Origin of the sequence: Ketobacter sp. MCCC 1A13808 (genome assembly GCF_009746715.1) — a bacterium.
Taxonomy (GTDB): Bacteria; Pseudomonadota; Gammaproteobacteria; order Pseudomonadales; family Ketobacteraceae; genus Ketobacter.
The window spans coordinates 461,372-576,714 of record NZ_VRKW01000002.1 but is presented as its reverse complement, the minus strand read 5'-3'; the positions used below and the strand labels follow the sequence as shown (position 1 = coordinate 576,714).

The following is a 115,343-nucleotide window of genomic DNA, read 5'->3' as shown; positions in this document are numbered from 1 at the left end:
GCCCAGATGTGTAATCTCTTCTGCCCCGTCCAACCCGCTGCTGTCACAAATAAAACCGGATTCCCAACGGCCATCGGTTAATTGTATTTTACCGATGCCAAGCGGAGCCGGGATTTCAGCAACAAAGGATCCGAGTTGTTGTGTCGGCACTTTCCAGACCTCAACCTCGATAGCGGCTCCGCCTTTCGATACCCGCAACATCGCGGGCCGAAACGGTGGCCCCCCCGCTAACGCATATAATTTATAATCTGCAGAGGACAGGGTTTTTTCCACAAGCTGCGCCCCGCGTTCCTGCAGTTGCCAGTTCAGAGGCAAGCCTTCCAGGTGCGCACCACATACCACCAGGTTAATGTAATCACGATAGGGTTTGCTCGGCAGGATCGGGGCTGATTGAAGCGGCTTTCCGGTCGCTCCGATGGGCAGTCGTGTGATTTTTTCCAGCGCGGCTCCAATGGATAACAAGTGTTTGTCAGTATGCGCAGTGCTGAACAGGGTTACGCCAAAGCCCACCTTGTTTTTATAGAAGCCGCTAGGTAATGCAACGGCTGCGCAATCCAGAAGGTTCATAAAGTTGGTGTAGTAGCCCAGATTGCTGTTGAGGCGGATCGGCTCGTCCTGTACTTCTTCAATGCGATAAAAAGAGCCTGCAGTGGGGGTGACAATGGCATCGACTTTCAGCAGTTCCGTTAACGCTTGCTGGTAATAGGTTTGTAATTTGTATTGGGCAGAAAACGCATCCAGTGCGCTGGCCTTTTTACCCTGGCTGATAATAGTCTCGATTACCGGCAGCAGGCATTGAGAGCGATTTTCAATTATTTCCTGGATGGCCAGATAGCGCTCTGCTACCCAGGGCCCTTCATACAATAAGTTGGCGGCCTGCGCAAAAGGCTGGAAATCTATTTCCACTAGGGTAGCGCCCAGTTGGCGTAGATGTTCCAGGCTCGATTGAAACAGGTTTTGTGCTTCTTCGTTGCCGAAGAAGTTCAGCTGTGAGGACCCGGGTACACCGATAGTCAGTTTGGCTGCGGATTCCCCGGCGCTGAAATAGCGGCGGCCGTTTTCGTATACATTGCGCCGGGCGTAGGCATCTTCAGCATCAAACTGCGCAGCAACATCCAGAATGCGGTTGGCATCGGAGCAACGAACTGCAAAGATGCTGACACAGTCCAGACTGCGGCAGGCTGGAACGACGCCGCGAGTGCTCAGTAAACCTTTGCTGGGCTTAAGGCCGACCAAATTGTTCAGTGAAGCGGGCACACGACCGGAACCGGCCGTATCAGTGCCTAATGAAAAGCTGGCGAGCCCTTTGGCGACGACAACGGCGGAACCGGAGCTGGACCCACCGGAAATAATGTCGTTGTTCAGGGCGTTTTTGACCGGACCCCAAGGGGCAGGGGAGCGCACACCCACCAAGCCGGTAGCAAATTGATCGAGGTTGGTTTTTCCTAGGGGGATGGCACCTGCATTAACCAGCTGTTGCACCACAAAAGCAGACTCAGTCGGCGTGTATCGGTACTCTGTACAGGCCGCGGTGGTTGGCACACCCGCTAAGTCTATGTTGTCTTTGATGGCAAAGGGGATCCCATAGAGCGGGGTGGTCGTAGGGTCCATATTGGATAATGCAGCCAGATAGGGCGCCACTTCCTGTTCCGATAACAGACGTATCCAGGCCGGGTTATCGCCGTTTAATCGGGTGTTTTCCTCTAGCAGCAGACGTATCAGCTCGGCGGGGCTGAAGTCACCGCTGCTGTAATGCCGGTTTAGCCCGTCAAGGCTCATGTCAATATCGGAAAGACGTAACATCGTTGGCTCCTGTTCAAATAGTTTTGTCTGCAAGTTCAGTCGGTACTGACGACCAACAGGCGTTGTCCGGCATTTACTTGTTGGCCTTGCTCCCGGCATAGTGTTTGGACTACGCCTTCTTCCTGTGCAATCACTTCAATTTCCATTTTCATGGATTCCAGGATACACACGACGTCACCTCTATTTATGCGCTGCCCCGGCTTTACTTTCCATTGCCAGATATTGCCAGCAACGTGGCTTTCAATCGCGATGCTATCTACGCCCAGTACATCTTCATCCGCGGCGCTGTTTTGTGCGCCGGTCTCTGCTTCGAAATGAATTTGTCCGCTGTCTACCCAGCGTTGCAGTTCTTCGTCGAAGGCCTCATTTCGTTGATCAACAAATTGCCTAATGTCACGTTCATTTAGTTGTAGAAATTCCTGATATTGGTTCAGGCTAAAGGTGGTTTCTTCAATCTTTAACGGGTACTGCCCACGGGGAAATCGCGTGCGGATATCGACCAATTCCTCTGCGCTGACTTCGTAAAATCGAATCTGATCGAAAAATCGTAGCAACCAGGGCTGGGTAAACTCGTTGGTTATCCGGTATCGGTTCCACATTTGCAGCGTGCGCCCGATGAATTGGTAGCCGCCGGGGCCTTCCATTCCGTATACACACATATAAGAACCCCCGATACCCACGGAGTTTTCCGCAGTCCAGGTACGGGCGGGATTGTATTTGGTTGTGACCAGCCTGTGGCGAGGGTCAAGAGGGGTTGCGACGGGTGCACCTAAATACACATCGCCCAGTCCCATGACTACATAGCTTGCATCGAACACTATTTGCTTAACTTGATCGATGGAATCGAGGCCGTTAATGCGTCGTATAAATTCAATATTACTCGGGCACCAGGGAGCATCTTTGCGCACCGATTGCATGTATTTTTCAATCGCAAGACGGCAGGCCTGGTCGTCCCAGCTTAACGGGATATGTACGATACGGGAGGGCACCTCCAGATTGTCGTTGTGTTGCAACTCGCGTTCGGCCAGCTTTAAACGGGTAATCAGATCGTCTAGGGGTAATTGCAAATTATCGTAATGGATTTGCAATGACCGTATGCCCGGAGTCAGTTCCTGTATGGCGTCCAGTGCGGAGTCTTGTTGTTTATGTTCCTGCAGCCACAACATCAATGCATGTGCATGAAAGCGCAGACGGATATCCAATTCCTGCGGTCCGTATTCCACCAGCAGGTATTTGTCTCCGGCCGGACGATACACCACTTCCACTCCATTTTCTTCTGCATTCAGGCGGGAGTGGACCGGATTCAGCCGGGCCGGGTCCAAGGTTGGAACTCGAATGGGAGGACTATGTGCCTGCAGGGAGCTAATTTCATTTTTTTGCGCACGTTCTAGCTGTTGTGCTGTGGATTGGGTGACGGCAACAAAGCGAAGAGTGTCGCCCGCCCGCAACTGTCCCAGCTTCCAAAGGTCGGCAGAAATGACGGTAGCCGGGCAAACAAATCCACCAAGGGAGGGGCCATCCGGACCCAGGATGACCGGCATATCACCGGTAAAATCCACACTTCCGATTGCATAGGCATTATCGTGGATATTGGAAGGATGCATGCCGGCTTCGCCGCCACTAGTGCGAGCCCAGGTTGGCTTGGGGCCGATCAGGCGCACACCGGTGCGACTGGAATTGTAATGAACCTCCCAGGTGGCGGCAAAAAACGCGTCTATATCTTCCGCAGTGAAAAAATCCGGCGCCCCGTGAGGGCCGTATATAACCCGCAGTTCCCAATCGTGGCCGATTACCGGAATAAGTTCGGGGTCCACTTGAGCGGGTACACAGTCGAACTTGGCTTGCTGAAGATGTAATACGTCACCGGTGCGTAACGCGCGGCCGCTGAAACCGCCAAATTGACCCAGGGTAAAGGTCGCACCCGAACCAAGATAGGGATTTGCCAGTAAGCCCCCGGCAACGCAAAGATAGGTACGCGCTCCGGTATCGGTGACCTTACCGAGTTTTAACGTTTGACCTGTTTCTATCCGGCAGGGTTGCCACATGTCTAGCGGATGGTTATCCAGGGTGGCCTCCATGTCTGCGCCGCTTAACACGATGGTGGTGGGATAATTGAAGCGCAGAGTGGGACCGTTGACGGTGATTTCCAAACCCGCCGCCTGAGGTGGATTGCCCAATATCTGATTGCCCAGTTGAAAAGAGTAACGATCAAACGGGCCCGATGGCGGGACGCCGACATCCCAATAGCCCACGCGGCCGGGGTAATCCTGTAATGTGGTCATGGTACCAGGCACCAGCACATCAATTGTTGAAGGCTGAAACGCAAGCGAATTCAAAAATCGGGTGTGGATTTCTCCGGCACGAAATTGCCGGGTAGCCAGAATGGTGCGCACGTAATCGCAGTTGGTTTCGATTCCTTGAAGGTCGATCGACGCCAAAGAATGGTTGAGTAGGGCGATGGCCTGCTCGCGGTCTTCCGCCCAGGCAATGACTTTTGCCAGCATTGGGTCAAAGAAGGGCGATACTTCCAGGCCCGCGCTTAACCAATGGTCTATGCGCAAAGATTTACCGTCGCATTCAGGAAGTTCTACCACAGCGAGCAAGCCGGCACTGGGTTGAAAATTCTGGTGCGGGTTTTCCGCATAGATACGGGCTTGAATGGAATGACCTTGGGGGCGGATGTGGTTGGTCAGTGTTTCCAGAGCGGCGAGTTTGCCGGCCGCCAATTGCACCATCCACTGAACCAAATCCACGCCGTACACCTGTTCAGTGACGCCGTGTTCCACCTGCAGCCGGGTGTTAACTTCCAGAAAATAAAACTGTTCCGTGCTTTGATCGTAAATAAACTCAACCGTACCTGCATTCCGGTACTGTACTGCGCTGGTTAAGCGCACAGCCACATCGTGCAGGGTTTGTCTTACCTCATCACTGAGGTTGGGGGCGGGGGTTTCCTCAACCACTTTCTGGTGGCGTCGTTGAGCCGAGCAATCCCGTTCACCCAAGGCGATGGCCTGGCCCTTTCCGTCACCGAATACCTGCACTTCAATATGGCGTGCACGCTCAATGTATTTTTCAATGAACACGCCGTCGTTGCTGAAATTGTTGGCACTGAGTCGCTTAACGCTGTCGAAGGCCTGTTCTAATTGCTGCTGATCCAGGCAGATCTGCATACCGATACCACCACCACCGGCGGTACTTTTCAGCATAACCGGATAACCGATTTCATCAGCGGCGCCAACGGCTTCGCGGATTGAAAGCAACAGCTCCGTGCCCGGCAGCAGTGGCACGTTACTCTGTTGCGCCAGATCCCGCGCGGTGTGTTTGAGGCCGAAGACTCGCATCTGTTTTGGGGTCGGGCCGATAAAGGCAATACCGGACGATTCGCAGCGTTCAACAAAAGCCGGATTCTCACTCAAAAAACCGTACCCGGGGTGGACCGCGTCGACCTGATGTTGTTGCATTATAGAGAACAGCTTATCCTGGTTCAGATAAGTGTCGGCGGCGGCACCTTCGCCCAGGCTATACGCTTCATCGGCATGCAGAACATGTAAGGAGTCAGCATCGGCTTCCGCGTAGACGGCCACTGCCTGAATGCCCATCTGCTTGAGTGTGCGGATAACCCGGACGGCAATGGCACCACGATTCGCGATCAAAACTTTATTAAACATTGTCATTCACTTCGGGTCGTCCCGTGCTGTTTAACTGAACCGGGCCGTCCCGGTCAGCAAGAAAGAGAATTCAGCAATGGGTTAGGGTTAAGCGTCCCATACCAGCACTTCCACCGGCGTTGGATTGTATCCATTACAAGGGTTGTTCAGTTGTGGACAATTGGAGATCAATACAATCACATCCATGGCCGCTAGCAGCTCAACGTATTTTCCGGCAGCTGAAATACCGTCTTCGAAAGTTAATCCCCCTTCGGCTGTGACCGGCACATTCATAAAGAAATTAATGTTATGAGTAATGTCCCGTTTGTTGAGGCCGAGGGTTTCGTTTTCGGCAATGGCCAGCATCCAGCTGTCACGGCAGGCGTGCATGCAACGTTTTTCCAGATCATAGCGAACGGTATTGCTTTCGCTGGCGCAGGCCCCTCCCAGCGTGTCGTGACGGCCGCAAGTGTCGGCGACGATGGTCAGCATGGTATGGCCGAAATTGGAGATCAGTTGGGTGCCGGCGGTGAGATACACATTGCCCTGCTCACGAATGGTATCCATCGCGCTGTAGCGTTCGGCGATGTCATTGGCGTTATAAAACAGCGTGTCGGCCGCCTGGTTGCCCTCCAGATCCAGAATACGGAATGTCTGACCGGCTTTAACCGTTTTCAAATAATAATCCCCGGCAGGCACCACATCCCGCGCTATAGCCGATTCAGCCTGCAGGTTGCTTTCGGTAATCATGATGAACTCCAAATATTACTTAAGAATATGATACAAGCGGTTGTTTTCGAAACCACGCCGGTTTTCAGGCCGGAAGTTCAGGCAATAGTCATCGTCTGTTAGCGGTGCTGATGTCATTAATTCGCAGAGTACCGGCTTGCGAGGATAGTCGGCAGCGCTGTTCAGCGGATGCGGACAGGTGTGCAGCACCACCAGTGTGTCCATTTCGAAACGTAAGGTAATCGCGGATCCTGCCCGGCAAGCCTCTTCATCCAGTTGCAGATTACCGGCGTCGTCTACCACGACTTTGCTGAACAAATTCAGGTTTGATGCCATATCCCGCGGGCCCAGCCCATACTTGGCCAATTCAACCAAAAAGCTGTCATTACCGTTTTGATGCCAGTTGTTGTGCGCACTTTGATAATTTTTGCGGCCCCACTTTTTTTCAACCAGGGCTTTGTTGGCGTTACCGCAAACGCTGTCGTGCCACCCAAAGGTGTCTTCCACGATGGAGCAAAAAATTCGTCCCATATCGGAATACAAACAATTGCCGCGGGTGAGCTTAAATGTGTGCTGGCATTTTAAAGTGTCGGGCGCGTTGAATTTTTCCAGTGTGTCTTCGGGATTGAAAAATAACATACCAACATTGGCACCACCTTCAATATCCGTAATGCGCAAACGGGTTCCGCGCCGCACCCGCAACGACCAATGGGCAGCACCGGGGACTTGGTATTGGTATAGGATTTCAGTCATGGTATGTCCTCCGCCATCTCCTGTTTTTCTGCGGCGCGACTGGCACGCTGCAGGGATTCATCTATTTCCCGGCACGATTCATCATCCACTTTGCCTACCGGGAAGTCGTAGGTTATGCGGGCACCATAAGCACCGGGCGCTTGCGCATCATAGCGATCTTTATCAAATACCCACAGGCGGGTGCCCAGATAAAAACCCTCTTTCAGATCGTGTGTAATCATAAAAATAGTCAGCTTGTAACGACGCCAGAGGCTTAGAACCAACTGATGCATGTCGGCACGTATGCCGGGGTCGAGTGCACCGAAGGGTTCGTCCAGCAATAGTATCCGGGGGCGCTTTATGAGGGCCTGTGCAATGGCCAGTCGTTGCTGCATCCCGCCCGAAAGCTCGTGAGGGTATTTACTGATTGCATGGCTCAAGCCCACTGCGTCAATCATTTCCATAGCATCGGATTTTGCTTGCTTGCGTTTTTTACCGTACAGCCGCGACAGCAACTTACTTTGTTCGAATTCCCGCGACAGCATGACATTCTGTAGCACGGTGAGATGGGGAAATACGGAATAACGTTGGAAAACAATGCCGCGTGTTTCGTTGGGCTCCGCTGCCAGCGGTTCGCCTTCGATGCTGATGACGCCGCGCGTGGGGCTTTCTGTGCCCAGCAGCATATTTAAAAAGGTGGTTTTGCCGCAACCGGATGCGCCGACGATGGTGACGAACTCGCCCAACTCTACCTGGTTATTGATACGTTCCAGAACCACTTGATCGCCGTATTCCTTCCATACGTTATTAATTTGAATATAACTCATGGCTCAGGCTCCCTCAGGTGTTTGTGCGTGGAACCAGGGATACAGCCAATGGGAAAGATTTCTCAGCAGAAAGTCGAGCGCGAACGCCAGAACCGCGATCCAGAAAACATACGGAAGAATCACGTCCATGGATAGGTAGCGCCGCACTAGAAAAATGCGGTAACCCAAGCCATCTTCGGCTACGATTGCCTCTGCCGCGATCAAGAAAAGCCAGGCAGATCCCAGTGATAAGCGGACGCTGGCAATGAGCCTCGGCATCACTTGCGGTAGTACAACCCGCACGATGATCTGCCAGCTATTGGCACCCAGGGTTTGTGCTTTGATTAACTGTTCCCGGGGAATCTCAAGCACCCGCTGTTGCATATCCCGCATTAAAAAAGGCGTTATGCCGATGGCGATCAGCATCACTTTGGACAGTTCACCGAGCCCGAATACAATAAAAAGAATCGGTAATATTGCCATCGGGGGGATCAGCGAAATAGCGGTGACGAGTGGCGAAAGATTTGCGCGCACATAAGGGATAGAGCCGTTCAGTACACCCACGACTAATGCGAGCAATGCACTAACGCTGACACCGATTATAATTCTTTGCAGGCTGCTTAGGGTGTCTTGCCAGAATACATACTCGCCGGTGCGTTTACTTGGTGTGAACGCGAGGCGGTCAATGGCGGCAGTAAAACTGGTGAAGGCGGGCAATAATTTATCGTTGGGGTTTTCCGCAAGACGGGCATTGGAGGCACCCATGTACAAAAAAACCAGTATGACAAACGGGATGATTCCCAGTGCCCAGCGCCAGGGTTTTGATGGCTGTAAGTTGACAAGCTTAGTCATGAGCGGCCTCCTGCAGAATGTGAATCAGATGTGCATCCGGAGCCCCAGGGCTCCGGATGAAGGACGATTACAACGCGCCGTCTGCGGCCATTTTCATGTAGCTTGGGTCGAAGCGCAGCTTGATATTGTTACTGTCTCCGAACACACCGGAAGGGGTTTCAATGCCGATAAAACCGGCGTCCGGAGCACCATCACCCAACAATCCATGGTCAAAGGAAAACTCTGCAATGTACTGCATGGTGGTCAGTAGGGTTTTGCTGAGGGTGAAATCCACCGCTTCTTGAGCGCTATAAAACATTTTGGTGGAATCCAGTTGAGCTTCATAACCAGCTAGATCAGTACCCGAGGCTTTGCCCATGAACGTCCTTGCGGCAGTGCCAGGTTTATCGTCCGCACTCATGCTGCTCATGATTTCATACCAAGCACCGGTTAAGGCTTTACCAAAATTCGGATTGGCTTTTAAGGTTTTGCTGTTCACCACTAACAAGTCAATGATTTCTCCGGGAATTTCAGAGGAGTCGAAAACTTTGGTGCTGTTTGGCATGCCGACGATTTCACCCAGAAGCGGGTTCCAGGTGACCACTGAAGTGACGTCGTCGGTGCTATAGGCGGCTACGATGTCTGCGTCAGAGGTATTCACTACCCGGACATCTTTTTCCGCCATGCCCACGGATTCCAGACCCCGCGCCAGCAGATAGTGCGATACGCTCAATTCCACCAGATTGACACTTTGGCCTTTAATGTCTTTTAGTGATTTTTTGCCTTTCAAAACCACGCCATCGTTGCCATTAGAAAAATCACCCACGATCAGAGCGGTTGAATCAATGCCCCCTGCAGCGGGAATAGTCAGGGCGTCCATATTAGTCATTGTGCACCCGTCGTATTGGCCCGCAGTGTATTGATTGATGGATTCCACATAATCATTGATCTGTACTACATCGATACTGATGTCGTATTTGTCTGCCCACTTCTTCACGATACCTTGCTGAGCGCCATAGTCCCAGGGCATCCAGCCGACGTAGATAGACCAGCAAATTTTGAATTCATCTTTCGCTTGCGCGGCTGAACTTATTCCCGTTAGTACGCTGAGTAGAAGCAAGCCGGTGGCGAAGCGTTTTGTGGTGCGGATGATTGACGTTGGTCGTGCTGTCATTATGAACCTCCCAAAGGTCACACGTTTTAAAAAAAGCAAAGAGGACTCATGGCTGTTCACCATGGTTGGCCTCCCGGGCTTTTATCCCGCCGTGTAACCTTCATTCAGGAAGGGGATTCCTGAGAAGGTCGACCGCTCTCGGACCAGACATCAATAGATATTGACCGGAACCCTAGCTGTCTATTAATCAAATTGTTTGGTACCTGCATTAATTGCCCGTTAGGGTACAACTGAGATTTGGAAATGGCAAGCAACCAATAAATCCTCGTCGATAAATTGTTGACTCTTTACTTGTAGCAAGTGTCATGTAGCAAGTGCCATGCCACGGGTAATAAAGACAACTAAGTGATTGAATTGGGTTTAATAGACACGCTGCCTGTATCACAATGCAGCATGTTACGTCCTAAGTGCGTTGCTATGGTGCAATTCAGTCCCATGGCCAGTAGTAACGGAGTCCATCATCAGGGGGCTGCGTTTATAAATTAATAACCGGAATACTGATAGCGCTGGCGCGCGAGTTAGGGGGCAGAGAATGTGGAGTAGGTTTGGATCCGCTTGCGCCACCCGGGCAGCCATTGCGTTAGCTCAAGCGGATTGGTTGCATTGGTGGCTCGGTGAGTTAATACGACGACCGCTGATTCCGAAAAATGCGTAACTGCATCTGTGGCAGATTGAGAGAGGGGCATCCCGCTGAGTACTTGCATTAGGCCCCAGCCAACCCCGTTAGTGCGCTCCTGCTTTGCTAAGCCTTCTCCTTTAAAATTGACGTAATCGGTTAATGCGTATTGTCCTTGGACCGAGGCGCACAGCAGTTCGATATTTTTCCGCACCTGGTTACGCTTAGCTGCTTCAGTCCGGGCAATGATTTTATCCAGTGATTGCTGCATGCGTTGCTGCATAAATTCAATTTGTACGGTTTGGTTTTGCAATAAAAACGATCTGAGTTGTTCAACGTTGGTATGGTGACGTTGTTTCATAAATGATGCCCGGTCAGACCAGGGTGCATCCAGTGGATCTAGCTGAGCAAGCCACCGGGGTAGGGCAATAGACCGTCGTCTGATGTAATCAACCAGCAGGGGAAAACTTTCTACGTAACCCGGGTCTATCCGGGCTGGGTACCAGATAAAGTGACCGATACCCAAGGACGGGAAGGTTTCCCCCGGATTCCAGTCCACCAGACAGGCGCTTTGTCCGTTGCATTCATTTAGGTAGATGCGCTGCGCAATGGCATCTAACTCAAGGGTCGATAAGTTTTGCTCGCAGGGTATTGCCAGTGGGGTTTGAAAAAGCAAAAACAAAACTGAAACGGCGCGATAAGGTTTGATCCATTTATAATAATCCCAATAGTTGCTCAGCACGTTGTGGTATCCATGAAGTTGAAGGCTTAGCCGGGTTTTGATCTGGGTGTTTAATATCAAGTTTATTTTAAGCGTGTTACCAATAGTTGCTCAACCCGGACCCCTTCCAGATCCAGCACTTCAAATTTGTATCCCTGGTGAATGCAGTGTTCTGTTTTATGAGGGAGACGCTTGAGTCGGTTAATCATAAAGCCCGCGATGGTTTCATATTGGCTACGATCCGGGAAATCCGAAATATTCAGCGCGCGCATCACTTCGCTGATGGGTGTGATGCCTTCAATCAGCCAGGAGTTTTCATCGCGTTGCAAAATGGGTTGATCGTCTTCATGAGTAATCAGTTGCCCCATAAAGCTGCTAAGTAAATCCTTGACGGTCACCAGTCCAACTACAGTGCCGTATTCATTTATGACAACGGCAAAGGGCTGCTTCGCAGCTCTGAAGGCATTCAGTCCATCGGACAGCGTTAGTGTTTCCGGCAGGTAAAGGATGTCGTGATCAAATTGTGCCGAATGCATTCCCTGAAGTTCACCTTTTAAGACCAGGCGAAGAATGGTCTTGGATTCTATGGAGCCCTTAATTTTGTCCAGGCTGCCGTCGCAAACCAGAAAATCATTGTGAGGGTGATCAATGACCTTTTGGCTGATCACAGCCGCGTTTTCGTCGGCATTGAAATACACGATCTGATCCCTTGGCGTCATGACACTGCCGATGGTGGCACTATCGAGATCAAAGACGCTGCCGATCAAATCGTATTCCTGCTGTTGCAAGCTGCCATCCTCGGCACCCGCTTCCATCATGGCGATGATGTCATCGGTGGTGACCGCCTCCTCTCGCTTGATGGGAAGTTTGAGCATGCGAAGTATACTGTTGGTGAGCCCGTTAAACAGGAACACCAGTGGTAACACCAGCATGGTGATCCAGCGCATGGGTGTTACCAATCTGATGGCGGTGGCTTCGGGTATGATAATAGCCAGTCGCTTTGGCAGCAGGTCGGCGAAGAGTATAAACAGTGCCGTGATGCTGAAAAAGGAGATGGCGAAGCTCATCTGGTCCAGCAACGGGCCTTGATACACCAAACGCAACATGTTCTTTATGGATGGGGTCAGCGCCTGTTCTCCGATGATGCCACCAAGAATGGAAATTGCGTTCAAGGCGATTTGGATCATGGCAAAAAACGCGCCCGGGTCCTGCTGGAGATCCAGCACGTCCTGCGCCTTGGTATTGCCCTCACCCACCATCACACGCAGCTTTATTTTACGAGCGGCAGCAATGCCGATCTCCGACATCGCGAACAGCGCACTCGCGCAGATCAGTATGCCAATTGCCAACATATCACTCATTGAAATCTCTCAGAATTTGCCAATACCCGGCGGGATCGCCTTTTGCAGGATGCCAGACCTTCAACCTTGGCTAATTTAAGGCTGGAAGCGGCTCAAGTATAGGCCCAGATTGGTAACTTGTTTAAGGAACGGGTCAGTTCGGGTTTAAGTTGAGTAAGGCATTGTTTTGAAAGCAAGTCTTATTGACATTGAAAGGGCGTGCTGCTTAAAGGGAGTTGACCTTTGCGCGCGCCATAGCCGGTATCCATTTTTTTATTACCAGGCAGTTGTTTGAATCTTTTTACTGCAATGCCCGGATCTCCATTGTCTCGCAGGTTTTTAATATCGACGAGAGTGATTTCAGATGGCTTTGGAACCCCCCCCGAATAACCCGAGCGCAATCGTAGGCCTGCGATAAAAGCCAGTTTGACAACGTAATTACACCATACCCGCCATCCCTCCAGCGGCATCATAGGTCGAGTTTGGGTCCACATCCCCAATGCGTTCATATTCTCCTCCCGGTAATGAATAAAATCGCCTGTTGTATAACAACTCTTATGTCATCTTTTTATTAAGTTGTTAAACTTGAAAGCTTTGACTGTTTTTTATCCTGGCATGCCCGAGAAACGCACAGGTGGTTCCAAATCCAGCAACTTGCGTCTCGATTCTATATTAGATTAACGTAGCAAACCGTATTGAGGTCGCTTAGCGCAAGGTCGGCGAAAAGGCTTTTTAGCATTGGTTGGAAAAGTGATCAATAACGCGGGTGACCTGATAATGTAGCCCTACCGAGGCTAATTCACTTCTGTGCTCCAGTGCACCGATCAATAAACACCTAGTCGGTTCAGGATACCGTTCGAATGCTATTGCAGTAGCTTGCGTATTTTTTGAATGGTGTCTTCTGACATTTCGTCAATATAGAAGATTGGAATGCACGCGGTGCGTACATGGTTCGCTATCTGATGATCCAGGTCTGCGAAAAGGTCAGCAGAGGCTTTTTGACTGCCGGCGATGATAAGGTCAGGTTTTATATCCTTGGCCATTTCAAGGCACTCGTTTGCAGAGTCGGCGGTGATGATGTTGCCCAGCAGTTTGAGGTGTTGGGTCAGTGCTGCCAGTTTAACTTCGCTTGGATCTACAATCAGTAATGTCTTGTGTGCCTGGTTGCTGCTATTGACCTGGTGTCGGCCATTATTCTTAGCCAGGTATAGGTTTTTATCGGCAACCGAAATAAGCGCGTCTAAAGAATAGCGGTCGTCTTTCGAGGCTTCATCAACGCCGATGCTGAGCGTGATGTGGTCCGCCACAGAAGACAACTTGTGGGGAATATTGAGGTTGTCAACGGCTTTCAAAATTCCTTCGGCGATGTCGGTAGCACCTTTCAGGTCAGTGTCCGGCAGCAATATAATAAATTCCTCACCACCGTACCGGCCCACCAGATCGCAATCCCTATTAACATTGTTGCTTAGCGCAAGGGCGAGGGTTCTCAGGCATTCGTCACCTTGTTGGTGGCCGTAGTGATCGTTATATTGTTTGAAAAAATCAACATCTATCAGCAGCATTGCGCAACCTTTTCCGAAACGTCGGGTGTCGTGTAGGCACTGTTCCGCTTTTTCGGTGAACGTTCTGCGATTTAGCAAATGGGTTAGTCCATCGAGCTGGCTGCGTTCTGAAAGTTCATCGTTGAGTCGTCTTAGCTGCTGATGCATCTCGGCAATGCGCTGCATCGACGTTAACTTCGCTTTGAGGAGGTTGTGACTGACGGGCTTAACCAGGTAGTCATCGCCACCGGCCTCAATGCCAGCCAGCACTTTGTCGTCACTGTTATGGCTTGTGGAATAAATAATAGGAACCCAGCGATCGCCCAATGCTTCACGCATAAGGCTGGTGGTTTCGAAACCATCGAGCCCGGGCATTTCAACATCCATGATGACCAGGTCGAAGTCACAGCTGCCGATTAGCTGGAGCGCTTCTACACCAGACTTAGCAAAAAGCGGTCTGTGGTTTAGTTCGGTCACCAGCTTACTCATGTGGGCTCGGAGGGTTGCGCTGTCCTCAACAATAAGAATGTTCATTAGGTCGCTGTCTTGCTTTTAAGTGTACTAATTATAGTGCTTATTTTAAGAATGTTTCATAAATTCATCAATTTACGCGCATCTTTCGGAATATCGCTGAGCTATTTTGTTCGTCGGTGGCGAGAGCCGTGTGACGGCATTTCGAACGGGAACAGGGCTTCCGGTCTCAATTACCGGCGTAGCCTAGCTTTGACACTTCGTCAGCCCATTTTGACCTCGACCGGGCGGTAGAGTTTATGATGGGGCCTATCATTTTACTTTTTACTGAACGGAAACCAACGAATTTGAGCGTGGTTGTTTTCAACTGTCTGGTGGCTGGAGCACCTTGAATCAGAAAGTAATACCAAGGTGGCGTATCCATCATCATCACAATTCTAGCGGTTTTCCCTTTCAATAATTTTCTGGGTATGGGGTTGCCTTTTTCATATTGAAATGCAAAACCGGGCAGGAATGCCCGATCTATCAGACCTTTTAATTTTGCGGGCAACGAACCCCACCAGACGGGGGTGAAAATTGCCAAGTGTTCACACCACTCAATGTCCGCCTGAAAAGATTGTAGCGCGTCTTCCAGAGCGTGAGATTCCGTAAATCCGCCTGCGAGATTCAGGTCAAACTCCAGGTCTGATATTTGTATCAATCGAGCTTGGTTTTGTTGTTGGGCAGCGCTTGTATACTTCGCGGCTAAGTAGTTTGTATAGCTGTCTTTTTTTGGATTGGCTGCTAACACCAAAATACGTTTGCTCATCACATTCTCCCGTTTGCAAGTAGGAGATGCAGTATAAAGTCTCCCCGATAAGGGAGAGTCAAGCATTTGGCTGGCAGTCTATCTGAGCGTAACACCTATCGAGATGGTCTATTTTTTTCTCAATATCGGTAATTTGATTTACGAGCTGAACTCTAATCTGCGCTAGAAACAATTTAATGTTTGCCCAGTCCAGTTGACCGTCATGGTGAGCGATGAGCGCTTTCAGTTGAGACAGGGTGATACCAATTTCTTTGGCTTCTTTGATGAGTTTTAAGGCCTCTATATCGGTCTCTTGATAGACCCGGTAGCGCCCCAGCCTTTCCGGTCGACGGATCAGCCCTCTCTCTTCATAAAACCGGATAGCCTTAATAGACAAGCCGGTTTTTTTTGATATTTCGCCGATGTACATTATCAAGTGCCTCTGTATTTCACGGCCAGGACTTTAAAAATGAATCAGTACGTGAAGCTGCTTTTGATGATTGTAAATACACGGCAGCAATCCTTTCCGACTAATAAGTGAAAAAAAGCGATAGCTATATATTGTCGCGGACGAACTGTTCTACATTGAAGTGTTGTTTGTTTTTACCGAATCTTTCTTGCAGTGAGTAGGCCATGTTTTCCAATGGTGCGTTATCGTAACCAAAACTTAGTATTTCTTGGGTGTAGCGTGTAATGAACCCCTGAATACCCAGTTCTTTCCATTGAAGCACGTGCACCAATTCGTGAAAGTGCAGGTCCACATCTTCCGCCGCATGTTTCGCCACATAGTAGGTGTCATGATAGGTTACACCGCGGACTTTCATATCGATAAAGTCACCCAGACCAAGGTCCCTAAGCTGCGGGAAGTCGGGTTTCGGGATGTCATCAGTAACGACAAAATATGCACTATCAAGAAGTTGGGGTGAGTAAAAACCGTTGAAACAATCGTGCAAGACAGAACAACTTTGTCGTTCTTGTCTATGGTTCGAATTCACCTGAAAAATCCATTTTTCAATTTGGTCAATCACAAATTTTTCCTACTAGACTGAGAACATAAAACCGATGGGGTAGTCGGCGTTACGACACCGAGCGGGTAGCTTTAGAGTGGTCCCCTTACTTGCTCACGCCGCCTTTTACGGCGAGCGGCAACCGTCGCGCATAGATCTGTAACGTCTCATCTAATGCCCCATTAAGCGCACTAAAAAATTTCTTGCCTGACCCGCTGTCCGCGAATTGGAGAAACTCCTGCAAGGTTGAGTCTGGTAAGGGCTCAAGCAGCACCGCCTGCTGTAGTAAAAGCTGCTCGGCAAACTGGCCACGCATTTTTTGCTTGCTGTTTCCGAACGCGTCGCGCAGCTGATCGAAACTCTGAGCATTGTCCGGAGATATCATATTAGATAGTGCGGTCATAAACGCGGCCTGGATATTGACCATGGTTTCGAGGGCGATGTCCGTCGACTGGGTCGAGCTGGCGATGGCCTCAAGCAATGATTGGCGCTGATCGCTGATATCCGGAGTCGGGTTGGTCATCGCTTTGGCGACCTTTTCCATCATGTCGGGTTTTAACATGGCTTTGTGTGCATTAACGATGGTCTGACCATTTTCACTTTGATACCACTTGAGTGCGTCCAGCATGGTGGGCACATCCAGTCGGGTCACCAGTTCATTTGACAGCGTGTCGATCATCTCGTCGGGTACAAAGACGTTCTGCATGGACTGCATTAATGGTTGAATAAAACTCGCGGCGGGGCCTGCCTGTTGGCGGCCTGCCTGTATCAATGCGGCGGGGATCTGGTTGATTTGCACTTCGATGCCGGAGGCGGTGATGAGTTTTTCAGCCTGTTTCAACGAATCCGGATTCACTTTGATTTGTTCGGAGGGCGCGGCCGAAAGGGACATGACAAAAAGAGGCTGAATGATCCCGATTACCAGAATGCCCAGGCTCCACCAGCGCCAGGATGACGTTGAGAGTCTGGTTGATGTGCTGATTTTCAATGCTGCTTCCCCTTAGTTTCCGTTTTTGGTGCCGGCTAAGACTTCCTGCTCCAATGCCCAAAGCCGGTCCTGCCCCCATAACACCAGGTTGCCGTATTTGAATGCCGGTACACCCCACAGGCCAATGCGGGTTATTTCTTCCTGGTGTCTTTCAGCGGGTTTGTGCCAGTCAGTGCTTTCCAGCACAGCAGAGGCTTGCTCCCAATCCAACTCGACCCGCTCTACCATTTTTCTAAGATGGGTCATGTTATTGATGTCCAACCCCTCGGACCAGATACCGCTCAGCACCGACACGATGAACTCCTGTTCCAGGCTATGCTGCTGCGCGAAGTGAAACAATGCCATGGCGTTATCAATACCGTCTCCGAGGGGGTCACAGATTTTGCCGAAAGGCATGTGGTTTTTCTCTGCTTCGCGTTTGGCGTCGGCAACCATGTAGTTGCGTTTGGCTTTAGGCAGGGGAATACCGCGGGTGACCATGGGCATAATCGGCTTGGATAGCACGGGTATCTTGTATAGCTCCGCCAGTTTGAACACTCTGTCTGCCGCCAGATAAGAATAAGGGCTGCGGAATGAGAAGTAAAAATCCAGGGTTTTTACTTGTTTCGGGCGCGGGCGCAAGGTGTTATAACTTTGCAGGACATGACGGTATTGTCTTTGATAATCGGCGATATCGCCCGTTTGACGTCGAATTCCAGGCTTGTCCAGGCGGGCTGCCAGGTGCCCCAGCCGGTCTAGTCCTGGGTACCACTCGCCCCCGTAATAGAGTGTGCCGGATTGATAGTGGCCTCTGGCGACCAGCTCGGCTGTATTTTGTTCAAGTAGGGAGCGGGCTTCGGATTCTTTCATCGCCCCGTAACGCTTGGTTGCACTTTGGAATGTTGTGGTGCTGGCACCCCAAAGTGCGCCGGTCACTTCGGTAACCAAGTGCAGCAGTTTGGGCCGCTTCTGATGCTTTAGTAATATGGCCGAGGCGATCAGTGCGTCTTCATAGTCCGGCTGTTCCGATGCTTCAGGGAACATCAGCTCGTGGAATCTGGCCAAGCGCTCGGCGTCTTTCAGGGCGTAGATCGCGTGCAGTTCCGGGTGTGGATTAGCGTCTTCCGGCAGATCCAGGATAATGCGGATGCTCAGCTTGACCTTAAAGTCCTCTAGGAAGCGGGGCAGCGCCTGTAGCAACAGAAACGAATAGGGGTCATCCACCCGGTGATAAAATACCACGGTGTTGAGGGTGGGGATGATCCGGCGCTTAAGTTCGAACCAGCCTCGACGTAGGTTCCTCATTTTGGGGCTGGTGGCCATTTGTGTAAGTAATGGCTTCAACAGTCTTGTCAGCGTCATAGTCCTGTTTGGAATTCCCCCAATTGCATCCGGCTGCGATTTTAAGTTTGAGCATGATTACGTTCTTTATTATAGATGCCTGTTAGCGGACAGGTGTTTTCTTTGCAGCCAGATGTTTCAAAAATACCTTTGAATTACGTTGGAAATTGTACAGCGATTGCCTGTGCTGTGGCAGCTCGGCTACCGTTGCTGCTGCAAACCCACGCTCTACAAACCAGTGGGCCGTGCGGGTTGTGAGCACAAACAGTGAGTTAAGACCGCGAGTCAAGGCCCTTTGTTCAATGGTTTTTAGTAGCGTGTCGCCGCGATCACCGTGTCGGTATTCGGGGTGGACAACCACACAGGCCAGTTCGCCGGCCTGTTCATCCGGAAAGGGATACAGGGCGGCGCAGGCGATGACCTTGCCGTCCCGCTCGATTAGAGTGAAGTGTTCTATCTCGGTCTCCAGAAGTTCTCGGGACCGGCGTACCAGAATGCCTTGTTGCTCTATTGGTTCAATCAGTTCCAGTACGCTGGCGACATCGTCGATGGTTGCGGCACGAACCTTTTCATAATTCTCCCGCGCCAGCATCGTGCCCTTGCCATCCACGGTAAACAGTTCTTGCAGTAGCGCACCGTCCTCTTCATAGCTGATAATATGGGCTCGGTTAATGCCGGCGGTTACTGTATCTCGGGCGCTGATCAGACTGTAGTGCGGTTGTTCAAAGTCGTTAATCAGTTCACTGGCCTGGGGAACAGTAAGTTCACGTATGAGTTCACCATCGGTGCTTAGAATGCCCTCCTGTTCGCTCAAATAGAGAATCTTGTCGGCTTTTAGTGCGATGGCGGTTGCAGCGGCCACTTCTTCCCACAGCAGATTGAAAACCTCTCCGGTAGGCGAAAACCCGATCGGAGAAAGTAACACCAGATCACCGTCGTCCAGTTGCTGATGAATGGCGGTGTGGTTAATTTTTCGTACTTCACCGCTGAGCTGATAATCCACGCCGTTGCGTACCCCATAAGGTTTGGCTGCAACATAGTTGCCTGTCGCGACCAGTTGCTTGCCAGGGTGGATATGGGCAGCAGCCATACCCTGGGCCAGATGACATTGGATCTGAATACTGGTGCGGCCGATGGCTTCCAAAGCGGCAGGCATGGCCGCCAGGTCGGTGACCCGGCGGTGGTATTCAATACGGATTGGCAGGCCGCTTTCTTCCAGGCGTTGATCTATTTGGGGGCGGGCCCCATGTACCAGCACGATACGGATTCCGAGGCTGTGCAACAGCACAATATCCTGAATAAAATGCAGAAAGTTCGTGTGCGCGACGGCTTCGCCGGGAAAGGCGATTACAAAGGTCTTACCACGATGGGCATTGATATAAGGTGTGCTGTGGCGAAACCAGTTTACATACGCCTGTGTGTCAGAAGTCATCTACTATTCCCCGAAATGGTTACCCCGCTATTATCCCTGGTGAATCAGTCGTCTGTCAGCAGTTTTGTATTTCCGCCCACAGCGGCGGTGTTGACGGAAATGGTTTTTTCGTTGGCTAAGCGTAGCAGATAATGGGGGCCGCCGGCTTTCGGTCCGGTGCCTGAAAGATCCTGGCCACCGAAAGGTTGTGACCCCACCGTGGCTCCGATCATGTTGCGATTAATGTATATGTTGCCGACCTGAGCGCGGCGGGCAACGGTTTCACAAAATTGATTGATGCGGCTGTGCACGCCTAATGTAAGGCCGAATCCGGTCTGGTTGATCTGGTCGATGATCTGGTCGATTTCCTCTGCCTTGAAGCTGATTACGTGCAACACCGGGCCAAAAACTTCTTCGTAGAGTTCGTTAATATCCTCCAGCTCGATGATGGTGGGTGGTACGAAGTGTCCTTTGCTCTCGGGTATCGTGCCTTGGTACAGAACCCGCCCCTGTTGTTTGAAACGTTCAATGTGCATCAGCAGGTCAGAGCAGGATTTAGCATCGATCACCGGTCCTATATCGGTTTCCCAATCCAGGGGGTCGCCCAATTGATAGGTATCCAGATAGCCGGTGAGCGTTTCCAGTGTTTTCTCTTTAACGTCTTCCTGAATAAAGAGAATCCGCAACGCCGAGCATCGCTGACCGGCGCTATCAAACGCCGATTGCACGATGTCGCGGGTGACTTGTTCGGTCAGAGCGGAGCTGTCTACGATCATCGCATTCTGTCCGCCGGTTTCCGCAATGACGGGAATAATGGGGCCGTCCCGTTCGGCTATTTTGCGGTTGATTTGTCGCGCGGCCAAGGAGGAGCCGGTAAACATCACGGCGCGTAATGCGGACTCATTCAGAATGGTGCTTTCTACGGTTTTGGCTTTGGCCGTTAGTACTTGCACCACTTGTTGCGGAAAGCCGGCTTTATGGAACAGTTCAATGGCTTTGCTGGCGATCAAGGGCGTGAACGTAGACGGTTTGGCAATCACGGTATTGCCTGCCGCCAACGCAGCGGAGACCTGCCCGGTGAAAATGGCCAGTGGAAAGTTCCACGGGCTGATGCAAAGTACCGGACCTTTGCCTTCCAGGTGCAGGCTGTTTTCTTCACCGGTGACCCCAGGTAAGCTGGTGGGCTCAAATAATTGCCGTGCCTGATTGGCATAATAGCGTAGAAAATCCACGGCTTCGCGTACTTCCGACAAGGCGTTGTTCAGGGTTTTACCCGCTTCGCGCATGGCGATCAGAATGAGCTCTTCGTAACTTTCCTCATACAGCTTGGCGGTGGTTTCCAGCAATGTCGCGCGATCTTCTACATCAGAAAAACGCCAGGTTTTCCACGCTTCTCGGCTGGCGTCGAATGCGTGGTGACAATCGTGGCGCTTGGCCAGCCAGTAATACCCGACAATATCATCCGGGTCAGCCGGATTGTAAATCGCCTGCGAGCGTTCGTCATCCGGCTCCGGGTTGACTACAGTCGCGCTTAGCATGACTTTCATTTTTTTGCTGAGAATCTGCAGTGTGTTTATGCTTTCCAGGTTGAGGCCAAGCGAGTTTTTGCGTTGCGTGCCAAAGATACGTCGGGGGAGGGGGATTTTCGGATTGCGGAAGCGCTCGACTGCTTGAATGTTGGATCCGGGCTCTTCAATCATCCAGGTGCCGTCGCTTTGCGCCAGCTGAATTTGTCGCACGAACGAGGTGTTTGCGCCGTTTTCTAATAAGCGCCTTACCAGATAGGGCAACAGCTCCTGAAAGCGGCCAACCGGGGCGTAGATGCGGCAGTTAATATCATCGTAATTTTCGATCAGGTGGTCATAGAGAGACTCGCCCATACCATGCAAGCGCTGAAACTCAAAATTGCGAACGCTTTTTGCTTCCGCCATGGTCAGAATGCTGGCGACGCTATGCGCATTGTGGGTGGCGAATTGGGGAAATAAAAAATGCCGACTCTGCAATAATGTTTGTGCGCAATGTAAATAGCTCAGATCGGTGTGGTCTTTTTGTGTGAACACCGGATATTCCGCCAGGCCCAGTTGTTGCGCCTGTTTGATTTCTGTATCCCAGTAGGCGCCTTTTACCAGGCGCAAGGGTATTTGGCAGTGCAAGGATTTGCTGATATCCATCAACCACTGAATGACGGCGGGAGCGCGTTTTTGATAGGCCTGTACTGCGAGTCCTAATTTACCCCATTGGCGAATTTTATTGTGGCTCACTGCGCGGGCAAACAGCATCAGGCTGGGTTCCAGGCGCCAGGACTCTTCCGCGTCGATGGTGATCGCAATGTCTTTTTCCTGCGCCAGGAGCAATAGCTCCATCAGATTGCTGTAAGCCTGATCCAGCGCTTTCTCTTTTTTCAATTCCAGGCGCGGATGCAGCGCGGATAATTTGATGGAAACGCTGCCGTGCTCCTTGCGCCCAGGCAGGTTTTTACTGAGGTAGACGATGGCATGCTCATAGGCTGCTTTAAATCGCTGTACGTCCGCCTGCGTCATGGCGGCTTCGCCCAGCATATCGTAGGCGTGGTAATAGCCTTTTTCCGATTCAGCCTGACCGCGATGCAATGCGTCTTCGATGGATTCGCCAGCTACAAACTGCTGGCCGATCACCATCATTGCCTGACGTACGGCACTGAGTGCCAGTGGTTCACCGAGGCGGCGGAATACGCTTTTAAACGAGTCGGTGAGCCAATTGCCACCCAGTTGTTCCTTGCCGAGAATTTTCCCGGTTACCAATAAGCCCCAGGTGGAGGCATTGACCCAGCGGGCGTCGCTGTGGCCCAGGTGTTCGGCCCAGTTGCCCTGACGTAAACGGTCCTGCAAAAAACGTTCAGCGGTTTCCTGGTCCGGTATCCGTAACAGGGCTTCGGCCAGGCACATCAGAGTGATGCCTTCTTTGTTGTCGAGGCCGTATTCTTTGAGCAGGGTTTCAACCCGGATTCCTGGTTTGGTGCTTCGGATAGCGCTTAGAAAGTCGGTGGCATAGGCACGTATTTTTTCCCGCTCAGCGTATTCCTGATGATAGCCCGCCAGCAACTCTTGCACGGCGTCTTCTTCGCTGCGCAAATATCCGGTGAGTATGTTATCCGGGAGCGGAAACTCCAACCCCATGGATGAGGGGGCTTTACAGCGCGCCACAATTCACTCCTGTTGAATTCACTTAATTCATTTTGGCACAGGTTGCGCCGGGATGTGAGATTTCTTTGTGGGCCGCATTGCGCGGCTTGCTGTGGTCGAATCAGGAAGCCGCTCGCTGCCCGCTGCCAGCCGGTTCCGTATCCTGATCACCGAATATTTTCAGCAAAATGACCGGCAGTAAAATAAGGTCAACCAGTACTGCGCAAATAATAGTGATGATCGTGATTAAACCCAGATCCTGGTTGGGGACGAAATCAGAGAATAATAGCGAGGTAAACGTAATCGCCATCATGGCAGTGGTAAGAATCATGGCAACCCCTACGGTATCCATAGCGTATTCCACGCTGCGGTAATTATTCAGCTTTAACTGTTCACGACCGTATTTGTATTTCGCCAGGAAATGAATGGTATCGTCCACCACAATACCCAGGGTTATGGTGATGCCCACCGACATGCCGAAACCGATTTTGCCACTGATCACGCCCCATAGCCCGAATGCCATTGCAGCCGGGAACAGATTCGGAATCATACTGGTTAGGCCCAGCGACCAGGAGCGGAACATAAAGATCAGCAGAAACGAAATAAACACCAGTGCTACCACAAACCCTTTGGAAAGATTATTCACATTGGTGAATTGCATATGTGCGAAAGCGAGATTACCACTGCCGATCACGGCACTGTCGGTATCGAATTCGTGAAGCTGCAACCATAGTTTCAGTTGCGCTTCCAGATTGATTAACTCTTTATCTGAAAGCTGATCGTAGATCACAATGACGCGACTTTCAGAGCGGTCGAAATTCACCAGGTTATTCAGATCCTGGCCGAAAGGCAATGACATCTCATACATCAATAGGTATTGCGACGCCAGTTCCCGCGAGTCGGGAATGGTGTACCAGTCGGGGTCGTCCTGGTGCATGTTCCGGTTTAGGGTTTTCATGACCTCAAGCAGAGAGGTGGCTGAACGGAAGTTAGGGGATTGCTGCAGCTTATTTTGCAGATCCTCCAGCAGGGCCAGATATTCCGGATCGTAGATACCGCCTTTGCTGGTGGCAGGCAGGCTAAGGTTCACGACGACCGAGCCGCTGATACGCTCAATCAGAAAATCCATATTACGTCGGATTTCCAGATTGTCATCAAAGAACTCCACGAAATTATCATCCAGTCGATTGAGAGGCACCAGGGAACCCAGCAGCACCATAACGGCAACGAAGCCGGCGATGATTTTGTTGGCGTGGGGTTGATAGAAGCGGATCAGTCCACCCATCGGCGGGAACACGGTGACCCCGGACGCTTTACTGGGAAGATAATAGACCAGCGCCGGCAAAAAGCTGATGGACGCCAGCATGGCATAAAGAATGCCGATACCGGCAGCCGTCCCCATATGAGCAAAGGGTGGCGATTCACTGAAGTTGAGGGCGAAAAAACTGATCGCAGTGGTGAGACTGGTGAATATGATGGGGGAAAAATTGACCTCGATGCTTTTGATCAGCGCCTGCTTTTTATCAAGCCCCTGAGCCAGTCCCTGGGCATAGTTCACCATCACATGAATGCAATCCGCCATCGCCAGTATCACAATGATGGCCGGTGTATTAGCCAGGATAGGGGATACCTTGACACCACTCCAAAGTACTGCGCCCATCCCCGCCAGAATCGATACCAGGGCGGTTGCGATGCAGGCCAGATTGCCCATCAGGTCACGCAACACAAAGGTCAGAAACAGGAACACCAGCACCAGCGCAATCGGAAAAATAGTACGGCCATCGGTCTCGACAATTTCCGGCAGAGTCACTTCCACCGCCACCTGGCCAGCTATGCGGAAATGAACGTCAGGGTATTGGGCTCGGATTGCTTTAATGTGTTCTTTGACGTAGTCCACGACTTCGACCGCGGCTTGGCCTTCTTTGTCCTGTGGCAAGTTGAGAGCCACCACCACCAGAGCAATGTCGCCCGCCGGGGTGATCAGGTAGTCCTTGACGCCGACTTTACCGGTCGCGTATTGCCGGCGTTCAGCCAGATCCTGGTCGGACAACGTACTTTCGTCGCTGACCAGGTATTCCACCATCAGCTCATCCCCGTCGACCCGGGTATACAAGTGGTTGCTCAGGGATTCCACCCGTTGTGAATAGGGTATTTGCCAGCCGAATTCGGTTAACGCCTGAATTGCCCGCAGGGTGTTACGGGTGAAGACATCCTTGGCAGAGGGCTCGACGATCACCATGATGTTCTTGTCGCTGGCGTATTCGTTTTCCAGCTTGATCAGGTCGTTGAGATGCTGATCGGTGGATTTAAAAAAGTCGCGCTGATTGGCGGAGAATTCCGCATCTTTAGCGCCGGCCCCCAGAATGACGGCCACCAGAACCACCAGAAAAATATTGGCTTTGGGGAAATTCATGACCAGTTCGGCCCATCGCTTGGCTAACACATCGCGTTCCTTACTGCAGGTGAAAAGCGGATCTCGCAACTGGAACCCGGGGGTTCTGAGATTCAGCTAATACTATACACTTTGTATTGCGCCGGGTAGCGCGAGAAGGATCATATAAACGGGAATTTTTGTCATTTCCGACAATTAAAAGATGGGCCGTCCCAAGGTGGCCGCTGCCGCCATGGCCCGCCTGGTTTCAGCCGTGTTCCGCCTTGGTCTTGCGCTCCAGCTTATCCATCAACGCCATGCACAGCGCCGATACCACAAATCCCATATGCAGGATCAGAAGCCACATCACTTTGGTCTCATCAGAGGCGTTTCCGGCCGGGTTGAACTCCATATAGGCTTTCAGGAGGTGAATGGCCGATATTGCGACGATCGAAGCAGATAGCTTCAGCTTGAGCGAACCTGCGTCCATTTTTCCGAGCCAGGTTAATTTCTCCGTGCCTTCGTCAATGTCGATCTTAGAGACAAAATTTTCGTAGCCGGAGAACATCACCATGACTACCAGGCTGCCGACCAGCGTCAGGTCCACCATGGTGAGGATTTTCAGAATCAGGGTTTGTTCGGGCATTTCCAGCAATTTGGGGACGATATGGATGAATTCCTGGAAAAATTTGAAGGCCAGCACCAGCAATAGCAAGCTCAAACCCAGGTAAACCGGTGCCAATATCCAACGGCTGGCGTACAGCGCTTTTTCGATCAGTGATTCCATGGTGAACTACTTCCGCTACAACAGTTTGATGGGCGCAACGATACCCGATTTTTATGGTTTGGTCACGGATATGGAATCCGTAATTGGTTCAGGTAAGCTGTTGAGTCTACAATTGTTCAAAGACGCCATAACTTTCAGTTTTTCACTCCATTTATCCGCAGCGGGAAGAATCCAGTACAGTGACCAGCATAGGTAAAGGCAAAGCCAGTTTTCTGCAGCCCAACATCCGTATCGACGCACGCTGGGTGCTGGACGGGCTTACGGAAGACGGCCGCATCAGTGAGCGGGATATGAACTTTGTATCTGGGCAGCGCCGCGACAAGAGTGAGCTGAACTGGAACCCTTTGCAGTTCGTCGCCAAATTCAACCTGGATGACCAGCAAAACGAGAACAAGAAGCTCGATTTGGATAGGTTAACCGAATGGCTGAGCAAACGTTGCAACCAACCTGTCTATTACATAGATCCGTTGAAAGTCGATGTCACCACGACCACCTCGGTTATGTCCTACAACTTTGCTGAGCGACATGAAATTCTGGCGGTAGCGGTAGACGACGAAACGGTCACGATTGCCAGCGGACAACCTTATTGTAATGATTGGGAACAGGGGCTGGAACAAACATTAAAAGGCAAGCGCATTAAGCGGGTGGTAGCGAATCCGGCTGACCTGAAGCGCTTTACCCTGGAATTTTATAATCTGGCGCGGTCGGTAAAAGGGGCCAGCGGCGGCAAAGGGCCCTCCAACGTCACCAATTTTGAACAGCTACTGCATTTGGGGGAGCTGTCTTCACCCGATGCCAACGATCAGCACATCGTGAAAATCGTGGATTGGCTGTTGCAATACGCATTTGATCAGCGCGCCAGTGATATTCATCTGGAGCCGCGCCGAACTACCGGTAATATTCGATTTCGCATTGATGGCGTTCTGCACGACGTATATGAGCTGCCTGCGGCCGTTATGGCAGCCGTGACCAGTCGCATTAAAATACTGGGGCGGATGGATGTTGCGGAAAAGCGGCGACCACAGGACGGACGATTAAAAACCAAAAGTATGGAAGGTGAAGAAGTGGAGCTGCGCTTATCCACCTTACCCACGGCTTTTGGCGAAAAAATGGTGATGCGGATTTTTGATCCGGAAGTGCTGGTGCGTTCTGCAGAACAGATGGGGTTGACCGATGACGATTACGCCCGATGGCATAATATGATAAGTCAGCCCAACGGCATTGTTCTGGTGACGGGCCCTACCGGGTCGGGTAAAACCACGACCTTGTACTCCTCCCTGAAGCAGCTGGCCACCCGGGAAGTGAACGTGTGCACCATTGAAGACCCGATTGAAATGGTGGAGCCGTCATTTAATCAGATGCAGGTGATGGATAATGTTGACCTGAGCTTTGCTGACGGGGTGAAGGCATTATTACGTCAAGATCCCGACATCATCATGGTGGGGGAGATTCGTGACCTGGAAACGGCGAATATGGCAATCCAGGCGGCGTTAACCGGGCATTTGGTGATCTCTACCTTGCACACCAATGATGCGCCTTCGGCGGTGGTGCGGTTAACGGATCTGGGGGTGCCGCCCTATATGATTGCGGCCACCATGCTGGGCGTTATGGCGCAGCGCTTAGTGCGAACGCTGTGCCCCCATTGCAAGCGGGATACACAGGTAGACCCAGATGTATGGGAAAGCCTGATCAACCCGTGGAAAGGCAAGCAGCCGGAGACAATCAAAGCGCCTGTTGGCTGTCTTGAATGCCGTAAAACCGGTTATATGGGGCGTATGGGTATTTACGAAGTGATGCCTTTGTCGCAGGAGCTGAAGGACATGATCAGCCACTCTGCGGACCTGTCTGAAATCCGCAAGCAGGCAATGAAAGAGGGCATGCGGACTTTGCGACTGAGTGGTGCCCAAAAGGTTGCAGCAGGCCACACTACCCCTGAAGAAGTTCTTAGGGTCGCGCCTGCCCTAACCAATTTATCCTGATTCACCGTTATTGGCTTTTGTGCCGCATCCCAAAATTGCCTTACTTAGATTCCCTTAAGCAGTAAACGCTTGCTAGAATGGGACCTCCCAATGTGACAGACGCCAAATCAGGACGAGAATCTAGCGGTTGGATCTGCCTCCAAGCCATGTTCTGAATCGTTGGCCGGATCTAAAGCGTGCCGTAGTCTGCAATAAAAATAAGAAGTGATTGAAATGAGCAGTTTTTTGTCGGCGTTTTCACCGATTGGTAATTTAAAGCAATTGTTTGTAAGGCCCAATGAGCACTTTGCAGTACTGGACGGGTTTCGTGCCCTATCCATGCTAATGATTCTCGTGTTTCATACTTTTGCTATTTACGCTTTCCAGAGCCCGCATGTGGAAATGATTGATCTGATTGAGGAGAGCACTTGGTCGGCCTGGGCATGGAACAGCGATAAAGGCGTAGACATTTTTTTTGTCATCAGTGGCTTTTTGATTACCGGAATTTTGTTAAGGCAACTGGATAAAACCGGCGGTATACGTTTCGGTAATTTTTATCTGCGACGCTTCATGCGGTTAAGTCCCGCTTATTGGGTTTTGATCGCGTTGTACGTGGCTTACGGTTTGCCCAATGTGCAAAACATCTGGGCCAACCTGCTCTATGTGAATAATTTTCTTCCCTACGACGATCAGGCCATGAACTGGACCTGGTCGCTGGCCATTGAAGAACAGTTTTATCTGATTTATCCGGTCTTGTTGCTGATTTTGGTTCGGTATACCACCCGGCCTCTGTTCTGGTTATGGGTTTTACTGGCGGCGTCCTGCTTGATCCGCTTTGCCATCATCATTTCAGATGAGCAGCTGCGAACTTTACCCGGTAGTCGTATTGTGATGGATGAGGCCTATCATGCGTATCATTTCAGTGTGCTCTACGATAATTTGTATACCCGGTTTGGTGCTCTTTTATGCGGTTGCATCGCGGCATTTTATTATTATCATCACGAGCAGGCGCTGCGGCGCTTTCTGAATTCGGGATGGGGAAAAGTGTTTGAATTCACCAGCTTTGCTTGCGTCATTTTACTTATGTGGCTGCCGGTGCTGGGCAGGCAATTCGACGATCAGCAGACGCTGATGATTTTCTACCAAACGTTTAGCCGCAACGTTTTCAGTGCCTCCATCGCCTACTTGGCGTTGGTCTGTATCGAGCACGGTTATCTGAGCCGGTTTCTGAATTTAATCTTTTCCAACCGTCTTTGGTATCCCATTGCACAACTCTCTTATTCAATGTATCTGTTGCATGTTTTTCCGATTGTTATATTGGTCCAGTTGGGTATGCAGGCCATGGATAAATACCCTGAACGCTACGATTACACCCATTGGCAGGCCATGAGTTTGATCTGTCTGTACAGCACCGTGATTACGATCATGGGCGCCCTGGTTATTTATCTGTTGGTTGAAAAACCCCTCATGAACTTACGTAAATAGTGAATATTATGGGCGCAAACAACACCGGCCAAGAACCGCAAAGTAAGACCATATGGTGGGCTCTGGTATTAGGCATGTTATTGGCGTTGCCCTGCTTGTGGGTGGGGCTGCAGCTGGACGATTATTTCCATTGGGGGTTGGTAACCCAGCGCAGCCAGGTGTTGCAAACGCTCAGTCCGGCCAGCCCGTATGGGCTGTTCAGTTTTCTCGACGGCGATCCGGCGCGGGTCGTGGACATGATGAATCTTGGCTTGGTGCCCTGGTGGACGTATCCGCAGGTGGAATACGCGTTTTGGCGCCCCCTGACTGAATTAACCCACGGTCTGGATTACTCATTGTGGCCACAGACGCCGATGTTGATGCATCTGCAAAGCCTGATCTATTTCGGCATCATGTTGTGGCTGTGTTTTCAATTATTCAAAAAAATACAGGGCGAGACCTCAGCCTGGTTATGGGCTTCGTTCCTATTTGCATTATCCTATTCCCACGGTGTGCCGGCGGGCTGGTTAGCAAACCGGAATTCGGTTTTGGCGGTGATATTCGTGATACTGGCGATCGCATCCCATCATCGATGGCGGGAGTACGATCAGTCTGCAATAAGTTTACGTTCCTGTTTGTTGTTGGTGTTGGGTTTGCTGTGTGGCGAGATGGCGGTTACCGCCGGGGCCTATTTGCTTTCTTATGCGCTGTTCTACGACAAAGGTGATTGGCGCTCGCGCTTTTATTCACTGGTTCCTTATGCGGTGGTCGGGTTGGCCTGGCTAAGTATCCGCGCGATTCTGGGGTATGGTGCCAGCGGTTCAGGCCATTATCTTGACCCATTGAGTACGCCGATTCTGTTTTTGGAGATGCTGACCCAACGGGTTCTGGTGTTGGTGGGCGGTTTGTTTTTGGTGGTGCCGCCTGAGCTGGGGTCTGCTTTACCCGCCTATCGGATTTGGGTCTATCTGGCATTGTTCTTGTTAGTAATCTGGGTCGCGTGGCCGTTATTGAAGTCTGACCGGCGGGCCCGGTTCTGGTTGTGTGGTTCGTTGTTGTGTTTGATCCCGGTCGCCAGCACGGTGCCACATTCGCGTCTGTTAATTGCTGCCAGCGTTGGTGCTGCCGGCTTTCTCGGTTTATTGTTTGTCGCTTGGCGTAACGGGAAGTTGCGCCGTAGCGGATTGGCCGGAGCGGCCACCGGGATTGTGGCGGTATTGCTGATGGTGTTGAACCTGGGGCTGTCGTCGCTGTTATTACCATTGGAAATCGTTTCTATGCGTCTGATGGGGGACAATTTTTTGAATAACGGAGCGGTGTCCTGGAACCTGCAGGATCTGCCCCAAGGTGCGACACCGATACTGATAAATCCGCCGCTTTCCAGTGCGGGTGGTTATATTAACGGTATCCGCTTATACGAAGAACTACCTGTGACGGCTAAAACCTGGTTGCTGGCCTCTGGTACCCGTTCCCTGAAGGTATCTGTGTTGAACCAGCATACGCTGGATATCGAGTCGGCGGAGGGGTTGTACGACGCCCAGCAAGAAGGGGTTTTGCGTGGTCCGCAAGCGCCGTTTTCCGTTGGTGACTCGGTGCAGCTTGACGGCATGATTGTCACCGTGATGGCGGTGGATGAGGGTGTGCCGACCCAGGCCCGGTTCCAGTTTGCCAAGCCCTTAAACAGCGATCTTTACCGGTTTGCACATTGGCACGGTGGGTCGGTTGCACCGTGCCGTTTACCCGCAAAGGGCGCAGCGATCGAATTGAAAATGAATTCAGAGCAATGCGCAATGCCATAGCAGGTAGCCAGCGGTATGTTATCGTATGCGTCTTCATAACCGATGCTGAGGACTGCCATGCTTTCCGACAATCAATTTCCAGAATCAATTCAGCAATCTCTGCAAATCGCTCTTGATCGTTTCCAGGAGGCGCTCAACGAAGCGGGTTTGCAAGCCCGTTTTGATGGGCTTGACGAGAAATTAAAGCAGCAGCTCGTTACGGTTTTTCTCGCCAGTGATTATGTAGCGGATCAGTTGCAGCGTTTTCCGGATTTGCTTTTTGATTTGTCGGACAGTGGTGATTTGAACTCCCGTATCAGTGCCTCTGCGTATAACCACCGATTGCAGGGAAAGTTAAGCGCGGTTATGGACGAGCCGGCTTTGTCAGTCGTCCTGCGAGAATACCGTCGTCGCGAAATGGTGCGCATTATTTGGCGCGATGTCACCGGTCTGGCCGAGTTTGCAGAAACGGCTTCCGACCTGAGTCATCTGGCGGATGCCTGTATCGAACAAGCCTTATGCAAAATCTATCAGTTTGTTCAGCCGCAATGGGGCGCCGCCTATTTCAAAACAACGGAGCGGGTACTACCACTGGTGGTTATCGGTATGGGTAAGCTGGGTGCCGGGGAGCTGAATTTATCATCGGACATTGATCTGATTTTTGCCTATGCGCGTGACGGTGAAACCCGCGGTGGCCGGAAGTCCCTGGAGCACCGTGACTTTTTTATGCGTGTCGGGCAAAAGCTAATAAAAGCGTTAGATGAAAATACCGCACATGGGTTTGTATTCCGGGTCGATATGCGCCTGCGGCCATACGGCAGTAGCGGAGCACTGGCATTGAGTTTTCGTGCGATGGAGCGTTATTACGAAGAGCAGGGCCGCGAATGGGAACGCTACGCTATGATCAAGGCTCGCGCTATAGGGCAGGATAACGGGGACGGTGACCGGCTGTTGAAATTGCTCAAACCGTTTGTGTATCGTCGTTATGTGGATTTTGGTGTCATAGAATCTTTGCGTGAATTAAAAAAGCTGATTAATCAGGAAGTGTTACGGCGGGGCAATGAAGAAAATGTAAAAACCGGCGCGGGCGGCATCCGTGAAATTGAATTTATAGCGCAGATTTTTCAACTGATCCGCGGTGGGCAGGATGTGGATTTACAGCAGCGAAATTTGTTGCAGGTGATGGGGATAATCCGGGATCTTGAATTATTGCCCGCCAATGTAGTGCAATCCTTAAGTGAAGATTATGTGTTTTTACGTAATGTGGAACACCGAATTCAGGCCCTGCATGATCGTCAGACCCAGGTCTTGCCGGATAGTATAGAAGATCGGTTGCGCATCGCGTTGGGGCTGGGGTATCCGGATTGGGATAGTTTCTATGCCGATCTGAAAAAGGTGCGCACCCGGGTCCGCACCCATTTCGACAGCGTGATTGCCGTGCCCCAGGATCAGGATGAAGTGGAAGTGTTGGACCAGGCCGTCGCCGTCTGGGTTACCGAACAGACAGAGCAGGAAGCATCAGAGGACCTAACCGATCTGGGCTTTGATGAGCCGTTGGCGGCATTGCATTTATTGACGGAGTTTAAAAACAGTCGTTCGGTCTCCCATATGCAAGCGGTGGCTCGTGAGCGTCTGGACCGCTTGATGCCCATGTTAATTAACGCCTGCGCCCAACAGGCCTGTCCCGGCTTGACGCTGGAGCGGGTGTTGCGATTGCTGGAGTCTATTACCCGGCGTTCTGCTTATATCGCGTTATTGGCAGAAAACCCGGCTTCACTGGATCGTCTGGCGATGCTATTTGGCGCCAGCCCTTGGGTGGCCGACACCATTGCCCGTTATCCTTTGTTGCTGGACACGTTGCTCAACGAGTCCACGTTATTGTCTCCCCCGGATAAGGACACCCTGCAGCATGAGCTGAGGCAAACACTGTTGCGCATCCCCGAGGACGACCTGGAGCGGCAAATGGATGCTCTGCGCCAGTTTAAATTGGCCCATGTGCTGCGGGTGGCGGCTTCGGAATTAGCAGAAACGCTGCCCATCATGAAAGTAAGTGATTACTTAACCTGGCTGGCCGAGATCCTGCTCCAGGCCGTTATGGAGCTGGCTTGGCGGCAAATGGTGGAAAAACACGGTTGCCCGACGCGGGATAACGGGGAGCCCTGCAATCCGGATTTCATTATTGTCGGCTACGGTAAAGTGGGCGGCATCGAACTCAGCTATCAATCGGATCTGGACCTGGTTTTCGTTCATGACGGATCCAGTGAAGGGGCTACTGATGGCGAAAAGAGCATCGACAACAGTGTGTTCTTTACCCGGCTCGGGCAGCGGATTATCCACATTCTGACGTCTAAAATGGCGTCGGGGTCGCTTTACGAGACGGATATGCGCTTGCGCCCCTCTGGCAATGCGGGCTTGTTGGTCAGCTCGCTGAAAGCATTTGAGGAATACCAGAAAAAGCAGGCCTGGAACTGGGAGCACCAGGCGTTGGTTCGTTCCAGGGTCGTGGCAGGGTGCCCGCGCCTGCAGGAGAAATACAATGCGCTGCGCCTGGGGGTTCTCGCCCATCGCCGGGATGCCGTTAAACTGCAGCAGGAAGTCGTTGAAATGCGTGAGAAAATGCTTGGTCATCTCAGCACTTATAAGGATCTTGAGCTCAACGAGGCGCGATTCGGCAAGGATAATCAGTTCGACTTAAAACAGGATCCGGGCGGCATTGTCGATATTGAGTTTCTGGCCCAGTATCTGGCTTTACGCTGGACCCGTGAGCACCCGCAGATGGGGCGCTGGACGGACAACATGCGTATTCTGGACAGTGCACTGGAGCAGGGCAAGTTGAGTCAGCAGCAGGTGGCACAACTGCAGAACGCCTATCTACAATATCGTAGCCAAACCCACGTTTTGGCGCTGCAAAATAGCCGCGCCAAAGTGAGCGCCGAGCGATTTGTCGAAGAACGTCGCCAAGTACGGCAAATCTGGCGTGAAACCCTGAGCTAATATGGTATAGTTCCCCGTTTTCGGGGCCCCCAACAGGGCTCCAGTTGACAAACCTGCGAAGGAGAATTGAGTGATGTCCATGGCCGACCGTGACGGTCTGATTTGGTTTGATGGTGAAATGATCCCCTGGCGTGATGCCAAGGTCCACGTGCTGACTCACACTCTGCACTATGGCATGGGCGTTTTTGAAGGTGTCCGTGCATACGAAACCGTCAACGGCCCTGGTATTTTCCGGCTGCAGGATCACACAGACCGCTTATTCCGCTCTGCGCATATCATGAATATGAAGATCCCGTTCACCAAGGAACAGGTCAACGAAGCCCAGCTGGCGGCCGTGCGCGAAAACAACCTGCCCCATGCCTATCTTCGTCCAATGGTGTTTTACGGATCAGAAGGGATGGGTTTACGGGCCACTAACCTGAACGTACATATGATTGTTGCTGCCTGGGAGTGGCCCTCTTATATGTCACCGGAGGCCAAAGAGGTCGGCATCAAGGTGCGTACTTCTTCCTATACCCGTCATCATGTCAACATCACGATGTGTAAGGCAAAAGCCAACGGCAACTACATCAACTCCATGTTGGCACTTAACGAAGCCCTTTCCTGCGGTGCCGAAGAAGCGCTTCTACTGGATCCAGAAGGCTATGTTGCAGAAGGCAGCGGTGAGAATGTGTTCGTGGTGTATAAAGGTAAGTTATATACGCCGGAATTAACCTCCTGTCTCGACGGCATCACCCGTGACACTGTGATTACGCTGGCCCAGGAGCTGGGTTACGAAGTGATAGAAAAACGCATTACCCGCGATGAAGTCTATGTAGCGGACGAGGCGTTCTTCACGGGTACCGCCGCTGAAGTATTACCGATTCAACAGCTGGACGGTCGTATCATTGGTACCGGTAAGCGCGGCCCGATCACCCAGCAATTGCAATCGCTCTATTTTGATCATGTTATGGGAAGGGTAGACAAGCATTCTGAGTGGATCAGTTACATCTAAACAGTCCCTGACAGTCTGGCTGCTCACGGACGAAAAACCCGGCCACCGCAATCAATTGCTGGGGTTGGGTGAGCGATTGCAGGCAGTAGCCGGGGCGCAGGTCGAACTGCGCTCCTTGCAACAGATGCCCATATCCATCAGCGATTGGCTATTGAAAAGGGCGCCCGATACCGGAGGACAAACTTGCCCTGACTGGGTTATCGGTGCGGGTCACCGCACTCACCGCAGCGTGTTATTCTCGCGTCGTCTTTTTAATGCTAAATCGATTGTATTAATGAAGCCTACCCTTCCTTTGGGCTGGTTTGATGCCTGTATTATTCCCCACCACGATAACCCCCCCCAGAGAGAATCGGTGCTGGCGACCCACGGTGTCCTTAACACCATGACGCCTCGCCCCCATGGCCGCAAAGCCGATCAGGGTGTGATACTTATCGGCGGTGAAAGTGCGCATTTTACGTGGCATTCTGAGCGGGTAGTGCAGCAGGTGACCGATATTTGTATGGCACAGCCGTCCCTGCGCTGGACGCTGTCCACCTCCAGGCGCACCCCGGACGATTTCTTCCCCCTGCTGCAGCAACGCAACCTTCTTAATCTGACCTTGATGGCTGCCGACCAGACGCCGCCGGGTTGGGTGCGGGAGCAGCTTGAAAGTGCAGTGCAGGTGTGGGTGACAAGGGACAGTGTCTCCATGGTTTTTGAAAGTATAACGGCGGCTGCGCCAACGGGGTTGCTGGCGCTGCCAGCGGCGAAATCCTCGCGGGTGGTGAACAGTATGAAGGACGTGATAAAGCAGGGGTGGGCGATGGATTTCGAGCATTGGAATACTCGGCTTCCCCTGCCTGACAATAAACAAACGCTTTGGGAATCCGATCGCGCTGCCCGTTGGCTGTTGCAACGGTTCGGAGTGAGTCTATGAAAGTGTTGCAGGTATTACCGTCGTTACAAGGCGGGGGAGTTGAAGTCGGTACTTTAGAAATCGCGCGCGCGTTGGTGGCCGCGGGGCATGACTCCTGGGTGCTTTCCGCCGGCGGCGGCATGGTGGCGCGATTGCAGGAAGAAGGCTCCCGTCATGTGGAGTGGAATTTGGGTAAAAAGAGCCTGTTGAATGTGCTTCAGATACGGAAGCTCAGGCGCTGGCTTGCACAGGAAAAATTTGATCTGGTGCATGTGCGATCCCGAATGCCGGCCTGGGTAGTGTATCTAGCCTGGAAAAAGATGCCGGTGTCGAAGCGGCCGCGTTTGATGAGCAGTGTACACGGGCTGCATTCAGTCAGCCGATACAGTGCGATTATGTGCTGCGGTGAGCGGGTTATAGTGGTTTCCAAAACCGCCCGGGAGTATGTGACTTCTAACTATCCGGATGTGGACCCAAGCAAACTGCGTTTGGTGTATCGAGGCATCGATCCCGCACGTTACCCCTGGGGGTATCAGGCTACCGAAGACTGGAAGCAGAAGTGGTTTCAGCAATACCCGCAGTTGCGTGATCAGTTCGTTGTCACGTTGCCAGGGCGGATTACCCGTTTAAAAGGCCATTTGGTTCTGCTTAAGGTGGTCCGGCGGCTTCTGGATAGTGGCACCCCCGTCAAAGCCGTTATTGTGGGGGGAGATGATCCTAACCGTATGGGGTATCGCAAAGAGATCGACGAGGCTATTCAGCAGGCAGGCCTGCAAGAGGCTGTGGTTTTCACCGGCCAGCGTAGCGATATGAGGGATATTTACAGCGTATCGAATGTCGTATTGTCGTTATCAACCAAGCCGGAATCATTTGGCCGTACGGTGTTGGAGGCGTTGAGCCTGGGAGTGCCTGTGGTCGGATTCGCCCACGGTGGTGTCGGGGAAATCCTGGCGGCCTTGTATCCGGATGGCGCCGTAGCACTGGGTGATGAGGCGGGGGTGGCGGAGGCTATCACGCAACTGAAGCAGGGCAAAGCGGGAGACCTCAAACAAAATAACCTCTTCTTACTTTCGAACATGCAGCAGCAAACACTGTCGGTCTATCGAGAGTTAGTGCCATGAGCTGGGTTGCTGCGCTTTTGTTGCCAGGGGGGCTGTTGTTTCTGGCTTTTAGTTACCGCTACGCGTGGTGGATGCCGGCGATCAGTTACCGGCGACCGCGCATCTTGATGTATCACATGGTCAGCGAGCAAAAGCCGGGGCAAAAATTCAAAGGATTACGAGTGACGCCGGACCGGTTTGAGCAGCAGGTCTGCTATTTAAAACGCAATGGCTGGAACTTTGTGACCATGAGCGAATTGATGGCGTCCACCTCACACATTGAGAAGACCGTTGCGATCACCTTTGATGACGGTTATGAGGACAACTATCTAAATGCTTTTCCGATCTTGAAGAGGCACCAGGCGAAAGCCACATTGTATCTGGTCGTTGATCGTCATGACCGGGACTGGTCCGTGAATAAGAAAGCGCACCACAATAGCGGCGAGTTGGCCCGGGAAGCAAAGCTGACGGATGAGCAAATTGTCGAAATGGTTGAAAGCGGTGTCTTTGAGTTGGGGGCGCACACCCTTACGCACGTCAATTTACACAAGGCGGACAGGGAGTTGAAAACCCGGGAAATTGCGGACAGCAAAACTCAGCTGGAAACGATGTTTGGAGTAGCGGTGGACAGTTTTGCTTATCCGTTCGGGATTTACGATCAGCAGGACGTTGCCATCGCCGCCCAGTCGGGATACACCTCCAGCGTAACGACCATTGCCGGAATTGACGAGGACCTGCACGCGGACCCTCACCAATTGAAGCGCGTTAAAATCAGCGGCAAAGACAATCATCTTGCTTTTATGTTGCGCATGAAAACGGGCAAGCGGGGATACAAAAAGTAATTTCGTGTTTTTCTGGTAGAGTCCAAATAGAGTCCGGAACAGGGTACTATTGCCGGGTAGTGAATTTAACCACAGAGTCCAAAATGCAGAAAAAAGAAAAAGGCCCGACAGATTTTCAGCTTTATATGCGCTTGCTTAGTTATTTGAAGGGACTGAGGTTTTATTTTGTTGTCAGCATATTGGGCTTTATAGTGTTCGCTTTGACACAGGCGGGCGCAGCCCATCTGTTCAAATACTTCATTGATGGCATTCAGTATAAGAACGAACAGTACATGCTCTATGTCCCGATAGCGCTGATATTGCTTGCTTTCGTAAGAGGGGTCGGTTTCTTTGTCGGTAACTATTATATTTCAAAGGTATCCCTGGGCATAATTCATAAAATTCGTTGTGAATTGTTCGAGCACTACATGTACGCACCGAAGCACTTTTTCGATAAAAGCAGTGTCGGTGAGCTGATGTCAGTGATCCTGTATAACGTCGGCCAGGTAAGTAGTGCTGCAACGGATGCAGTTAAGGTGGTGGTGAGAGAAGGCTTTACGGTCATTTTCCTGATGGGCTATTTGTTCTATATGAACTGGCAGATGACGCTTTTGTTTTTGATCATCGCTCCTGTGATCGGCACCATTATTTATTATGTGGGAAAACGCTTAAAAGATATCAGCAAAAAGATGCAGGTATCGATGGGGGATATTACACACACTGCCAAAGAATCACTGTCGTTGTTTCAGTTGGTTAAAGCCTATGGTGGTGAAGGGCGGGAGGCTGAGCGCTTCGATAAGGCCAGCAACGTCAATGTCAGTTTAAGCCTTAAAATGGTGCGCACCATGACGGCTGTTTCCCCGGTGATGCAATTTATAATTTCCATCGCGTTGGCGATTCTGATGTATACGATCATGGAGTTTTTCGGAGATCACAGCGTGGGTGATATAGTTGCGTACCTGACCGCGGCTGGATTGATCCCGAAGCCTATACGACAAATGGGTGATATCTGGGGCATGATTCAACGTGGCCTGGCGGCATCAGAATCCATCTTTGAAACGCTGGACGAAGAGATAGAGCAAGACACCGGTACGCACAGCGCAAGGCATTTGCAAGGTCGCATAAGTATTCGCAATCTTTGTTTCACCTATGATGGGGCGGATGGTAAACAAATCGATAATATAAATCTCGACGTGGCGCCAGGGCAAATGATTGCGTTGGTAGGCCAGTCGGGTAGTGGCAAGACCACCATCACGAGTTTATTGCTGCGTTTCTATGATTATCAATCCGGGCATATTCTGCTGGATGGCGTTGAACTAAAAGACTACAAGCTTAAAGAACTCAGGCGGCATATCGCGCTGGTGTCGCAGAATATAGAGCTAACTAATGACAGTATCCGGGGTAATCTCAGTTATGGATTTGATCAGGAGCTGAGTGATGAACAAATATGGCATGCGCTCAAGCAAGCCAATGCAGAAGAGTTTGTTCGAAAACTGGATGAAGGCCTGGATACTATGGTGGGTGAAAATGGAACCCGTTTGTCTGGCGGGCAACGTCAACGAATCAGTATAGCCAGGGCCATATTAAAAGATGCACCGATTTTAATCCTCGATGAAGCAACGTCGGCATTGGATACGGAATCGGAACGCATGATCCAGGATGCATTGGATAAAGCGACAAGAAACAGGACAACCATAGTCATTGCCCATAGGCTATCAACTATTCTGGAGTCGGATTGCATTTATGTGTTGGATGCGGGTCACGTAGTAGAGAATGGCAAACATGACGAATTGCTGAAAGCCGGAGGCCCATACTCCCATCTATACAATATACAGTTTGCCGGCAACAACGAGAACGACGAATAGATAACAGAGATTCCCAAATTATGCCTTCTACTCCGGTGGATGTGACCCATTCAAAGAAAAAGAATTTACTATTCACTATCGCCACGCTGGTAACCAGAATGGACGAGTATCTGGAAATGGTGGACAGCGCATTGCAGTCCGGGTTCGATCGGGACGATGTGGAATTTATATACATAGACAATAGTTCAGGCAATCAATTTGATGGCTTCTCCGGTACAAACCATTTTATTGCAAGGGCCGCAGGCCAGTATCTTATCATCTGCCATCAGGATGTATTGTTTGATCAGGATCGGTGTGAGCAGCTAATCGAAAAAATAAATGAGCTGAGTGCCCTGGATGCGAACTGGGCGATTGCGGGAAACGCTGGAAAGCAAGTGAATTCCTCTCTGGCGCTCAGAATTAGTGATCCACATGGGGAGAATGTTACGGTGGGCGATCTGCCAGCCGAAGTCGTCAGCCTGGATGAAAATTTCATTATCATTAATACAGCTGCCAATGTCGGTTGTACCCGCAATATAGCTGGGTTTCATTTGTACGGAACCGACCTTTGTTTTAATGCCATGCAGCGGGGTTACAAGTGTTATGTTATCGATTTCCATTTAACCCACAAGAGTGTAGGCGTCGTGACCGATGCTTACCACCAGGTCAAACAACAGATAATAGAAAATTATGCTCGGCGAAAAGAGTCCGTAGTTATTCAGTCGATGTGTTCCCGCTTTTATGTTTCGTCCTCTCGAATCAGAAATATCCTGCTAAACCGAAAATCGTTACTGAACCTGCATAGCAGTCTTTCTAAGAAAAAAAGTAAACAAACGTAATTTGTCTAATCTATAGAACGCAGCCGCCGGTTAGCATGGATCAACAAGCATGTAAGTCGGGCGAAGGTGACATTCTGAGGAATAATTCAGCTATCACGCAAAAAAGTGAGGCCGAAATTAACCGTTCAAGGAAGTGGCTGCGTTCCGGAAAACGAGCGACCCGTTGGTACTAATTTAATCGAATCGCCTGTGCCAGGCGGTAGGTTACTTCTCCTTTATCATTCTCTGGGCACAGCACTCAATGCTATTCTGGCCAATAGTCCATTCAGATTGGCTAAACACCCGTGCGCCGCGTCGCACTGTGGGTGTGTTTGCGGTACTTATGGCGTAGCCCTGTGATAATTTCAGTGAAATAACATAGCAAGAACCACACCCCATGAACGCAATCAGTATCCCTTTTCAGCAGCGAACAGCGACTGTTAATAGCCAATGGTTATTGTTTCTTTACGGTGCGATTCCCTTGTGCTTCGTTTTTGTACTGCTGGATAAGTTGCTGTGGGGGAATCAATGGCGCGATCAGTTATTGCCCACTAACCCGGCCGAGATACTATTCTGGTCCGTAATTTTTAATTTTCCCCATATCGTGTCGTCGATGGTGACCATGGTAGATCACGAGTATTGGCAGTTTTATCGTAAACGTGTACTGCGCGCGATTATGATCATCGTGTCCGGGTTAGTGATTATCAATTATGTGGTGCCGCTAACGTTGCCAGCTATGGTGGCTGAAAATATTTTTCTGGCCTACTTTTTATTTTTCTCGGCCTACACGGTTTGGCATGTATTATCCCAACAGTTCGGTATCGGAATGATGTTGATGCGGGCCCGGCCCGATCAGCAATATCAAACCTGGCGATGGCTTTCAACCATTGCGGCTACGACTCTGTATTTCATGGTGTTCGGAAAATATTTCTTACGCGATCTCAGCTTCTTCAATATAGGCGCCGAGCAGTGGATGAAAGGCATCGCGCTGGTATTCATTGTGTTGTCCACGCTGACCGGCGCTGCGTTAGTCAGTCGGTCGCAGCGGCGTCTAGGCAGTTTCTATTGTTTGGGTAATCTGGCTATCTTGCCCGCTACCTTTTGTCTTCTGCAGATGGGATACGATATTTTCGTTATCGCGGTACCCCGGTTTTTGCACGATTTGACGGCGTTCATGATCTATAGCGTACATGATCAGAATCGTAATCTCGAAGAAAAGAAAAACCGGATTTATCGCATGCTCTCGTTCATTCCGCTTTCGCCCTTGATTTTGTGTCCGATTCTGGCGCTGGTGCTGGCTAACTCCATTGAATGTGGATCGGTATTGTTGGATTCTTTGTTGGGGGTGTCCCGTAATGTGCCCGATAAATGCGTGTTGAATCCTTTTACGCCACTCGAATCCACCGCGGCGTTAAATTACCGTATGGGGTTGTGGATGCAGATCTCATTGACTATTGGCTTTCTCCATTATTATATTGAAGGCTTTGTTTGGAAACGTGATTCCCTTCACCGGCACTCAGTCAGCTTTAGCTAGATGAACGAGGGGCTGCTGCAACCCATTGGTTGGTTTATTGCTTCTGGCCGGCTGGTCCCTTCCTTGTGCCTGTGTATAGCTTGGTGTATTTGCTGGTCAGTGTCGTGTTCCCAGGTTATCCCGCATCATACTCAGCACGCGGTCTGTATAGTCGTATTTCATCAGGGCATCTGTGTTCGGCCCTGAATGCCCCCGGATCGAGTGCTGGTCTAATTTGAAAAGAATTGAATTCAGCTCTGCTATATCCCCGTAGGTAATAACCGGATCGTTTGCGTTGAAACACCGGGGAAGATCTGCAACGCGATCGGTGATCAGCACGGCACCGGCGCTCACCGTTTCAAAGCAGCGCATGTTCAGACCATGCTTTATATTATTACTATTAATGATATTGAGTACGTACCGGTGCGAACCATACAGCCTGGCGACGTCAGCAAGCGGAATGTTGCGGGAATGAACCTGATGGCTGGACGGCATCGGCTTATCCCACCCCTTGCCATAGATCTGTACCGGTCGTTCGATGGCGCGTAACATTTGATATCGGTTTTCCGAATAAGCGCCAACAAACAGGACCTTGTGATCGCGCTGCTGCCAGGGCTTGGCGAGGGGTTGAAAGAGGCTGACGTCGACGGCCAGAGGCAGGTAGGTGGCACGGTTGAGCCCCAGATCGCACCCCTGTTGCTGAAGATGGCTGTCGGTAAAATAAAAGCGGTCAATAAAATCGTTGTAATGACGGATTGACTCGGGAAAAAAATCCCCGATCCAGTAGGCCGACTTGAATTGGGGTTTGAATTGCTTCAATACGGCCTGCACCGCCTCCGGCAGCGCTATCAGGTCCGGCAAGATAAGCAGCTCGGGTTTGAACGTTTGCAGCAAAGTGCCCAATTGTTGCGCCAGGTGCGAATCCTGCCATTGCTTACTGACCAGTCCTTTGGCACGCTTCACAAATCGATCTGTAGAACTCTGGTGATTCAGGGCTAGAAAACGGCAATCAAGGTTCATCTTCCGGCAGGCATTAAAGACATGCTCGGGCCATTGCAGAATCCCGCCACGCTTGCCCATCACCAGTATGCGGGGTGGGCTTTCTCTGTCCGTTACCATATTCTGATCTCTGTTCCTTGGGGGCTCGGATTGTTTGGTTTCTCTGAGCTTAAACGCAGTATTGTACGTTTGTGTGCGGGCAGTGCGCCACTGCGGCGCCAACCAGCAACAGAGATAGCCAATTCAGGTTTTAATTTTTTGCTTTCGGATTTTTTTTTGGATCTGCGCTTGGGTGTGCAGACGCCACGACCTATAATTCCCGCTGACAGGGATATTTGAGAATTCTATGCTGACACGCTGGCTTTATTCGCTTGCTTTTTATCTGGCGATTCCGATTATATTAATACGCTTACGGAAGCGGGTGAAAAAGAACCCGGCCTATCGCCATCGTATACGCGAGCGATTCGGCTTCTATAGCGGGCGCAAGCCGGAGCAAAGTATCTGGTTCCACACCGTTTCGGTTGGCGAATTCGTTGCCGCAAAATCACTGGCGGACCGGGTGTTGAAGGCCTATCCGCAACATACATTGGTTATAACCACCATGACGCCTACGGGCTCAGATCGGGTGTGCGCTGCCTATCAACAGCAAATAGCGGAAGGTCGTGTACTGCATGTGTACGCGCCCTATGATTTGCCTGGCGCAGTCAAGCGTTTCCTGAACTGGTTTAACCCGCGTTTGCTGGTAATTATGGAAACCGAGTTGTGGCCGAATATTATCCATTTCACCGATAAGCGGAATATCCCGGTGGTGGTCGCTAACGCCCGGCTTTCCGAAAAGTCCGCAAACGGTTACCGCAAAGTCCTGCCCCTGTTCAGGCCAATGATGCGGGAAGTCTCATTGATTGCAGCGCAATCGGACATTGATGGGGAGCGTTTTGTCGAGCTTGGATTGCCACCTGCGAATCTGCAGGTGACCGGCACAGTGAAATTCGATCTGGATATTGAGCCCGGTATGGAAGCATCGGCCAAAGAGTTGAGGGGGCTGTGGGGGAACGAACGTAATATATTCATTGCAGCCAGCACCCATGAAGGGGAAGATGAGCAATTACTGGAAGCGTTTCTGTATATACGCAGTAACATTGAAAACGCGTTAATGGTGATTGTGCCGCGTCATCCGGAACGTTTTGAAGCGGTGGCGGACATAATTAAAGCGCGTGGCTTCCAGTTCAGCCGCCTCAGCCGAGATGAGCCGGTGGGTGAATCGACTGAGGTGGTGCTGGGTGATACGATGGGCGATTTACTACGCATGCTGGGTGCGGCAGACGTTGCCTTTATCGGCGGTAGCCTGGTACCGGTAGGCGGTCACAATATGTTGGAGTCCCTGGCGATGGGAACACCGGCCTTCACGGGTCCTCACGTTTTTAACTTCCAGGTGGTGGCGGATTTGCTTTCCGAACTGGATGTGCTGCGCACCGTTTCTTCGCCGCTGGGATTGGGGCAGGCAGTTGTCACCTTGCTTAACGATAGCGAGGCTCACAAAACCCTGGCAGATCGCGGCAGACAAGTGGTGCAGGATAATCGGGGTGCCATGGAGCGCTTGTTTAATCTGATTAGCAAGTATCTGTAGATCCGGAACCTTCTTTACGTTTGATAATGCCCTCCTGGTTGCTGCCTCCCTTAGCACTGTATATAGTGCTCTAATACACAACACAATTGATTAGCCTCGTGCTTGACGAGGTTTTATTTCCATTCGAAAAAATAAGAGATGACCATGAGTGCCTATTCTGAAGATTACCTGAGCCAAAGCGCCCAAGTTGATACTGCCTCAGTTCAACCATTCCCCAATTCACGAAAAGTTTATGTAACGGGTAGTGAGCCGGATATCCGGGTGCCGATGCGGGAAATCAGCTTGAGCGACACTCCTACGGATTTCGGCGGAGAAAAAAACCTGCCGGTTTATGTATACGATACTTCAGGCCCCTATTCTGACCCTGAGGCACGGATTGATGTGCGCTCCGGATTACAGGCGATTCGTGAAGGCTGGATTCAGCGACGCGGAGACTGCGAACAGCTAAATGATTTGAGCTCGGCATTCGGTCGCCGTCGTAAAGACGATCCGATGTTGGCCAATTTACGTTTCAATCATACGCGTAGCCCGATTAAAGCCCGTTCCGGTGCCAACGTAAGTCAAATGTATTATGCCCGCAAAGGTATTGTTACTGCGGAAATGGAGTTCGTTGCGATTCGCGAAACCATGAAATTGCAGGAAGCCCGTGAAAACGGTTTGATGCAGCAGCAACATCCGGGGGAGTCGTTTGGAGCCCGCATTCCCGACGAAATTACGCCTGAGTTTGTCCGTCAGGAAGTGGCTATGGGGCGGGCAGTTATTCCTGCCAACATCAATCACCTGGAATTAGAGCCTGCTATTTTGGGGCGCAACTTTTTGGTGAAGGTGAATGCCAATATCGGCAACTCCGCGGTGACTTCTTCCATTGAAGAAGAAGTTGCGAAGATGACCTGGTCTACCCGTTGGGGGGCCGACACGGTGATGGATCTTTCCACCGGTAAGAATATTCATGAAACCCGCGAATGGATCGTGCGCAATTCGCCGGTTCCCATCGGCACGGTCCCCATTTATCAAGCGCTCGAAAAAGTAGGCGGTGTGCCTGAGGATTTAACCTGGGAACTGTTCCGGGATACATTGGTTGAACAAGCAGAGCAGGGGGTGGATTATTTCACCATTCATGCCGGTGTATTGCTGCGTTACGTGCCGCTGACAGCGAAACGACTCACCGGAATCGTGTCCCGCGGAGGTTCCATTCTGGCGAAGTGGTGTCTTGCACATCACAAAGAAAATTTCATTTACAGTCACTTTGATGAAATCTGCGAAATTATGACCGCATACGACGTGACATTCTCGTTAGGGGATGGCTTGCGTCCGGGCTCGGTTGCGGATGCCAACGACGAAGCCCAATTCAGTGAGTTGAGAACGTTAGGCGAATTAACGAAGAAAGCCTGGGAGCACAGCGCTCAGGTTATGATCGAGGGCCCCGGCCACGTACCGATGCACATGATCAAAGTGAATATGGAAGAACAGCTGAAGCATTGCCACGAAGCGCCTTTCTATACGTTAGGCCCGCTGACCACGGATATTGCACCGGGCTACGATCATATTACATCGGGCATCGGTGCGGCCATGATTGGTTGGTATGGTACAGCGATGTTGTGTTACGTCACCCCAAAAGAACACTTGGGTTTGCCGAATAAAGCCGATGTAAAAGAAGGTCTGATCACTTATAAAATAGCGGCCCACGCGGCGGATCTGGCGAAGGGCCACCCCGGTGCTCAGATTCGCGACAACGCCATGTCCAAAGCCCGTTTTGAATTCCGTTGGGAAGATCAGTTTAGCTTGGCGTTAGATCCAGACACCGCCAAAGCCTATCATGATGAAACCATGCCCAAGGAAGCCCACAAGGTGGCTCACTTTTGTTCGATGTGTGGCCCCAAGTTCTGTTCAATGAAAATCACCCAGGATGTGCGCGAGTATTCTGCCGGCCTTGAGGCTTCCGCCGCGGCGGAAGCACAGCAAGCAGAACAGGGTATGTTAGAAAAGTCCCGTGAATTTAAATCGCAGGGTGCTGAAATTTATAAGAAAGTGTAATGTCAATCCGTCCGGGGCAAAAATAGTCAACGGAGTTTGATTGTTCCCGGGCGTGTTTCTGGCTAGCCTTAAGTAACAGATCAACATTAGAAGTCGTTGTTGACGAAAGGTAGATTCATGGACAGGAAGGAAGGCCCCTGCTTCTCGCATAATGATGTAGAGGTATTGGAAAAATCGACGGTGTATTCCGGATTTTTCAAAATGCAGCGCTATCAGATTAAGCACCGGTTAATAAAAGGGGGCTGGAGCCCGGTGTTATCCCGGGAATGCTTTGATCGTGGTCCTGCAGTGGGCGTTTTGCTTTACGACCCGTACAAGGACGCTGTGGTGCTGGTAGAGCAGTTTCGCATTGGGGCGTTGGAAGCCCACGAAGGACCCTGGCAACTGGAATTGGTGGCTGGCATCCTGGAAGACGGCGAATCCCCGGAAGACGTTGTGCATCGCGAGTCAATCGAAGAAGCCGGCAGTGATGTGCTGGCGCTGGAATATATCTACGAATATTACCCCAGCCCGGGTGGCTGCAATGAAAAGCTGTTTCTTTATTGCGGCGGCATTGATTCCAGTGGTGTCGGTGGAGTCCACGGCCTGGAAGAAGAGGGTGAAGATATTTGGGTGCAGGTTTTCCCTCGGGAAGAAGCCTGGCATATTTTGCAGGAAAACTATATTAATAACGCCGCTACCATAATCGCTCTGCAGTGGCTGCAGATGAATTACCAACGGTTGCAGGAAAAATGGCAGTAAGTAGAAGTTATACCCCTAATCTCAGCAAATTGATCAGCGATTGTGAAATTAATTACCATCGCATGATGCGCCTGTTGCCTGAAATTGACGATCAGGAGGAATGGCTTTTCGGGGTGGATGCGGCTGAAGGTCAAAAATTGCGTCAGGTCAGTATCAGGGTGTCTGAACGCAGTAAGTACACCACCACAGTCGCTGTTGCGCAGGAATCCCTGATCGATGAGTGGGTGCCCAAGCCGACGTTGACCGTGCGCTTGTATCACGATGCGCATATGGCTGAGGTGCTTTCCTATCAGCGCAACCGGTCCATTCGTCAAACCTATCCCTACCCCAACGAAAAAATGTATCAGCCGGACGAAAAAGCCCAATTGAACACATTTTTGGGCGAATGGTTGGAATTCTGCCTGCGCTCCGGTCGGGCGCTCATCCACGTCTAAGTTGTGATACAGCGCACACTCTTTCTGGTTGGGTGTTAAAACGTGAAAATTCACAGGCATAGCGCAAGGTATTTGTCCTCAATTCAGCCCCATGTTCGCAGAAAACCCGTTATACTGGTTAAGACTTGCTTCTCTGGCAGTGTACCGATTTGTGGTTTATAAGTATTAAATGACAATGAAAATGGGCTGACCCTTGGTCTTTAAATCAACATCCAACTCAATTCGTGTTGTTCAGCTCTCTGATAGCCACCTTTTCAAAAGTCCGGAAGGTAAGTTATTAGGGTTGAATACCGAACATAGCCTCTCCATGGTGATGGACCTGATTGCGGCCGAGCAGCGCCACATCGATCTGGTGCTCGCTACAGGTGATCTGTCCCAGGATGGCAGCAGCGAATCCTATAATCGCTTTCATCAGCACATGGAGGCGTTTGCGTGCCCTGTCTATTGGTTGCCCGGCAACCATGATCTCACCGATATGATGGCCAACCACCAGGTGGCAAAGCGCATGAGCCCGTGCGTCATTCCCCTGAATGGCTGGCATATCATCATGCTGGATTCCACCATCCGTGGTAAGGTGCCCGGCAACTTTGCTGACTCTGAGCTGGTGTTCCTGCAACAGGCCCTGCAACAGTCTGCGGGCAACAACGTCCTTATCGCATTGCATCATCAACCGGTTCCTGTGGGCAGTGAATGGCTGGATCAACAGATCGTCGGTAACGCGGCTGAATTTTTTCGTATTGTTGACCAGTTCCACAACGTGCGTAATATTATCTGGGGTCATGTTCACCAGGCGTACGAAGGGGAGCGCAAGGGCGTGAAACTGATGTCCGTACCCTCTACTTGCGTTCAGTTTCGACCCAAAAGCTTCGATTTTGCTGTCGACCGGGAGAACCCAGGCTATCGCTGGCTCGATCTGCATGCGGATGGTCGCATTGAAACCGGCGTTTCCCGGGTGACTGGTGTAGACTTCGTGGTGGATTACAGCGTCAGGGGCTATTAACCGCCCCCATCCAAAACAGCACCCCAACCGAACACACAGCATAAGGCGTCGTTCCGACCGGTCTCATTATCATGCCAGATCCCTATCATCTTTTTTATATACACGGCTTTAACAGCTCGCCTCAATCCGCCAAGGCGCAACAAACAAGGCACGCCTTGGTACGATTCCCCCATGTTCAGTTTCACGTACCACAATTGCCTTTTGATCCGATTCGGGCGATGGCGATTCTGGAGCAGGAAATCCAGCAATGCCTGCCCCAGAAAATCGGTTTGATCGGTAGCTCTATGGGGGGCTATCTGGGAACTTATGTCGCCGAGAAATATAAGCTACCCTTAGCAATGATCAACCCCGCTGTACGCCCCTATGAGTTGCTGCAGGATTATCTGGGGGAGATGACCAATGATCACACGGGTGAGAAATACGTCTTCACCCAGGATCATATGCAGATAATTAAAGGTTTTGAGGTCACACAGATTACGCGGCCGGAACGTTATCTGTTGTTAACACAGACCGGCGATGAGACCCTGGACTATCGGCAGGGCGTGGAAAAATACGCCGCCTGCAAGCAGATTGTGGAGCAGGGCGGCGACCACAGTTTTCAAAACTTTGATCAACACCTGACACGGATATTTGAATTTTTGGGTGTTGCATAGAATCATGAATAAAAAACGGAACTGAATTTACCTATGGCAGACAATTACACGTCCGAATCCATTGAAGTATTAAGCGGTCTTGATCCGGTACGCAAGCGGCCGGGTATGTATACCGATACCACGCGCCCGAACCATTTGGCGCAGGAAGTGATCGATAACAGTGTGGACGAAGCACTGGCAGGGCATGCCTCTACTATTGAAGTGACTTTATTTAAAGATGGCTCGTTGCAAGTGGTGGACGATGGTCGCGGTATGCCGGTGGACGTGCATCCGGAAAAAGGCATTCCCGGTATTGAAGTGATTCTCTGTACGCTGCACGCAGGTGGAAAGTTTTCCAACAAAAGCTACCAGTTTTCGGGTGGCTTACACGGTGTGGGTGTATCCGTCGTAAATGCGTTATCCACGATGCTGGAAGTTACTATTCGTCGCGACGGCAATGTGTACCGAATGGGTTTCAAGAACGGTGACAAAGCGACGGAACTCGAAATAGTCGATACCTGTGGCAAACGTAACACTGGCACGTCTTTGCGTTTTTTGCCGGACCCGAAATATTTTGATTCAACCAAATATTCAGTATCGCGTCTGACCCATCTGCTGCGTGCCAAAGCGGTGTTGTGCCCCGGCTTGCATGTGAAATTTACCGACGAGAACAGCGGTGAAACCCTGGAATGGCATTACCAGGACGGATTAAAAGATTATTTGTTGTCGGCGAATCAAGGCTGGACCCTATTGCCGGAAGAGCCGTTCATGGGCAGCATGAGCGCTGATACAGAAGCGGTGGATTGGGCCGTGCAGTGGCTGCCGGAAGGTGGCGAGCTGGTGACGGAAGGCTATGTAAACCTGATCCCCACAGCCCAGGGCGGAACCCACGTTAACGGTTTGCGCTCCGGCCTGCTGGATGCCATGCGTGAATATTGTGAAAACCGGAACCTGTTGCCGAGGGGGGTGAAGCTGACGGCCGAGGATGTTTGGGATAAGTGCAGCTACGTATTGTCTGTAAAAATGCAGGACCCCCAATTTGCCGGGCAAACCAAAGAAAAATTATCATCACGACAAACTGCTGCCTTCGTTTCCGGTGTGGTGAAGGACGCTTTCAGTTTGTGGCTGCATCAGCACACTGCTGAAGGAGATGCGTTAGCGGATCTTGCCATAAACAACGCCCAGAAACGCATGCGCGCGAGTAAAAAAGTGGTGCGCAAAAAAGTCACCGCAGGCCCGGCGTTACCTGGTAAATTAGCCGACTGTTCCAGTCAGGACACGGAGCGCTCGGAGTTGTTTTTAGTGGAAGGGGATTCCGCAGGCGGATCGGCCAAGCAAGCGCGCGACCGGGAGTTTCAAGCGGTCATGCCTCTGCGCGGAAAAATTCTAAATACCTGGGAAGTGGATTCCGCCGAAATACTTTCATCGCAGGAAGTGCATGATATTTCTATTGCCATCGGACTCGATCCGGCGTCGGATGATTTAAGCAAACTGCGTTACAACAAAGTATGTATTCTGGCAGACGCGGATTCGGACGGCTTGCACATTGCGACGTTGTTATGTGCCCTGTTTGTGCGCCATTTCCGCCCTTTGGTTATGGCGGGGCATGTGTATGTTGCGATGCCTCCGTTGTATAGGATCGACGTGGCGAAAGACGTTTACTACGCGCTGGACGAAGACGAAAAGCAAGGCATCATGGATCGCATTAAGGCCGAGAAAAAGCGCGGGAATATTCAGGTGACCCGGTTCAAAGGTCTGGGTGAGATGAATCCGTTGCAGTTGCGTGAAACCACAATGGCTACGGAGTCGCGCCGATTGGTGCAGTTAACCGTTGAGTATGGCGATAACACGGATGAGGCGATGGATTTGTTGCTGGCGAAGAAACGGGCCGGGGACCGGAAGGATTGGCTGGAGTCGAAGGGCAATTTGGCGGCGGTTTAGTGATGTTGTTCGCAGCAAATTAACAGCCCGTATCAAAAATCCTGAAACCAAAGGTAGGCCTAAAAGCGCTCGAATTACCTCCCTTCGATAAGCTGGGCAGCAAGACGCAAATACGCTGTGGCATCTCGGTGGCACTGAAAACTATCAGCAAGCGCTACCTGGAAGTCGTGAGAACCGGCTTTGCCATCGAGCCAGACCCCAACAATCTGTTCCTGGAGCCGACCGGGTTACCCTTAACCCCGGATCGCCTGAGCCGCCTGGTGGCCAAATACATTAAACAGGCCTACATCGGCAAAACCGGCAGTTGCCACCTGTTCCGCCATACGGTGGCGACCCTGATGCTGGATGATGGGGCGGATCTCCGCTTTATCCAGCAAATGCAGGGGCATGTGAGCATTGGTACGACTGAGATTTACACCCATGTGTCTATTGTAAAACTGAAGAAAATCCACGAGTTAACGCACCCGACCTTGCGGGGTAGGCACAGAGCGCAGAGCGAACCGGAGGCCACAGAAGACGAGCTGTTGGCGATGTTGGAAGCTGTGGGTGACGAAGAAGCAATCCGGGAGTAGGATGTATGTACATATGTCAATACAGGGGTGGTGATGCAGTTTGAATGGGATGAAGCGAAGAACGCCACCAATATCCGTAAGCACGGAATCGACTTCGCTGATGTTATGGACATGTTTAATCACCCTATGCTGACGTTGGTGGATGACCGGGAAGATTATGGGAGCGCTGGATTGGTGTTGGTTGGATACAGCAGCTTGTGGGTGTAGTGGTTTATGTAGAGCGCTATGAAGATACCATCCGTATTATCTCGGCCCGAAAAGCGACCAAACACGAGGTGCGCCGTTATGAGCAAAGTATCAAAAACTGATTGGAAACGATTATCAGAAATGGATGATAAGGATATCGATACCAGTGATATCCCGGAATTAGATGATGCCTTCTTCCAAAATGCCGAATTGAAGGTGCCGTCCAAGCAGCCAGTGACACTGCGCATTGATAGTGATGTGTTGGTGTGGTTTAAATCGCAGGGTCAGGGCTATCAAACTCGTATTAACAAGCTTCTGCGTGCTTATATGGAAAGTCAGCAGCGTTAGGTTTTTACCATCTTCCCGCATGTCACATGGCTTTTTTATCGGGGCGCCGAACCGCCCCAAACCCCGCCCTCTAGGGCGGGGCTTCAGTCCGTGCCAGCGTGAAGAGCGTGGCTGTTGTTTGCCACTCAGGAGAAAATTACATGCAATGGGAAATCAAAAAAATTATTGAAAACGCCAACTGTCTGGCATCAACGGGTCGTAGCGGCGGTTCCACCGGCGAAGTGATCGCGGCGGCGTTCGTGCTCAATCGAATGGAGTTTTTGCCGGCCAGCTACCAAGATGTAGTGGAAGCCTGGGATCGCCTGGATGATGAATGGCAGGAATACGTGCGCATTGTTAAGCGTGATCATCAGCATCTTGAAGTCGGTTTAGTCATCGAACAGGAGCGCAGTGTATGGGGCATCGAAGTAAAAATGGCGGCCTGTTTCCAGGCCGCCTCTTGATTACTTGAAACAATCAGTTTGACAAGGTAATCGCCTAGCTTTGCTTGATCAGACCAGATTGCTCAAGCCACTTTGCTCAAGCCACTTTGTTAGTCCGGGTGTTTCGCTCTCCAGCATCATGCTCTAACACCTCACCCTCTTGATTGATGGCGATGGTTTTCGGCTTCATCGCCTCTGGAATTTCCTTCACAAGACGGATGGTTAGCAAACCATTGGAAAGATCTGCACCAGACACTTCCACGTAATCGGCAAGGTTGAACTTACGTTCGAAGGAACGGTTGGCAATACCTTGATAGAGGTACTTGCGTTCGTCCTTTTCGTTTTTATTACCGCGCACTGTCAGGACGCCTTTTTCAACCTGGATATCCAGCTCCTGTTGAGAAAAGCCGGCCACGGCCACTGTAATGGCATAGCGGTTTTCGTCCAGCACCTCGATACTGTACGGGGGGTACCCGTTGGGCGTGGATTCGGTGGCTAGAGCATGGTTGATCAAAGACCCTAAACGGTCGAAACCAATACTGCTACGATAGAGTGGGGTTAGGTCAATTGCGTTCATGGTATATCCTCCGATAGAAGCAATATAAAATAAAAACAATCATGGATGAGCAGGGCTCCACATGGACGTCCTCTCATAAGACGGTATTTAAGGTCTATCGAGTTCTTTTCAATGGTTGTTTCGAAAAAATTATTTGCGGTGGTCTTCAATAAAACTAAATCTGCTAGGCGGATCGTATTGCTGTGCTCTTTGTGGGCGTCGGAGGGGACCCCCCAGCCTCCAGACAGGCGCGTAAAAAGTTATCGTTTGACTTTCAAACCTATCAAAGGTAGTGTGTCAGCAGTTTGGAAACCACCTCTGCTTTACACTCTCCATTTCGTTGCAATGTCCTAATTCCTCGACCTGTAGTTTTTAATCTTTAGTCTTTTCCCAGCGCTTGCGCCTCGCGAAGGCGACACCGGTAATTCGATCTGCCCTCACGACCCAGGCTGCCTGGTTTTTCGGCGATCAGGATTTACTACATACAGTGATCCCTATCGGGATTGAAAAAAACCGTCAACGGCTTTGCAACGATTAATACTGTTTATTAATGCCCATCGTATTTATCTGAACACCGATGTAATGCGACATTCTGCAACGCTCTTGATTCTATTACAGAGAAAATGAATGATTGCACCTGCAACATCGGCCATTAACGCCACTGATAAACAAAAATACAGCCATCCCATTCCTGACCGGAACTTTATTCTCGGCCTGCTGAAAGCTTCAAAGCAACCCCAATTCCGCGAACAGCTTGCCCAAAAAATGTCGTTGTCCGATCCCAACGAAATCGAGGCACTGCGGCGTCGGCTTCGAGCTATGGAACGTGATGGACAGATTGATTTTGATCGCCAGAAAGGGTTCCGTATTGTCCAGGAAAGCCAATTAATCACCGGCCGGGTGATTGGACATCCCGACGGTTTTGGCTTTTTTGTACAAGACCAAGGTGGTGATGATTTAAGGCTTAGCGAGCATCAAATGTTGAAACTCTTTGATGGCGATCGAGCCCAGGTGCGGATCAGTGGTCAGGACAGCCGGGGCCGGGCTCAGGCCAGCCTGGTAAACATTATAGAACGCAATACGGTGAACCTGGTTGGGCAGTTGCATTGTGATGCCGGCCAATATTTTGTGACCGCGCAGAATAAACGCATCGCCCATGAGATCGATATTGACCCCGCGCAACTGGCCGGTGCCAGAGCAGGCCAATACGTGGTAGTGGCAATCACAGACTATCCCGACAGCCAATATAACGCCTATGGCAATGTGATTGAGGTGCTTGGTGATGCGGATCAATCGGGCATGGAAATTGAGGTCGTTATGCGTGAAGTGGGTATTCCGCATATCTGGCCGCCAGCGGCGTTGAACGAAGCGAATGCGTTGAGCGAGACCGTGTGTGAAGCAGACAAGCAAGCCCGAGCAGACCTTCGGCATTTGCCTTTTGTGACCATTGATGGTGAGGACGCGAAAGACTTTGATGACGCTGTCTATTGCGAACCGCAAAAACAAGGCGGTTGGTGTTTGTGGGTTGCCATTGCCGATGTGGCGCACTATGTGAAACCCGGCAGCGCGTTGGATAAGGAAGCCCATCACCGAGGTACTTCGGTATACTTTCCGGGGCGTGTCGTGCCCATGTTGCCAGAGCGCTTGTCCAACGGGTTATGCTCGCTGAATCCGAAGGTGGATCGACTGGTGCTCGCGTGTGAAATACGCTTCAATCCGCAGGGCAAAATGATCGACTACTGTTTTTCAGAGGCCGTTATCCATTCACATGCACGTTTGACCTATCAGCAAGTCAATGCAGTGCTTACACAACCTGAAAGCAAACTTGGGCGAGCCATGTCGCAGCAGCACTCGCCACTTGTACCACACTTGCAGGCGCTCTATGGCCTTTTTAAAAATTTGCAACAAGCCCGATCGGAGCGCGGTGCTATTGATTTTGAAACACAGGAATGTGCTTTTCAGTTCAACCACAATCGCAAAGTTGACGCTATCGTTCCAGTCGAACGCAATGATGCCCATAAGCTTATTGAAGAATGTATGTTATGCGCCAATGTGGCGACCGCAGCATTTTTGCAAGTGACCCGGCTGCCTTCACTTTACCGCAATCATAACGGCCCACAAGCCAAAAAGCTGATTACGTTACGACGTTATCTGGCAGAAAAGGGTTTAAAGCTGGGCGGTGGGGATACGCCTTCGCCTAAGGATTACGATCAGTTGCTTTCCTTAGTCACAGGTCGAAGCGATGCGGATGCGATACAGTCGATGCTGCTGCGCTCACTCAGTCAGGCGGTTTACAGTCACGAAAATGCAGGCCATTTCGGTCTGGCTTATTCGGGCTATGCGCATTTTACCTCTCCCATTCGTCGCTATCCAGATTTGATCATTCACAGAGCCATTCGCTCGGTGATACGCAGAACCAAAAGCAGTGCTGTGCGTCAGTTGTTGAAGACCTTCGGAAAGAAAAGCAAACAGCCGGTAATGCGTTTTGACGGTGCCAAGCCGATACCGGCGAGAATAAGTTATCCCTACGATAAAAAACAAATGGCGGAGCTGGGCGAGCATTGCTCGCAACTGTCTCGTCGTGCCGATAAGGCCAGCTGGGAGGTAGAGGCGTGGTTGAAATGCAGTTATATGCAAGATGCTATTGGTGAACCCTTTGCGGGCATTATTACGTCTGTTACTCATTTCGGGCTATTCATAGAATTGAGCGATACAAAAATAGAAGGGTTGCTGCACATCAGTGATCTCAATAACGATTTCTACCACTTTGACGAAAGCAGACAAGAGCTAAAGGGCGAGCGTAGTCAGAAAGGGTATGCGTTGGGGGATAGAATTCAGGTTGAAGTGGCTCAGGTTGATATGGATCAGAAGAAAATCGGTTTTGCTTTGGCAAAAAGCAGTGCCGGTGGGACTAATAAAAGAGGAGCAATCAAATAACCTGCCACAATAAAGGCGCTATTACCCAGCCAGATAGAGCCCTTTGGACTGTTGGGTTAGCAAAGTAACGCGGTTGCGTCCGCTTGCTTTCGATTGGTAAAGTGCTTTGTCTGCCATTGATAAAAAGTGTTCTGCTTCGGTATCCGCTGTGGGCAAGGCCACAAACGCACCGGCGCTCAATGTTAAGTTTATTACGCCCTCCCGGGTGTTAATGGCGGTGGATTGTACGCTGCTGCGAATGCGTTGGGCCACGATTTCCGCTCCTTCCTCGTCGGTTTCTGTGAGGACAATACAAAATTCTTCACCGCCGTAGCGTGCAGCGAAATCAGTGGGCCGATGGATGTTTTTATCGATGCGAGCGGCAATTTCCTTCAGGCAATCATCACCCGCTAGATGTCCATAGGTGTCATTGACTGATTTAAAATGATCGACATCCACTAGTATCACGCAAATACAGTGTTCGCGTCGTGTGGAGCGGCCCAGTTCAGCCGCCAGATATTTATCCAACGCGCGCCGGTTCTGCAGACCGGTTAGCTGGTCGGTGTCACTGATTTCAGTGAGTCTTCGGTTGGCTGCCTCCAGCTCCCGGGTGCGCTCCGCAACTTTGTTTTCCAGTTCTAATTTGGCTTTGATTTGGGTGTTGAGTGCCGCCTGCTGTGCTGCTGCCCGCATGCCTTTTTCGTGGTTGATACGCTCGGCCAGGGCGAAGGAAAGCAGCACAGTTTCCAATACCGTGCCCAGTTGTAATGCGTAAGACGTGATGATATTGCGGGGCAATATTTCGAATTTACTCAATGCTAAAACAACACCACCGAAGATCAATAAAATCCAGGCCAGGGTGTAGTAACGTGCGGAGGTGTTACCCCGGCACCAGGCATTTATGCCTTGAGTCAGCCCCCATAAACTAATTAATACGGACACTGAGATGACTACACGAATGGAAATATTGTAAGGCGCGAAAATGGCGACCAGAAAAGCCAGCAGTGTGGCTACCGTGCAGCCATTCTGAATCAGCGGCATCGGCTTCGGCATTTGGTAAATACCCAGAAAACGGGATGTGAAAAGTAGACCAAGCACGACAGTGCCTGCTAAGAACACCGTAATAGCGCGATCATTCCACTGTGTGGCGTCAGGCCAAATATATTGAAATGCCCAGCCTTCAAGGCTGGCAGAAAATAGCCACATTCCGATTACATAGCCGACGTAATAAATATAGCTGCGATCCCGCAGTACCAAGAAAAGCAGGAAGTTGTAGATGCCGATAATGGCTAATGCACCGTAGTAGGCACCCTGGGTGACGTTTCGCTGGATGTCATATTGATTAAACGATTTTTCATCCCAGATCGTCAGTGGTAATTGTACCGAGCTGGTTGAACGCAACCGAATGTAGACCTCCGATTCTGATCCAGCGGTTACCGTGATGGGCACAATAAAATAACGATGCTGTATAGGCCGCTCCACAAAAGGTAATTTATCACCCAGATGGTATTCGTGCAGTATCGAGCCGTTCTGTACCAAATACAAATCGATGTTGTCCAGCACCGGGTAACCCAGTTCCAGGATCCATTGCTCCAAGTCAGATTGGTTTGATATGCCGAAATTCAGCCACCAGCTTTGGTTGTTATAACCTTTATTGAAAATATGCGAGTCGTTCTGTTCCCAGGGTTGCGCCTGGGAGAGCAGGGAGTGAATGGTCAGGCTGTCGTCCGCGTCCATTAAGTAACGTATTTCAGTGCCGATAGCCTGTTGGGTGAATTGGTTGTCCAGTTGCACAGCATTGGCCGCAGCACAGCAGGTCAGCACCAGTAAGATGGCGCCCACGCGGGCGAAAAATTGCCTTGTCAGAGACCTACAGAGACGCACCAAATAAACCTGCTACTTAAAGTGGCGACATTTACACACCACGAAGGTCGGTGTGGCGGTTTTGTTTTTAGCTGTTAGTTCTAGCTGTAGGTGTAAGTTTAGCTGTTAATTTGTTGTCCGAGAGCGAACTAACAGGTCATAGCCAATTCGATACCAACGGTTACCTAATCGAGTTTGTTTAGAGCGAGTATGTCCCCTCACCAGCTGTCGATAAACCGTCCGCTTCCCCGGTAGCAGCGCTCGGTTGTCGCATTCAGACCACGCACAATCCATTGGCGGGTATCGGCAGGGTCAATCACGGCATCCAACTCAAAATAACTGGCGATGTGGGTGGCTTTCCCTTTGCGGTAGCGGGAGGCAACGCGCTGCTCAAAAAACGCTTGTCGTTGATCCGGATCCTCAATGGCGTCCATTTCTTTTTTGTATGCCAGGCGCACCCCGCCTTCCAGCCCCATGCCGCCGAGTTCACCGGTGGGCCAGGCAACGGTAAAAAAGGGCGCTTTGAAGTGACCGCCGGCTGCAGCCATGGCGCCCAAGCCGTAGGCCTTGCGTAGCACGATGGCAAACAAGGGAACGTGTAGCGACGCAGCGGTCAGAAATAAGCGCGCGGAATGACGAACCAACGCCGTTTTTTCGGCTGCCGGACCGACCATGATACCGGGGGTGTCAATCAGTGTGAGTATCGGTAAGCCATGGGCGTCACACAAACGCATAAAGCGAGCGGCTTTGTCGGCGCTATCGGAATCGATGGCACCGGAATTAAACGTCGGGTTGTTGGCAATCAGGCCCATAGGTTTCCCCTCGACGCGGACCAAGGCAATGACGTAAGCCTGGCCATAGGCACTGCGTAATTCGAGGACGGAATCGACGTCCGCCAGCAGTTGAACGACGTTACGCACGTCATAGGCGCGCAGCCGGTTTTCCGGGATCACATGGCGCAGGTGCAACGGATCGGCGGCCGTCCAGTCGGCTACGTTGCCTTGAAAATAGGACAGGTATTGCCTGGCTTTGGAGACCGCTTCCTGCTCATTGCTGACCCGGATATCCACCACGCCGTTTTCGTGTTGTACGTCGATGGGGCCGACCTCTTCCGGCGAAAAAGAGCCGAGTCCACCTGCTTCTATCAATGCGGGGCCGGCCATTCCGATATTGCTGTTTTCGGTGGCGATAATGACATCGGTCATACCCAGCAACGCCGCGTTGCCGGCAAAACACCGTCCTGATACGATGCCGATAACAGGCACTTTGCCACTCAGATCCGCCAGCTTATAAAAATTTTGATTTTCCAGCGCGGCAATGGTGACGGGGTCTTCCCGCGGGCGACCACCGCCCCCTTCAGCGAAAAGAATCAGCGGTATTTTGTGGTCCTTCGCCAGATCAAACAGGCGGTCGGTTTTCTGGTGATTTTTATGTCCCTGAGTGCCCGCCATCACCGTGGCGTCATAACTGCCCACCGCGACGCGGGCCGTTTCTGCACCGAACTGGTCTGCGTTGACGGTGGCTATGCCCATCACAAAACCGTCGGCAGGGGTTTGTGTTCGTAACTCTTCATCACTTTTTCGGGCGTGCAAATAGGCAACGGCCAGCTGGCCGTATTCAGTGAAACTGTCGTGGTCGCACAAATCCGTCAGGTTTTCACGGGCCGTGCGCTGACCGCGCTGGCGGCGGCGTTCGACTGCTTGGGGACGTTGCTGATCCAAGGTGATTTCAATCCGCTGGCGAAGTTGCTGCAGGTCTTCGCGAACGGCATGCAGGTCAATGTTATTGGTGTCTTCACTTTGAGTATCCTGGGCACTGGATTTCTTGATAAGGGCGATAGCCTGACCCTGAGCCACAGACTCACCGGGACTCACCAGCACTTCGGATACCGTTCCAGGGTGTGACGCCGTCACCGCGTGCTCCAGTTTCATGGCTTCAATCAGGGCCACTTCGAATCCACGCTGGACAGCATCTCCGGCCGCAATCGTCAGTGCGCTGATCACGCCGTGCAGGGGCGAGGTGATCAGGGTTGAATCACGGTCAATATTGGGTAGATTTGCAATCGGGTCGATCGATTCCGTTGTGACCTGTAGCTCCTGTATGCGCTCTTCGACAAACAAAGTGGTGACATCGTTTTCTATTACAGAGCGATGATCCAGCAGCTTACGCAAAAAAGCCAGATTGGTTGCAACGCCTTGAATATCGAATTCCTGGGCTGCACGACGAGCGCGGATCAGCAGTGATTTGAAGTGGGGTGAAGGTGAGCTGACAATGAGCTTTGCCAGCAATGAATCGTATCGTGTGGTGGTTTGATAGCCCGGATAGGCAAAAGTGTCGACGCGGACGCCCGGGCCATGGGGTGCAGTAAACGAGGTGATCAATCCCGCAGCCGGAACCGGCTTGCCGGTTTTGTCCAGCGTCTCCATATTGATGCGAAGTTGTGCGGCATGGCCCCTGGGTAACGGGATATCTGCCTGGGTCAGCGATAAACTCGTTAGGGTGCGTCCTGCAGCCAGTTCAATCTGTATCTGCACCAGATCAAGTCCGAGCACTTCTTCAGTCACGGTGTGCTCGACCTGAAGACGGGGATTGGCTTCCAGAAAAACGAGGTCATCTTCCTGGCCGCTTTTGTCCAGATCCAACAGAAATTCGAAGGTGCCCAGATTACGGTAATGGCAGTTTTTGGCCATATGGGTAGCCGCATCCAATACGCACTGCCGCTGCTGGTGGTTTAGGCTGGTGCTGGGCGCGAATTCCACCAGCTTCTGGTGTTGCCGCTGAAGAGTACATTCCCGCTCCCAAAGATGACTGACCTGTGTCCCGTCCCCGATGATTTGCACCTCTATATGCCGGGCGCGCTGAATCAGTTGTTCGACATACAGCTCGGCATTCCCGAATGCGCGCAGCGCTTCCGATTGGCAGCGATGAAAAGCGCTTTGCAGTTCGTTTATATTGCGCACCACCCGCATCCCTTTGCCGCCTCCGCCGGCCACCGCTTTGATCATCATGGCGGACCCGGAGCCGAGTGATAAAAAGAACGATTCGGCCTGCTCCAGTGTGGTTCCACCTGATGTGCCGGCACTGACTTTAACGCCACAGCTAAGGGCCAACTCCCTGGCGCGGGTTTTGTCGCCGAACAGGGCGATAAGGGCCGGGTCCGGCCCGATAAACACAAGTCCTTCCTCTATGCAGCGCTGAGCAAATTCACGATCCTCGCTCAAGAATCCGTAGCCCGGATGAATGGCGTCGCAGTTTAACGATTTCGCTGCGGCGATGATCTGTTCCCCGTCCAGATAGGCAGCGATGCCCGTGCCTTGCAGCGACTGCGTTTCACTCGCGGCATCCAGGTGACCACTGGTTACATCATCTTCACTGTAGATCGCTACGGTTTCGATCCCCATATCACCCGCCGTGCGGGCAATCCGAACGGCGATCTCCCCGCGATTGGCAATTAGCAGTTTCCGAAACGGGGCACTTCCCGTATTGCTTGGATATTCAATAGGTTGAATGGGCATCTGGGGCAGACCTTAAAGCAAAAAATTCGGCCTTGGTTTTACCACGAAACCCCGGAAGTTGAAAAATCCTTTACGCCGATTAAAAAACTGGGTTTCGCTGTGCTAATTACGTATGCTTTTCCACAAAGTGTTTAACGCAGGTCTGGAATCGCGTGTTTATCTCGGGCCGCCATTAACGAAGTATTTGCTTTCTTTTCCGGCAAAAAGGAGCTGCAGTGGAGCCGTCGCAAGCAATCCAGACTCAAGCCGAGCCACATAACCGTCACCGCCATTACCGGTATTACGATTACCTGATGGCGGGCTTTGTCACCGTTCTGCTGTGTTCCAATCTGATTGGGCCGGCGAAAGTCAGTGAAATCGATTTCAGCTGGTTGCCGGTGGTCGGTGGCGTCTTTGTCTTTGGGGCGGGTAATATATTTTTTCCGATCAGTTATATTTTCGGGGACGTGTTAACCGAGGTCTATGGCTATGCCCGGGCCCGCAAAGTGATCTGGGCGGGATTTTTTGCCATCATCTTTGCCGCCCTCATGAGCGCGGTTATTATCGGCTTACCCGTGTCCGGTTCCGAGCCCTTTAATATCGCATTGCAGTCGTCACTGGAAACGGTGTTCGGCAATACCTGGCGGATTGTTGTTGGCTCTATTGTTGCCTTCTGGGTGGGTGATTTTGTTAACGCGTATGTCATGGCCAGGATGAAATTGCTGACCAACGGCAAGCATCTGTGGATGCGCACCATCGGTTCAACCCTGTGTGGACAGAGTATTGATAGTTTGATTTTTTATCCTATCGCTTTTTATGGCATTTGGGAGAACACAACGTTGTTGTATGTCATTCTGTTTAATGGTGTATGTAAAATTGCAATTGAAGTGATTATGACTCCGGTCACCTATCTGGTGGTGAATTGGTTAAAGAAAAAAGAGGGAGAGGACTTCTACGATACGGATACTGATTTTACGCCGTTTTCAGTGAGCGATTGAGGCTCGATCCGTACCGGATACCACGCCAAATCCGACCCCGCCCGGATCGGGTATGCTATAGTCGCACGCTTTCACAAATGGGTTGGCAAGGATGAATAAATGAAAGTCTGTATGTTGCTGGCGGGAGACGAAGAAGGGGGCTTGGAAAAGCACGTTATGGAGCTGGCCAATGCGCTATCCGAAAAAGTGGATTTGCATTTGGTGGCGCATGCCAAGTATCGGGACCGGGTGGTGCCTGCAGTACAATTCCATGCGATTGATTTGACCCGCAGCCGTCGCAACCCTTTTTTGTTGTTTGAGCTGGTCAGGACGCTGCGTCGGATCAAGCCCGATCTTGTGCATGCCCACGCGGTTAAGGCCACCGATTTACTTGCAAAAATACGCCATTGGGTGGCGGCCAGGACCGTGGCCACTTTACATAACCGTCGCCGTCGCCTGGGCGGTTATGGGCAGATGGACGGCGTCATCGCGATTAACCATGAAATCGCGCAATCCCTGAATCCGGCCACCCTAAAAATCATTCCCAACGGTATGGATTTGCCCTCTTATACACCGGTGCTGCGGCCAGCCTTGGTCGAAGAGTTCGGACTTGATCCGGAGCTGCCAATATTTTTGGCGATGGGGCGGCTGGTGGACGCCAAAGGTTTTGATGTCTTACTCGATGCCTGGCAGGGTATTGATGCCAGCCTGGTGATTCTGGGTGACGGGGAGCGGCAAGCCGCGTTGCAAACGAAGCTGGAGCAACAGCGGATGCAAGCGCGGGTGATCCTGGCGGGGCACCGCGAGCTGGCATTGCGCTACCTGCATGGAAGCGATTTTTTAGTGATCTCGTCCCGTAATGAAGGCGGGCCCTACACTCTGGTCGAGGCGTTATTGATTGGCGTTCCGGTGCTGTCCACGCGAGTGGGTATGTGCAGTGATTGGCTGCCATCGGCGTATTTATGTGAAACCAACGATGCGTCAGGGTTGCATGGCTTGGTTGAGCAGGCGCTTAACAATCCGCAACAAATGCATCAGGAATTTGAGCCGATTTTCCGGCGGGCCGAGGCTAGCTTGACGTTGCACGGAATGGCTCAGTCGGCGTTGGATTTTTATCGGCAAGTACTTGCTCGGCCGCAATGACCACAGACCAAAGCGCGAAGGGCAGGTAAAAAAGCAGCGCCCAGTGACGCTGCTTGTCGTTGTCTGTTTAAGCGTCTTTAGATACTCAATCACCGCGATTCGTTCTTCATCGGTCATGACCGCAGTAAACTCATGACCCTCATAACCATCGGTGCCTTTGGTTGGCGGGTAGCCGAAGAAATTGTCCGCCCCGATGCGGGTCATGCCTTCGGTGTTGGTTCAAACCCGTCGGCGGTCAGTACCGATGATCTCCATGGGCACGACGTAGCTCGCGATGCCTAGTCCGGAGTGTTCACGTTGCGGGGCGCGTGCGCTCCGGGGCAGGCGGTTAATTAGGAAAATGCTTACCAGGATTTGTATTTTAGAAATTTACCATTCATGGTCACTACCACGCGGTCTCCGTTGGGATTTTCTTCTTTCTCTACTTCCATATTAAAATCAATGGCGCTCATGATGCCGTCACCAAATTTTTCCTGGATAACCTCTTTCAGCGTGTCGCCGTACACGCCCATAATTTCATAGAAGCGATAGATCAAAGGGTCCGTAGGCACCGTTTGCTGCCAAACTTTAGTGGGGTATTTTTGCAATGCTGCACATACCTCGGGCCCCAGTTCCAACAAGGAGCAGAGTGCTTCGGCTTTGTCCTTCGGCATACTGTTCATGCCTAAACAGGCCGAAGTGGTCCACACGGTGGACATTTCAAGGGCATCGGCAATGGCTTGCCAGGTCATTTGCTTACTTTCTTTAGCGACAATGATGGTGTTGCTGAGGTTATTCATAGGGGGTCTCCGGTCGAATGAGAAAGGATGTGAGGGCAGGCGCTCGCGAACCGCGCCTACCTCTGATACGGTTGCACCAAAATGGCACATAAGCCCGTGAAAGAATGGCTTCTTTCGTTGATGCGGGGGGCCACGAAGTGAAGGCAGGGTTTGTGCCAACCCTGACCAGCGCCGGAGACGGCGGCTCTGGCATCACAAACTGGATTAGCCGTCGTATCATTGGCGTGATTTTAACCAAACGTAATACAAGCTCACCAATCTCTAATAGCTGCGAGCGAACAATCAGAGTAAAAAGTAAACACCAGATGCTCTTTTTGACGACGACGGGCATCGACAAGCAGTACAAGAATAAAACTAATGAATCTAGGTAACCAGCTTTATAAACGATTTGGAAATCCACTTGAATGGAACTCGGCGAGGAAAGCCAATGTACTGTTGTGGATTTATTTCCTGCAGCAGGGGATCTATTTTCTGTGGCTCTGGGGTGTGCCTGCCGTAGCTGAATTTCAAATGTATTTTGACCCACAACAGGTCGCTCATTATTTTCCTTATGTGGGCGGGTTGCTGGGGTTTTCGCTGGTGGTACTTGCTGCCTTGAAATTAGTACAGCTGCGTTGGCCGGATGGTTATCTTTACGAGCATTTTGCTGCCCAGTATTTTTCCCTGACCCATATTTTTTATGGCTATACCATCGGTCTGATGTCGTTGCCGGTGGGGGTCGTTATGGCGGGTGCACCGGTTGTTGGTTTTATTTTCTTTCACCGCTCGGCGGTGGCTTTGGCCTTTATCAATAGTATCGTGATTATTCTTGTGGTGAGTTACCTGTCCACCCAGGAGGTGTTCGGGTATGCGCCGATCGCTGCCAATTTATACCAGTCAAATGGCCAGCTTAGCATGTTCTGGCTGGCGGCCTATTGCAGTCTGGCAGCACCGCATTTATTTTTTATGTTTGGCTTGGCGGGATACGTGCTGCAACGTTGGCGGGTACGGGAAGAGGAAGTCAATCGGCTTAGTCGGACCGATGCGTTAACTGACCTAATGAATCGGCGTTGTATTCTGGATTATCTGGAACGGGTAAAGCGCCATAGCGAAAAAAATAAGTTACCATTGTCGGTTCTGATGGTGGATCTGGATTATTTCAAACAAATTAATGATCGTTGGGGGCATGACGTGGGCGACCAAGCATTGATTGCCGCTGCCAAAGCATTGAAAGAATCCATCAGGATCAATGATTTTGCCGGACGTTATGGCGGCGAGGAATTTTTGGTGCTGTTACCGGGCTTAAATGAAACGCAAGCCCATCCGCTTGCAGAACGGATCCGGATGGCAATTGGGGCAGTCCGGATTCAGTGCGACAATCAGGTGGAAGTTGCGCTGTCTGCCAGTATTGGTATGAGTGGCTATTCTCACAAATCAAAAACCACGACGAGTGAATTGATAAAACAGGCAGATAATGCGTTGTACCAGGCGAAGCATACCGGCCGCAACAGGTTGGTGGTTGCCGCGGGAGCAGAAAATTGAAAGGGTTATGTTAAGTCACCCGGACTGAGAGACGGGTGACTTTGACTTAGTGTATTGGGGCGAGTGTATCGGGGCTAAGTTATGTTGGTATCCATATCGCGGGTGTTAAAACGATTAAATCGTTTGATCGGTAATCCGCTCGAATGGACATCCAGTGCGAAAGCGATGTTATTAGGCGCACTTACCTGCCTGATGTATTTGCAGTACGCGCTGTGGGGTGAATTGTTATTGCGTTTTAACGAATCGGTCTATTGGCTGGATACGGAGCACGTCATAGCCCAGCTACCCTATTTCTACGCCCTTTCCCTGTGTTCTTTTTTTCTCACGATACTGCCGCCCATATTGAATAAAATGTTCGGTGATTCCTATTTATATGAGTATGGGGCAACCTTGTATTTTGGCCTCTCACTTAGCTATTTCAGTTTTCAGATCGGTACCTTATCGTTGCCGGTGGGGGCGGTGTTAGTGGGTGCTCCGGTAGTGGGATTTATCTTTTTTAACCGTAAAGCAGTGGTGTTGGCACTGCTGCTTTCCCTGGCAATACAGGTGATATTGTCATTGGGATCTGCATGCAACTTCTGGGGCTATGCTCCGATGTTTGATGCGAACACGGAATGGGGCAATGCACCGACTCCTTTCAAGGTGTTCCAGATGTACTTCTTTACTCTGCCGTACATGATCGTACTAATATCGATATCCTACCTGGTGCTGCGACGTTGGCGTGACCGGGAAGAAAAAGTACGACACCTTAGCGTAACTGACCCGTTAACCGGTTTGTTTAACCGGCGCAGTATTTTATTGCATCTGGAACAAGAGCAGTTTCGTAGCCGTAACAAGGGTCCGGTGATGTCGTTGCTGATGGTGGATTTGGATCATTTCAAGCTGATCAATGACGAAAAAGGGCATGAGGCAGGCGACTATGCGTTAATTGCAGCAGCGGATGCATTGCAGAAGTGTCTGCGACAGAATGACCGGGTGGGCCGTTACGGGGGAGAGGAATTTCTGATTATCCTGCCCGGCACGAATCTTGAAGGAGCAAAGTACATTGCGGAGCGGTGCCGACAGCAATTGGAAAAAACCAATGTGGTGTTATCCAACGGAGGACAAATAAAATTGACCGGTAGTTTTGGTTTGATCTGTAACGAAGGGAATGTTCACATGCAGGTCGATGAATTACTCAGGCGGGTCGACAAGGCATTGTACCTGGCCAAACATCAGGGCAGAAACCAGATCGTGAGTGTCGATCTGGTTTCCTGATTTATCAAATACGCCTTATTTGCTGACGTCGTAGGGATTGCCACCCAGAGCGTTGGAAATATCCGCGATGGCGTTTTGTGCTCGGACACTGTTGCCTGCCACATCCAGTGGCGGAGAGATAACAGCAATACCGAATTTGCCCGGTGACACCGCGATGAGGCCACCACCGACCCCACTTTTTGCAGGTAAACCGGTTTTATACAGCCATTTTCCGGCGTCGTCATAGAGTCCGGCTGTGGCCATCACGGCTAATACTTCCGGCACATTCTCCGCTTTAGTGACTTGTTTTCCAGTGACCGGGTTCTTGCCTGCGTTGGCCAATGTCGCCGCCATCATCGCCAGGTCTTTCGCATTCACACCCACCGAACACTGGCGGGTATAAATATCCGTTGCCCGCAGCGGATCGGTTTTGATATGACCATAGGCAGACATTAGCCAGGCAATGGCGCGGTTGCGTTGATTGGTTTCGGCTTCGGATTGATAGACGTCATCCAGAACCTTTAAATCACGGCCGGCAAATTCATTGTATTTTTTTTCAATCTTGCCCCAGATCTCATCGTAGGTTTTCCCATCGACCAGGCTGGTTGTGGTGATAGCACCAGCATTGACCAACGGATTCATTTCTGCACCCTGATATTGTTCAATGGCGACAATGGAATTGAACACCTGCCCGGTTGCGTCTACCCCCATATTATCAAAAATGGCCCGGGTTCCGGATTGATCCATTACCATGGCCAGGGTAAAAACTTTTGAAATGGACTGTATTGATACTTCGGATTTGATATCGCCGACCGTGTAGACTTTTCCGTCGGTGGTAATCAGCGCGATGCCGTAAATGGAAGAATCGACTTTCGCCAGTGCCGGTATATAGTCGGCATTTTTCCCTTCCTGCAAGCCCTTGTATTTATCAAAAGCGGTTTTTAACGCTTTGTTGATGTTGTCTTTGGTAAGCGGGTCGGCAGAAACATGAACGGTATTTAGCAGCAGCACTAAAGAAAAAGCCAGGGCGATACTCTGTTTGATTCTGATCATATTGCGGATTCCTGTTCGTCAATTTAGGTCCAGCGTTAACGTTGTTTCCGATAACGTATGGGCACTGATTTCGCCCTCGGTGAAAAACAGAGGGCGTAGACCGGGTCCTCGCGAATACAGCTTGGTTTGATCGTCGCTGTGTTCAGAGCTTGGATCAATGGATTGTGAGTAAGTCAGCAATCCTTTCGCTTGAGGCTCATTATTACTGAAATCGACTATCATGATCCAGCTTGATCCTTGGCTAACATGATATCCCTTCGCTTCTGCACTAATTTGGGACCCGGGCAGTGGCTCATAGTGGTGGCTTGGTATTCGTGCACTGCTATTTTTTCCGTTGAAATGAAATACATTAAACCCGCCATCAATATTGCTGCCACCTTCCCAGGGAAACCGAACGCCGGACGGTGTGCCATCCGTGTTGGTGAATTCAACAAACTGTATATCGCCCAGGGTGGCGTCCACTGCAACTCCGGCTTGCTGTAAAACCAGTACCGCTTTAGCTAATTGCTGTAAGACGGCATCGTTGGCTAAAAGCGTGTGCGGGGTTCGGGTTGGGTCGGTAGCATCAAAAGGCACCTGCCACTGCGGGTCTGCGATGAACTGTTGTGCAAACTCCCGGAACAGGTGTGCGCCCTGGCTGGATTTGAAGTAGTAGCCGTCCCAAGCGGCAAGGGTTTGGCAGGCGTGAGCAATATCTACCTCTGTCTGCGTGGTATTCTCATCTTCCACTATTTCAACTGCCACCGGGGTATCGCCTTGTGCGCTGCATAGACTCACTAAATCCTGCAGAATTTCTTCCGCCAAATACGAGCGCGCACTCCAAAGCGCGGCTTCCACTTCCTCGGCATTAAACAGACCGTCATCACCGGCGCTGTCACGTAACATCTGCTGTGACAGGCGTGACCGCAGGGATTGCTCTGCCCGGGTTTCACCATACAGGATGGAGTGGCTTTTCATGGGCCTATCGGGCTGGGTTAGCCAATAGCTGTCATTGGAATTTTGTACAACGCTCTGACTGCTGAGTTTGGGTGCCTGTCTGTAGGGAACGGCACCCTGAAAATCAAACAGGATTGAGTTTCCGGGCAAGATACTAAAGCCCAGGAGTTCACGGGCAGTGCGTAGCGCCGGGGTGTAACGCAAAACCAATTCTGCGATCAGATTCAGGTTTGGAACAGTGGAATCGTCAATATAAAAGCTGTGGCCAGCTTTATCGACGGCCAAAGTGTTGTTAAACAGGACCCCGTCGTATTGCTTGAATGCCTGTTTGAACGATTTCATATCGGAGGCCAGATTCATGGCCAGCCAGTGGTCGACGATATCCAGGTTGCCTTGATTGACATCCTTGATACTGTAAGCGACAAAGCCGCCATTGCCGTCATCGCCCCAGGGTAATGCCTGTGCCACGGAGATCATCGGTCCAAAGCGGCTGTAATACACTTTTTTGGTGAATGGCTGTGTGACGCCGGGGGCCACGGCTACCTCCAGTGTCAACGTTTTTTCTTCAATTTGGCGACGTTTACCATCGACGATATAGGTCATGCCGCTGGCATCATCTGGGGCCAAGTCAAGCTGGTACACGATGAAATGCTCTGCGGTGGAGAACGTGTGGGACCAGGCCAGGTCTTTATTAAAACCAATATTGACGATGCCGGGTGTGCCATGCAATGAACTGCCCATCACGTCCATGACGCCCGGTATAGTGGAATGGAATTGCCAGAAACGCAGTATGCCGGTGAAGGGGAAATGCGGGTTTCCCAGTAGTAAGCCTTTCCCGCTTTCGGTTTTGTTGCTGCCCAGGGCCCAGGCATTGGAGCCCAGCCCGCTGCCAAGGTGGCGGGGCACGGCAGCCAATTGTGCGGGCATGGTCAGGCCGTTTCTGAAAGGAACGGAAGCCTTGGCGGTGGCCGATAGCGCTGGTGAAGCAGGGGTCGGCGCGAAATCCTGCCCCGGGGGCGCTGCCAGGAACAGAGGGGCGGTGAACTGGCCGGAGCCGGGCATGAGCGCGGTGCCCAGTAGCGCCGTTAGCATGTCCAGGTCGGATATGGGCTGCACCCAGGGCTGGTTTGCGCAATGAGGGTCCAGATTGGCATGCCCGGTGTTGTCCAGATAGTGATTGAAGCCTTGGGAGTAGCCTGAGATCATCGCTTTCGTGTTATCGGATAGCGTGTGGTAATCCCGCTCCGCTTGTTCACGGATTCCCAATGCCAGATAACTGAAATCGGTAATCAGGTTCTTGCTGTCACCGGAACCGGCGATGTCATCGGGCCCATAATATTGTGAGCGGCGGCTGTTATACAGGGTGATAATATCCGCCAGCATACAGGCGTTATCCTCCGCGAATGCATAACCCACTCCGAACGAGAGGCTTTCCAGATTGTCTGCCCGGATATGGGGAACACCGAAATCGGTTCGCCGGATATTCGCTTCCAGTATCCGGTCGTTATCAAACGCCTGCAGAGTGGCAGTTGGCTCCTGTTCGGGGCAACCGCTCACCAGGGCACAGAAAATTGAAATCATCCCTATGCGTTGTAAGGCGTTTGCTGTCTGTAAATGTGAGCTCCGTCTCATTGTCGTTATTCCTCTTTTGATTGTTTGAGTTGTCAGGCTATTTTTTGGTGCTTTTTTGGGGTTCTTTATATCGTGATCCGGTATCGAGTTAAACAACCTAGCTCTATAAGTGAGAGAAAACAGGGATTTACCGGGCGTACAGTGGATTTCGTTTATGTCGCTTGCTAAAACAGGGAATTATGAGCAATACTGACAGTCTCACTGTTTTTGATGTCAGGAACTGAGTTTGATTTCCGCGATTAGAAAGTCTCTAAGCATTTCGTTTTTGCTGCTGCTGGTTTTGGCAGACGCACGTTTGCTGTCGCCGGAAAATCACCAGGATTTGACAGCGCTGAGCAATCAGCACCACTCCCTGGTTGCAACATTACCCCCGGCGTTATTCGTCGAGCTGGATGTTAAAGACCAAACCGGCGAAGACGCCCATCCCGCCGTCAACTCCGCTGCCCAACAGGGCGCCCAGTATCAGCCGCTGGCTTACAAAGTCGAAGCGCCTGCTGTTACATTTTTCAATCGTTATCAATTACAACCCCGCACTACCCAAGGCCCTCCGGTCGCTCATAGTTAATTCATTCTGAACTTACCCGCTTAATCGAATGTTCGCCGCACGCTGTGCGGGCGGTGATCTGATTTATAGTTTTAGGAGATAACAATGAGTAGCCATTATCAGGTTTTAGAAACCACTGTATTGAAAAGAAAAGCCACCCTGTGTCAAACCCTGGCACCCGCCGATCTTTCTGTTAATTCACCCGCCATCGAAGCGTTCGAGGATTTTTCCCTGATCAGCCCGTTGTTGGTGCCCGAAGACATCGACTATGTTCATCTCAGGGAATTGTTTTTGGGAACCCATCGCCACTTTTCTTTAGTGGAAGACAAAACCGGCAAGTTGACCGGCATATTGTTTCTGGAAGATGTAGTCGGACCGCGCTCAATGATTAAGGCGTATGAATGTCAGAATAGCCTGCGTGAACAAACCGCCAGAGAGTTGATGATACCGCTGGGCAGTTTGCCCGGTATATCATTGGCAAGGGCGCGCAAAGCCAGTGTCGGAGACATCATATCGACTTTGAAGCGGTTGTCCGTAACGTCGTTATTAGTTACAGACGATGACGGTGAAACTGTCTGCGGCATATTCAGCCTTAAAAACATTAATTCGCTGTTACCGTTACGCTTACCGTCTCCGCTGCACGCTGGATCGGTTGCTGAGATTGCGCAGGTGATCAACGGCCATTACCAGAGGGTGTAGCTGTTTTCTGAATAGAGCATAAAAAATGCCCGGGCCTGCTGGCTCCGGGCATTTTTAGTACCCCTGCGATGCTTATTGATAAAACTCTGGGGAATGTCGCATTGTTTCGTTTTGTTCTTTGTCATGCTGAATCCAGACCTGCGCCTGGTGTTCGGTAGCAAACGCTTCCATGATCTGCATGCTTTCCAGCGTTTGCTCCTTGCTAAAATTAAAGGAGGGGACGCGCTGGTGCTCGCGGTTGCTGGTGAAGTGGTACAGATCGCCGGACAATAGCACCGGACCGGTCTGATCCAGATTCAGATACAGCATCTGATGTCCGGGGGTGTGGCCCGGTGCTCTTTTTATTACCACTGTGCCATCGCCGAACACATCGTAATCGTCTTGCAGCACTTTGATGTTGTCGCGATTGAGCTCACTGTAGCTGTCGGGGTTAAACCCGAAACTTTTGGGGTCCGCCCCGAATGCGGCATCAAACTCTTCTTTTTGAATTAGCAATTCGGCGTTTTTAAACAGGTTTGCGTTGCCGGTGTGATCAGAATGAAAGTGAGAAATAGCCAAGTGTTTTATGGTGGCCGGATCCACTCCGATTTCGGCGAGTTGTTCGCTGAAGGGGTGCGAGACACTCATGTGAAATTTGCCGTCAAATACATCAATGCCTTTCTCGCCAATCTGATCCGGTAACCCGGTATCCCATATCAGATCGCCTTTGGCATGGCGGATTAGATAGCAACTGTCGGTAAGCTTTTTTTCTTCGCCCACACCAATCCCCGGAGAAAAAATAGAAACATCGTTAGTGACGATGTTTCCGCACTCGAACACAAAAAGTGTTAACGGTTGTACGGTCTCAACTTCTTCTGCTTGTTCGGTCAGGGTTGCGCAGGCGCTGAGGCCAAGCATGTTGGCGGCCAGTATGGTGTTGAGCCACAGTTTTTTATTCATCTTCAACTTCCTTTCATTTCGCTACGGAAAAACGAACTAGTAATGGGGAGGCTTTTCATCAATTATTTCTTCTGATGAGCTGGACATCAGGTCCTGAACTTTTCCCAGCAGCAGGTGCACGGTTTTTTCCAGCTTATCGATTTGCTGCTGCTGCCGGTAAATGACGTCATTCAGTTCCTGGATAGTATCATCCTGAAATGCAAGCCGGGTTTGTATATCTATGATTTTTTCGTCAGTCATAAAGCTTCTTCAATAAAAGTATCAATCAAATTCATTTCAGCATCGATTTAATAAACTGCTGCACGGCACGCCAGCGATTAATCAGCAGTGCAAGAAAAATAAGCGAGCAGCCCAGCAATTGTAGCCCGTTCATGGTTTCTGAAAACCAGAAAGCAGCAGCGACGGTCGTCCAGATCGGCTCAAGAATTAATATTACGGCGGCGTGGCTGGCGCTGGCCATGGACTGGGCAAAAGTCTGCACTAGAAAACGAGCCGCACTGGCGATGACCACACTGGCCAGAATCCAGCCCCAGGTTAGGTTGCTGATGCTGGGCGGCCAGTCTTCAAAGAAGAAGGATACCAGCAACGAAACTAGACCAACACTGGTGAGTTGTATGGCGGTGAGTGCGAAGGCGGGTATATTGGCCACCACTTTGCTGATCAGGTTGAATTGCACCGCAAAGATCAGTGCCGCAACGACAAATAACCATTGCCCCATCTCAAAATGAAAGCCGTCACCGGAAAGGGATTTGTTAAGGGACAGGCAAGCCAGCCCGATGATCGCGACCGGTAAGGCAATCCAGGTGCTGAAGCCTGGGCTTTCCTTGAAAAAGAGCGCTGCAAACACCGGCACCATCACAACGCCCAGGCTGGTTATAAACGCGCCTTCACCAATGTGGGTGCAGTGGAACAAGCCCAGTACCCAGATCATCAGGGCGACCGCGAATAGTCCCCCAATGGCGATAGCCTGACGCCACTGCGCTGCGGTCAGGGATCGTAGCAAGGGGAGGCAGAACAGGCTCAGCAGGAGGCCTGCCAACAGAAATCGGATGCCCAGGAACGATAGGGGGGCGATGCCCTGTAATGCTTCTTTGGAAAAGATCCACCCGGCTGCGGCCAGCAGGGTTACCAGGATCAGCAATAAATCAGAAATCAGTGTCTTATCGGTTTTCATAGTCTGGGTTTGCGTAGCGGCGGTGTCGGGCCGGGTAACGTTAGCATAACCGGCTGTGCTTTGTTGCTTGATTTGCAACCCGCCCTTGGCCTAAGCTCCGGAACATCGCAGTGCAGGCGGCCCTTAATGGACATCGATTTACTGAAAACCTTTTTGGAAGTGAACAAAACCCGGCATTTTGGCCGGGCCGCAGATAATCTGTATTTAACACCGGCCGCGGTAAGCGCAAGGGTTCGTCAGCTGGAACAGATTTTGGGGGCCGAGCTGTTTGTGCGCACCCGCAATAATATCCAGCTGACCCTGGAAGGTGAGCGCCTGGTGCCCCACGCGCAAACCATGTTGTTGTCGTGGTCGCGTGCCAAGCAGGACGTCATTTTTAAGACTGAACAGGATCAGCAAATCAACGTAGGCACCACGCACAGTCTCTGGCATTTCGGGCTACCGAACCAGTTCTCGCGATTGTTTCAGATGTCTTCCAGGGTGGCGATTCGTGCTGTTTCGCATCCGGCGGAAGTGCTATCCCGAATGCTCACGGAGCGGACGCTGGATCTGGCGTTTATGCTGGAGCCGCCCACGCTGCCGGATTTCAATTCTGATAAAGTTGGCCAGATTAAATTGGTGCTGGTAAGCACTGATAACAAGCTGAATGCCCGGTCAGCATTTGTTTCCGGCTATGTTTACGTCGACTGGGGGGTGTCGTTCGAGATGTTTCATGCCAAGCGCTTTGGCGACTTACCCAAGCCGGTACTGCATACCAATATGGGGGCTATTGCGCTGGATTATTTACTGCGTTCCGAGGGGGCGGCCTATTTGCCACACAGTGTATTAGACCAGCAACACCCGCGCTTGCTGCATACCATCGCAGGTGTGCCGACTTTTTCTCGCCCGCTGTACGCGGTTTACCGTTCAGCCAGCGATAGGTTGAAAATTATCCAGGATATTCTGTCGTTGCTGCAACCCTTGGTTCTTTGACGAATCGAACTGCGTTCAATCCAGCCAGAGTTCTTCCAGATCACCGATTTCTTCCCGCAGACGTTTCATTTCCATGCGGTCTTCCAGCTTTCTGCGTACTTCCAGCCGTTGTTTGCGGCTCAAATTATCATTGCTGCTGGTGGTCAGAGTGTCGTTATCATCTTCCGGTTCGTCGTCCCAATCGATATGGGATGCTGATTTGCTCATGCTTTACCTCGCCTTTGCATCGGACTATCAGACATGCGCATTAAAAGTCAGGCGGAAGCATTAGGGATAGCAAAAAATTTTTGATCTGATATCAAGAGTTTGTTGATGGAACCGAGTGCCGAGCGGAGCGTCAATAACCGGTCTGACTGTAAACGCAATCATCAATAAAGGCTTGCTTGTCTTCTTCATCGAGCCCGGATTCCGACGCCCACTGAGTACAGGACGCTTTGGCTTCGCGCACCATTTCGGCCTGATCCGGATCCAGGGTCGGCTCGATCTCGTCTCCATTGGCCTCATCCTGGAGTTCGCTGTTATCCAGATAAGTGTCCTGCGTGCCTCCTTCGTCGTAGATTTCTTCATAATCCTCACCGGAGAGCTCGTCAGCCTGCGCCGCCCTGGTGGCATAAAGACACAGTGAGAGTGCCAGCAGGCAGCAGCAAAAGACCCGATAGAAAGAATCTGAATCTACTTTGGTCGCCGTCGGAATGGTCATAATACGCTACGCTCAAGCTCAATTTATAGACAAAGTATAGGTTGAGTCGGGTGGTTACATATCAAAAACTAGTGTTCATCACGACTAAAAAATTTAACCGATCAACCTCTGTTCTGGACCGGTCGGTATAAGTGCGCCCACCACGCAAACGCCGCGACGCCTCGTGTTTGTATCCAGACTTTGCCTTTACCTTTAAAGCGGCATACAAAACCTTCGCCGGAAAAGAACAGGGATTTGTAGCCGCCGACTTTACTGATGCTGTATTCCAGCCCCTCGGTGAAAGCCACAATATTGCCGGTATCCACAACGTAGTCTTCTTCTACGTCGATTTCTATAAGCGCGCCGTAGGTATTGAACCAGAGGTCTCCGGTGCCCTGGGCGCGAATCAGAAACAGACTTTCGCCGGAAAAGAAGCCTTTGGTCAGTCCCTGCCATTTGGATTCAATCGCGACCCCCATTGTGGAGGCAACAAAGGCGGAGTTTTGCAGGTAGACAGTCTGGTCTGCCAGATAGAGGTGCATCATGTCACCGGGAGAACCTGGCGCGATGCCGATTTCTGCGGGACCACCGTCGGCAGTGAATTCGTTGATGAAGATGGATTCGCCGCTGAGGAATCGGCCGAACCCGCCCCGCAACTTGGTTTTCATCTTAATGTGGGTATCCATGGTGGCCATGGAGGAGGCCTCAACTTTGAGGGTTTCAAAGGCCGGGATGCGGATGGTCAGGAAGGCGTAATCCGGTCGCCCTTCGATTTGAAAATCCAGTCCGGGGCCATTGCGTTGGATAATATCGTTGGTGCCCACAGACGCGTTTTCTGGTGCAGAAACGGGTGGCGGTTCAGGTGCCGCTTCAAGTGCTGTTGTGTCTGTGGTGGCGGCTTCGGCGGGTCGTGCATATTTGCTGACACTGCTTGCCTGAACCGGATCAGAATCTGCAGGCGTCGTTGTCGAAGAGCCGGAATCCGGGTCTGCAGTGGTGGGCAGCGGAGGATCCAATGTCGCAACAGCGCCGATTTTCTCTAATGCCTGTAAAAATTTGACGGCAGTTTGCTGATTGACGTTTTTTTTGATCGCAATCGGGGCGCTGGCAAAAATGCTTTGCGCTTTCTGTTCGTCGATATGGGCCATTTTAGCAAAGGCAATGATCACCGCTTCGCGGTCGGCGTAGGGGCTGATGTCTCCGCTCAGCAGCACGTTGTAGGTGTCACTCATATTGTTCTCCTATGCCCGGCGTGGGCGCAGACCGCTGCTCATGGCCTGTCCGAAACTGATGGGGTTGTGTGATTGGCACCAAACCGTGCCTTTACCGTGAAAGCGGCAAACCAGGCCTTCGCCACCCAGAAACGAGTGGAACCAACTGGAACCGGCTTTGGTGATGCTAAAATCGAGGCTTTCATTGAAGGCAACGATGTGGCCGGTATCAACAATGTAATCGCCATCCACTTGCACCGGGTAGATCGCGCCGAAGGAAGATACCACCACTTTGCCGCTGCCTTTCAGGTTCAGCCAGAACACCCGTTCGCCGGAAAAGACGGATTTGAAGCCTTGCCAGCCCAGGTCGATATCCACTCCGTGTTCGCAAGCTAAAAAGGAGCTGCCCTGGACGATGAGGTTTTCCTGATCCAGTTCCATCACCTCCATATCCCCGGCCAGGGAAGTCCCGAACCAGATTTCGCCATCACCCTGCTGGGTTTCGAAGTGATTCAGGAAAAGGGATTCACCGGCGACCATCCGCTTGATGGCTTTCATCAGGCCGCCGCTGCCTTTTTTGTGGGTGGTGGTGGTGATGTTCATGTTGCCGCTCATTGCGATCATGGCGCCGGACTCAGCGGTGCAGATCTCACCGTTTTGCAACGTGACTTTGGCCGCAGTATTGCCAGGCCGGTTGATTAATTCGATCTTCATATTCCGATCCTTAGGGCAGTCGTGGATTAATCCAGCTGGCGATGCCGGAAATGCTGCGAGATTGAATAACAATTTTACCTTTGCCCACCACACGGGTGACCAGACCTTCGCCGCCAAACAGGCTGGAAAAAATGCCGCCGGCCAATTGCAGCTTGAGCTTGATCCCCGGTTCGTATGCCACCAGGTGACTGGTATCGACGATGAATTCACCGTCTACCTCTCGTTCCAGCAACGCGCCGAACGCGCCATACCACACTGTGCCACTGCCGCTGACGGCGATGCGAAACAACCCTTCACGGGCAATCCAGGAAATAAACCCGGCGAAGGCCACACCGACCTTGACGTCTCCGCTGCAAGCGAGAAAGGCGCCGGGCTGCATATACAGGGTTTCATTGTTCAGATCGACTTGTCTGACCTGGCCGGGGGTGGGTTGCACCACTGTCATGCGGCGCGGGCCTTGGGTCGAATTGGTGAAATCATTGATAAACAGGGTCTCACCCCCCAGAAACTTACGTAACAGGCCGATAAAAAAGCCGCCGTTAAAACGTGAACGCAGTTCGATGTCCGCATCCATGCTGGACATGGCATCGGATTCAGTGGTGATGGACTCACCTGGTTCCAGTTCAACGTCCAGGTAGGAAAAAGCGACTCCGCCCTTTATTTCTGTTTTCATGTTTCGGGTTCCTCGTCTTCTTTGGCGACAAAGCGTTTCACCCGTTCCTGCAGCGTAGTGAACGGGAGGCTCAGATCCAGCGTATTTTGATGGGGCAATTCGTTTATTTGCTCTTGCAGATGGTCGATGCGGTCTTCGGTTGCAGGATGCGTGCTGAGAAATTGCAATGTACTTTCAATGGATTCGCGGTTGTCTTCACCGGCGACTTTATCCAATTGCTTCTGCTCCTGCTCACGCAACTTTTCAAAAAAAGTGACTAGGCCTTCGGGCTCGATCTGGGCGCGATATAACAATGCCAGACCTTTTTCATCCGCCTGGGTTTCAAAACCACGGGAATAACTTTGGTTGATCAGATAGGGTGCGGCATTGGCGACCATCGCCAGGAGCCCGCTCATATCCCCGAGCATCGCGTTAATGGTGAGATAAACGCCAGCGGTCCCCATTATGTTGCGCACGCTGTGCTGTTCCGTGACATGGGAAATCTCATGAGCCACCACGCCGAGTAACTCATCGGCGCTATCGGCTTTCAGAATCAAGCCGCTGTTGATCACGACAATACCGCCGGGTAAGGCAAACGCATTTACTGCGTCATCACTGCTGATATAAAACTGAAATGGATAGCGTTCGTCCTGCAGTTGTTGCAATAGTGGTTGCAGCAGCGGGTCGAGCAGCTGATCGGATTCCTCTTGTTTAAGAAAATCCTGCCCCATTTGATATTGGGCGAAGGCGGTTTCACCGAGTTTTTGCTCCCATTCCGGTGGTACATGGCGGGCTAGGGGGCCGGTAAGGCTATCCATAAATAACACCACCAGCAGAGGTATCGCCACTAACACCATCACAACCGAGGCAAATACACCCCAGGTGAACCTGCGTTTGTTCTTGATCTGCTGCACCCTGCGTTGAATTTGGACATCGTTTTGCAGTGCAGGATGCTTCAGTATGCTCAGATCACTGGTGTATATGTTCCAGTCCGGTTCAGATGGATGACGGATAAATAAAAGCCGGTCACTGGCGCCACCGAGGGAGAATTGGGTGCCGCTAACCGGGAAGCGGACCTGCCCCTGGTCGTTGTGAAACTGAACGTGAACATCAGTCAGTGTGATTGCACCGGAGGCGCGTTCTTTGTCAAACGAATGATGAAACGCATGGGCTGCGTATGTGTCGGAGCTGGCCATAATGTGTGTGCTGTCCCGGATTTGTCCCGGCTGCACCGAACCTTCCTGTTCTTATGGTGACTGAAAGTAAAATTTATTGCTGCACCGCACCTTCCGGCACCGGCAGCGGGCGTAATAAACTGTGAACAACATACGCCAGACGTGCTTCGTTCTCTTTCTCGGTAAGCTCGGCAGAGGTTAGCACCTGGACTACGGAGCGCCATTCGGTGATGGTGGTTATAGGATTTACTAACAGTAAGAGTAGACTACCTTTCTGATAATTCTGGTCGCGGATCACCAGCCCCGGCTCAAAACCGAGTATGTCTCGCAGTTGTGTTTCATTGAGTTCATTGCCCAGCACCATTACGCCGTGCAGCAAATAGGTCGGTTTACTTCCCTGCGGAGCAAATTTATAACCCCGTGCAACTACTTCGCTGTCAATATCCGAACGCAGTAACTCGATCAACTTCTCATCCACATCGATGCCGTCGGGAGCTTGCACCGAAATGCCGTCGGCCCATGATACGGTGTCTCCGGCCCGCGGATGGAATGTCGAAGAACTGGTGGACACCACCGAGGCTTGGCGCAAAGGTTTCACTGCTTCAGGTTCTTCCACTTCAACTTGGGTACAGGCTAATAGATTTAAAGCCAGGAGGGGGGCAGCAAGTCGCAGAACGTGTTGTTTCATTTTGATCCTCAGGGAACCGAATGGGTAAAAAATGCTATCATAGCAAACAAATTCATATCCGATAGTTGTTGTCGTTGTAAAAGGTGAACCCATGCTGAATTACCGAATTATTCCTGTGACTCCCTTTGCGCAGAACTGTTCCCTGATCTGGTGTACTGAAACGCTGCAGGCTGCGGTGGTGGACCCCGGTGGTGATCTGGACAGAATTTATGCGGTAGTGAAGGAAACCGGCGTCACGTTAAAGAAAATTCTGCTGACTCACGCCCATATTGATCATGCCGGCGCTACTGCGGATTTGTCAGATGAGCACACCTTGCCCATCGTCGGTCCCCATACCGGGGATGATTACTGGATTAAAGGGCTACCGGAGCAAGGCAAAATGTTCGGTTTTAAAGAAGCCCGCATTTTCACGCCGGATCAGTGGCTAACAGACGGAGAGTCCGTTCAGGTGGGAAACGTAACGTTGAGCGTGCTGCATTGTCCCGGCCATACCCCGGGCCATTTGGTGTTTTTTGATCCCGACAGCAAATTGGCTATTGTTGGGGATGTGCTGTTTAACGGCTCAATCGGGCGTACGGATTTTCCCGGTGGCGATCACCCAACGTTGATTCGCTCTATTAAGGAAAAGCTCTTTCCTTTGGGAGATGAGGTGAAATTTATTCCGGGGCATGGGCCGATGTCGACGTTTGGAGAGGAGAAGAAGTCGAATCCGTTTGTCGGTGGTCAGTGGGGCTAGTCTGGGGATCAACGCCGGGCTCAGCCAGAAAGCGTAATAACAGCTGCTGATACGCCGGGAAATTAAAGGTGGTGATGTGAGGGCCCTTCGTGCTCACCCAATATTTGGGTTGCTGCGCCTGTTGATATACCGTCTGTCCCTGTGTAAAAGGAATAACCTGGTCCTCGGGGCTGTGTAGTATCAACAGCGGGGTTGGACTGATCTGCGCAACATGGTCTGCGGGGTTGTATTGCGTCGGTAACAGTGGTGCAACGGCAAACTGGGCCGGCCAAGTCAGCCAGTGACGGCTCAGCATCGCCTTTGCGATGTCCCGATGCCCGCTGAATACCGCATCCAGTATCACGCCTTTTACGCGTTCCGGCGTTGTGTTTTTTTCCGCGAAATAATAGCTACTGATGGCCGCTCCCAGGCTTTGCCCCAGCACAAACAGATCCAGATTACGCTCTTGCGCATAATCGCTGACCCAACGATAGCCAGCCTCTACGTCCATAAAAACCTGCGGCAGATCCGGTTTGCCCTGAGATTGGCCATAGCCCCGGTAGTCCAGCATAAATACATCGTAGCCGTACTGTGGCAACCAATAGACACTGGCAATATGCGTGCTGATATTTTCTGCGTTGCCATGCAGAAAAAACACCATACCTTTAGGGGAAAGGGACTCGGTTTTCAGTAACCAGCCATGCAACTTGGTTTGATCTCGTGCGTTCAGTTCAACGTCCTGATAAGACAATCCGATGTCCGCAGGTGTTCTCACCATTCTTTTATCCGGGTAGAAAAAATACTGAGTGCAACCGTTCAAAAACATAACAGAAGTGAGTAGTAGCAGTGTGTTGAGGGGCCTGTTACAGGTAATAACGAAACTCCAGACTGAATTCATCAAAATCCGTTTCCACTTGTTTGTTGTGGCTGGCTGAAAAGCGTAGAGCGCTATTTTGTCCCAGAGGTAGATTCTGAATCAAGCGGGTGGCGTGGCGATCTTTGCCATCGCTGAATTGGTAGTACTGGCTTTCCAGTTGCAGCGTGCCGAATGGTAGATAGGCCAAGCCGCCTGCCAGCGCACCTGCCGCGACTACCAATTTGGTATCGAGTAATTCATTAAATTCAACTCGCCCCATGGCCAGGCCATATACCAGTACCGGCTGCGCTATTTGGTAGGTTAACCCAGCACCACCATGGGCCTGCGTAGTAAGAAAATCATCGTTGGGGGAATATTGCCGTTGCATGCCTAACTGGACGCGCCAGGTGATTGGATTAAAAAATCGGTTACGGGGAGAGTGTGAATTTATATCGACAAAACTCAGGTCTTCAATTTGCAAACCATCGTCTTTGGACTTTCGCAAACGCAATTCACCCAGATTGATGGCGGCCCCATCCAGATAGCCGGCGCGATTGTCTGCCAGGTCGTGATAACTGAGACGAACCCGAAGATCCAGAAAACCAGTGTCCATAGATTCGCCGCCGGTCAAACCGAGAAGAAACGTTTTATGGCCCTGGTCAGGGGAAACTTCCGGGGTAGGGGGGTGGGAAGCCTTCTTGTCCGGTAGCCGACTGAGTTCGCGCAACAGGTCCAGGCTATATTGGGCCGCTACTTGATTTCGGGGGTTCTCCAGTTGCAGATACCGTAAATGCTTATAGGCCAGTTGCAATACCCCCGCTTGCTCCTGAGCCGGCAATGCGGTTAATTGCGGGCTTTCGAGCGAGGCGTTTTTGTGTGCAATTTGCCATGCCAGCGCCTGCTGTTCTTGGTCGAGCAAGCTGATCCGATATTCAATCTCGGTTGAAGACGAGGGTCGATAATCTACCGTATCGACCAAATCTCCATTCAGGACTGAGCGTATGGTATCGATCGGAATAGCTCGATAGCTGAAATCTTTTGTCAGCTCAGTGGTGGGTCGGGCGAATTCCAATAATTCCAACAAACGATAAGAACAGTTTTCATCAAAAAAGTAATAATCGAATTCAATATCACGCAGCTCCCACAAGTGAGAGACAAGGTCTCGGGTTTCCTGCGGATTCAGATTCAAGTTATATTCCCACAGGTCGCGGTTTTCAATGTGGCTGTATTCCTGGATTTTTTCATAGTAGGGAATAATGCTGAAAAAGCCCGGATAGCCTCCGAATAAACCTTTATATGCATATAAAATGGAGTTGTCCTGAGCATTCAGCTCGGCACCGAAATTCACCGCATAAGAGAGCCATTTCGAGCCTTGTTCTACATTGGCCGGATCCACTCTTAAAAATGTATGACCGAACATCGAAGATGGGCTATTGAGATAAGACGAAGCCAGCACCAGGCTCACACTGTGTGGATCCATCGCCGCTAACCATTGCGAGAACTCGGGACAGTCGGCTGGTGAGAGGGGGGGCTCAGCCAGATCAAATTGAGCACTAAGGAATTTCCATCTGGAGGGATAGCGGCAAATGGCATGCTGATCCGGATCGGAAACTGCAAAATAAAAGGCCTCAAGTGTTGCGCTGAGTTCGTGCTGTGGGTTGGTGCGGCCGTCTTCTGCCAGAAAAAAATCGGCATCATCTACCTGACTTTTGGCCGAGTGGCCATGTTCGCTGATGCTATAGTGCATCAGCCGCTGCCATACCGTGGAACGGGAAACGGCTTGAAGTTTATCCGCTTCCGGCGCGGAGTTAACTGCAGTGAAGGGCACGAATAACGCAAGAGCAACAACAAGATGCGGAACTACGTTCATGGAAAGTAAATTCTGGGAAATTAGACAGGTTAGATCAGCTGAATAGAAGGCAGCTACGGTGGCGGGGGCACATACGGCCCCCGCGCAATTTAACTAATCTGGATTGATAGAACCGATCAGGCGACGTATTTAGATAAACGATCGTCAGATTTCATAACAGACAGTATGTTTTTATAAACGTCTTCTGCAGTGGAATCTGCTGATACGAAGATGGTATCAAAGTTTGAGTTAATGGCTGCTGCGAAGTGGTTGCGATCTTCTGGTGCTATGCCCATGGAAACTGCAACTGCAGTCATGGCTTCACCTTCACCTTGAGCAGCATCAGCAACAAACTCGTCCATGACTTTGGAAAGATCGACTAATGCTTTGCCGCCGTAAGTCAGGGTGCCATTGGATGAACAGCCGTTGGTGCCAGATGTCATGCCGAAGGTGGCGTTGCCGGTAGTTCCGTTGGTCCATGAAGCCAGGAAGTGTGGGCCAAGTCCGCTTTGTCCTTCAAATAACATGTTGCCCCAGCCGCAATCGGGTCCGCCGGGCGCTTCTGCCATGGCCAGGGACGTGGAGCCTAAAAGTAATGCACCGACTAAAAGTTTTTTCATGATTTCTGTTCTCCGCATTGTTTTCCATGGAACTGTTTAATTACTCAGTTCTTGATCCTGCTATTAAATTTAGTTTTCTATCCGGTAATTTGCAATAACAATCACGATATTGCACCGGATAACTGATTACAGATTGCTTCGATATCCATTCGGAACCGCATCAGAAACAACGTCGGTAAAGATAGTGAGGGAAACGGGCGATTATGTAAACAGGTATCTTTGGATGCTATTGAGGCGGGATAGAGTAAGTAAGAGTGACATGAGCCACCGAGTCTTTCGACCCTTCGCTGTACAAAAGAACATCACCTACTGCCAGTCTTGCCCCCATTTTAAGGATTCGCGCTTCGGCCCGAAGTCTGCCTGGTGACGGCTTGCGATAGAAGTTGATGTTCAGATTTGTAGTCACAGCGAGGGCGATTTTGCCTAGATTTCCCAGAATGGCGACGTACATAGCCGCATCCGCCAGCGCCATCATGGTCGGGCCAGAGACCGTGCCGCCGGGCCTCAGGTGCCGCTCATCGGTTTCCTGCTCAACCACGGCTGCGCTGTCTGAAACAGAAATAACGCGGGCGTCGAATTGAGGAAAAATGTCCGCCAGGTAGTGTTGAACTTGTTGAGCCGTCAGTGCTGAACCCATAATTACACCTTCTGTTTCGGAGGGATTAGTATTGGGGTTGTGCCCGCTGAATAATAGCTTCGCAATCGACGCCTCGCGGAATCGTGCCGTACATTTGTTGTGAATCCTGTTGCAGTCGCGCCGCGCAGAAGGCATTGCCGATGTGCTCATTGTCGGTGCGTAACAGTATGCTGGCTTGCCAGGCTAACGCCAATTGTTCCACCAGACCGCGCGCCCGGTATTCAATGTCGGCAACATCACTAATATTCTTTTTTGCCCGCATGACAAAGCGATCGAAATCGCTATTTAACCCTTTGGCTTCATCTATTTCCGTAAACAGGGCTTCCAGACTACCCGGCGTACGGCTCATCGCGCGCAACGTATCCAGGCATTGCACATTACCGCTGCCTTCCCAGATCGCGTTGATTGGTGCTTCGCGGTATAGGCGTGGCATTATGCCATCCTCCATAACCCCCATGCCGCCGATGCACTCCATGGCTTCGTAAGCGTGTCCGGGGGTGCGTTTGCAAATCCAGTATTTACCGATGGCGGTACCGATGCGGACCAGCAATTGTTCCTGTTCGTCGTCCGGGGTATCCATGGCACGGGCAACGCGTAAGGTCAGCGCCATGGCGGCTTCGCTTTCCAGCGACAAGTCCGCCAGTACGTTTTGCATTAATGGCTGGTCAAATAATTTTTTACCGAACGCGCTGCGATGGCGGCAATGATGAAGTATTTGTGCCATGGCCTGCCGCATACCCGCGGCAGACCCGATCATGCAATCGAACCGGGTTAACGCCACCATTTCCAGGATATTTGCAATTCCACGGCCTTCATCACCGATCATCCAGCCCATCGCGCCGCGCAATTCTGTTTCCGATGAGGCGTTGGATACATTGCCCATTTTGTTTTTTAGCTGCTGCAGCTGCAGGGGGTTTTTAGAACCGTCGGGTCGCCAGCGCGGCACCAGGAAGCAGGAAATGCCGCCCTCCGTTTGAGCCAACACTAAAAAGGCATCACACATTGGAGCCGACACAAAATATTTATGTCCGACCAGTTCATAGATCCGGCCAGCGCCTCGATGCTCCACCGGATAAGCGCGGGTCGAGTTCGTGCGCACATCGGAACCGCCTTGTTTTTCTGTCATGGCCATACCAATAGTGACCCCCTGCTTTTGCTCAACCGGGACATTGCGTGGGTCATAAACGCGACGGGTAATGAGGGGTTCCCAAATTGCTGCCAGATCGGGTTGTTTGCGGATGGCCGGGACGGCGGCAAAGGTCATGGTGACCGGACATCCGTGTCCTGCCTCAACCTGAAATTGCAAATACGACATGCCCGCACGGAAAATATTCTTGCCGGGCCGGGTATCGGTCCAGGGAATGGAATGGATTCCATTGACGATCGCTGTTTCCATTAACTTGTGGTACGCAGGATGAAAATCAATTTCATCCACACGATTTCCAAAACGGTCGTGGCTGCGAAATTCCGGTTTCACTTTGTTGGCCTGAAACCCCCATTTAATGACTTCAGCGGAGCCGGTGAGCTGACCAAAAGCGGTTAATTCCGGTTCAAAATGCGCTGCTCCTTCTCTTTTGATGGCATCTTGTAGTGCTACATCCGATAGATACTGGTTGTAGTTTTCCAGTGGGCCTGACTGATTTTCGACAACGTGGGTTGTGGCTTGCATGGTATCGGCCATGGGATGGTTCATATAAGCACCTCGGTTTTAACCACTGCGCGCAAACAGAAGTTGACAATGTGATTGCACAGTTCGGTTTGGGACAGCTTGCGTTGTGAATTGGCGTGATTTGAATTGGGATGATTTCGGTTAATCTGTTGCGTACTGGAAATTACGATGGTTTCCGCCATGGCGCCAACCAGTGCCGCCGCACTCAAATAGGTGGGCTGGGAATAGAAGATGCGCTGGTCTTTTCCTTTTTCCAAAAGCGTGGCAAAAGTGTCAGCCCATAACGAACGGTATCGCAGACGGGTTTCTTCCAGCTCGGGGCCAACCGGTTCAGCAATCAGCGCATAAGCTAAGGTCGGGTTGCGCAACGCCCGCCGGGCGAAAGTGGTTAGTGACCCTGTCAATTGCTCCAGTGTGCTGTCACCCTGTTGGCTGGCCAGCACAACCGCGTCTATTTCATGTTCCGTTGCCAGCTCAAAAACCGCGACACACAAATCGGCCTTGTTTGAAAAATATCGATAGACCGTGCCGGTGGCAATTTCTGATCGGGCGGCCACGGCGGCAATCGTCAATCCCCTGAATCCGGTTTCGATGATCAGTTGCCGGGCTTGACGCAAAATTCGTGCACGAATTTCGGCCTTGCGTGTTTCGGTGCGACGGGTAGCCCGATATGCCATAAAGTGAATCCGGATTCATTTCTTTGAGGCCAGTTAACCACGATGGGCGAAATGGGTCAAGATCTGGGATGGGGGAAGGCGCTTGTTAACCGTTTGAGCGCAATGATCCGGGGGAGGCGAGCTCGGGAGCACGGAATTTGATTTGGTTGCGACCGCTCTTTTTCGATATATACAGTGCCTCATCTGCAGCGGTGATAAAGCTTTCGATGTTGTGTGTCTGCCCCGGAATGCAGGCTGTGGCGCCCAGGCTAGCGGTCACCGTTACCGGTGTTGAATCAATATCAAATTGAACGTTTTTGATGTCAATGCGGATCTGTTCCGCTACCAGCATCACACCGGCTTCGTCGGTGTTGGGTAACAGAACCATGAACTCTTCGCCCCCGTAACGGGCGACCACGTCGTTTTCCCGTAATGCACAACTCTCAATAGCTTTGGCTATTATGCGCAGGCAGTCATCGCCGGCCAAATGGCCGTGGGTATCGTTGAATTGTTTGAAGTGATCAATATCGACAATAATCGCCGCTAATGGCAGCTTTTCCCGCCGTGAGCGAGTGAATTCCCGCTCCAGTGCGCGATTTAGATAGCGCCGGTTGCGGATACCGGTTAAACCATCGGTATAGGTCAGCTCCTCCAAACGCTGATTGGCCACCTCCAGCTCCTGGGTGCGTTCCCGTACTTTGTATTCGAGGGTCTCGGTCGCTTGTCGTTGGAATTCCAATGCTTCCGCTTGAGCGTGCCGGGCATCCCGTTCGTGAATCAGGGCCTGCTCCTGCGCACGCCGCGCGTTTTTTTCCTGTTGCAAGGCCTCCGCTTGTGCCAGGCGTGCTACACGCTCGTTTTCCAGCGCACTGAGTTGCGCTTCAAAACGGCGGCGCTTTTCAACATTCAGGCGGTCTGCCAATGCGAAAGAAAGCAGAATCACTTCGAAGGCGGATCCAAACTGGGTTGCATGCTCGGTCAGAAAGTTACGCGGCAGCACATCAAATTTATTAAGAGCCAGAATAACGCCGCCGATGAGTAAGGTAAACCAGGATATGCAATAGTATTTTGCCGAGGAGTCGCCGGCCATCCAGCGGTACACACCGAAGCTGATGGCCAGGGAAATACCGAATACGGCCCACGCAATCACCACGGCGATCATGGTGGAGTAGCTGGCTAAAATAGTGGCTGCGGTGATGAGTATGCTGACAAAAACAACCATATTGGCAAGGTGCTGCAGGCGGGGGAAGGTTTCCCTGATGCGCAAAAATCGAATGGTGAACATGGCAGCGAACATCACCACGCAGGCGAGGAAAAAGACAATGCTTTGGTCGTTCCACCAGGTGTTTTCCGGCCACAGATACTGGAAAGACACGCCACTCAGGCTGGCAAAGAACAGCGCAATGCTGGCCACATAGCAAACGTAGTATAAGTAATTGGATTCGCGTACCGAGAAAAAGACAAATAGGTTGTACAACACCATAACCCCCATGGTGCCGAAATACAGCCCCAGTCCGAGCATATCGGATTGCGCACTTTGTAATAACGTTTTATCCCGCCACAGCTGAATCGGCACCTGCATCGAGCTGGTGGTTTCGACTCTGAAATAGAGAGTGACCAGCTCCTCCGGGCCCTGATCCAATGGCACGATAAAGTTGCGATGGGAGACCGGGCGATCGTTGAATGCGCGTTTGTCGCCTAGCTCCAGTAGTTGAATTTCCTGGTTGGGGTGATCAATAAACACATCCAGGTAATCCAGCACCGGATAGCCGATTTCAATATTGGTATGCTGTTTTTCGGTGGTTGTGTTGTGAATTTTTAAGCGAAACCAATACACATCACTAGTGTATCCAAAATTAATGTTGTCGTTACCGTGTTTACTGGCTTGCCATGGAATCTGATTCTGGGTTCGTGTGATTTCCTCAATAGAATAATCATGCCGGGGATCAGGGAGTACGGATAGGTACGGCATCAGGTTGAGGTGATCGGTTGTTGCCGTGAGGGGCAGTATGGGCTCCGCCCAGGCCAAAGGACTATTCAGTCCGAACACAGACGTGAACAGTATAATGATCCAAGCGCTGAATACGCGCTTACTACTAATAAATAGTACGTTCAATACGAGTGCCTACTAGCTTAGGAGACCGGCAAATCGGGGTATTATTTAAAGTGTAGACCGTTGTCAGAGGGATAGTTCTATAAATGCATTTGTTGACAAAAGAGAACGCATGAACGTAAGTCGTTACAATAGGTTAGTCTTGGGAAGCGAACGGCAAGGGCTCTATTTGACCACTGAAGAAATACTGTGATCCTCGCCAACCTCTTGAATAATAATGCGGTTTCTTCCACTTTCTTTTGCGCGGTAAAGGCATTGGTCGGCCTGATGCAGAATCGCCGCCTGTATATCCGGACGATCGGGCACACCGGTTATCATGCCGCCGGATATAGTGACATGAGTGGCAACCTCCGAGTTTGCGTGAGGTATATTCAGTCTATCCAGGGTGGCTTTGGTTTTTTCTGCAAAGGTTTTGGCTTCATTCGGTTGCGCGTCAAACCACATGATCAGGAACTCCTCGCCGCCGTAGCGACCGGCGAAGTCCAGCGGCCGCTTACAGTTTTTGATGAGGGCCTGGGCAACGCTGACCAGGCACGTATCCCCCTGGATATGTCCATAGCAGTCGTTGTAATTCTTAAAGTAATCCACATCAATCATCAACAACGTAATGGGTTTTTGTTCACGGTGGCCGTATTCAACAAGGTGATTTAACTTGTCAGCAATGGCGCCACGGTTATACAGACCGGTCAGTGGATCGGTTTTTGCCAGGCTGCGCAAAGCGCCGCGTTGCAGATAGCTGATTCGAAGCTGATACTCAAGGGTATAGGCACTGACACCGCCAATCAGGCAGGTGGCAAACAGAAAATAGTAACGGTGAAAGCTGTAGCTAGACGTGCTCAGGTAGAGTTCGCTCATTATCAGGTAACTGAGACTGATGATGATAATGCAGGCCAGTGACTGTCTAAATAGCATACCGCCCAGAAAAAACGCCACCATTATAATCAGCATTAAGCCTTCATAAGCAGCAAACTGGCCTAACCCCATGGTATAGACCACTTGTATATTGGTCGTGATTCCGATGAAGATAATGATGAAAAAACTGAATAGGGAAAAGTAATGTTGCTGAGAGGTGCGGAAAGTAAATGCCAGTGCCACCAGCAAAAGGGGGACCGTGATCCATACCCTAATCAATAGATAAAAATGAGCTGCTTCGCCGTCGATCAGGCGCAGATCGATCGGAACTAGCCCCAGTAGTAAGATAATACCGACAATAATGGCGCCGCGTTGCTTTACTACGTTGCGTGCATAGAAAAAAGTACGGAACTCCGCTTCCAGGCCGGCATTAAAACGTAACCCGTTAAAACCTTTCTTGAGTTGGCGATTATACTTTTGAAGGTCTTGGTTAAACTCCGGCATTGGCTTGTTACATCAAAGAAGACTGTGAAAATTATATCAACAATTGAGTGCGGGTTGTGGTGCGGTTAACGAGTTGTTTATAACGTAATGGAATAGATTTCCGCTTTTTGATGCGACGATTAGTGCTATTAATAGTTGGATTAGGCCATGCAGTAGCATTTAAAGGACATTAATCGCATTGAATTGGCCATAACCCACAATTTAGCCTAACCGTACATTGGCGGGAAAGATAGATCACCTTAGATTAACGGCCATCTGAAATCATCTGTTTTCAGATGGCCGTTAATCACCAGTAAAACAAATACAAAGGTGGATAGTATGCTTACCGTGCGATCTTTTAATGCCGATTGGAGTAGTCCGGAGCTGATCTGGATTCCCGGGGAAAAATTCTCCAGTTATGCGCTTAACGTGACTCACCTGGTGTTGCCGCCGGGAGAGCTTTGGTTTTGCCGAATATTCAACCTCACTTTGCCCCATATCAAAGACGAAGCACTGCGAACGCAGGTGAAAGGCTTTATCGGTCAGGAGGGAGCCCATGCGCGCGGCCACCGTGATGCATTAGCGGTTTATGAAGCGAATGGGTGGGATTTTTCTGAGTCTAAAGCGCGCCTTAACGGTATCTTTGGGCGGCTGTTGGGGGAAAAAGTGTTCGGTCGCTTTGAAGTAACCGGCAAGCAAGCTTTACGCTGGTTGCGTTTCCGGCTGAGTATTGTGGCAGCAGTGGAGCACGTGACTTGTGTTCTGGGCACTTGGATGATCAACAATACTGAGCTGGAAGCGTTAGGCGCGAATCAGCAAATGGTGGACCTGCTTAAGTGGCACGGAGCTGAAGAAGTTGAGCACCGTACTGTTGCTCACGATGTTTACGTCGCCATCGGTGGTAGTAATGTATTGCGGATACTGATGACGGTTCCGGTCATGTTCTTGATTCTGCTGACCTGGAAGCGCGGCACCCAAGTATTTATCAGTCAGGACAAGTCAGGGCCGCAGCGCTACGGTTTTAAAGCCTACCGGCGGGCTGCCAAACTCGGGTATCTGCCTGGTCTGGGGCTTTTGTTTAAAGCTTTTCTGCGATATTTCCGTTGGAACTATCACCCCCATTCCGAAGGTTCTCCAGAGTTGGCTGCGCACACCTTGCGCGAGCTGGAGCCAGAGCGAGTTTAAGTTCTCGCAGTTGAATGTCGTTACCTGCCATATCGGACGGCGTCCTGTGCCGGACGCACTCTTCTGTTTTTAATATCCTTATAGATCAATAATCCGTTGCCTAATCTGCACTATCGAACAGCCTGTCGTAGTGTGTTAAAATTTAGCCGATTCATAATTAAGTCAAATGAATTAAAAAAATAACAAAGCGCGTAACTCAATAACAAATAGCTAATAAGGCAAGCAGATAACTACACAACTCAACGCACTGAGAGGGCAGTATGATTTGGCATCACATTGAAAAAGGGCAGGGACGCCCCTTGGTATTGCTGCATGGAATCGGCATGAATAGCGACGCATGGCTACCCGTGATGGATCGTTTAGCAGTGGAGCGCAGGGTAATTGCGTTCGATATTCCCGGGTTTGGTCTCACGCCCGGCCTTGAAACAGGTAAGCCGGGGGCGGCTGAAATGGCGGCCAGCCTGAGCCAAAGCCTGCAGGAAATGGGCATTAAAGAGCCCGTGGATTTGGTCGGCAATTCGTTAGGAGGGCGCATTGCGCTCGAAGCAGCTTCAATGGGGCTGGCGCGCAGTATTGTGTGTATTTCGCCAGCGGGTTTGTGGAAAAAGACAGGGCCTGCGCACTTGGAGCCCCTGTTCAACCTGATGCGAAAAGCGACCAACGCAATGCCCGATCTGGTGGAGCGGGTGTTACACAATGCCTTAGGGCGCACCCTTATCATGTCCGGTGCAGTCGCGGCGCAGGGCTGGAAAATGCCGGTCGATGATGCGGTACGCTCTGCACGCATGTTTGCGGAGTCCCGCCATTTCGATCCCGTTTTCGACGCTTTCAGACCCCCTTTTGCGGGCGCCAGCCGCGTTACAGTGCCTTGTACTATTGCCTTTGGTGACCTGGATTTCGTATTTCCCGCATTCACGCGGGATAAGTCGAGAGCGCCCGCAAACACGTTTTGGGTGCGCTTACCTTTCTGTGGGCACGTGCCCATGTGGGATAACCCGGAACGGGTTAGTCAGGTAATATTGCGGGGTACGCGATAGAGGCTAGTCGGACAGGGCTTTCGTCATAAGCGGGCTATAGCCTTGTAACAGGGCGCTACCCAGGGACAGCATAATAATGGTTTGTTCTGCTTTGCGGCAGATCTCCTCCCGTCGTTCCGGTTGCTCGATGTAATCCATCGACAGCTGGAACATTTCCCGTGAAATCGTTTCCGCAATGGAAAGCAGCACGCTGTTTTCCACCGCTGGCATCAAACCCAGCGCTTCAATGTCTTCTGCCATATCCCGCGCAAAATCCTGCATTACCTGCCGCAGCGCCTTGCGTAACACCGGCGACGCGCCATGCAGCTCCCTAACGCCCAGAATGAATGCATTTGGATTGGTGGCGACGTAATCGAAGAACAGGCGAACCGTTTGCGTATTCACCAGTCTGGATTTTGCCAGATTCAGTTGTGGGTTCTGTTCCCAGGATTCCTGCTCGGTGCCTGCGGGTACCACGGATTCGGCTGCCTGGCGGCGTAACTGGCGTAACGGTTCGCGAATTTCTGAACTCATCTCATTGATGATGGCCAGGCCAAGCTCATCAAAGTCCTTGAAATGCCGGTAAAAGGTATTTGGGTTCAAGCCGGCTTCCCGAGCCAATTCACGCAAACTGAGGGCGTTCAGGCTGCGGGTGGATGCGGTCAGGGTCAGGGCAGCATCCATAAGTAAGCGCTTACCATTTGCCAGGATGTTCTTTGGGAGACTCATGTTTTCAATTCTGCTGATAGGGCTGTTTGTGTTTCGAATTGTAGTGCCTATTGACGGCGAAGTATACGACTGTATACTTTTGGTTCAAAGGTAGACAAGTGTCTACCTTGCTACGCAACTCGCACTTTGCTTAATAATAATTCAAAAGCAGGATGACAAAATGAACATGCAGACGGTTGAGCATCACAAAGTGGCCATAGTCGGGTCCGGTTTTGCCGGATTGGGTATGGCGATCAAGTTAAAACAGAAAGGCGACGACGACTTCATTGTTTTTGAAAAAGAATCCGGTATCGGTGGCACTTGGCGTGTGAACCATTACCCCGGCTGCGCCTGTGACGTACCGTCGCATCTGTATTCATTTTCCTTTGCGCCCAATCCCAACTGGTCGCGCATGTTTGCTCCTCAGCCGGAGATTAAAAAATACCTGGAGCATTGTGCGGATAAATATCAGGTATTGCCTCACGTGAGACTGAACTGCGCGGTGGATAACGCCCGTTGGAACGAGCAGCGGGGGATATGGCAAATCACTGATCAGAACGGCAAGCAATACACAGCGACCATGCTGGTGATGGGTGCTGGGGGGCTGTCCACACCGGCCTATCCCAATATCCCCGGTAAAGAGAAGTTCAAAGGTAAAATGTTTCACTCCCAGGATTGGGATCATCAGTATTCATTGCAGGGAAAGAGCGTTGCGGTGATCGGCACCGGCGCCTCCGCTATTCAGTTTGTGCCTGAGCTGCAGCGTCGCGCCGGTAAGGTATCCTTGTTCCAGCGCACACCACCCTGGATTATTTCTAAACCGGACCGCGCCATGAATGTGGCAGAACGTTTGTTGTTTAAGCGCTTTCCTGCTGCGCAACGGCTGTTAAGAGATTCAATTTACTGGTCGTTGGAAAGCCGGGTATTGGGTTTAGCGGTTAATCCACGCTTGATGGTGTTGGCAAAACGCTGGGCACTAAAGCATATTCGTAACCAGATCAGTGATCCGGAGTTGCGTAAAAAAGTGACGCCGGACTACACCATCGGTTGCAAACGCATACTGATGTCGGACGAATATTATCCGGCACTCGATCAAACTAATGTGGATGTTATCACCACCGGTATTCAGGAAATTACGGAAGACAGCGTGATTACGGTTGATGGTGTTGAACGTAAGGTGGATGCGATTATTTTCGGAACCGGTTTTAAAGCCAATGATCCGGTGCCGAAAGATATGATTTTCGGACGCAACGGTACCGACCTGGTGGATACCTGGGTTGACGGGCCTGAAGCGTATAAAGGTACCACCGTATCGGGATTTCCGAACCTGTTCTTTTTGGTTGGACCCAATACCGGCTTGGGCCACAATTCCATCGTGTATATGATTGAATCACAATTGGCCTATGTATTGGATGCGATGAAATACATGGCTAAAAACGACGTAAACTGGGTGGATGTCGCACCGGCTGCGCAAAAATCTTTTAACGCGGAAATACAAGGCAAATTATCCGGCTCAGTATGGAATGATGGGGGTTGCCAAAGCTGGTATCTGCACCCGGTGAGTGGTAAAAATGTAACGCTCTGGCCCGGATTTACCTGGCAATTCCGCAATCAAACACGCCATTTTGACTCTGCTGCCTATATTGCTAACCGAGATGACAGTGCGCCGCAGGCCATTCAATCAGGAGCTACTGCATGAAATCCTATAAAAACAAAGTTGCGGCCATTACCGGTGCTGCTTCAGGAATCGGTCGCGCATTGGCGGTCGATCTTGCCAAGCGGAAATGCAATCTGGCCTTAAGTGATGTCGACGAGAAAGGGCTGGCGGAAACGGTGCAGATGGTTTCTGCAGCCGGTGTCAGGGTCACCAGCCGAACACTGGATGTTGCGGATCGCAAAGCCATGCATGCCTGGGCCGATGAAGTGGTGCATGATCACGGTAAGGTGAATCTTATATTCAATAATGCCGGGGTCGCGTTGGGTGGTACGGTAGAAGATACGGGTTATGAAGATTACGAGTGGATTCTCGGTGTTAATATGTGGGGTGTCGTACAGGGCACTAAAGCCTTCCTGCCTTATATTAAACAAGCAGGCGAAGAGGGTCATGTGATCAACATCTCCAGTGTATTCGGTTTGTTTGCCCAGCCCACGCAAAGTGGTTACAACATGTCAAAATTTGCCGTCCGTGGTTTTACAGAATCTCTACGCCAGGAGCTGGATATTGAAAGCTGCGGTGTCTCGGCGACCTGTGTTCATCCCGGCGGAATTAAAACCAACATAGCGCGTAATGCGCGGATGACAAAAAGCATGGAAAATCTGACCGGCACGGCCAGCGCTGAAAATATGCGTGACAGCTTTGAGGCATTGTTTATGACCACCGCGGAACAAGCGGCTAAGGTTATATTGTCTGCGGTCTCTGCCAATAAACGCCGGGTGTTGATCGGGCCTGATGCCAGAGTGCTGGATATGATGCAACGTACCCTGCCGGTAATTTATCAGAAAGTCGTCACCGCCTCCTTTAAGCTGGCAAGCCGTTAAGCGAGTTAGTTCTGATGCCCGGGCACTGTCCGGGTTTTTGCGTTATGGGGCCAATCCATTAAATTAGTGTTTTTTTAAGGGAGCCGCAAGGTAGAATCTAAGCAACGAGAAATTAACAGTAAAAATTTAATCATAATAAATAGCTGAAATTAGAATGAAGTTTTTAAACATTAACGGTGCGAGGAGATCACAATGAACGGTTTAATGATGGATACCCCATTATCCATTGCTTCCATTTTACGTCATGCAGAGAAAGTGCATAGCGATGGTAAAATAATTAGTCGTAAGCCAGAAGGAGGTGTCTTCCGGTATACCTACGCGGATGCCGCCCGGCGTGCCCGCAAAACCGCGAATGTGTTGAGTCGCCTGGGCGTCCAGCAGCAGGACTGTGTCGCCACATTAGCCTGGAATACCCATCGACACTACGAATTGTATTTCGCCGTTTCTGGTAGTGGCGCAATCTTGCATACGGTTAACCCGCGCTTATTCCCGGAGCAAATAATTTATATTCTGAATCACGCAGAAGATGCGGTCCTGTTTCTGGATATTCAGTTTGTGCCCTTGATTGAAGCAGTTATAGATCACCTGCCACTACTCAAGCATATTGTGCTTATGGTTGATAAAGAGAGTATGCCGGAATCCAAGCTGGATTTGCTGTGTTACGAAGAGCTGCTGGAAGCGGCCAGTGAAGAATACGAGTGGCCACAACTCGAAGAGCAAATGGCGGCCACGCTGTGTTACACATCGGGAACCACAGGTAATCCGAAGGGCGTGCTTTATAGTCATCGTTCTACTGTAATTCATGCGCTGGCCTCGGTGAGCAACGACGCACTCGGGGTTTGTAATCGAACGGTAGTGTTGCCTGTGGTGCCGATGTTCCATGTTAATGCCTGGGGCATACCTTATGGTGCTACAGCCGGTGGTGCTACTCTGGTTTTGCCGGGTGCAGGCATGGACGGTGCTTCGTTGTATGAATTAATCGATTCTGAAAATGTGGCGCTGCTATTGGGTGTGCCAACCGTGTGGCTTGGTTTGTTGCAATATTGTGAGAAAGAAAAGCTGACGTTATCAACGGTGGAGGAAGTTGTCATTGGCGGCTCCGCTGCTCCAATGTCAATGATCAAGGCGTTTCAGGAAAAACACGATGCGTTTGTGATACACGCCTGGGGAATGACCGAGCTTTCTCCGATGGGCACTATGAACAGTATGAATTCGTACATGGCTGGCTTGTCCCAGGAAGAACGTTACCAACTGCAAACCAAACAGGGGCGTCCTATTTTCGGAATCGAAATCCGCATTGTGGGCACAGATGATAATGAACTGCCCCATGATGGAAAAGCCTTTGGTCGTTTACAGGTTCGTGGGCCCTGGGTCGCCAGCGCCTACTACAAGAACGATGATCAGTCTGATTGGCATAATGGCTGGTTCGATACTGGCGACGTTGCGACTATTGATGCGCAGGGATATATGAATATCGTTGACCGCGCCAAAGATGTCATCAAATCCGGTGGTGAATGGATCAGTTCAATTGATATAGAAAACATTGCCATCGGCTATGAGGGTATCAGTGAGTGCGCGGTAGTCGGTGTGCCTCACCCGAAATGGGATGAGCGACCTTTATTACTGGTGGTTAAAGATCAGGGAGCAGATTTGACCAAGGAATCGATTTTGGCGTTTCTTTCGGACAAAATTGTGAAATGGTGGATGCCAGATGAAGTGTTGTTTGTTGAAGAACTGCCTCATACGCCCACCGGTAAGTTATTGAAACGGGACCTGCGTGATCAGTATCATGATGTTTATACGAAGTAGGGAGCGATGGCCAGGCGTTAGTGTACGTTAAGATGATACGGAATGCAGATTCAAGCTCGCATCGTGTAAGTATCTGAAGTTAAACTTTCCGTGAAGCGAAAATCAAAAGCGGACAGCAATGTCCGCTTTTTTTGGGTCGGGCGAATGGTTTGATGGTGAGAGATTAAAGCGACCCGGTCTTATAACTTTTCACACGCTGTCGCGGGAACACAACAGTTCGTCATGGTTTCACCTAACAAAGCCGGTTCCCGTCAACTAATCTTAATATGGTAACTGCTCAGTCATTAGTGGAGTTCTATATTATGTTCGGTAAAGGAAAGCGCAGAACGAGCACCCCGGCGGCGCTCAAAATAATAGCGCGTAATGTTCGATTTGATTATCAGAAAGCGATGAAAACGAATCGCTACTGGCACAATCAAAATCCGGTTTCGACCCATTTCTTTAACGCGCTTCAAGCCTTGTTTCCCGAAGGGGAGCGGTTCTTTATGGATTCCGCCAGGGATGTGCGGGATCAGGTGGGAAAAGAAAATCTGCCAGTGAACCTGGTCGTTCAGATTCAGCAGTTTATACGTCAGGAGGCGATGCACGGCCGCGAGCATGATGGCTGGAGCAAAGCATTGATTGAACTGGGTTACGAAAAAATGGAGCGCTTTGACGAAAAGTTAAGACGTGATAACCGCTGGGCACGAAAAAAGATCTCTCCGTTAGCGCGGCTGGCGATGACGGCCGCCTCAGAGCATTTTACTGCGTCACTCGCGCACCTGTTTATCTATCATCGGCCGGATCTTATTGAAAATGCGGATTCCCCTTTCCGGGAATTATTGATCTATCACGCATTGGAAGAGGTCGAACACAAAGCGGTGTGTTTCGATTTGTACAACGCAGCCGGTGGTGGCTATTTTATGCGGGTGGCTGCCATGCTGTTGGTAACTGCGGATCTATTAGTGAGGCTGAACCATCGGCAGAGCTATCTGCTGGAAAAAGACGGCTTGCTGAATCCAGAAACGAAAAAAGAAATGCGCAATCTGCTGTGGGGAAAACAGGGCATCATGCGGGCTTTAATGCCATTCTTGCTACAATATTTCCGGCCGGGTTTCCATCCCTGGGAGACCGACGAACGCCGGGATTTGCTGGAACGATTCCGCGTTGAGATGGAAACAATAGATCACCTGCAGGCTCAGCAGAGCGCAGCTTAGTCACTGCAGGCGATCAGGGTAGTTGGTTGTCTTATTTTATTTATAGAGATCGAGCAGCTTGCTTTGCTGCTCGATGGCGTTATGAAATTCTGCTTTGATCCGGTCTATTAACCTTGCAACGCTAACGATATCTTCAATGCCGGTACAACCCTGCCCGGCGGACCAAACTGTTTTCCAGGCTTTGGCTTCGTCTGATACCGGCTTCAGTTTGGTGCCGTAATCTACTTCACCGGGTTGGTTTACTTTATCCAGGTCGTAGCCCGCTTTCTGCATGCTGGGCCGCATGAAACTGGCAGGAACACCGGACACGGCGGGGGTGTGGACGATGTCTTTACTATCACAATCGATCACCATCTGCTTGTATTCCTGATCTGCCTGGCTTTCTACGGTATTGATAAATCGCGTTCCCATATAGGCCAGATCGGCTCCCATTTGCAAAGCAGAAGCAACATCGCTGCCGTGATTAATGCAGCCCGCCAACAACAGGGTTTTGTCAAAGAAGCTGCGGATTTCGTGTACCAGTGCAAAAGGGTTGGTGGTGCCGGCATGGCCGCCGGCTCCAGCGCAGACTGCGATTAAACCATCCACTCCGGCTTCCGCAGCTTTCTGCGCATGACGTTTAGTGGTGACATCATGAAATATGACTCCGCCATAACTGTGCACAGCATCTACCACCTCCTGAACCGCACCCAGCGAGGTAATAATAACGGGTACTTTATGCTTTACGCAGATTTCCAGATCCGCCTGCAAGCGCGGATTTGTTTTGTGGACAATCAGATTCACCCCATAGGGTGCGGCAGACTCCCCCGTTTGTGCCTCAAATTCACTGAGCGCCTTTTCAATTTCCACCAACCATTCTTCAAAACCTTCGCTGGTGCGTTGATTGAGCGCAGGGAAGGTGCCGACGACTCCGGCTTTACAGTTCTCGATGAGCATTTGAGGGCCGGATACCAGGAACATAGGGGCGGCCACAACGGGTAGTTTTAGTCTGCCTTCAAAGCTTGCAGGGAGTGTCATAGTCAACTCTTTTGAATAATTAGAAAAACGAGTGGCGCTAGCATAGCACGTACGGCTTTGCTGGCAATCAGGAGCCGGATTTCACACTGCATACCAAAGCCAACTAGTCTACAATGCGACCTGTTTTCCGGATCCGATATTGCGATAAGTTCACGAGGCCCTGAATGGCGATTCTTTACGAAAAAACGGTCGATGGCCTGTGTTATCAGGTGCGTAGCGCCGGTAATAGCCGCCGCTTGTATACCGGCGACGTATTCCACAGCCAATATAATCCGAACCACGCCGCAACCGGTAGTGTCTGGGATCTATTGTTCCTGCCGAGTCAGTTTTACGCTCCCGGTGAGATTAAAAGGGTGCTGCTGCTCGGCGTTGGGGGAGGAGCGGTCATTCATATGCTGAATCGCTTTATCGGTCCGCAACAGGTGATCGGGGTCGAGATCAACGCAACTCATATCCAGATTGCGAAACGTTTTTTTAATCTGAAATACAAAAATCTGCAGTGGCAACATGCGAATGCCATAGAATGGATGACGACCTATGACGGCGATCCTTTCGATATGATTATTGACGATTTGTATTTCGAGCAGGATGGTGAACCGCAGCGGGCTATTGAGGCTGACGCCAGTTGGTTTGATGTGTTGACAGAGCACCTGACTGAAAATGGGTTGCTGGTAATGAACTTTGTTAATTACAAAGAATGGAGACACAGCGCCTACTACAACGAAGACTTTGTCGCTCAGGAATTTCAATCGGTGTATCAGTTCGCTACGCCCACCTGCCATAATGCCGTGATTGCATTGTTGAAAAAGCAAACTGAAACCAAACAGCTGCGCGCTTCGTTACGACAATGGCCAGAGTTGAATCCGGAGCGCAAAGGCTGCCGGTTGCGCTATGCTGTTAAGAAGATAGCCTAACGACTTTAAAACTTTTGTTTTGCTTTTCAACCTCAATGCATTTGAAGTGTAATGCGGCAATTTGTTCAATCGGAATAAATTGATTTACTACTACAAATGCAGTTCCGGAATTTTTTAGATGATGACTGGCACTGCGTACAAACTTCTCTGTTAAATCTTTTTCGGTATCAAAACCTCTGTGAAAGGGTGGATTGCATAGCACCATGTCGTATTGATGATGGATGGAAGCGGCGCAATCATCCGCGATAACTTCCCCGATAATATGATGGTGTTGGAAGTTTTTGCGGCAACTATAAATGGCGGCGGCATTATTGTCGGTAGCGATTATTTTTGCGGCACCCAGATTCCAGGCCATAATCGATAGCAAACCGTAACCACATCCAAGATCCAGCACGTTGCCCGGAGGCTCGGTTTGCTCATGAATAAATTCTTTCAAAGCGTCCACCAAAAGCAGGCTACCCTGATCGGTTTTATTCCAGCCAAATTGCCCCGGCTTACTGAAAATCTCAATCTTACCGGGGGCTTCAATCTGGCTGAGTTGCTTGTAGTCGCGATCGTCCAGCGCTTCACCCAAAGCGTGCGGATTGAAACGAGCGATCTTAAGCTGACGTTCACCTTTACTGATGTCAGCTTTTTCACCAAAGTAAAGTTCGGCTTTGCTGATATAAGTTTTAATGCCCTCGTTTTTGAAGCCACATAAAATGAATTGCCCATGGTCCTTCAGCGCGGCTGGCGCTTGATTAATAATATGGTGAACAATGGCTTTTTCCTTGGATACCCGATAAAGGATAAGGTCGAATTTTCTGTTTAGCTCGGAAAGGTCCATATCATTGAAAATACAGGTAATATTGTTTTCCGTGGCCGCGATATATACATCATAACGGTTGCTGAGAAGCGTCAGCTGCTCATGAGCTTTCAGGCTCAGAAGCGTGGTTGAATCCAGATGTTCATCGGCCACCAAAAGGGTGTCGGATTGCTGTTGGTTAACCAGGTCACACAAATACTGCAGCCCAATGTCTGTCATCCGGCGCCTACACTGTTAATTTCGAGTTGAGTTAAGGGGCGATACTCGCCGGGCAGGAGTGATGGATCCAGTTCGATTTCTCCGATCCGTGCGCGGTGCAATGTGGTAACGTGATTGCCGACAGCTGCGAACATTCGTTTTACCTGGTGATATTTTCCTTCGCGAATAATCAGTTCAACTTGTTGTGGTTGGTGCAAAATTATTTTCGCAGGACGAGTACGTTTGCTCTCATCCTTTAACAACACGCCTTGCTCAATCTGAATTCGATCCTGATCGTTGATCGGTTCATGCAGTTGTACTTGGTAAAGTTTATCCAGTTTGTGTTTGGGGGATGTAACCCGATGACTCCACTGTCCATCGTCGGTGATTAAAACCAATCCGGTCGTATCCAGATCCAGGCGACCTGCTACGTGCAATGATTCGGTGTCTTCATCTTCGAGCAGTGACATGACGGTGGGGTGAAGGCTGTCTGTATTCGCACAGACATAACCCGCAGGTTTGTGCAGCATATAATAACGAGGACCTTGTGGTTGAATGCGCATGCCGTTCAGGCGTACCGCTTCGTCAGGCTGGATTTTGGTTTGCGGATCGGTAACAGCACGATCGGCAACTAACACATCTCCCGCTTTGATGGCCTGCTTGGCTTCTTTACGGGACAAGCCGGAATAGTGGCTTAAGAACTTATCAAGTCGCATGCTCATGGTGATCAAATTCTGATAAACGTAAATAGATTAATCGGATCAATCTTACATCAGTGCCGTAAAATGGCCGTTTAACGTTGCTGTTTGGTAAAAATAACGGGTCTATTTAGACTGATTGGTTACATGATATTAACGGAACTAGCATAACAGGTATTGAGTCAGGTATAAAAACTTGAATGAGATCAGTCTGGTTGCGATCCAAAGGTAAATTGTGTCTCAGGATTTGTGGAAAAGTCTTCAACCCGAAACAGGTATGCAGGATCGCAATCTGAAATTAAACTGAACTCTAAACTCGGAATTGGACCCGGAGTGACTACGGGCCACAGGGCAGCATGGAGGTTAGTATGAGCGATACGCGGTTCATTGATTGGTTGGGCTCCGCAGCATTGACAATTGCGTTGGTATCAATGTTTTTATTGTTCGTTCCAGGGTTGGTAAGAGCCGATACTCTATCGGTGGTGCAAGCGCTATGGTGATATGAAAGCAAGATGACCCATTGTTTTAGGCAATATTTTTTCCTGGTCGTGCCGACCATTTCAGACCGGAGTCATACAGCCCTTTAAGCAGTAGGGCTCCTCTCCTGAATGTAGAAGACTTCTTTTACTATCCGTAAAGCCTGAATCACCGCTGAATAGTAGGTGATTGCGGGTTCAGTATGGATTCAGTTTGTCAGGCTTAATCTGATCAGACTTTAAAAGGAGAAATGCTATGAGACTGAATAAGCGTTCCATTGTGATCGCCGCGCTGGTGTCAGCAGCGGCGTTAACCAATATGAACCAGGCCTATGCTCTGAATGACGATGAAGCCGCTGTGCTTATGGGGTTGGCTGTGGGTGGGATAACGGCCTATGCCGTCAAGCATCACCGCGAGCACGACCGTAATGGCTGGAATGTAACCCCGAGACCAGCACCGCGATACCGCCCGCCGACGCGCTCGCATTTCAACTCCGGTTCGCCTAAACGCTTTCACCACAAAGGTCCTCAGGGTAACTTCAATGCTCATCATTACGGCCGTTATCATCAGCAGGGTCCGCGCATTATTGAGCGACGTGTAGTGTACATCCCCGTACGCCATCACCATTCCAAAAAGCGGCGCCATCCAGGGCAAGGATACCGGTAGCGGCTTGCCCGCACTGTGTACAGGTGGGCGCTGGCTTATTCGAAGTCCAGCAGCTCGTCCAGTACACTGCCGCCGCCGTGACCGGAATGAAAGCCGAAGTGTTCATGCTCAACCAGCTTCACCGGCAGATATTCGAAAAAATAGCTGCTGCCAACACTGTGCACAAAGGAGCCGCCGTGGAACAGAGTGCGATTGTCGTCGCCGGAGCGGGTAATGATCAGTTCATCCTGAGCCCGCGTTAACGCCACATACAAAATCCTCCGTTCTTCTTCCTCTGAGTCCGCATCGCCCAGGCTACGCAGGTGGGGATACATGCCCGGCTGCACGCCCAGGCAATAACACACGGGTGCTTCGGTTCCTTTGGCGCTGTGAACCGTAATCAGGGTCACGCAATCGTCCTGCTCGGCTTGCTCTGCTTCAGAATTGGATACCGGATCCAATGTATAGGCTTCCACAAACCCTTGCAGATCCTTATAGCGATTGGCTAGGTCCGATAGCAGGCGCAGGTCGCCCAGACGACTGTCCCAGCGGTCATAGCGCTGCGACAGGGCTTTGCTTAGATGTTCGGCGCCGAGCTTAATTGCAATTTGCGGCTCGCTACGGTACTGCTGGATCAGTGCAATACCATGCTGGATGTCTTCCCGTTTCGGTAGATTGCTTTTTATGACCTCCAGCGGATTGTCTGCGGGAGACAGTTCAATCAGTTGTTGCACCAGCTTGGCGGCAGTGACATCGCCGATTTTGGGCCAGCACTTCAGATAACGAATCCAGGCGAGCTCATCATAAGCGCTGATGGCGGCGCGGCACATGGCCAGCAGGTCCTTCACGTGGGCGGCTTCCAGCAGGCTGGTGCCGCCCACAAAGCGATACGGGATGCCGCGATCGATTAGCGCGCCTTCCAGTGTCTTCGCCGACCAGGCCGAGCGTACCAGCACTTTGTGATGATGCCAGGCTGCGCCATTTTCATGGCGTAGCTGCAGGTCAGTGGCGATCCAGTCCGCCTCATCGAATTTGGATTCAAAGTCCAATAGCCGGGGTTTAAGGCCACGCCCGCGATGGGCGACCAGGTGTTTATCGTATTGCAGGTCCGACTGTTCCAGCAGCCAGTTTGCGATATCCAGGATTGGTTGGGTGCTGCGGTAATTTTGTTGTAGTTTCAAGATCGTGGCGTTTTGCAGTCGAGTTTCAAACTCGTGGACATTGCGGAAATCTGCGCCGCGAAATGCAAAAATAGATTGTGCATCATCGCCCACACAAAACAGTTTAGCGCTGGAAAGGGCTTGCAGTATGCGCCACTGTAATGGATTGGTGTCCTGCATCTCATCCACTAATACATGCTGATATAAGCCTGCGATACGGCTGCGCAATTTTAGGTTGGATTCAATGCCCTGCACGAATAAATGCAGGATGTCATCGTAATCAAGATACCGGCGCTGTTGCTTACGGACATCGTATTGTTGTGCGATGTCGGTAATGCGTTGCATGGTGTTGTCGTCCAGCTCGGTAAACTGTTGCAAATAATCCGGCAGCTCAATACAGCAATTCTTGGCATAGGAGATGTAGTTAAGAATGGTAACCGCCTTAGGAAAATCGCGCTTTTCGCTTTTCTTTACTAATTCACCGCGAACCAGCTGAAGCAGGCTTTGGGCGTCATCACGGTCGATAACCGTGCGATCTTCCACCTTGAATGCTTTGGGCACCCGGCGCATAACCTGAAGGCAAAAATGATGGAAAGTGCCTGCCGTCAATTGATCCGCAGATTTACCCGCGTGATTTTGCAGGCGCAGCAACATTTCCTTGGCGGCCCTGCGGGTAAAGGTCAGCATTAGAATGCGTTCTGCGGGCACCTTGTGTTGTATTAAATAGAGGATGCGGCCAATGATGGTACGGGTCTTACCGGTGCCCGCACCGGCCAGCACCAACAGGTGCCGGGCCGATCCGTCGTAGTGTGCTGCATTTTGTTGTTCATCGTTTAGATTCATCGTCGGAATCATACCCGAGGCGGATGGCTATAGGCCAGGGTCCGCCAGCTGGTTATACTGTTGCTTCGTTACGCTTCCTGCGTACCATTGCACTCATTCATCACGAAAGGACGGAGCATGTCTCACGGAGCCGATTCATTAAAAAGTATCTTATTTGCCCTTTTTGCAAATGCCGCCATTGCGGTTGCCAAGCTGGTGGCAGCCATCATCACCGGCTCGGGTGCTATGATGGCGGAATCCATTCACTCCTTTGCCGACGCCGGAAACCAATCGTTGCTGATACTGGGGCTGAAGTTGGCAAAAAGCCCGCCCTCGGAGGATTACCCGCTCGGTTATGGTAAGGCCATTTACTTCTGGTCGTTCATTGTGGCCATTATCCTATTCAGTTTGGGGGGGATGTTTTCTTTGTATGAAGGCTGGCACAAGTTGGGGCATCCGGAGCCACTGAGCTCTCCGCTTATTGCCATTGGCGTTTTGGTTTTCGCCATCGTGGCCGAAGGCATTTCCATGTGGGGCTGCTTGCGGGAGGTGAACAAAGTACGTCGAGGTCGTAGTTATTGGCGCTGGTTCAGAGAGAGTCGTCAGAGTGAGTTATTGGTGGTCTTTGGAGAGGATCTCGCGGCTCTGGCGGGACTGGTGTTCGCGCTTTGCGCGATCACGCTGACGCTTGTCACTGGTAACCCGGTATACGATGCAGCCGGTACGATGGTGATCGGCACTTTATTGCTGATTATTGCCATCCTGATCGGTAACGAGGTCCGGGCATTACTGATTGGGCAGAGCGCTGATCCTGTTGTGCAGGATGAAATGAAAGCCTGGCTAAAGCAACGCCCGGAGATTCAGCATACCTTTCGTCTGGTAACTATGCAGATGGGGGCGGACATCATGGTGGCAATTAAAGCCCAAATGAAAGAGACCGGCACTGAAATAGGGATGATAGAAGCGATCAATAGCGTGGAAGCCGAATTTAAAAAGCAGTTCCCGGGAGTGACCTGGTTGTTCTTTGAACCTGACAACGCCGATTAGCAGGGCGCAGCGGAACTGCTCTAAATCGCTTGAGTTAGGATGCGGCTGTTAAATCAGGTTATGATATGGCCAAATATTATATTAGGCATGGCCGGTATAACCTGATTTTTCGCATTGTAGTGAACGAGGACGCGGTGTTTTGATGGTTGATAATAAATCTGATACGAGGGAGAAGCTCATTCTGGTCGCCATCAGAATGTTTGCCGAACAGGGATTCAGTGGCGTTTCCATGCGCACAATTAATAGTGCAGCCGGAACCAAAAATTCTTCGGCGGTGCATTACCATTTCGGCAACAAAATGGGCATCATCGAAGCCATAATGGAAAAGCTCAACTTTCAGCTAAGGCCTTTGTTCGATCGGCTTCACGACGACCTCAGCCAACGAATGGACGATGGGGATCTAACCCCGGAAGACATGGTGATGGCGATTCAGTTACCGTATTGGGTTTTGTATTGCACGCCGGTGTATGGGCGCTACGCGGTCAAATTGATTGCCCGGTTGATGCAGGAAGCAGATGACGAGCTGAAGGAGTTATATAATCGTTATTTAACCGAGCCGATGGAGCGCACCATGAATTTAATGGCGCGTTTGCAACCGAACAAAAATCAGCATCATTTACGCTTCCAGTTAATGCATTGTTTTATGGCGAGCATTTCCGGTATTTCGGCGATCGATTTAATGGACAAGACGCCCTTAGGAGACATCCGGTTCAGTCGGGATGCCGAAATGATGCTGACCTACGTCTATTACGTTGCTAACGGAATGGGCTGTGAAGATCCGGATTATGGTTCTTTTGATATGGGGTTCTGGTCTCGCTACGCGGAGTATATGTCGATGTCCCCTGCACCGGACGAGCCCCTCCCTGAGCAGGCTGATTCACTTGTTGAGCCGACTTCGGACTCAATGCCGGAATCGCAAAAAGCCAGCTAAGATAGCTGGCTTTTTTAGCTGCCGAATTCAGGCAACAAAACTCATTCGATCACCAAGGCTGTGAGGTCATGTGCTTATAATGTGCCTTCCTCTTCTTCTTCCTGACCTTCCGCATCTGGCAGCCAGCCCAGGCTGTTGCCATGAGTTGCTAAAATAAAACTACTGAGCTTTTCAATGGTGGTCAGCTCGTATAGCACGGAGATCGGGATATCCAGTTTCAATTGTTGTTTGATACGGAATTTTAATTCCGTTACCTGCAAGCTGTGACCACCCAATTCAAAAAAACTTTGATCCGGTTCAATCGAATTGATCTGTAATAAATCGCGCCAGATAGCACGTAATTGTTCAGGCAAGCTGTTTGTGTTTGCTGAATCAGTCGTGTTGTCCTGTCTCAGCAACGCTTTTAAATCGTTGGTCAGCAGGTTGAGTTGCTTACTGTTGATGCGATCCGGGTCAAAGTGGATATCCAGGTTTAGCCCTGCGCCGTGTTCGATAATATGAATCTCGAATGGCGACAACATGAAGCCGTTATTATGGTGCTGAACCGAGGCAAGCTTGACGCTCTCGCCTTGGTGGTTTTCAACATCAAACCAATGGTAATGAATGAGGGGGATTTGCGAACCACTGGAGCATAAGGCTCGGCCCAGATGTTCGGATACGGCGGAATAACGGGTGTGTAAATTGGCCAGTGTGCGGGTGATATCAAACACATCGTCTGGTTGGCCTTTGACTGGAACATAATAAGGAAAAAAACCCAGCAGATTTTCGAATTCGCTGTCTTTTAATAGCGGATCAGAGAACCAGTATGTGATTTCATGATGAGATAGCCAACTATATAGGCATTGGTTAAGGGCATTGCAAAGCCATTGCTTGACGCTGACATCGCGAGGGGCATGGCTATCAATAAAATCCGATGCAATCTGGGTTGAACTGGTTGCGACTTTGGATATGGCCGTTATTGATGAAGACTCTGTGGTCATCATTTTTGGGGCCAGACGATGCCATTCGTCCTGCAGAAATTTTTGCTCCAGCATCTGGGCAGACCAGTTTGCAAAACGATGTTGAGAGCCCGGTTCGGACTGAATGGCCGCTTCGAAAGCCATCGGATTTTCAGTGTAACTCAGTAATTGGTTTGCCAGACGTAACAAGGAATAGCTGTCTAACAGCAAAGGATGCATCGCTAACAATAAGCGCTGCTTTTGTTTGCTGCATTTAATTAATGTGACATGAAGGCATTGGCGGTCGTTCGGTTGGCGCGCCAGTTTGTCACGGGTATGGGCAATGGCTTCTTCATGCTGGCTTTCAGGCATGCCGACAAGCTCGCTCAGCGTGGCCGTGGTAGACAAGTCGTTTATCAGGAATTGCTTCTGCTGGTGGTCGAAGCGGCTGCACAGCAACGGGTTAGCCTGGCTAAGCTGATCTATGGCCTGCTGCAATTGGGGCAGGCCCAGTTGGCTTTCAAGGTTGATTTCAATGACGCGGTTTGTTGCTTGTGCAAACGTATCCAGCTCAAGCAAGCTGCGTTGATGGGGAGACAGGCTAATAACGTCTGTTGCGATCGGCGCAAAGGCGTCTTCAAGCGGTCTCCGGGCATTACTCAGTTTCTTTTGACGAATTTTCTCAAATAGTAACTGCCGCTGTTGCGGGCTGAGATCAGCAAATTGAGATAAAGCACTATTAGACGTCATGGGACTACCTTTTACTATTTTTCTATTTGTTATTATTAAGCTAAGTGACGGTGTGGCCGTCGCTTGCGTAAATCCTTGGTCTATTGAAACGGGCCAGTGGTCTCTACACCCTGCCAGTCTAACCAGACTATTGATAATAACTGGTTAATTATGGCCGACACTGGACAAGAGCGCGTTAAAACAGGCAATTTTTCTGTAAACTTTCGTTATCGCATGTCGGTCAAGCTACGTGGATCCAAGAAAGCGGTGTACTAGGCCAATTAGTTTTTTATTATACGGCCTTTATGCAACCGTTTGGTGACGTGTATATCAAAGATAACATTGTCTCAGACAAAAAAAAGCCCTCCTTATTGTAAAGGAGGGCAACAAGTAACCCAGTGCGAGATGGGTCAAAAAAGAAGGTCGGCGTTAACAAATCTAGTTAGTCTAGAAAAGAGAAGTTCTCCTCTTTCATTTTCATCACTGATCCTACCGGCGCCAGCATGCATTCAGCGTGAGCTTTGGCGCGAGGCAGTAAGCGCTCAAAATAAAATTCGGCGGTTTGTATTTTGGCTTTATAGAAGTCCGGGTTTTCGCAACCCTCTGCCAGTTTTTGGTATGCAGTTTGTGCCATCATGGCCCAGAAATAGGCCATGCTGACATAGCCGGAATACATTAAATAGTCATATGACGCAGCGCCCACCGCATCAAAATTTTTGCGGGCGCGCATGGCTAAGCGAACGCTGTATTGCTGCCAGTTGGTGGTGTATTTCAACAACGGCCAAATAAAACGATTCATCTCCTTTTTGTGCGGGTTAGACGAAATCAGGCCTTTGTCTTTACAGAACTTCAATATTTCGAATGAGAATGTTTTCAGCGTTTTCATTTTACCGAGCAAAACCTTACGGCCCAAAAGATCCAGTGCCTGTATCCCGGTGGTGCCTTCATATAAAGTAGCAATTCGTGTATCGCGAACGATTTGCTCCATGCCCCACTCCTTGATGTAACCGTGACCGCCATAGACTTGCATGCCCAGGTTTGCCGCTTCACACCCGGTTTCTGTGAGGAAGGCTTTCAGAATCGGCGTCAGGAAACCAAGTTGATCATCGGCTTCATTGCGTACTTCTTCGGTTTCGCCGAACAACATGAAGTCACCGTACTTTGCTGCGTAATACACCATGGCGCGACCACCTTCAGCAAATGCCTTCTGGGTCAGCAGCATGCGTCGTACATCGGCATGACAAATAATTGGGTCGGCAACTTTTTCCGGGTGTTGTTTACCACCCAGGGCCCGCATGGAAAGGCGGTCTTTGGCGTAAGGTAAAGCGCCCTGATAGGCAAGCTCGGATGCTCCCAATCCTTGTAGGGACGTGCCTACGCGGGCGGTATTCATGAAGGTGAACATACATTCGAGGCCTTTATTGGGGGGACCAATAAGATAGCCTTCAGAGGCATCGAAATTCATAACGCAGGTGGCAGATGCCTTGATTCCCATTTTGTGTTCCAGGGAGCCGCATTCCACATTGTTTGGTTCACCCAGATTACCTGCCGGGTCACACTTGATTTTCGGCACAATAAACAAGGAGATGCCCTTAGTGCCTGCAGGTGCATCCGGGAGTCGGGCCAACACGATATGGATTATATTGTCTGCCAGATCGTGATCGCCGGAAGAAATAAAAATTTTAGTCCCGGTGATGGCGTAGGATCCATCGTCATTGGGCACGGCTTTTGTTTTCAACTGGCCCAGATCGGTACCGCAGTGAGATTCGGTTAGACACATGGTGCCGGTCCAGCTGCCCTCGCACATTTTGGGCAGTAAATGGTGCTTTTGTTCTTCTGTACCGTGAATGAAAATGGTGTTCATTGCGCCCAGACTCAAACCTGGATACATCCCCCAGGACCAGTTTGCGGTCCCGATCATTTCGGATTTCATTATGCTCAGGGATAGCGGTAAACCCTGGCCACCGAACTCTTCCGGGTGCGATAATCCTTGCCAGCCGCCCATGCAATATTGTTGGTAGGCTTCCTGAAATCCTTTGGGGGTAGTGACGACACCGTTTTCGAGACGGCAGCCTTCAGCATCTCCGGATTGGTTTAGTGGCGACAATACCTGTTCACAAAATTTGGCGCATTCAGATAAGATTGCTTCAATGACATCGGGAGTTGCATTGTCGGCGCCCGGTAGCTTGCTGAAGTGAGCCGGATAGTCCAGAACCTCGTTCATGACGAAATTCATATCACGTAAGGGCGCTTTATACTGGGGCATCGCACTGTATCCTGTTATGGCTAAAGGTAAAGGGGTCAAATGGAACAGATGAGCAAGTGTGCACCAAGCATCGCAGGTGGCCATTGGCATGAATGTGAGCAGGGAGTGTCAGTTTGGCCAACAGGCGTTTTAATTGGGCCATAATTGAGGGCGGCCAAACCGCTATTTTCAAAATCACTTGAAATATAAGCAGTTAGGCCTTGTTTCAACTACTGTAATTGAATGCATTGATATGTGAGGAATTGTTATGTTGTTACGTGAGCAGCAATGCAGCGTATGTCATAAAGGTGCGCCGGCTGTCACCCCGGCGGAACAACCGGGTCTGCTGAAAGGGATTCCGCTGTGGACAATTGTGCACGAAGACGGACAACCCAGGCTCAGTCGCTCCTTTGAATTCAGTGATTATAAGCAGGCGATGGCTTTTACCAATCGGGTGGCGGAGTTAGCCGAGCAGGAAAATCACCACCCGCAGATGGTGATCGAGTGGGGTAAGGTCACCGTATCCTGGTGGACCCATGTCATCGAGGGATTGCACAAAAACGATTTCATCCTCGCGGCGAAAACCGATTTTTTACAATAACCGGGTGTAGCCCAATTCAGACGCCCTTGATCACCGCTTGAGGGCGTTGGTGTGCCCGGTAACCGGAAATCCAGGTAAAAAAATCGTGCGACGGCATTGGGCGTGCAATGTGGTACCCCTGCGCCAGGTCGCAGCCCATGTCCTTTAATTTATATAGAGTGGCTTCGTCTTCAACACCTTCTGCCACCACTTCCAGGCTCAGATTATGCCCCATCATTAGAGTGGTGTTTACAATGACCTGATCGTCGTTATTTTTCGCCATTTCCATCACAAAACTGCGATCGATTTTGATTTCATCAACCGGTAGTCTTTTCAAATAGGATAACGAGGAATAACCGGTTCCGAAATCGTCGATGGACAGACGTATGCCTGCTTCGCTCAAATCATTCATAATGCGTAGCGCGTCTTCGGGGTCGTACATCACGGCGGTTTCAGTTAGTTCCATTATAATTTTATTGAGTTGCACCTTGTTTTCAGCTGCCATTTTACACACCTGCTCTTTGAAATGTGGGTCCTGTAAATTGCGTGCCGAGATATTGATAGACAGGTTAATGTTATAGCCCTGACTGTCCAGGCTGTGTTTGAATTCAAACGCCTTGCGACAAATCCAATAGGTTAGGGGATGAATGACACCGGTGCGCTCCGCTAAGGGTATGAATTCGTCAGGTGGAATAAAACCGTATTCCGGATGAATCCAGCGGATCAACACTTCAGCGCCGGACACCTGCATGGTATCCAGGCATATCTGCGGTTGAAAATACAACTGCAGTGCGTCTTTTTCGATGGCGTTGCGGAGTTCACCTAACAGCGAAATCCGGCGTGCGTTGTAGGGATCTATTTCATGACTGTAGATGGAAAACTTTTCGTTTGTGCTGCTGGCAGCTTCCAATGCAATATGGGCGTTTCGCATCAGCGTCTCACTGTCTTCACCGTGGGAAGGGCAGGATGCGATGCCTGCTGTTGCATCGACGTCCAGGGTTAGCCCCTGGTATTCAAATGGCTTTTCCACATCGCGTAACAACTTCAGAATCGTGCTTTGAAGTACACTGGTGTCCAATTCTTTAATCAGCAGAGCAAAAGTAACGCCCTCGATACTTGAAACCAGGTTGTGTTCTCGGTCTTGGGTTTCTATCGGATACAGATTGTGGATACCTTTGCACAGAGTGCAAATACGTTTCGTTAGAATGCCCAGGATGGCATCGCCGTTGGAATGGCCCAGGGTTTTATTGAATTCGTGAAAATTATTCAGGCTCAGCAACAATAAAGTGAAGTGTCGGCTTTCATCATTTTCAAGCAGGTTGTCCATGGTATTGCGTAGCTGAGTCCGGTTGGGCAATCCAGTGGCGCGGCTGTGCAATGCCCGATGCATCAATTGCTCTTCCGCTTCCTTAAGCTGGATAACTGCCTTATGTTGTTCTTGCAGTGCACTGTATTTTTGCCTTCTTTCTGAATTGATTCGATCCGCTAAACCCAAAGACAACAATATCATTTCGGCAGCCGCACCCCACAGAATGGCGTTGGTGGTTATCACATTGGACGGAACCCAGCCTAGTAAATTGAACGCATAGAGCAGGATGCCCACGGTTAACGTGATCCAGGCCAGCATAAAAAATCCCGCAGGGCGCGAACCTTTACGCCAGCAGTACAGCACCATCAGTGGCACGGTGAGGGTGACAAACCCCAAATAGAGTGTGATGTGGATACTGAGAAAATACGCGGTAACGAGTTTAGTCGTGATCAAGACGACACCGATACCCACCATTGTGTGGATGTAGTGGACGAACCAGCGGGCGTATTGTTCCATCTTAATGAAATGTTTAATGAAGAGTAGGCCGCTAATAACGCCCAGACTGGCTGAAATCTGAATGATGTACTCGTTAACCGCTGGCAACTGACTCCAGATCAGCAAAAATCCGTAGCCGGTCAGGGCCTGGTAAGCAGCGAAGGAAAAAACAATATAAGCGATGTAATAAAAATAGGCCCGGCTGCCGACAGAGAAGAACAGAAACAGGTTGTAGGCGATCATGCCGATTAAAATGCCAAAGAAAATGCCAAACACATGATCACTGACCAGTTCGCTATAAAAAAACGTTAATGGGCGGGACAGTTTCAATGGAACTTGTACATTGCCGTTGGCCCGTTCTACGTTGATGTAGATATCGTATTCAATGTTCCGTTCAAAACGTAAGGGTTGTACGAAAAAGCGGTGTGGTAGCATGCGCCGCTTCATCTTGTGTTCGTAACCCAGTTGATACTTTTCCGTCACCCGGCCGTCGGCGACAACGTATACATCAAATCGTGCA

At 50.7% G+C, this 115,343-nt stretch carries 97 protein-coding genes, 1 pseudogene and 1 riboswitch (2 of these 99 running past the window's edge); of the genes and pseudogenes, 45 read left to right on the top strand and 53 right to left on the bottom strand.

The window, feature by feature from the left end; all coding sequences use genetic code 11:
* The 20 genes from atzF to FT643_RS06335 form a co-directional block, all read right to left on the bottom strand.
* Window positions 1-1,803, bottom strand: the 5' portion of a protein-coding gene (gene atzF / locus FT643_RS06430; RefSeq protein ID WP_156870343.1) for an allophanate hydrolase. It extends 27 nt beyond the left edge of the window; 1,803 of the gene's 1,830 nt are visible here — the first part of the coding sequence; it begins with the start codon at window positions 1,801-1,803; its stop codon lies beyond the left edge, outside the window.
* Window positions 1,804-1,838: 35 nt separating this feature from the next.
* Window positions 1,839-5,471, bottom strand: coding sequence for an urea carboxylase (gene uca / locus FT643_RS06425; RefSeq protein ID WP_156870341.1), 3,633 nt, complete (start codon window positions 5,469-5,471; stop codon window positions 1,839-1,841).
* Window positions 5,472-5,558: 87 nt separating this feature from the next.
* Window positions 5,559-6,203 carry an urea amidolyase associated protein UAAP2 gene (locus tag FT643_RS06420; RefSeq protein ID WP_411267799.1) on the bottom strand — a complete coding sequence of 215 codons (645 nt, stop codon included), beginning with the start codon at window positions 6,201-6,203 and terminating at the stop codon, window positions 5,559-5,561.
* Window positions 6,204-6,215: 12 nt separating this feature from the next.
* Entirely contained in the window at window positions 6,216-6,932 is a 717-nt protein-coding gene (locus FT643_RS06415; RefSeq protein ID WP_156870337.1) for an urea amidolyase associated protein UAAP1, read from the bottom strand.
* Window positions 6,929-7,738 (bottom strand): ABC transporter ATP-binding protein, encoded by an 810-nt coding sequence (locus FT643_RS06410; RefSeq protein WP_156870335.1) that lies wholly within the window; start codon window positions 7,736-7,738, stop codon window positions 6,929-6,931. The genes FT643_RS06415 and FT643_RS06410 overlap by 4 nt, the downstream gene beginning before the upstream one ends.
* A 3-nt stretch (window positions 7,739-7,741) precedes the next feature.
* Window positions 7,742-8,569, bottom strand: a complete 828-nt coding sequence (locus FT643_RS06405) for an ABC transporter permease (RefSeq protein ID WP_156870333.1) — start codon at window positions 8,567-8,569, stop codon at window positions 7,742-7,744.
* Window positions 8,570-8,636: 67 nt separating this feature from the next.
* Window positions 8,637-9,722, bottom strand: a complete 1,086-nt coding sequence (locus FT643_RS06400) for a putative urea ABC transporter substrate-binding protein (protein WP_156870331.1) — start codon at window positions 9,720-9,722, stop codon at window positions 8,637-8,639.
* A 68-nt stretch (window positions 9,723-9,790) separates the two neighbouring features.
* Window positions 9,791-9,909: riboswitch (guanidine-I (ykkC/yxkD leader) on the bottom strand.
* Window positions 9,910-10,240: 331 nt separating this feature from the next.
* A complete protein-coding gene (locus FT643_RS06395) occupies window positions 10,241-11,080 on the bottom strand; it encodes a hypothetical protein (protein WP_156870329.1) in 840 nt (279 codons plus the stop codon).
* A 62-nt stretch (window positions 11,081-11,142) separates the two neighbouring features.
* On the bottom strand, window positions 11,143-12,420 hold the full coding sequence (paeA, locus tag FT643_RS06390; RefSeq protein ID WP_156870325.1) for a polyamine export protein PaeA: 1,278 nt from the start codon (window positions 12,418-12,420) through the stop codon (window positions 11,143-11,145).
* Window positions 12,421-12,599: 179 nt separating this feature from the next.
* Complete coding sequence (locus FT643_RS06385) at window positions 12,600-12,908, bottom strand: hypothetical protein (RefSeq protein WP_156870323.1); 309 nt, start codon at window positions 12,906-12,908, stop codon at window positions 12,600-12,602.
* Between the two features lie 354 nt (window positions 12,909-13,262).
* Window positions 13,263-14,474, bottom strand: coding sequence for a diguanylate cyclase (locus FT643_RS06380; protein ID WP_156870321.1), 1,212 nt, complete (start codon window positions 14,472-14,474; stop codon window positions 13,263-13,265).
* A 166-nt stretch (window positions 14,475-14,640) separates the two neighbouring features.
* Window positions 14,641-15,201 carry an NAD(P)H-dependent oxidoreductase gene (locus tag FT643_RS06375; protein ID WP_198043361.1) on the bottom strand — a complete coding sequence of 187 codons (561 nt, stop codon included), beginning with the start codon at window positions 15,199-15,201 and terminating at the stop codon, window positions 14,641-14,643.
* Between the two features lie 76 nt (window positions 15,202-15,277).
* Window positions 15,278-15,628, bottom strand: coding sequence for a MerR family transcriptional regulator (locus tag FT643_RS06370; protein WP_156870317.1), 351 nt, complete (start codon window positions 15,626-15,628; stop codon window positions 15,278-15,280).
* A 124-nt stretch (window positions 15,629-15,752) separates the two neighbouring features.
* The gene (locus FT643_RS06365; RefSeq protein WP_198043360.1) at window positions 15,753-16,226 is read right to left on the bottom strand and encodes a hypothetical protein; all 474 of its coding nucleotides are present in this window, start codon (window positions 16,224-16,226) and stop codon (window positions 15,753-15,755) included.
* 85 nt (window positions 16,227-16,311) lie between these two features.
* A complete protein-coding gene (locus FT643_RS06360; RefSeq protein ID WP_156870315.1) occupies window positions 16,312-17,193 on the bottom strand; it encodes a hypothetical protein in 882 nt (293 codons plus the stop codon).
* Window positions 17,194-17,205: 12 nt separating this feature from the next.
* Complete coding sequence (locus FT643_RS06355; protein ID WP_156870313.1) at window positions 17,206-18,534, bottom strand: DsbA family protein; 1,329 nt, start codon at window positions 18,532-18,534, stop codon at window positions 17,206-17,208.
* 82 nt (window positions 18,535-18,616) lie between these two features.
* A complete protein-coding gene (gene argA, locus FT643_RS06350; protein ID WP_156870311.1) occupies window positions 18,617-19,945 on the bottom strand; it encodes an amino-acid N-acetyltransferase in 1,329 nt (442 codons plus the stop codon).
* 44 nt (window positions 19,946-19,989) lie between these two features.
* On the bottom strand, window positions 19,990-23,106 hold the full coding sequence (gene putA, locus FT643_RS06345) for a bifunctional proline dehydrogenase/L-glutamate gamma-semialdehyde dehydrogenase PutA (RefSeq protein WP_156870309.1): 3,117 nt from the start codon (window positions 23,104-23,106) through the stop codon (window positions 19,990-19,992).
* 100 nt (window positions 23,107-23,206) lie between these two features.
* Window positions 23,207-25,528, bottom strand: a complete 2,322-nt coding sequence (locus FT643_RS06340) for an efflux RND transporter permease subunit (RefSeq protein WP_156870307.1) — start codon at window positions 25,526-25,528, stop codon at window positions 23,207-23,209.
* A 196-nt stretch (window positions 25,529-25,724) separates the two neighbouring features.
* Window positions 25,725-26,243 carry a TIGR00645 family protein gene (locus FT643_RS06335; RefSeq protein WP_156870305.1) on the bottom strand — a complete coding sequence of 173 codons (519 nt, stop codon included), beginning with the start codon at window positions 26,241-26,243 and terminating at the stop codon, window positions 25,725-25,727.
* A gap of 212 nt (window positions 26,244-26,455) precedes the next feature.
* Between FT643_RS06335 and FT643_RS06330 the strand changes: the two genes are divergently transcribed.
* The 11 genes from FT643_RS06330 to FT643_RS06280 all read left to right on the top strand — a co-directional run bounded on the left by FT643_RS06330 (window position 26,456) and on the right by FT643_RS06280 (window position 42,443).
* Window positions 26,456-28,222, top strand: a complete 1,767-nt coding sequence (locus FT643_RS06330) for a GspE/PulE family protein (protein WP_232339950.1) — start codon at window positions 26,456-26,458, stop codon at window positions 28,220-28,222.
* 213 nt (window positions 28,223-28,435) lie between these two features.
* On the top strand, window positions 28,436-29,686 hold the full coding sequence (locus FT643_RS06325; RefSeq protein WP_156870303.1) for an acyltransferase family protein: 1,251 nt from the start codon (window positions 28,436-28,438) through the stop codon (window positions 29,684-29,686).
* Between the two features lie 8 nt (window positions 29,687-29,694).
* Complete coding sequence (locus FT643_RS06320; RefSeq protein WP_156870302.1) at window positions 29,695-31,464, top strand: hypothetical protein; 1,770 nt, start codon at window positions 29,695-29,697, stop codon at window positions 31,462-31,464.
* Window positions 31,465-31,521: 57 nt separating this feature from the next.
* The gene (glnE, locus tag FT643_RS06315; protein ID WP_156870300.1) at window positions 31,522-34,437 is read left to right on the top strand and encodes a bifunctional [glutamate--ammonia ligase]-adenylyl-L-tyrosine phosphorylase/[glutamate--ammonia-ligase] adenylyltransferase; all 2,916 of its coding nucleotides are present in this window, start codon (window positions 31,522-31,524) and stop codon (window positions 34,435-34,437) included.
* A 73-nt stretch (window positions 34,438-34,510) separates the two neighbouring features.
* The gene (locus tag FT643_RS06310; RefSeq protein ID WP_156870298.1) at window positions 34,511-35,431 is read left to right on the top strand and encodes a branched-chain amino acid transaminase; all 921 of its coding nucleotides are present in this window, start codon (window positions 34,511-34,513) and stop codon (window positions 35,429-35,431) included.
* Window positions 35,406-36,347 carry a mitochondrial fission ELM1 family protein gene (locus FT643_RS06305; protein ID WP_317621961.1) on the top strand — a complete coding sequence of 314 codons (942 nt, stop codon included), beginning with the start codon at window positions 35,406-35,408 and terminating at the stop codon, window positions 36,345-36,347. Before FT643_RS06310 ends, FT643_RS06305 begins: the two co-directional genes overlap by 26 nt.
* Window positions 36,344-37,447, top strand: a complete 1,104-nt coding sequence (locus FT643_RS06300; protein WP_156870294.1) for a glycosyltransferase family 4 protein — start codon at window positions 36,344-36,346, stop codon at window positions 37,445-37,447. The genes FT643_RS06305 and FT643_RS06300 overlap by 4 nt, the downstream gene beginning before the upstream one ends.
* A complete protein-coding gene (locus tag FT643_RS06295; RefSeq protein WP_156870292.1) occupies window positions 37,444-38,268 on the top strand; it encodes a polysaccharide deacetylase family protein in 825 nt (274 codons plus the stop codon). Before FT643_RS06300 ends, FT643_RS06295 begins: the two co-directional genes overlap by 4 nt.
* A gap of 59 nt (window positions 38,269-38,327) precedes the next feature.
* On the top strand, window positions 38,328-40,112 hold the full coding sequence (gene msbA, locus FT643_RS06290; RefSeq protein WP_198043358.1) for a lipid A export permease/ATP-binding protein MsbA: 1,785 nt from the start codon (window positions 38,328-38,330) through the stop codon (window positions 40,110-40,112).
* Window positions 40,113-40,132: 20 nt separating this feature from the next.
* Window positions 40,133-40,930, top strand: a complete 798-nt coding sequence (locus tag FT643_RS06285; RefSeq protein ID WP_156870288.1) for an acyl esterase — start codon at window positions 40,133-40,135, stop codon at window positions 40,928-40,930.
* Window positions 40,931-41,306: 376 nt separating this feature from the next.
* Window positions 41,307-42,443 carry a hypothetical protein gene (locus tag FT643_RS06280; protein ID WP_156870286.1) on the top strand — a complete coding sequence of 379 codons (1,137 nt, stop codon included), beginning with the start codon at window positions 41,307-41,309 and terminating at the stop codon, window positions 42,441-42,443.
* A 96-nt stretch (window positions 42,444-42,539) separates the two neighbouring features.
* Here FT643_RS06280 and FT643_RS06275 read toward each other — a convergent pair whose 3' ends face one another.
* Window positions 42,540-43,541 (bottom strand): glycosyltransferase family protein, encoded by a 1,002-nt coding sequence (locus FT643_RS06275; protein WP_156870284.1) that lies wholly within the window; start codon window positions 43,539-43,541, stop codon window positions 42,540-42,542.
* 226 nt (window positions 43,542-43,767) lie between these two features.
* On the opposite strand from FT643_RS06275, the gene waaA reads away from it, so the two are divergent.
* The 11 genes and pseudogenes from waaA to FT643_RS06220 all read left to right on the top strand — a co-directional run bounded on the left by waaA (window position 43,768) and on the right by FT643_RS06220 (window position 53,379).
* Window positions 43,768-45,048, top strand: a complete 1,281-nt coding sequence (gene waaA / locus FT643_RS06270; RefSeq protein WP_156870282.1) for a lipid IV(A) 3-deoxy-D-manno-octulosonic acid transferase — start codon at window positions 43,768-43,770, stop codon at window positions 45,046-45,048.
* Window positions 45,049-45,192: 144 nt separating this feature from the next.
* On the top strand, window positions 45,193-47,082 hold the full coding sequence (gene thiC / locus FT643_RS06265; RefSeq protein WP_156870280.1) for a phosphomethylpyrimidine synthase ThiC: 1,890 nt from the start codon (window positions 45,193-45,195) through the stop codon (window positions 47,080-47,082).
* Window positions 47,083-47,199: 117 nt separating this feature from the next.
* Window positions 47,200-47,823: an NUDIX domain-containing protein gene (locus tag FT643_RS06260; RefSeq protein WP_156870278.1), complete on the top strand. Its 624-nt coding sequence runs from the start codon at window positions 47,200-47,202 to the stop codon at window positions 47,821-47,823.
* A complete protein-coding gene (locus FT643_RS06255; protein ID WP_156870276.1) occupies window positions 47,814-48,257 on the top strand; it encodes a DUF1249 domain-containing protein in 444 nt (147 codons plus the stop codon). Before FT643_RS06260 ends, FT643_RS06255 begins: the two co-directional genes overlap by 10 nt.
* A 193-nt stretch (window positions 48,258-48,450) precedes the next feature.
* A complete protein-coding gene (cpdA, locus tag FT643_RS06250; RefSeq protein ID WP_156870274.1) occupies window positions 48,451-49,257 on the top strand; it encodes a 3',5'-cyclic-AMP phosphodiesterase in 807 nt (268 codons plus the stop codon).
* A gap of 71 nt (window positions 49,258-49,328) precedes the next feature.
* Window positions 49,329-49,910 carry a YqiA/YcfP family alpha/beta fold hydrolase gene (locus FT643_RS06245; RefSeq protein ID WP_156870272.1) on the top strand — a complete coding sequence of 194 codons (582 nt, stop codon included), beginning with the start codon at window positions 49,329-49,331 and terminating at the stop codon, window positions 49,908-49,910.
* Window positions 49,911-49,943: 33 nt separating this feature from the next.
* A complete protein-coding gene (parE, locus tag FT643_RS06240; protein WP_156870270.1) occupies window positions 49,944-51,830 on the top strand; it encodes a DNA topoisomerase IV subunit B in 1,887 nt (628 codons plus the stop codon).
* Window positions 51,831-51,958: 128 nt separating this feature from the next.
* A complete protein-coding gene (locus FT643_RS06235; protein ID WP_198043357.1) occupies window positions 51,959-52,402 on the top strand; it encodes a tyrosine-type recombinase/integrase in 444 nt (147 codons plus the stop codon).
* A 105-nt stretch (window positions 52,403-52,507) separates the two neighbouring features.
* Window positions 52,508-52,710, top strand: a pseudogene (locus FT643_RS23860) (BrnT family toxin).
* Window positions 52,688-52,936: a BrnA antitoxin family protein gene (locus FT643_RS06225; RefSeq protein ID WP_144696185.1), complete on the top strand. Its 249-nt coding sequence runs from the start codon at window positions 52,688-52,690 to the stop codon at window positions 52,934-52,936. The pseudogene FT643_RS23860 and the gene FT643_RS06225 overlap by 23 nt, the downstream one beginning before the upstream one ends.
* 140 nt (window positions 52,937-53,076) lie before the next feature.
* On the top strand, window positions 53,077-53,379 hold the full coding sequence (locus tag FT643_RS06220) for a hypothetical protein (protein ID WP_156870266.1): 303 nt from the start codon (window positions 53,077-53,079) through the stop codon (window positions 53,377-53,379).
* Window positions 53,380-53,455: 76 nt separating this feature from the next.
* Here FT643_RS06220 and FT643_RS06215 read toward each other — a convergent pair whose 3' ends face one another.
* Window positions 53,456-53,935, bottom strand: coding sequence for an Hsp20 family protein (locus FT643_RS06215; protein WP_156870264.1), 480 nt, complete (start codon window positions 53,933-53,935; stop codon window positions 53,456-53,458).
* 606 nt (window positions 53,936-54,541) lie between these two features.
* Here FT643_RS06215 and rnr point away from each other — a divergent pair.
* Window positions 54,542-56,851, top strand: coding sequence for a ribonuclease R (gene rnr / locus FT643_RS06210; protein WP_156870262.1), 2,310 nt, complete (start codon window positions 54,542-54,544; stop codon window positions 56,849-56,851).
* A gap of 21 nt (window positions 56,852-56,872) precedes the next feature.
* Here the strand turns inward: rnr and FT643_RS06205 are convergent, their stop codons facing one another.
* Together FT643_RS06205 and FT643_RS06200 are read right to left on the bottom strand one after the other, a co-directional pair.
* Entirely contained in the window at window positions 56,873-58,672 is a 1,800-nt protein-coding gene (locus FT643_RS06205; protein WP_156870260.1) for a sensor domain-containing diguanylate cyclase, read from the bottom strand.
* A 239-nt stretch (window positions 58,673-58,911) separates the two neighbouring features.
* The gene (locus FT643_RS06200) at window positions 58,912-62,208 is read right to left on the bottom strand and encodes an acetyl-CoA carboxylase family protein (RefSeq protein WP_156870258.1); all 3,297 of its coding nucleotides are present in this window, start codon (window positions 62,206-62,208) and stop codon (window positions 58,912-58,914) included.
* A 215-nt stretch (window positions 62,209-62,423) separates the two neighbouring features.
* Between FT643_RS06200 and FT643_RS06195 the strand changes: the two genes are divergently transcribed.
* The 3 genes from FT643_RS06195 (at window position 62,424) to FT643_RS06185 (ending at window position 64,589) form a co-directional block, all read left to right on the top strand.
* Window positions 62,424-63,185 (top strand): queuosine precursor transporter, encoded by a 762-nt coding sequence (locus FT643_RS06195; protein WP_198043355.1) that lies wholly within the window; start codon window positions 62,424-62,426, stop codon window positions 63,183-63,185.
* A gap of 99 nt (window positions 63,186-63,284) precedes the next feature.
* A complete protein-coding gene (locus FT643_RS06190) occupies window positions 63,285-64,307 on the top strand; it encodes a glycosyltransferase (protein WP_156870256.1) in 1,023 nt (340 codons plus the stop codon).
* A 132-nt stretch (window positions 64,308-64,439) separates the two neighbouring features.
* On the top strand, window positions 64,440-64,589 hold the full coding sequence (locus FT643_RS06185; RefSeq protein WP_156870254.1) for a hypothetical protein: 150 nt from the start codon (window positions 64,440-64,442) through the stop codon (window positions 64,587-64,589).
* 62 nt (window positions 64,590-64,651) lie between these two features.
* Here FT643_RS06185 and cynS read toward each other — a convergent pair whose 3' ends face one another.
* Window positions 64,652-65,086 carry a cyanase gene (gene cynS, locus FT643_RS06180; RefSeq protein WP_156870252.1) on the bottom strand — a complete coding sequence of 145 codons (435 nt, stop codon included), beginning with the start codon at window positions 65,084-65,086 and terminating at the stop codon, window positions 64,652-64,654.
* Window positions 65,087-65,190: 104 nt separating this feature from the next.
* Between cynS and FT643_RS06175 the strand changes: the two genes are divergently transcribed.
* The 3 genes from FT643_RS06175 to FT643_RS06165 all read left to right on the top strand — a co-directional run bounded on the left by FT643_RS06175 (window position 65,191) and on the right by FT643_RS06165 (window position 67,864).
* Window positions 65,191-65,457 carry a hypothetical protein gene (locus FT643_RS06175; protein ID WP_156870250.1) on the top strand — a complete coding sequence of 89 codons (267 nt, stop codon included), beginning with the start codon at window positions 65,191-65,193 and terminating at the stop codon, window positions 65,455-65,457.
* Window positions 65,444-66,607: a GGDEF domain-containing protein gene (locus FT643_RS06170; RefSeq protein WP_156870248.1), complete on the top strand. Its 1,164-nt coding sequence runs from the start codon at window positions 65,444-65,446 to the stop codon at window positions 66,605-66,607. The genes FT643_RS06175 and FT643_RS06170 overlap by 14 nt, the downstream gene beginning before the upstream one ends.
* Window positions 66,608-66,688: 81 nt before the next feature.
* Window positions 66,689-67,864, top strand: coding sequence for a GGDEF domain-containing protein (locus FT643_RS06165; protein ID WP_156870246.1), 1,176 nt, complete (start codon window positions 66,689-66,691; stop codon window positions 67,862-67,864).
* Window positions 67,865-67,879: 15 nt separating this feature from the next.
* Here FT643_RS06165 and glsA read toward each other — a convergent pair whose 3' ends face one another.
* Window positions 67,880-68,896: a glutaminase A gene (glsA, locus tag FT643_RS06160; RefSeq protein ID WP_156870244.1), complete on the bottom strand. Its 1,017-nt coding sequence runs from the start codon at window positions 68,894-68,896 to the stop codon at window positions 67,880-67,882.
* Between the two features lie 18 nt (window positions 68,897-68,914).
* A complete protein-coding gene (locus tag FT643_RS06155; RefSeq protein WP_156870242.1) occupies window positions 68,915-71,464 on the bottom strand; it encodes a penicillin acylase family protein in 2,550 nt (849 codons plus the stop codon).
* A gap of 226 nt (window positions 71,465-71,690) precedes the next feature.
* Between FT643_RS06155 and FT643_RS06150 the strand changes: the two genes are divergently transcribed.
* Window positions 71,691-72,029 carry a hypothetical protein gene (locus tag FT643_RS06150; protein ID WP_156870240.1) on the top strand — a complete coding sequence of 113 codons (339 nt, stop codon included), beginning with the start codon at window positions 71,691-71,693 and terminating at the stop codon, window positions 72,027-72,029.
* A gap of 84 nt (window positions 72,030-72,113) precedes the next feature.
* On the top strand, window positions 72,114-72,707 hold the full coding sequence (locus tag FT643_RS06145) for a CBS domain-containing protein (RefSeq protein ID WP_156870238.1): 594 nt from the start codon (window positions 72,114-72,116) through the stop codon (window positions 72,705-72,707).
* Window positions 72,708-72,779: 72 nt separating this feature from the next.
* Here the strand turns inward: FT643_RS06145 and FT643_RS06140 are convergent, their stop codons facing one another.
* Genes FT643_RS06140 through FT643_RS06130 form a run of 3 tightly spaced genes read right to left on the bottom strand, consistent with a single transcriptional unit; the run spans window position 72,780 to window position 74,820 of the window.
* Window positions 72,780-73,646 carry an N-acyl homoserine lactonase family protein gene (locus FT643_RS06140; RefSeq protein ID WP_156870236.1) on the bottom strand — a complete coding sequence of 289 codons (867 nt, stop codon included), beginning with the start codon at window positions 73,644-73,646 and terminating at the stop codon, window positions 72,780-72,782.
* Between the two features lie 36 nt (window positions 73,647-73,682).
* Window positions 73,683-73,886 (bottom strand): SlyX family protein, encoded by a 204-nt coding sequence (locus tag FT643_RS06135; RefSeq protein WP_156870234.1) that lies wholly within the window; start codon window positions 73,884-73,886, stop codon window positions 73,683-73,685.
* A 31-nt stretch (window positions 73,887-73,917) separates the two neighbouring features.
* Window positions 73,918-74,820 carry a DMT family transporter gene (locus FT643_RS06130; RefSeq protein WP_156870232.1) on the bottom strand — a complete coding sequence of 301 codons (903 nt, stop codon included), beginning with the start codon at window positions 74,818-74,820 and terminating at the stop codon, window positions 73,918-73,920.
* Between the two features lie 126 nt (window positions 74,821-74,946).
* Here FT643_RS06130 and FT643_RS06125 point away from each other — a divergent pair, with 126 nt between their 5' ends.
* Window positions 74,947-75,792 carry a LysR family transcriptional regulator gene (locus tag FT643_RS06125; protein ID WP_156870230.1) on the top strand — a complete coding sequence of 282 codons (846 nt, stop codon included), beginning with the start codon at window positions 74,947-74,949 and terminating at the stop codon, window positions 75,790-75,792.
* A gap of 15 nt (window positions 75,793-75,807) precedes the next feature.
* Here FT643_RS06125 and FT643_RS06120 read toward each other — a convergent pair whose 3' ends face one another.
* The 7 genes from FT643_RS06120 to FT643_RS06090 form a co-directional block, all read right to left on the bottom strand.
* Window positions 75,808-75,999: a PA3496 family putative envelope integrity protein gene (locus tag FT643_RS06120; protein ID WP_156870228.1), complete on the bottom strand. Its 192-nt coding sequence runs from the start codon at window positions 75,997-75,999 to the stop codon at window positions 75,808-75,810.
* 130 nt (window positions 76,000-76,129) lie between these two features.
* Window positions 76,130-76,492: a hypothetical protein gene (locus FT643_RS06115; RefSeq protein ID WP_156870226.1), complete on the bottom strand. Its 363-nt coding sequence runs from the start codon at window positions 76,490-76,492 to the stop codon at window positions 76,130-76,132.
* Window positions 76,493-76,593: 101 nt separating this feature from the next.
* Window positions 76,594-77,703: a TIGR00266 family protein gene (locus tag FT643_RS06110; protein WP_156870224.1), complete on the bottom strand. Its 1,110-nt coding sequence runs from the start codon at window positions 77,701-77,703 to the stop codon at window positions 76,594-76,596.
* Between the two features lie 9 nt (window positions 77,704-77,712).
* Window positions 77,713-78,396: a TIGR00266 family protein gene (locus FT643_RS06105; RefSeq protein ID WP_156870222.1), complete on the bottom strand. Its 684-nt coding sequence runs from the start codon at window positions 78,394-78,396 to the stop codon at window positions 77,713-77,715.
* Between the two features lie 10 nt (window positions 78,397-78,406).
* Window positions 78,407-79,069, bottom strand: coding sequence for a TIGR00266 family protein (locus FT643_RS06100; RefSeq protein WP_156870220.1), 663 nt, complete (start codon window positions 79,067-79,069; stop codon window positions 78,407-78,409).
* Window positions 79,066-80,280: a M48 family metallopeptidase gene (locus FT643_RS06095; protein ID WP_317621953.1), complete on the bottom strand. Its 1,215-nt coding sequence runs from the start codon at window positions 80,278-80,280 to the stop codon at window positions 79,066-79,068. Before FT643_RS06095 ends, FT643_RS06100 begins: the two co-directional genes overlap by 4 nt.
* 37 nt (window positions 80,281-80,317) lie before the next feature.
* The gene (locus FT643_RS06090) at window positions 80,318-80,911 is read right to left on the bottom strand and encodes a DUF4136 domain-containing protein (RefSeq protein ID WP_156870218.1); all 594 of its coding nucleotides are present in this window, start codon (window positions 80,909-80,911) and stop codon (window positions 80,318-80,320) included.
* 91 nt (window positions 80,912-81,002) lie between these two features.
* On the opposite strand from FT643_RS06090, the gene FT643_RS06085 reads away from it, so the two are divergent.
* Window positions 81,003-81,647 (top strand): MBL fold metallo-hydrolase, encoded by a 645-nt coding sequence (locus FT643_RS06085; RefSeq protein ID WP_156870216.1) that lies wholly within the window; start codon window positions 81,003-81,005, stop codon window positions 81,645-81,647.
* Here the strand turns inward: FT643_RS06085 and FT643_RS06080 are convergent.
* From FT643_RS06080 to FT643_RS06045, 8 genes are all read right to left on the bottom strand, one after another.
* Complete coding sequence (locus FT643_RS06080; RefSeq protein WP_198043354.1) at window positions 81,568-82,404, bottom strand: alpha/beta hydrolase; 837 nt, start codon at window positions 82,402-82,404, stop codon at window positions 81,568-81,570. The two genes, FT643_RS06085 and FT643_RS06080, sit on opposite strands and share 80 nt — an antisense overlap.
* Before the next feature lie 85 nt (window positions 82,405-82,489).
* The gene (locus FT643_RS06075; protein ID WP_156870212.1) at window positions 82,490-84,352 is read right to left on the bottom strand and encodes an Lnb N-terminal periplasmic domain-containing protein; all 1,863 of its coding nucleotides are present in this window, start codon (window positions 84,350-84,352) and stop codon (window positions 82,490-82,492) included.
* 116 nt (window positions 84,353-84,468) lie between these two features.
* On the bottom strand, window positions 84,469-84,951 hold the full coding sequence (locus FT643_RS06070) for a DUF3015 domain-containing protein (RefSeq protein ID WP_156870210.1): 483 nt from the start codon (window positions 84,949-84,951) through the stop codon (window positions 84,469-84,471).
* A 226-nt stretch (window positions 84,952-85,177) separates the two neighbouring features.
* Entirely contained in the window at window positions 85,178-85,588 is a 411-nt protein-coding gene (locus FT643_RS06065; protein WP_156870208.1) for a PaaI family thioesterase, read from the bottom strand.
* Window positions 85,589-85,613: 25 nt separating this feature from the next.
* A complete protein-coding gene (locus FT643_RS06060) occupies window positions 85,614-87,281 on the bottom strand; it encodes an acyl-CoA dehydrogenase family protein (protein ID WP_156870206.1) in 1,668 nt (555 codons plus the stop codon).
* Window positions 87,278-87,934: a TetR/AcrR family transcriptional regulator gene (locus FT643_RS06055; RefSeq protein WP_156870204.1), complete on the bottom strand. Its 657-nt coding sequence runs from the start codon at window positions 87,932-87,934 to the stop codon at window positions 87,278-87,280. Before FT643_RS06055 ends, FT643_RS06060 begins: the two co-directional genes overlap by 4 nt.
* Before the next feature lie 85 nt (window positions 87,935-88,019).
* Complete coding sequence (locus FT643_RS06050; RefSeq protein WP_156870202.1) at window positions 88,020-90,029, bottom strand: sensor domain-containing diguanylate cyclase; 2,010 nt, start codon at window positions 90,027-90,029, stop codon at window positions 88,020-88,022.
* 162 nt (window positions 90,030-90,191) lie between these two features.
* A complete protein-coding gene (locus FT643_RS06045) occupies window positions 90,192-91,382 on the bottom strand; it encodes a GGDEF domain-containing protein (RefSeq protein ID WP_156870200.1) in 1,191 nt (396 codons plus the stop codon).
* A gap of 318 nt (window positions 91,383-91,700) precedes the next feature.
* Between FT643_RS06045 and FT643_RS06040 the strand changes: the two genes are divergently transcribed.
* Together FT643_RS06040 and FT643_RS06035 are read left to right on the top strand one after the other, a co-directional pair.
* Window positions 91,701-92,546 (top strand): metal-dependent hydrolase, encoded by an 846-nt coding sequence (locus FT643_RS06040; RefSeq protein ID WP_156870198.1) that lies wholly within the window; start codon window positions 91,701-91,703, stop codon window positions 92,544-92,546.
* Window positions 92,547-92,806: 260 nt separating this feature from the next.
* The gene (locus tag FT643_RS06035) at window positions 92,807-93,583 is read left to right on the top strand and encodes an alpha/beta fold hydrolase (RefSeq protein WP_156870196.1); all 777 of its coding nucleotides are present in this window, start codon (window positions 92,807-92,809) and stop codon (window positions 93,581-93,583) included.
* A 3-nt stretch (window positions 93,584-93,586) separates the two neighbouring features.
* Here FT643_RS06035 and FT643_RS06030 read toward each other — a convergent pair whose 3' ends face one another.
* On the bottom strand, window positions 93,587-94,291 hold the full coding sequence (locus FT643_RS06030; RefSeq protein WP_156870194.1) for a TetR family transcriptional regulator: 705 nt from the start codon (window positions 94,289-94,291) through the stop codon (window positions 93,587-93,589).
* A gap of 160 nt (window positions 94,292-94,451) precedes the next feature.
* Here FT643_RS06030 and FT643_RS06025 point away from each other — a divergent pair, with 160 nt between their 5' ends.
* The 4 genes from FT643_RS06025 to FT643_RS06010 all read left to right on the top strand — a co-directional run bounded on the left by FT643_RS06025 (window position 94,452) and on the right by FT643_RS06010 (window position 99,813).
* Window positions 94,452-95,969 (top strand): flavin-containing monooxygenase, encoded by a 1,518-nt coding sequence (locus FT643_RS06025; protein WP_156870192.1) that lies wholly within the window; start codon window positions 94,452-94,454, stop codon window positions 95,967-95,969.
* The gene (locus tag FT643_RS06020; RefSeq protein WP_156870190.1) at window positions 95,966-96,808 is read left to right on the top strand and encodes an SDR family NAD(P)-dependent oxidoreductase; all 843 of its coding nucleotides are present in this window, start codon (window positions 95,966-95,968) and stop codon (window positions 96,806-96,808) included. The genes FT643_RS06025 and FT643_RS06020 overlap by 4 nt, the downstream gene beginning before the upstream one ends.
* Window positions 96,809-97,000: 192 nt before the next feature.
* Window positions 97,001-98,617 (top strand): long-chain-fatty-acid--CoA ligase, encoded by a 1,617-nt coding sequence (locus tag FT643_RS06015; protein ID WP_156870188.1) that lies wholly within the window; start codon window positions 97,001-97,003, stop codon window positions 98,615-98,617.
* Window positions 98,618-98,919: 302 nt separating this feature from the next.
* Complete coding sequence (locus FT643_RS06010) at window positions 98,920-99,813, top strand: metal-dependent hydrolase (RefSeq protein WP_198043353.1); 894 nt, start codon at window positions 98,920-98,922, stop codon at window positions 99,811-99,813.
* 36 nt (window positions 99,814-99,849) lie between these two features.
* On the opposite strand, the gene FT643_RS06005 is transcribed toward FT643_RS06010, so the two are convergent.
* Window positions 99,850-100,830 (bottom strand): NAD(P)H-dependent flavin oxidoreductase, encoded by a 981-nt coding sequence (locus FT643_RS06005; protein WP_156870184.1) that lies wholly within the window; start codon window positions 100,828-100,830, stop codon window positions 99,850-99,852.
* 164 nt (window positions 100,831-100,994) lie between these two features.
* On the opposite strand from FT643_RS06005, the gene FT643_RS06000 reads away from it, so the two are divergent.
* Window positions 100,995-101,744, top strand: coding sequence for a spermidine synthase (locus tag FT643_RS06000; RefSeq protein ID WP_156870182.1), 750 nt, complete (start codon window positions 100,995-100,997; stop codon window positions 101,742-101,744).
* Here the strand turns inward: FT643_RS06000 and FT643_RS05995 are convergent.
* On the bottom strand, window positions 101,728-102,768 hold the full coding sequence (locus FT643_RS05995; protein WP_156870180.1) for a class I SAM-dependent methyltransferase: 1,041 nt from the start codon (window positions 102,766-102,768) through the stop codon (window positions 101,728-101,730). The two genes, FT643_RS06000 and FT643_RS05995, sit on opposite strands and share 17 nt — an antisense overlap.
* Window positions 102,765-103,469 carry a 16S rRNA pseudouridine(516) synthase RsuA gene (rsuA, locus tag FT643_RS05990; protein ID WP_255473882.1) on the bottom strand — a complete coding sequence of 235 codons (705 nt, stop codon included), beginning with the start codon at window positions 103,467-103,469 and terminating at the stop codon, window positions 102,765-102,767. Before rsuA ends, FT643_RS05995 begins: the two co-directional genes overlap by 4 nt.
* 344 nt (window positions 103,470-103,813) lie before the next feature.
* Between rsuA and FT643_RS23670 the strand changes: the two genes are divergently transcribed.
* On the top strand, window positions 103,814-103,945 hold the full coding sequence (locus FT643_RS23670; protein WP_255473881.1) for a hypothetical protein: 132 nt from the start codon (window positions 103,814-103,816) through the stop codon (window positions 103,943-103,945).
* Window positions 103,946-104,177: 232 nt separating this feature from the next.
* Window positions 104,178-104,588, top strand: coding sequence for a hypothetical protein (locus FT643_RS05985; protein WP_156870178.1), 411 nt, complete (start codon window positions 104,178-104,180; stop codon window positions 104,586-104,588).
* 35 nt (window positions 104,589-104,623) lie between these two features.
* Here FT643_RS05985 and FT643_RS05980 read toward each other — a convergent pair whose 3' ends face one another.
* Window positions 104,624-106,570, bottom strand: a complete 1,947-nt coding sequence (locus tag FT643_RS05980) for an ATP-dependent helicase (protein WP_198043352.1) — start codon at window positions 106,568-106,570, stop codon at window positions 104,624-104,626.
* Window positions 106,571-106,687: 117 nt separating this feature from the next.
* On the opposite strand from FT643_RS05980, the gene FT643_RS05975 reads away from it, so the two are divergent.
* Window positions 106,688-107,596: a cation diffusion facilitator family transporter gene (locus FT643_RS05975; RefSeq protein ID WP_156870174.1), complete on the top strand. Its 909-nt coding sequence runs from the start codon at window positions 106,688-106,690 to the stop codon at window positions 107,594-107,596.
* 142 nt (window positions 107,597-107,738) lie between these two features.
* On the top strand, window positions 107,739-108,527 hold the full coding sequence (locus FT643_RS05970; protein WP_156870172.1) for a TetR/AcrR family transcriptional regulator: 789 nt from the start codon (window positions 107,739-107,741) through the stop codon (window positions 108,525-108,527).
* A gap of 74 nt (window positions 108,528-108,601) precedes the next feature.
* Here FT643_RS05970 and FT643_RS05965 read toward each other — a convergent pair whose 3' ends face one another.
* Together FT643_RS05965 and FT643_RS05960 are read right to left on the bottom strand one after the other, a co-directional pair.
* Window positions 108,602-110,215 carry an acyl carrier protein gene (locus tag FT643_RS05965; protein ID WP_156870170.1) on the bottom strand — a complete coding sequence of 538 codons (1,614 nt, stop codon included), beginning with the start codon at window positions 110,213-110,215 and terminating at the stop codon, window positions 108,602-108,604.
* Window positions 110,216-110,636: 421 nt separating this feature from the next.
* Window positions 110,637-112,460: an acyl-CoA dehydrogenase C-terminal domain-containing protein gene (locus tag FT643_RS05960; RefSeq protein WP_156870168.1), complete on the bottom strand. Its 1,824-nt coding sequence runs from the start codon at window positions 112,458-112,460 to the stop codon at window positions 110,637-110,639.
* A gap of 247 nt (window positions 112,461-112,707) precedes the next feature.
* On the opposite strand from FT643_RS05960, the gene FT643_RS05955 reads away from it, so the two are divergent.
* Window positions 112,708-113,040 carry a 4a-hydroxytetrahydrobiopterin dehydratase gene (locus tag FT643_RS05955; protein ID WP_156870166.1) on the top strand — a complete coding sequence of 111 codons (333 nt, stop codon included), beginning with the start codon at window positions 112,708-112,710 and terminating at the stop codon, window positions 113,038-113,040.
* 16 nt (window positions 113,041-113,056) lie between these two features.
* On the opposite strand, the gene FT643_RS05950 is transcribed toward FT643_RS05955, so the two are convergent.
* Window positions 113,057-115,343, bottom strand: partial view of an EAL domain-containing protein gene (locus tag FT643_RS05950; RefSeq protein ID WP_198043351.1) — the 3' portion only. Its footprint extends 341 nt past the window's final position; 2,287 of the gene's 2,628 nt are visible here — the last part of the coding sequence; its start codon lies beyond the right edge, outside the window; it ends in the stop codon at window positions 113,057-113,059.

Bases quoted from the DNA above. Each gene is read 5' to 3' on its own strand.
- uca (WP_156870341.1), bottom strand. From the start codon at position 5,471: ATGTTTAATAAAGTTTTGATCGCGAATCGTGGTGCCATTGCCGTCCGG.
- FT643_RS06415 (WP_156870337.1), bottom strand. From the start codon at position 6,932: ATGACTGAAATCCTATACCAATACCAAGTCCCCGGTGCTGCCCATTGG.
- FT643_RS06410 (WP_156870335.1), bottom strand. From the start codon at position 7,738: ATGAGTTATATTCAAATTAATAACGTATGGAAGGAATACGGCGATCAA.
- FT643_RS06405 (WP_156870333.1), bottom strand. From the start codon at position 8,569: ATGACTAAGCTTGTCAACTTACAGCCATCAAAACCCTGGCGCTGGGCA.
- FT643_RS06400 (WP_156870331.1), bottom strand. From the start codon at position 9,722: ATGACAGCACGACCAACGTCAATCATCCGCACCACAAAACGCTTCGCC.
- paeA (WP_156870325.1), bottom strand. From the start codon at position 12,420: ATGAGTGATATGTTGGCAATTGGCATACTGATCTGCGCGAGTGCGCTG.
- FT643_RS06385 (WP_156870323.1), bottom strand. From the start codon at position 12,908: ATGAACGCATTGGGGATGTGGACCCAAACTCGACCTATGATGCCGCTG.
- FT643_RS06380 (WP_156870321.1), bottom strand. From the start codon at position 14,474: ATGAACATTCTTATTGTTGAGGACAGCGCAACCCTCCGAGCCCACATG.
- FT643_RS06370 (WP_156870317.1), bottom strand. From the start codon at position 15,628: ATGTACATCGGCGAAATATCAAAAAAAACCGGCTTGTCTATTAAGGCT.
- FT643_RS06355 (WP_156870313.1), bottom strand. From the start codon at position 18,534: ATGACGCTGACAAGACTGTTGAAGCCATTACTTACACAAATGGCCACC.
- argA (WP_156870311.1), bottom strand. From the start codon at position 19,945: ATGACTTCTGACACACAGGCGTATGTAAACTGGTTTCGCCACAGCACA.
- FT643_RS06335 (WP_156870305.1), bottom strand. From the start codon at position 26,243: ATGGAATCACTGATCGAAAAAGCGCTGTACGCCAGCCGTTGGATATTG.
- FT643_RS06325 (WP_156870303.1), top strand. From the start codon at position 28,436: ATGAGCAGTTTTTTGTCGGCGTTTTCACCGATTGGTAATTTAAAGCAA.
- FT643_RS06320 (WP_156870302.1), top strand. From the start codon at position 29,695: ATGGGCGCAAACAACACCGGCCAAGAACCGCAAAGTAAGACCATATGG.
- glnE (WP_156870300.1), top strand. From the start codon at position 31,522: ATGCTTTCCGACAATCAATTTCCAGAATCAATTCAGCAATCTCTGCAA.
- FT643_RS06310 (WP_156870298.1), top strand. From the start codon at position 34,511: ATGTCCATGGCCGACCGTGACGGTCTGATTTGGTTTGATGGTGAAATG.
- FT643_RS06300 (WP_156870294.1), top strand. From the start codon at position 36,344: ATGAAAGTGTTGCAGGTATTACCGTCGTTACAAGGCGGGGGAGTTGAA.
- FT643_RS06295 (WP_156870292.1), top strand. From the start codon at position 37,444: ATGAGCTGGGTTGCTGCGCTTTTGTTGCCAGGGGGGCTGTTGTTTCTG.
- FT643_RS06285 (WP_156870288.1), top strand. From the start codon at position 40,133: ATGCCTTCTACTCCGGTGGATGTGACCCATTCAAAGAAAAAGAATTTA.
- FT643_RS06280 (WP_156870286.1), top strand. From the start codon at position 41,307: ATGAACGCAATCAGTATCCCTTTTCAGCAGCGAACAGCGACTGTTAAT.
- FT643_RS06275 (WP_156870284.1), bottom strand. From the start codon at position 43,541: ATGGTAACGGACAGAGAAAGCCCACCCCGCATACTGGTGATGGGCAAG.
- waaA (WP_156870282.1), top strand. From the start codon at position 43,768: ATGCTGACACGCTGGCTTTATTCGCTTGCTTTTTATCTGGCGATTCCG.
- thiC (WP_156870280.1), top strand. From the start codon at position 45,193: ATGAGTGCCTATTCTGAAGATTACCTGAGCCAAAGCGCCCAAGTTGAT.
- FT643_RS06260 (WP_156870278.1), top strand. From the start codon at position 47,200: ATGGACAGGAAGGAAGGCCCCTGCTTCTCGCATAATGATGTAGAGGTA.
- FT643_RS06255 (WP_156870276.1), top strand. From the start codon at position 47,814: ATGGCAGTAAGTAGAAGTTATACCCCTAATCTCAGCAAATTGATCAGC.
- FT643_RS06245 (WP_156870272.1), top strand. From the start codon at position 49,329: ATGCCAGATCCCTATCATCTTTTTTATATACACGGCTTTAACAGCTCG.
- parE (WP_156870270.1), top strand. From the start codon at position 49,944: ATGGCAGACAATTACACGTCCGAATCCATTGAAGTATTAAGCGGTCTT.
- FT643_RS06225 (WP_144696185.1), top strand. From the start codon at position 52,688: ATGAGCAAAGTATCAAAAACTGATTGGAAACGATTATCAGAAATGGAT.
- FT643_RS06220 (WP_156870266.1), top strand. From the start codon at position 53,077: ATGCAATGGGAAATCAAAAAAATTATTGAAAACGCCAACTGTCTGGCA.
- FT643_RS06215 (WP_156870264.1), bottom strand. From the start codon at position 53,935: ATGAACGCAATTGACCTAACCCCACTCTATCGTAGCAGTATTGGTTTC.
- rnr (WP_156870262.1), top strand. From the start codon at position 54,542: ATGATTGCACCTGCAACATCGGCCATTAACGCCACTGATAAACAAAAA.
- FT643_RS06200 (WP_156870258.1), bottom strand. From the start codon at position 62,208: ATGCCCATTCAACCTATTGAATATCCAAGCAATACGGGAAGTGCCCCG.
- FT643_RS06190 (WP_156870256.1), top strand. From the start codon at position 63,285: ATGAAAGTCTGTATGTTGCTGGCGGGAGACGAAGAAGGGGGCTTGGAA.
- FT643_RS06185 (WP_156870254.1), top strand. From the start codon at position 64,440: ATGACCCTCATAACCATCGGTGCCTTTGGTTGGCGGGTAGCCGAAGAA.
- cynS (WP_156870252.1), bottom strand. From the start codon at position 65,086: ATGAATAACCTCAGCAACACCATCATTGTCGCTAAAGAAAGTAAGCAA.
- FT643_RS06175 (WP_156870250.1), top strand. From the start codon at position 65,191: ATGGCTTCTTTCGTTGATGCGGGGGGCCACGAAGTGAAGGCAGGGTTT.
- FT643_RS06170 (WP_156870248.1), top strand. From the start codon at position 65,444: ATGAATCTAGGTAACCAGCTTTATAAACGATTTGGAAATCCACTTGAA.
- FT643_RS06165 (WP_156870246.1), top strand. From the start codon at position 66,689: ATGTTGGTATCCATATCGCGGGTGTTAAAACGATTAAATCGTTTGATC.
- glsA (WP_156870244.1), bottom strand. From the start codon at position 68,896: ATGATCAGAATCAAACAGAGTATCGCCCTGGCTTTTTCTTTAGTGCTG.
- FT643_RS06155 (WP_156870242.1), bottom strand. From the start codon at position 71,464: ATGAGACGGAGCTCACATTTACAGACAGCAAACGCCTTACAACGCATA.
- FT643_RS06145 (WP_156870238.1), top strand. From the start codon at position 72,114: ATGAGTAGCCATTATCAGGTTTTAGAAACCACTGTATTGAAAAGAAAA.
- FT643_RS06140 (WP_156870236.1), bottom strand. From the start codon at position 73,646: ATGAATAAAAAACTGTGGCTCAACACCATACTGGCCGCCAACATGCTT.
- FT643_RS06135 (WP_156870234.1), bottom strand. From the start codon at position 73,886: ATGACTGACGAAAAAATCATAGATATACAAACCCGGCTTGCATTTCAG.
- FT643_RS06130 (WP_156870232.1), bottom strand. From the start codon at position 74,820: ATGAAAACCGATAAGACACTGATTTCTGATTTATTGCTGATCCTGGTA.
- FT643_RS06125 (WP_156870230.1), top strand. From the start codon at position 74,947: ATGGACATCGATTTACTGAAAACCTTTTTGGAAGTGAACAAAACCCGG.
- FT643_RS06120 (WP_156870228.1), bottom strand. From the start codon at position 75,999: ATGAGCAAATCAGCATCCCATATCGATTGGGACGACGAACCGGAAGAT.
- FT643_RS06115 (WP_156870226.1), bottom strand. From the start codon at position 76,492: ATGACCATTCCGACGGCGACCAAAGTAGATTCAGATTCTTTCTATCGG.
- FT643_RS06110 (WP_156870224.1), bottom strand. From the start codon at position 77,703: ATGAGTGACACCTACAACGTGCTGCTGAGCGGAGACATCAGCCCCTAC.
- FT643_RS06105 (WP_156870222.1), bottom strand. From the start codon at position 78,396: ATGAAGATCGAATTAATCAACCGGCCTGGCAATACTGCGGCCAAAGTC.
- FT643_RS06100 (WP_156870220.1), bottom strand. From the start codon at position 79,069: ATGAAAACAGAAATAAAGGGCGGAGTCGCTTTTTCCTACCTGGACGTT.
- FT643_RS06090 (WP_156870218.1), bottom strand. From the start codon at position 80,911: ATGAAACAACACGTTCTGCGACTTGCTGCCCCCCTCCTGGCTTTAAAT.
- FT643_RS06085 (WP_156870216.1), top strand. From the start codon at position 81,003: ATGCTGAATTACCGAATTATTCCTGTGACTCCCTTTGCGCAGAACTGT.
- FT643_RS06080 (WP_198043354.1), bottom strand. From the start codon at position 82,404: ATGGTGAGAACACCTGCGGACATCGGATTGTCTTATCAGGACGTTGAA.
- FT643_RS06075 (WP_156870212.1), bottom strand. From the start codon at position 84,352: ATGAACGTAGTTCCGCATCTTGTTGTTGCTCTTGCGTTATTCGTGCCC.
- FT643_RS06070 (WP_156870210.1), bottom strand. From the start codon at position 84,951: ATGAAAAAACTTTTAGTCGGTGCATTACTTTTAGGCTCCACGTCCCTG.
- FT643_RS06065 (WP_156870208.1), bottom strand. From the start codon at position 85,588: ATGGGTTCAGCACTGACGGCTCAACAAGTTCAACACTACCTGGCGGAC.
- FT643_RS06060 (WP_156870206.1), bottom strand. From the start codon at position 87,281: ATGAACCATCCCATGGCCGATACCATGCAAGCCACAACCCACGTTGTC.
- FT643_RS06055 (WP_156870204.1), bottom strand. From the start codon at position 87,934: ATGGCATATCGGGCTACCCGTCGCACCGAAACACGCAAGGCCGAAATT.
- FT643_RS06045 (WP_156870200.1), bottom strand. From the start codon at position 91,382: ATGCCGGAGTTTAACCAAGACCTTCAAAAGTATAATCGCCAACTCAAG.
- FT643_RS06040 (WP_156870198.1), top strand. From the start codon at position 91,701: ATGCTTACCGTGCGATCTTTTAATGCCGATTGGAGTAGTCCGGAGCTG.
- FT643_RS06035 (WP_156870196.1), top strand. From the start codon at position 92,807: ATGATTTGGCATCACATTGAAAAAGGGCAGGGACGCCCCTTGGTATTG.
- FT643_RS06030 (WP_156870194.1), bottom strand. From the start codon at position 94,291: ATGAGTCTCCCAAAGAACATCCTGGCAAATGGTAAGCGCTTACTTATG.
- FT643_RS06025 (WP_156870192.1), top strand. From the start codon at position 94,452: ATGAACATGCAGACGGTTGAGCATCACAAAGTGGCCATAGTCGGGTCC.
- FT643_RS06020 (WP_156870190.1), top strand. From the start codon at position 95,966: ATGAAATCCTATAAAAACAAAGTTGCGGCCATTACCGGTGCTGCTTCA.
- FT643_RS06015 (WP_156870188.1), top strand. From the start codon at position 97,001: ATGAACGGTTTAATGATGGATACCCCATTATCCATTGCTTCCATTTTA.
- FT643_RS06010 (WP_198043353.1), top strand. From the start codon at position 98,920: ATGTTCGGTAAAGGAAAGCGCAGAACGAGCACCCCGGCGGCGCTCAAA.
- FT643_RS06005 (WP_156870184.1), bottom strand. From the start codon at position 100,830: ATGACACTCCCTGCAAGCTTTGAAGGCAGACTAAAACTACCCGTTGTG.
- FT643_RS06000 (WP_156870182.1), top strand. From the start codon at position 100,995: ATGGCGATTCTTTACGAAAAAACGGTCGATGGCCTGTGTTATCAGGTG.
- FT643_RS05995 (WP_156870180.1), bottom strand. From the start codon at position 102,768: ATGACAGACATTGGGCTGCAGTATTTGTGTGACCTGGTTAACCAACAG.
- rsuA (WP_255473882.1), bottom strand. From the start codon at position 103,469: ATGAGCATGCGACTTGATAAGTTCTTAAGCCACTATTCCGGCTTGTCC.
- FT643_RS23670 (WP_255473881.1), top strand. From the start codon at position 103,814: ATGAGCGATACGCGGTTCATTGATTGGTTGGGCTCCGCAGCATTGACA.
- FT643_RS05985 (WP_156870178.1), top strand. From the start codon at position 104,178: ATGAGACTGAATAAGCGTTCCATTGTGATCGCCGCGCTGGTGTCAGCA.
- FT643_RS05980 (WP_198043352.1), bottom strand. From the start codon at position 106,570: ATGAATCTAAACGATGAACAACAAAATGCAGCACACTACGACGGATCG.
- FT643_RS05975 (WP_156870174.1), top strand. From the start codon at position 106,688: ATGTCTCACGGAGCCGATTCATTAAAAAGTATCTTATTTGCCCTTTTT.
- FT643_RS05970 (WP_156870172.1), top strand. From the start codon at position 107,739: ATGGTTGATAATAAATCTGATACGAGGGAGAAGCTCATTCTGGTCGCC.
- FT643_RS05965 (WP_156870170.1), bottom strand. From the start codon at position 110,215: ATGACGTCTAATAGTGCTTTATCTCAATTTGCTGATCTCAGCCCGCAA.
- FT643_RS05960 (WP_156870168.1), bottom strand. From the start codon at position 112,460: ATGCCCCAGTATAAAGCGCCCTTACGTGATATGAATTTCGTCATGAAC.
- FT643_RS05955 (WP_156870166.1), top strand. From the start codon at position 112,708: ATGTTGTTACGTGAGCAGCAATGCAGCGTATGTCATAAAGGTGCGCCG.